The sequence below is a fragment of the Ruegeria atlantica genome, assembly GCF_013032505.1.
Classification (GTDB): domain Bacteria; phylum Pseudomonadota; class Alphaproteobacteria; order Rhodobacterales; family Rhodobacteraceae; genus Ruegeria; species Ruegeria atlantica_F.
Genome location: NZ_WQCG01000003.1, coordinates 1 through 112,612, shown reverse-complemented (window position 1 = coordinate 112,612; position 112,612 = coordinate 1). Strand labels below are relative to the sequence as shown.

Annotated in this window: 111 protein-coding genes, 1 tRNA gene and 1 riboswitch (1 of these 113 cut by a window edge); of the genes, 49 read left to right on the top strand and 63 right to left on the bottom strand. The window is 57.5% G+C overall.

Annotated elements, in window-relative coordinates; translation table 11 throughout:
• The 7 genes in view from selD to GOW92_RS12160 are tightly spaced (at most 7 nt apart) and all read right to left on the bottom strand, a layout consistent with a single transcriptional unit that may run on beyond the window.
• Nucleotides 1-1,926 carry the 5' portion of a selenide, water dikinase SelD gene (selD, locus tag GOW92_RS12190; protein WP_170560886.1) on the bottom strand. The gene continues 234 nt to the left of window position 1, outside the view, so the window shows 1,926 of its 2,160 coding nt (coding positions 1-1,926); it begins with the start codon at nt 1,924-1,926; its stop codon lies off the left edge, out of view.
• 5 nt (nt 1,927-1,931) lie between these two features.
• A complete protein-coding gene (locus GOW92_RS12185; protein WP_170560885.1) occupies nt 1,932-2,318 on the bottom strand; it encodes a Na+/H+ antiporter subunit G in 387 nt (128 codons plus the stop codon).
• A 7-nt stretch (nt 2,319-2,325) separates the two neighbouring features.
• Complete coding sequence (locus GOW92_RS12180; RefSeq protein WP_170560884.1) at nt 2,326-2,595, bottom strand: K+/H+ antiporter subunit F; 270 nt, start codon at nt 2,593-2,595, stop codon at nt 2,326-2,328.
• A complete protein-coding gene (locus GOW92_RS12175; RefSeq protein ID WP_174822505.1) occupies nt 2,592-3,092 on the bottom strand; it encodes a Na+/H+ antiporter subunit E in 501 nt (166 codons plus the stop codon). Before GOW92_RS12175 ends, GOW92_RS12180 begins: the two co-directional genes overlap by 4 nt.
• Nucleotides 3,089-4,633, bottom strand: a complete 1,545-nt coding sequence (locus GOW92_RS12170) for a monovalent cation/H+ antiporter subunit D (RefSeq protein ID WP_170560883.1) — start codon at nt 4,631-4,633, stop codon at nt 3,089-3,091. Before GOW92_RS12170 ends, GOW92_RS12175 begins: the two co-directional genes overlap by 4 nt.
• A complete protein-coding gene (locus GOW92_RS12165) occupies nt 4,630-4,989 on the bottom strand; it encodes a Na+/H+ antiporter subunit C (protein WP_170560882.1) in 360 nt (119 codons plus the stop codon). Before GOW92_RS12165 ends, GOW92_RS12170 begins: the two co-directional genes overlap by 4 nt.
• The gene (locus GOW92_RS12160) at nt 4,989-7,859 is read right to left on the bottom strand and encodes a monovalent cation/H+ antiporter subunit A (RefSeq protein WP_170560881.1); all 2,871 of its coding nucleotides are present in this window, start codon (nt 7,857-7,859) and stop codon (nt 4,989-4,991) included. The genes GOW92_RS12165 and GOW92_RS12160 overlap by 1 nt, the downstream gene beginning before the upstream one ends.
• Nucleotides 7,860-8,077: 218 nt before the next feature.
• Between GOW92_RS12160 and GOW92_RS12155 the strand changes: the two genes are divergently transcribed.
• Together GOW92_RS12155 and GOW92_RS12150 are read left to right on the top strand one after the other, a co-directional pair.
• Entirely contained in the window at nt 8,078-8,551 is a 474-nt protein-coding gene (locus GOW92_RS12155; protein WP_170560880.1) for a rhodanese-like domain-containing protein, read from the top strand.
• The gene (locus GOW92_RS12150; protein WP_170560879.1) at nt 8,548-9,363 is read left to right on the top strand and encodes an alpha/beta hydrolase family esterase; all 816 of its coding nucleotides are present in this window, start codon (nt 8,548-8,550) and stop codon (nt 9,361-9,363) included. Before GOW92_RS12155 ends, GOW92_RS12150 begins: the two co-directional genes overlap by 4 nt.
• On the opposite strand, the gene mdoH is transcribed toward GOW92_RS12150, so the two are convergent.
• The 13 genes from mdoH to cbiE all read right to left on the bottom strand — a co-directional run bounded on the left by mdoH (nt 9,364) and on the right by cbiE (nt 24,081).
• Complete coding sequence (mdoH, locus tag GOW92_RS12145; RefSeq protein ID WP_170560878.1) at nt 9,364-11,232, bottom strand: glucans biosynthesis glucosyltransferase MdoH; 1,869 nt, start codon at nt 11,230-11,232, stop codon at nt 9,364-9,366.
• The gene (locus GOW92_RS12140; RefSeq protein WP_170560877.1) at nt 11,229-12,728 is read right to left on the bottom strand and encodes a glucan biosynthesis protein; all 1,500 of its coding nucleotides are present in this window, start codon (nt 12,726-12,728) and stop codon (nt 11,229-11,231) included. The genes mdoH and GOW92_RS12140 overlap by 4 nt, the downstream gene beginning before the upstream one ends.
• Nucleotides 12,725-13,942, bottom strand: a complete 1,218-nt coding sequence (locus GOW92_RS12135) for an OpgC family protein (protein ID WP_170560876.1) — start codon at nt 13,940-13,942, stop codon at nt 12,725-12,727. Before GOW92_RS12135 ends, GOW92_RS12140 begins: the two co-directional genes overlap by 4 nt.
• 32 nt (nt 13,943-13,974) lie before the next feature.
• On the bottom strand, nt 13,975-15,345 hold the full coding sequence (locus tag GOW92_RS12130; protein WP_170560875.1) for a tetratricopeptide repeat protein: 1,371 nt from the start codon (nt 15,343-15,345) through the stop codon (nt 13,975-13,977).
• Nucleotides 15,346-15,526: 181 nt separating this feature from the next.
• The gene (locus tag GOW92_RS12125; protein WP_170560874.1) at nt 15,527-16,711 is read right to left on the bottom strand and encodes a CaiB/BaiF CoA transferase family protein; all 1,185 of its coding nucleotides are present in this window, start codon (nt 16,709-16,711) and stop codon (nt 15,527-15,529) included.
• On the bottom strand, nt 16,698-18,317 hold the full coding sequence (locus tag GOW92_RS12120; protein ID WP_170560873.1) for a thiamine pyrophosphate-binding protein: 1,620 nt from the start codon (nt 18,315-18,317) through the stop codon (nt 16,698-16,700). Before GOW92_RS12120 ends, GOW92_RS12125 begins: the two co-directional genes overlap by 14 nt.
• A 78-nt stretch (nt 18,318-18,395) precedes the next feature.
• A complete protein-coding gene (locus GOW92_RS12115) occupies nt 18,396-18,854 on the bottom strand; it encodes a DUF302 domain-containing protein (protein WP_170560872.1) in 459 nt (152 codons plus the stop codon).
• Nucleotides 18,855-18,955: 101 nt separating this feature from the next.
• The gene (gene cobF, locus GOW92_RS12110) at nt 18,956-19,699 is read right to left on the bottom strand and encodes a precorrin-6A synthase (deacetylating) (protein WP_170560871.1); all 744 of its coding nucleotides are present in this window, start codon (nt 19,697-19,699) and stop codon (nt 18,956-18,958) included.
• Nucleotides 19,692-20,420 carry a uroporphyrinogen-III C-methyltransferase gene (gene cobA, locus GOW92_RS12105; RefSeq protein WP_170560870.1) on the bottom strand — a complete coding sequence of 243 codons (729 nt, stop codon included), beginning with the start codon at nt 20,418-20,420 and terminating at the stop codon, nt 19,692-19,694. Before cobA ends, cobF begins: the two co-directional genes overlap by 8 nt.
• Nucleotides 20,417-21,739, bottom strand: a complete 1,323-nt coding sequence (locus GOW92_RS12100; protein ID WP_170560869.1) for a cobyrinate a,c-diamide synthase — start codon at nt 21,737-21,739, stop codon at nt 20,417-20,419. The genes cobA and GOW92_RS12100 overlap by 4 nt, the downstream gene beginning before the upstream one ends.
• Nucleotides 21,726-22,520, bottom strand: coding sequence for a precorrin-4 C(11)-methyltransferase (gene cobM, locus GOW92_RS12095; RefSeq protein WP_170560868.1), 795 nt, complete (start codon nt 22,518-22,520; stop codon nt 21,726-21,728). The genes GOW92_RS12100 and cobM overlap by 14 nt, the downstream gene beginning before the upstream one ends.
• Nucleotides 22,517-22,885, bottom strand: coding sequence for a cobalamin biosynthesis protein (locus GOW92_RS12090; protein ID WP_170561508.1), 369 nt, complete (start codon nt 22,883-22,885; stop codon nt 22,517-22,519). The genes cobM and GOW92_RS12090 overlap by 4 nt, the downstream gene beginning before the upstream one ends.
• On the bottom strand, nt 22,882-24,081 hold the full coding sequence (cbiE, locus tag GOW92_RS12085) for a precorrin-6y C5,15-methyltransferase (decarboxylating) subunit CbiE (protein ID WP_170560867.1): 1,200 nt from the start codon (nt 24,079-24,081) through the stop codon (nt 22,882-22,884). The genes GOW92_RS12090 and cbiE overlap by 4 nt, the downstream gene beginning before the upstream one ends.
• Here cbiE and GOW92_RS12080 point away from each other — a divergent pair.
• On the top strand, nt 24,080-24,829 hold the full coding sequence (locus GOW92_RS12080; RefSeq protein WP_170560866.1) for a cobalt-precorrin-6A reductase: 750 nt from the start codon (nt 24,080-24,082) through the stop codon (nt 24,827-24,829). The genes cbiE and GOW92_RS12080 overlap by 2 nt on opposite strands.
• On the opposite strand, the gene cobJ is transcribed toward GOW92_RS12080, so the two are convergent.
• The 9 genes from cobJ to GOW92_RS12035 form a co-directional block, all read right to left on the bottom strand.
• The gene (cobJ, locus tag GOW92_RS12075) at nt 24,802-25,554 is read right to left on the bottom strand and encodes a precorrin-3B C(17)-methyltransferase (protein WP_170560865.1); all 753 of its coding nucleotides are present in this window, start codon (nt 25,552-25,554) and stop codon (nt 24,802-24,804) included. The two genes, GOW92_RS12080 and cobJ, sit on opposite strands and share 28 nt — an antisense overlap.
• Nucleotides 25,551-26,279 carry a precorrin-2 C(20)-methyltransferase gene (locus GOW92_RS12070; RefSeq protein ID WP_170560864.1) on the bottom strand — a complete coding sequence of 243 codons (729 nt, stop codon included), beginning with the start codon at nt 26,277-26,279 and terminating at the stop codon, nt 25,551-25,553. The genes cobJ and GOW92_RS12070 overlap by 4 nt, the downstream gene beginning before the upstream one ends.
• Nucleotides 26,276-26,905 carry a precorrin-8X methylmutase gene (locus tag GOW92_RS12065; protein ID WP_170560863.1) on the bottom strand — a complete coding sequence of 210 codons (630 nt, stop codon included), beginning with the start codon at nt 26,903-26,905 and terminating at the stop codon, nt 26,276-26,278. The genes GOW92_RS12070 and GOW92_RS12065 overlap by 4 nt, the downstream gene beginning before the upstream one ends.
• The gene (locus GOW92_RS12060) at nt 26,905-28,032 is read right to left on the bottom strand and encodes a cobalamin biosynthesis protein CobG (protein ID WP_170560862.1); all 1,128 of its coding nucleotides are present in this window, start codon (nt 28,030-28,032) and stop codon (nt 26,905-26,907) included. The genes GOW92_RS12065 and GOW92_RS12060 overlap by 1 nt, the downstream gene beginning before the upstream one ends.
• Nucleotides 28,029-31,322 (bottom strand): cobaltochelatase subunit CobN, encoded by a 3,294-nt coding sequence (gene cobN / locus GOW92_RS12055; protein WP_170560861.1) that lies wholly within the window; start codon nt 31,320-31,322, stop codon nt 28,029-28,031. Before cobN ends, GOW92_RS12060 begins: the two co-directional genes overlap by 4 nt.
• 3 nt (nt 31,323-31,325) lie before the next feature.
• The gene (cobW, locus tag GOW92_RS12050) at nt 31,326-32,381 is read right to left on the bottom strand and encodes a cobalamin biosynthesis protein CobW (RefSeq protein WP_170560860.1); all 1,056 of its coding nucleotides are present in this window, start codon (nt 32,379-32,381) and stop codon (nt 31,326-31,328) included.
• A complete protein-coding gene (locus tag GOW92_RS12045) occupies nt 32,378-32,767 on the bottom strand; it encodes a DUF1636 family protein (protein WP_170560859.1) in 390 nt (129 codons plus the stop codon). The genes cobW and GOW92_RS12045 overlap by 4 nt, the downstream gene beginning before the upstream one ends.
• An 83-nt stretch (nt 32,768-32,850) precedes the next feature.
• Nucleotides 32,851-33,059: riboswitch (cobalamin riboswitch) on the bottom strand.
• A gap of 173 nt (nt 33,060-33,232) precedes the next feature.
• Complete coding sequence (locus GOW92_RS12040) at nt 33,233-33,442, bottom strand: hypothetical protein (protein ID WP_170560858.1); 210 nt, start codon at nt 33,440-33,442, stop codon at nt 33,233-33,235.
• A 121-nt stretch (nt 33,443-33,563) separates the two neighbouring features.
• Nucleotides 33,564-33,637, bottom strand: a tRNA-Cys gene (locus tag GOW92_RS12035).
• Between the two features lie 227 nt (nt 33,638-33,864).
• Between GOW92_RS12035 and GOW92_RS12030 the strand changes: the two genes are divergently transcribed.
• The 3 genes from GOW92_RS12030 (at nt 33,865) to GOW92_RS12020 (ending at nt 36,871) form a co-directional block, all read left to right on the top strand.
• Nucleotides 33,865-34,518 (top strand): protein-L-isoaspartate O-methyltransferase family protein, encoded by a 654-nt coding sequence (locus GOW92_RS12030; RefSeq protein ID WP_170560857.1) that lies wholly within the window; start codon nt 33,865-33,867, stop codon nt 34,516-34,518.
• Between the two features lie 95 nt (nt 34,519-34,613).
• The gene (locus tag GOW92_RS12025) at nt 34,614-36,032 is read left to right on the top strand and encodes a TolC family outer membrane protein (RefSeq protein WP_170560856.1); all 1,419 of its coding nucleotides are present in this window, start codon (nt 34,614-34,616) and stop codon (nt 36,030-36,032) included.
• A 74-nt stretch (nt 36,033-36,106) separates the two neighbouring features.
• Entirely contained in the window at nt 36,107-36,871 is a 765-nt protein-coding gene (locus GOW92_RS12020) for a hypothetical protein (RefSeq protein WP_170560855.1), read from the top strand.
• 3 nt (nt 36,872-36,874) lie between these two features.
• Here the strand turns inward: GOW92_RS12020 and GOW92_RS12015 are convergent, their stop codons facing one another.
• Entirely contained in the window at nt 36,875-38,332 is a 1,458-nt protein-coding gene (locus tag GOW92_RS12015) for a cobyric acid synthase (protein WP_170560854.1), read from the bottom strand.
• Nucleotides 38,333-38,392: 60 nt separating this feature from the next.
• Between GOW92_RS12015 and GOW92_RS12010 the strand changes: the two genes are divergently transcribed.
• The gene (locus GOW92_RS12010) at nt 38,393-38,962 is read left to right on the top strand and encodes a cobalamin biosynthesis protein CobQ (protein ID WP_170560853.1); all 570 of its coding nucleotides are present in this window, start codon (nt 38,393-38,395) and stop codon (nt 38,960-38,962) included.
• Between the two features lie 67 nt (nt 38,963-39,029).
• Here GOW92_RS12010 and GOW92_RS12005 read toward each other — a convergent pair whose 3' ends face one another.
• A complete protein-coding gene (locus GOW92_RS12005; protein WP_008757056.1) occupies nt 39,030-39,350 on the bottom strand; it encodes a DUF6280 family protein in 321 nt (106 codons plus the stop codon).
• Nucleotides 39,351-39,568: 218 nt separating this feature from the next.
• On the opposite strand from GOW92_RS12005, the gene efp reads away from it, so the two are divergent.
• Nucleotides 39,569-40,132 carry an elongation factor P gene (gene efp / locus GOW92_RS12000; RefSeq protein ID WP_170560852.1) on the top strand — a complete coding sequence of 188 codons (564 nt, stop codon included), beginning with the start codon at nt 39,569-39,571 and terminating at the stop codon, nt 40,130-40,132.
• 56 nt (nt 40,133-40,188) lie between these two features.
• On the opposite strand, the gene GOW92_RS11995 is transcribed toward efp, so the two are convergent.
• Both GOW92_RS11995 and ygfZ read right to left on the bottom strand, forming a co-directional pair.
• Nucleotides 40,189-41,133 (bottom strand): ABC transporter transmembrane domain-containing protein, encoded by a 945-nt coding sequence (locus GOW92_RS11995; RefSeq protein ID WP_170560851.1) that lies wholly within the window; start codon nt 41,131-41,133, stop codon nt 40,189-40,191.
• A gap of 106 nt (nt 41,134-41,239) precedes the next feature.
• The gene (gene ygfZ, locus GOW92_RS11990; RefSeq protein WP_170560850.1) at nt 41,240-41,977 is read right to left on the bottom strand and encodes a CAF17-like 4Fe-4S cluster assembly/insertion protein YgfZ; all 738 of its coding nucleotides are present in this window, start codon (nt 41,975-41,977) and stop codon (nt 41,240-41,242) included.
• Nucleotides 41,978-42,051: 74 nt separating this feature from the next.
• Here ygfZ and GOW92_RS11985 point away from each other — a divergent pair, with 74 nt between their 5' ends.
• Nucleotides 42,052-42,726, top strand: coding sequence for a TIGR04283 family arsenosugar biosynthesis glycosyltransferase (locus tag GOW92_RS11985; RefSeq protein WP_170560849.1), 675 nt, complete (start codon nt 42,052-42,054; stop codon nt 42,724-42,726).
• A gap of 840 nt (nt 42,727-43,566) precedes the next feature.
• Here GOW92_RS11985 and GOW92_RS11975 read toward each other — a convergent pair.
• Nucleotides 43,567-44,454 (bottom strand): MurR/RpiR family transcriptional regulator, encoded by an 888-nt coding sequence (locus GOW92_RS11975; RefSeq protein WP_170560848.1) that lies wholly within the window; start codon nt 44,452-44,454, stop codon nt 43,567-43,569.
• A gap of 136 nt (nt 44,455-44,590) precedes the next feature.
• On the opposite strand from GOW92_RS11975, the gene GOW92_RS11970 reads away from it, so the two are divergent.
• From GOW92_RS11970 to GOW92_RS11925, 10 genes are all read left to right on the top strand, one after another.
• On the top strand, nt 44,591-45,346 hold the full coding sequence (locus tag GOW92_RS11970; protein ID WP_254453019.1) for an N-formylglutamate amidohydrolase: 756 nt from the start codon (nt 44,591-44,593) through the stop codon (nt 45,344-45,346).
• Nucleotides 45,347-45,354: 8 nt separating this feature from the next.
• A complete protein-coding gene (locus GOW92_RS11965; RefSeq protein ID WP_170561506.1) occupies nt 45,355-45,927 on the top strand; it encodes a TRAP transporter small permease subunit in 573 nt (190 codons plus the stop codon).
• Complete coding sequence (locus GOW92_RS11960) at nt 45,924-47,243, top strand: TRAP transporter large permease (RefSeq protein WP_170560846.1); 1,320 nt, start codon at nt 45,924-45,926, stop codon at nt 47,241-47,243. The genes GOW92_RS11965 and GOW92_RS11960 overlap by 4 nt, the downstream gene beginning before the upstream one ends.
• 51 nt (nt 47,244-47,294) lie before the next feature.
• Entirely contained in the window at nt 47,295-48,329 is a 1,035-nt protein-coding gene (locus GOW92_RS11955) for a TRAP transporter substrate-binding protein (protein ID WP_170417601.1), read from the top strand.
• A 148-nt stretch (nt 48,330-48,477) separates the two neighbouring features.
• Nucleotides 48,478-50,163, top strand: coding sequence for a Na/Pi cotransporter family protein (locus GOW92_RS11950; protein ID WP_170560845.1), 1,686 nt, complete (start codon nt 48,478-48,480; stop codon nt 50,161-50,163).
• A 50-nt stretch (nt 50,164-50,213) separates the two neighbouring features.
• Complete coding sequence (locus GOW92_RS11945; RefSeq protein ID WP_170560844.1) at nt 50,214-51,575, top strand: glutamine synthetase family protein; 1,362 nt, start codon at nt 50,214-50,216, stop codon at nt 51,573-51,575.
• 93 nt (nt 51,576-51,668) lie between these two features.
• Entirely contained in the window at nt 51,669-53,051 is a 1,383-nt protein-coding gene (locus GOW92_RS11940; RefSeq protein WP_170560843.1) for an aldehyde dehydrogenase family protein, read from the top strand.
• Nucleotides 53,052-53,118: 67 nt separating this feature from the next.
• A complete protein-coding gene (locus GOW92_RS11935) occupies nt 53,119-54,264 on the top strand; it encodes an iron-containing alcohol dehydrogenase (RefSeq protein WP_170560842.1) in 1,146 nt (381 codons plus the stop codon).
• Nucleotides 54,265-54,335: 71 nt separating this feature from the next.
• A complete protein-coding gene (locus GOW92_RS11930) occupies nt 54,336-55,175 on the top strand; it encodes an EamA family transporter (protein WP_170560841.1) in 840 nt (279 codons plus the stop codon).
• Between the two features lie 69 nt (nt 55,176-55,244).
• Nucleotides 55,245-56,015 (top strand): alpha/beta hydrolase, encoded by a 771-nt coding sequence (locus tag GOW92_RS11925; protein ID WP_170560840.1) that lies wholly within the window; start codon nt 55,245-55,247, stop codon nt 56,013-56,015.
• Between the two features lie 18 nt (nt 56,016-56,033).
• Here GOW92_RS11925 and GOW92_RS11920 read toward each other — a convergent pair whose 3' ends face one another.
• From GOW92_RS11920 to GOW92_RS11910, 3 genes are all read right to left on the bottom strand, one after another.
• On the bottom strand, nt 56,034-56,315 hold the full coding sequence (locus tag GOW92_RS11920) for a hypothetical protein (RefSeq protein ID WP_170560839.1): 282 nt from the start codon (nt 56,313-56,315) through the stop codon (nt 56,034-56,036).
• 1,137 nt (nt 56,316-57,452) lie between these two features.
• Nucleotides 57,453-59,411, bottom strand: coding sequence for a DNA topoisomerase IV subunit B (gene parE / locus GOW92_RS11915; RefSeq protein ID WP_170560838.1), 1,959 nt, complete (start codon nt 59,409-59,411; stop codon nt 57,453-57,455).
• A 158-nt stretch (nt 59,412-59,569) separates the two neighbouring features.
• Nucleotides 59,570-60,124, bottom strand: a complete 555-nt coding sequence (locus GOW92_RS11910) for an NYN domain-containing protein (protein ID WP_170560837.1) — start codon at nt 60,122-60,124, stop codon at nt 59,570-59,572.
• Between the two features lie 184 nt (nt 60,125-60,308).
• On the opposite strand from GOW92_RS11910, the gene GOW92_RS11905 reads away from it, so the two are divergent.
• On the top strand, nt 60,309-60,917 hold the full coding sequence (locus tag GOW92_RS11905) for a carboxymuconolactone decarboxylase family protein (RefSeq protein WP_170560836.1): 609 nt from the start codon (nt 60,309-60,311) through the stop codon (nt 60,915-60,917).
• Between the two features lie 6 nt (nt 60,918-60,923).
• Here GOW92_RS11905 and GOW92_RS11900 read toward each other — a convergent pair whose 3' ends face one another.
• The gene (locus tag GOW92_RS11900) at nt 60,924-61,799 is read right to left on the bottom strand and encodes an alpha/beta fold hydrolase (protein WP_368040281.1); all 876 of its coding nucleotides are present in this window, start codon (nt 61,797-61,799) and stop codon (nt 60,924-60,926) included.
• A gap of 126 nt (nt 61,800-61,925) precedes the next feature.
• On the opposite strand from GOW92_RS11900, the gene ppk2 reads away from it, so the two are divergent.
• Both ppk2 and GOW92_RS11890 read left to right on the top strand, forming a co-directional pair.
• The gene (ppk2, locus tag GOW92_RS11895) at nt 61,926-62,849 is read left to right on the top strand and encodes a polyphosphate kinase 2 (protein WP_170560835.1); all 924 of its coding nucleotides are present in this window, start codon (nt 61,926-61,928) and stop codon (nt 62,847-62,849) included.
• Between the two features lie 124 nt (nt 62,850-62,973).
• Nucleotides 62,974-64,326 (top strand): MATE family efflux transporter, encoded by a 1,353-nt coding sequence (locus tag GOW92_RS11890; protein WP_254453018.1) that lies wholly within the window; start codon nt 62,974-62,976, stop codon nt 64,324-64,326.
• 11 nt (nt 64,327-64,337) lie between these two features.
• Here the strand turns inward: GOW92_RS11890 and GOW92_RS11885 are convergent, their stop codons facing one another.
• Together GOW92_RS11885 and GOW92_RS11880 are read right to left on the bottom strand one after the other, a co-directional pair.
• The gene (locus GOW92_RS11885) at nt 64,338-64,739 is read right to left on the bottom strand and encodes a hypothetical protein (RefSeq protein ID WP_170560834.1); all 402 of its coding nucleotides are present in this window, start codon (nt 64,737-64,739) and stop codon (nt 64,338-64,340) included.
• Nucleotides 64,740-64,749: 10 nt separating this feature from the next.
• Entirely contained in the window at nt 64,750-65,952 is a 1,203-nt protein-coding gene (locus GOW92_RS11880) for a pyridoxal phosphate-dependent aminotransferase (RefSeq protein WP_170560833.1), read from the bottom strand.
• Between the two features lie 91 nt (nt 65,953-66,043).
• Between GOW92_RS11880 and GOW92_RS11875 the strand changes: the two genes are divergently transcribed.
• The 3 genes from GOW92_RS11875 (at nt 66,044) to GOW92_RS11865 (ending at nt 67,266) form a co-directional block, all read left to right on the top strand.
• Entirely contained in the window at nt 66,044-66,436 is a 393-nt protein-coding gene (locus tag GOW92_RS11875; protein ID WP_170560832.1) for a helix-turn-helix domain-containing protein, read from the top strand.
• 35 nt (nt 66,437-66,471) lie between these two features.
• Nucleotides 66,472-66,690 (top strand): succinate dehydrogenase assembly factor 2, encoded by a 219-nt coding sequence (locus GOW92_RS11870; RefSeq protein ID WP_174822513.1) that lies wholly within the window; start codon nt 66,472-66,474, stop codon nt 66,688-66,690.
• Between the two features lie 78 nt (nt 66,691-66,768).
• Nucleotides 66,769-67,266 carry a MarR family winged helix-turn-helix transcriptional regulator gene (locus GOW92_RS11865; protein WP_170560830.1) on the top strand — a complete coding sequence of 166 codons (498 nt, stop codon included), beginning with the start codon at nt 66,769-66,771 and terminating at the stop codon, nt 67,264-67,266.
• Here the strand turns inward: GOW92_RS11865 and GOW92_RS11860 are convergent, their stop codons facing one another.
• From GOW92_RS11860 to GOW92_RS11850, 3 genes are read right to left on the bottom strand one after another with little or no spacing between them, the layout of a single operon-like run.
• Entirely contained in the window at nt 67,267-67,989 is a 723-nt protein-coding gene (locus GOW92_RS11860; RefSeq protein WP_170560829.1) for a DUF1194 domain-containing protein, read from the bottom strand.
• Nucleotides 67,986-68,690 (bottom strand): DUF1194 domain-containing protein, encoded by a 705-nt coding sequence (locus GOW92_RS11855; RefSeq protein ID WP_170560828.1) that lies wholly within the window; start codon nt 68,688-68,690, stop codon nt 67,986-67,988. Before GOW92_RS11855 ends, GOW92_RS11860 begins: the two co-directional genes overlap by 4 nt.
• Entirely contained in the window at nt 68,687-69,115 is a 429-nt protein-coding gene (locus GOW92_RS11850; RefSeq protein ID WP_170560827.1) for a VOC family protein, read from the bottom strand. The genes GOW92_RS11855 and GOW92_RS11850 overlap by 4 nt, the downstream gene beginning before the upstream one ends.
• 175 nt (nt 69,116-69,290) lie before the next feature.
• Here GOW92_RS11850 and thyX point away from each other — a divergent pair, with 175 nt between their 5' ends.
• The gene (gene thyX / locus GOW92_RS11845) at nt 69,291-70,202 is read left to right on the top strand and encodes an FAD-dependent thymidylate synthase (protein ID WP_170560826.1); all 912 of its coding nucleotides are present in this window, start codon (nt 69,291-69,293) and stop codon (nt 70,200-70,202) included.
• A gap of 228 nt (nt 70,203-70,430) precedes the next feature.
• Here the strand turns inward: thyX and GOW92_RS11840 are convergent, their stop codons facing one another.
• A complete protein-coding gene (locus GOW92_RS11840; RefSeq protein WP_138839651.1) occupies nt 70,431-70,637 on the bottom strand; it encodes a cold-shock protein in 207 nt (68 codons plus the stop codon).
• Nucleotides 70,638-70,853: 216 nt separating this feature from the next.
• Between GOW92_RS11840 and GOW92_RS11835 the strand changes: the two genes are divergently transcribed.
• Nucleotides 70,854-71,171 carry an ArsC/Spx/MgsR family protein gene (locus GOW92_RS11835; protein WP_170560825.1) on the top strand — a complete coding sequence of 106 codons (318 nt, stop codon included), beginning with the start codon at nt 70,854-70,856 and terminating at the stop codon, nt 71,169-71,171.
• Nucleotides 71,172-71,210: 39 nt separating this feature from the next.
• Complete coding sequence (locus GOW92_RS11830; protein WP_170560824.1) at nt 71,211-71,579, top strand: hypothetical protein; 369 nt, start codon at nt 71,211-71,213, stop codon at nt 71,577-71,579.
• 1 nt (nt 71,580) lies between these two features.
• Here the strand turns inward: GOW92_RS11830 and GOW92_RS11825 are convergent, their stop codons facing one another.
• The 5 genes from GOW92_RS11825 to thrS all read right to left on the bottom strand — a co-directional run bounded on the left by GOW92_RS11825 (nt 71,581) and on the right by thrS (nt 76,258).
• Nucleotides 71,581-72,108, bottom strand: coding sequence for a DoxX family protein (locus GOW92_RS11825; protein WP_170560823.1), 528 nt, complete (start codon nt 72,106-72,108; stop codon nt 71,581-71,583).
• Nucleotides 72,105-72,866 carry an HvfC/BufC family peptide modification chaperone gene (locus GOW92_RS11820; protein WP_170560822.1) on the bottom strand — a complete coding sequence of 254 codons (762 nt, stop codon included), beginning with the start codon at nt 72,864-72,866 and terminating at the stop codon, nt 72,105-72,107. Before GOW92_RS11820 ends, GOW92_RS11825 begins: the two co-directional genes overlap by 4 nt.
• The gene (bufB, locus tag GOW92_RS11815; protein ID WP_170560821.1) at nt 72,863-73,720 is read right to left on the bottom strand and encodes an MNIO family bufferin maturase; all 858 of its coding nucleotides are present in this window, start codon (nt 73,718-73,720) and stop codon (nt 72,863-72,865) included. The genes GOW92_RS11820 and bufB overlap by 4 nt, the downstream gene beginning before the upstream one ends.
• A 70-nt stretch (nt 73,721-73,790) precedes the next feature.
• Entirely contained in the window at nt 73,791-74,078 is a 288-nt protein-coding gene (locus GOW92_RS11810; RefSeq protein WP_170560820.1) for a BufA1 family periplasmic bufferin-type metallophore, read from the bottom strand.
• A 221-nt stretch (nt 74,079-74,299) separates the two neighbouring features.
• Entirely contained in the window at nt 74,300-76,258 is a 1,959-nt protein-coding gene (gene thrS / locus GOW92_RS11805; protein WP_170560819.1) for a threonine--tRNA ligase, read from the bottom strand.
• A gap of 195 nt (nt 76,259-76,453) precedes the next feature.
• Here thrS and GOW92_RS11800 point away from each other — a divergent pair, with 195 nt between their 5' ends.
• The 5 genes from GOW92_RS11800 (at nt 76,454) to GOW92_RS11780 (ending at nt 80,056) form a co-directional block, all read left to right on the top strand.
• Nucleotides 76,454-77,203: an alpha/beta fold hydrolase gene (locus GOW92_RS11800; protein WP_170561500.1), complete on the top strand. Its 750-nt coding sequence runs from the start codon at nt 76,454-76,456 to the stop codon at nt 77,201-77,203.
• Entirely contained in the window at nt 77,200-78,192 is a 993-nt protein-coding gene (locus GOW92_RS11795; RefSeq protein ID WP_174822504.1) for an alpha/beta hydrolase, read from the top strand. Before GOW92_RS11800 ends, GOW92_RS11795 begins: the two co-directional genes overlap by 4 nt.
• Nucleotides 78,193-78,194: 2 nt before the next feature.
• Complete coding sequence (locus GOW92_RS11790; RefSeq protein WP_170561496.1) at nt 78,195-78,623, top strand: VOC family protein; 429 nt, start codon at nt 78,195-78,197, stop codon at nt 78,621-78,623.
• A gap of 17 nt (nt 78,624-78,640) precedes the next feature.
• Complete coding sequence (locus GOW92_RS11785; RefSeq protein ID WP_170561494.1) at nt 78,641-79,255, top strand: hypothetical protein; 615 nt, start codon at nt 78,641-78,643, stop codon at nt 79,253-79,255.
• A gap of 84 nt (nt 79,256-79,339) precedes the next feature.
• Nucleotides 79,340-80,056 (top strand): alpha/beta fold hydrolase, encoded by a 717-nt coding sequence (locus tag GOW92_RS11780; protein ID WP_170560818.1) that lies wholly within the window; start codon nt 79,340-79,342, stop codon nt 80,054-80,056.
• Here the strand turns inward: GOW92_RS11780 and GOW92_RS11775 are convergent.
• Nucleotides 80,047-80,631, bottom strand: coding sequence for a DUF6151 family protein (locus GOW92_RS11775; RefSeq protein WP_170560817.1), 585 nt, complete (start codon nt 80,629-80,631; stop codon nt 80,047-80,049). The two genes, GOW92_RS11780 and GOW92_RS11775, sit on opposite strands and share 10 nt — an antisense overlap.
• Nucleotides 80,632-80,636: 5 nt before the next feature.
• Nucleotides 80,637-81,908 carry a polyhydroxyalkanoate depolymerase gene (phaZ, locus tag GOW92_RS11770; RefSeq protein WP_170560816.1) on the bottom strand — a complete coding sequence of 424 codons (1,272 nt, stop codon included), beginning with the start codon at nt 81,906-81,908 and terminating at the stop codon, nt 80,637-80,639.
• Between the two features lie 110 nt (nt 81,909-82,018).
• On the opposite strand from phaZ, the gene GOW92_RS11765 reads away from it, so the two are divergent.
• From GOW92_RS11765 to GOW92_RS11750, 4 genes are all read left to right on the top strand, one after another.
• Nucleotides 82,019-83,821, top strand: coding sequence for a PHA/PHB synthase family protein (locus tag GOW92_RS11765; RefSeq protein ID WP_170560815.1), 1,803 nt, complete (start codon nt 82,019-82,021; stop codon nt 83,819-83,821).
• A 132-nt stretch (nt 83,822-83,953) separates the two neighbouring features.
• Nucleotides 83,954-84,400 (top strand): phasin family protein, encoded by a 447-nt coding sequence (locus tag GOW92_RS11760; protein WP_170560792.1) that lies wholly within the window; start codon nt 83,954-83,956, stop codon nt 84,398-84,400.
• Between the two features lie 135 nt (nt 84,401-84,535).
• Nucleotides 84,536-85,090, top strand: coding sequence for a polyhydroxyalkanoate synthesis repressor PhaR (gene phaR / locus GOW92_RS11755; RefSeq protein ID WP_170560814.1), 555 nt, complete (start codon nt 84,536-84,538; stop codon nt 85,088-85,090).
• An 8-nt stretch (nt 85,091-85,098) separates the two neighbouring features.
• Entirely contained in the window at nt 85,099-85,860 is a 762-nt protein-coding gene (locus GOW92_RS11750) for a trypsin-like serine peptidase (protein ID WP_254453017.1), read from the top strand.
• Between the two features lie 4 nt (nt 85,861-85,864).
• Here the strand turns inward: GOW92_RS11750 and GOW92_RS11745 are convergent, their stop codons facing one another.
• From GOW92_RS11745 to GOW92_RS11715, 7 genes are all read right to left on the bottom strand, one after another.
• Entirely contained in the window at nt 85,865-87,079 is a 1,215-nt protein-coding gene (locus GOW92_RS11745) for a DegT/DnrJ/EryC1/StrS family aminotransferase (RefSeq protein WP_170560813.1), read from the bottom strand.
• Between the two features lie 111 nt (nt 87,080-87,190).
• The gene (locus tag GOW92_RS11740; protein ID WP_170560812.1) at nt 87,191-88,495 is read right to left on the bottom strand and encodes an NAD(P)/FAD-dependent oxidoreductase; all 1,305 of its coding nucleotides are present in this window, start codon (nt 88,493-88,495) and stop codon (nt 87,191-87,193) included.
• A gap of 8 nt (nt 88,496-88,503) precedes the next feature.
• Nucleotides 88,504-89,862, bottom strand: coding sequence for a glutamine synthetase family protein (locus tag GOW92_RS11735; RefSeq protein WP_170560811.1), 1,359 nt, complete (start codon nt 89,860-89,862; stop codon nt 88,504-88,506).
• Nucleotides 89,862-90,542: a type 1 glutamine amidotransferase gene (locus GOW92_RS11730; protein WP_170560810.1), complete on the bottom strand. Its 681-nt coding sequence runs from the start codon at nt 90,540-90,542 to the stop codon at nt 89,862-89,864. Before GOW92_RS11730 ends, GOW92_RS11735 begins: the two co-directional genes overlap by 1 nt.
• 59 nt (nt 90,543-90,601) lie before the next feature.
• Entirely contained in the window at nt 90,602-91,921 is a 1,320-nt protein-coding gene (locus GOW92_RS11725) for a glutamine synthetase family protein (protein ID WP_170560809.1), read from the bottom strand.
• Between the two features lie 131 nt (nt 91,922-92,052).
• Nucleotides 92,053-94,239: a xanthine dehydrogenase family protein molybdopterin-binding subunit gene (locus tag GOW92_RS11720; protein WP_170560808.1), complete on the bottom strand. Its 2,187-nt coding sequence runs from the start codon at nt 94,237-94,239 to the stop codon at nt 92,053-92,055.
• A gap of 3 nt (nt 94,240-94,242) precedes the next feature.
• Complete coding sequence (locus tag GOW92_RS11715) at nt 94,243-94,707, bottom strand: (2Fe-2S)-binding protein (RefSeq protein ID WP_170560807.1); 465 nt, start codon at nt 94,705-94,707, stop codon at nt 94,243-94,245.
• A 139-nt stretch (nt 94,708-94,846) separates the two neighbouring features.
• Here GOW92_RS11715 and GOW92_RS11710 point away from each other — a divergent pair, with 139 nt between their 5' ends.
• The gene (locus tag GOW92_RS11710; RefSeq protein ID WP_170560806.1) at nt 94,847-95,449 is read left to right on the top strand and encodes a TetR/AcrR family transcriptional regulator; all 603 of its coding nucleotides are present in this window, start codon (nt 94,847-94,849) and stop codon (nt 95,447-95,449) included.
• A gap of 64 nt (nt 95,450-95,513) precedes the next feature.
• On the opposite strand, the gene GOW92_RS11705 is transcribed toward GOW92_RS11710, so the two are convergent.
• From GOW92_RS11705 to GOW92_RS11690, 4 genes are read right to left on the bottom strand one after another with little or no spacing between them, the layout of a single operon-like run.
• Entirely contained in the window at nt 95,514-96,302 is a 789-nt protein-coding gene (locus GOW92_RS11705) for a heme ABC transporter ATP-binding protein (RefSeq protein WP_174822503.1), read from the bottom strand.
• A gap of 3 nt (nt 96,303-96,305) precedes the next feature.
• The gene (locus tag GOW92_RS11700; RefSeq protein WP_254453016.1) at nt 96,306-97,382 is read right to left on the bottom strand and encodes a FecCD family ABC transporter permease; all 1,077 of its coding nucleotides are present in this window, start codon (nt 97,380-97,382) and stop codon (nt 96,306-96,308) included.
• The gene (locus GOW92_RS11695) at nt 97,379-98,254 is read right to left on the bottom strand and encodes a heme/hemin ABC transporter substrate-binding protein (protein WP_170560804.1); all 876 of its coding nucleotides are present in this window, start codon (nt 98,252-98,254) and stop codon (nt 97,379-97,381) included. Before GOW92_RS11695 ends, GOW92_RS11700 begins: the two co-directional genes overlap by 4 nt.
• Nucleotides 98,254-99,309, bottom strand: a complete 1,056-nt coding sequence (locus GOW92_RS11690) for a hemin-degrading factor (RefSeq protein ID WP_170560803.1) — start codon at nt 99,307-99,309, stop codon at nt 98,254-98,256. Before GOW92_RS11690 ends, GOW92_RS11695 begins: the two co-directional genes overlap by 1 nt.
• 234 nt (nt 99,310-99,543) lie before the next feature.
• On the opposite strand from GOW92_RS11690, the gene GOW92_RS11685 reads away from it, so the two are divergent.
• From GOW92_RS11685 to GOW92_RS11660, 6 genes are read left to right on the top strand one after another with little or no spacing between them, the layout of a single operon-like run.
• Nucleotides 99,544-101,574, top strand: coding sequence for a TonB-dependent receptor domain-containing protein (locus tag GOW92_RS11685; protein WP_254453015.1), 2,031 nt, complete (start codon nt 99,544-99,546; stop codon nt 101,572-101,574).
• Nucleotides 101,575-101,594: 20 nt separating this feature from the next.
• Entirely contained in the window at nt 101,595-102,041 is a 447-nt protein-coding gene (locus tag GOW92_RS11680) for a hypothetical protein (protein ID WP_170560802.1), read from the top strand.
• Between the two features lie 4 nt (nt 102,042-102,045).
• Nucleotides 102,046-102,714, top strand: a complete 669-nt coding sequence (locus tag GOW92_RS11675; protein WP_170560801.1) for a MotA/TolQ/ExbB proton channel family protein — start codon at nt 102,046-102,048, stop codon at nt 102,712-102,714.
• On the top strand, nt 102,704-103,075 hold the full coding sequence (locus tag GOW92_RS11670) for a biopolymer transporter ExbD (RefSeq protein WP_170560800.1): 372 nt from the start codon (nt 102,704-102,706) through the stop codon (nt 103,073-103,075). Before GOW92_RS11675 ends, GOW92_RS11670 begins: the two co-directional genes overlap by 11 nt.
• Nucleotides 103,072-103,467, top strand: coding sequence for an ExbD/TolR family protein (locus GOW92_RS11665; RefSeq protein ID WP_170560799.1), 396 nt, complete (start codon nt 103,072-103,074; stop codon nt 103,465-103,467). The genes GOW92_RS11670 and GOW92_RS11665 overlap by 4 nt, the downstream gene beginning before the upstream one ends.
• Nucleotides 103,464-104,288 carry an energy transducer TonB gene (locus GOW92_RS11660; protein ID WP_170560798.1) on the top strand — a complete coding sequence of 275 codons (825 nt, stop codon included), beginning with the start codon at nt 103,464-103,466 and terminating at the stop codon, nt 104,286-104,288. The genes GOW92_RS11665 and GOW92_RS11660 overlap by 4 nt, the downstream gene beginning before the upstream one ends.
• Nucleotides 104,289-104,319: 31 nt before the next feature.
• On the opposite strand, the gene GOW92_RS11655 is transcribed toward GOW92_RS11660, so the two are convergent.
• A complete protein-coding gene (locus GOW92_RS11655) occupies nt 104,320-105,102 on the bottom strand; it encodes a FadR/GntR family transcriptional regulator (RefSeq protein WP_170560797.1) in 783 nt (260 codons plus the stop codon).
• A 350-nt stretch (nt 105,103-105,452) separates the two neighbouring features.
• Between GOW92_RS11655 and GOW92_RS11650 the strand changes: the two genes are divergently transcribed.
• The 5 genes from GOW92_RS11650 to GOW92_RS11630 all read left to right on the top strand — a co-directional run bounded on the left by GOW92_RS11650 (nt 105,453) and on the right by GOW92_RS11630 (nt 112,525).
• A complete protein-coding gene (locus GOW92_RS11650; protein ID WP_170560796.1) occupies nt 105,453-106,502 on the top strand; it encodes a TRAP transporter substrate-binding protein in 1,050 nt (349 codons plus the stop codon).
• A 114-nt stretch (nt 106,503-106,616) separates the two neighbouring features.
• The gene (locus GOW92_RS11645; protein ID WP_170560795.1) at nt 106,617-108,680 is read left to right on the top strand and encodes a TRAP transporter large permease subunit; all 2,064 of its coding nucleotides are present in this window, start codon (nt 106,617-106,619) and stop codon (nt 108,678-108,680) included.
• Between the two features lie 12 nt (nt 108,681-108,692).
• Nucleotides 108,693-109,880 (top strand): alpha-hydroxy acid oxidase, encoded by a 1,188-nt coding sequence (locus GOW92_RS11640; RefSeq protein ID WP_170560794.1) that lies wholly within the window; start codon nt 108,693-108,695, stop codon nt 109,878-109,880.
• The gene (dld, locus tag GOW92_RS11635) at nt 109,877-111,574 is read left to right on the top strand and encodes a D-lactate dehydrogenase (protein ID WP_170560793.1); all 1,698 of its coding nucleotides are present in this window, start codon (nt 109,877-109,879) and stop codon (nt 111,572-111,574) included. The genes GOW92_RS11640 and dld overlap by 4 nt, the downstream gene beginning before the upstream one ends.
• Nucleotides 111,575-112,078: 504 nt before the next feature.
• Entirely contained in the window at nt 112,079-112,525 is a 447-nt protein-coding gene (locus GOW92_RS11630; RefSeq protein ID WP_170560792.1) for a phasin family protein, read from the top strand.
• Nucleotides 112,526-112,612 lie beyond the last annotated feature (87 nt).

Genomic DNA, 112,612 nt, shown 5'->3' with positions numbered 1-112,612 from the left:
CAGTTCTATCGCGCCATCCATTGCCGGAACCGCCTCAAGGTTCAGAGTAGCACCACACCCCGAGGCTTCGGTAATACCCAATAGATGCCCCGCAAGACCAAAGCCTGTGACATCGGTCATTGCATGCGCGCCAGCCAAAATCTCAGAGGCTTTGCCTTGTGGCTGAACCATATGTGCAAGAGCCGCCGCAACCCATTCACCTCTGGCTGCGCCCGCCATCTCTGCTGCCATCAGAACGCCGCTGCCCAATGGTTTAGATAGGATCAATGCATCACCGGGCCGCGCGCCGGCCAGAGTGATCGGTTCGGCGTCGCACAGGCCAGTCAGGGTGAAGCCAATCGTCATCTCGTCACCCATCGAACTGTGGCCGCCGACGATCTCAGCCCCTGCATCACGGATGACGTCGCTTGCTGTTGCCATGACCTCGGCCATGGTGCGACGCTGCAGGGTTGGCGACATGCGGGGCAGGATGATCGTTGCCGTGGCTGCCTGAGGTTGGGCGCCCATCGCCCAGATGTCGCCAAGGGCGTGAACCGAAGCAATTCGGGTCATCAGGACAGGATCGTCGAGGAAGCTGCGCAGATGGTCCGAAGTCATGACCTGCCGCGTGCCTCCGGTCTGCAACAGGGCGGCATCATCGCCGGGCAAGGGTGTGACATCTGCACGAATGGGGGCGGGCAGGTCGGCAAGCGCAGTTTGCAGCGCGCCGCGCCCGACTTTGGCACCGCAGCCGCCGCACATGGGTTTTTCACCAAAGGCTTCGGTAAGACCGGCCGCGTGCTCGCGGGGCAACGCCGGTGGTTTCATCTGTGGGAGGTTGCGGAACTTGTTCATAAAGCTCTGGTCAATGTGGTTTTTCCATTTCCACATCAACGACCCGCTGAACGAGGTTCCCAACCGCTCTCCCAGCGCGGACTTGCCGCCCAGCGAGATCAGCTTGAGATAATCCTTTTGCGGCTCATACCGTCGCAGGTCACCGGACCCCAAAGCTGCACTTAAGTTATCAAACAATACAGGGGCCTCACGCACGGCATAAACACCTGCTTTGGGGCGGGGGTTTTCGTTCAGATGTGCGCAGTCACCGGCGGCAAAAATGGACGGATCGCTGGATTGCAATTGCGCGTTTACACGTATGAAGCCGTCCTGAAGGTCCAGCCCCGTGTTGGCGATCCAGTCATAGGGTTTCGCACCGGCGGCACCGGTCACAAAGCTTGCCGGGATTTGGCGGCCATCCGAAAGCGTAACTTGGTCCTGAGTGATCCGAGAAACGGATGCCTGTTCGATAACTTCTATGCCCAGATCAGCCATCGCTTTGCGAACGATCACTGCCGACTTGGGATGGGTTGCTGTCAAAGCTTGCGAATTGTCAATAAGGGTCAGTTGCGCGGTGCGGCCTTTGGTACGCAGCGCAAACGCCATGGCCATGATAAGCTCGGCCCCGGCCACACCGCCGCCGATCACAGCAATCGAGGCGTCGCCTGGTCCCCCCAGATATTCGGCCCATTTGGCAGCGAATGTACCCAGTGGTTTTGCCGGAACGGCATGTTCGGAAAAACCGGGTAGGGCGGGCATGTCCGAGGTGATCCCCACATTGACTGACGCAACATCAAATGCCACTGGCGGACGGTTTGGCACATGAACCTCGCGCCGGTCAGTGTCGATGCCGGATACCGCACCCAGAATGACCCGCGCACCGGCAAAGCGGGCAAGCCTGACCAAATCAATTTCTAGCTCTTCACGCAGATAATGCCCAGCGACAAAGCCCGGCAGCATCCCTGAATATGGCGCGGTGGGGCCGGGGTTGATCACCGTAACCCGCGCGCCGGGCAGGGGGTTCATCCCCCACTTGCGCAGCAACAACGCATGGGTGTGGCCCCCGCCAATGAGAACCAGATCGCGGGTTAATGGCAGCGGTGGGTGGTGCATTAAATTCAGGACTTACTGTGTTCAGGGACGTCTTCGACCTGCTCAACCGCGTGCGTGGCCCAAAGCTCGTCCTCGCCTGCGTCCGGCAGATCCTTGGGCTTTTCATGACGGTGAATGTGCCATTTGGCAATGAACAGGGCCGTGATCGGAGCGGTCAGGAACAAAAACAGCGTGATCAGAAGCTCGTGCAGCGACAGATGTTCTTCTATCAGTATCGAGTGGCAGATCGATGCCAGCAACACGCCCCCGACGCCCAGCGTCGTCGCCTTGGTGGGCGCGTGCAGGCGGGACATCGGGTCTTTTAGCTTGATCATCCCGTATGAGCCGACAAAGCCGAATATGCCCGAGACGACCAGGAAGAAGGCGATCAGTAATTCGAAAATGAAACCCATGATGCCCTCACTCGATAATATTGCCGCGCAGCATGAACCGCGCGTAGGCAACTGTTGAGACAAAACCCAGCATGGCGATGATCATGGCGGATTCGAAGAAGATCTCGGTTCCCAATTGCAGGCCGTACAGGATCATCAGGGCGATCGTGTTGATGACCATCGTATCCAGCGCAAGGACTCTGGTGCCGACGCCGTCAGCGGTGATGATGCGCCAGAGGCACATCATGACGGCCGCCCCGAAACATGCAAAGGCAAAAAAGATCGCATAATAGATCATTCGAAAATCTCCTTCAGGCGACGTTCGTAACGGCTTTTGATTTGATCTCGCACGGCGTTAGGGTCGGGTGCATCCAGACAATGCACCAGCAGGTTATGTCCTTGCGCAGACAGATCACTACTGACGGTGCCGGGTGTCATGGTGATTGTACCTGCCAGCACCGTGATCGCCTCAGGGGTGCGCAATTCCAGCGGGACACAGATCCAGGCCGGCTGACGATCTGCGTCGCGTTTGAAGAGGATGATGCGGGCGACAGTTACGTTGGCGACCACGATGTCCCACAGTACAACCAGAATGTATTCGACGACCATGGGCCAGTTGCGCAGCTTTGGACGATCAGGCCAGTAAGGCTGCGTGATGAAGGGGATGATGATGCCCAGGATCAGACCGAAAACCACAGAATTCAGCGTCAAATTGTTGGCCAGTAAGACCCAAACGACCGTCAAAAGAAAGGTCAGATGCGGGTGGGGGAATATCCGGTGCAGAAGTCTGATCATGCGTCGCCTCCCAAAACGGCTGCGATGTAGTTCTCGGGTGTGAACAATTGCTCGGCCGTTTTATTGGTATACTCCAGCGCAGGTCCGGCAAACAGGGTCAGCAGCACAAGGCCCATCGCCATTGCGAATACGGCGGTGAAGGCCAGTCCGGTGTTCGGCTCGGGCGCAGGAGTGTGCGGGGTGTCTTCTTCGTTTTCCGGGTCCATTTCAGTGTTGTGCTGGGCATCATGGCTTTTCCAGAAGATCAATGAGCCTGCCCGGGCAAGACCCACGATTGTGACGAAGGATCCGATCAGGATTACGGCCCAGATAGCGTTTGCATCCGGCGCGTCGCGGGCCGCATCCAAAACCAAAAGCTTGCCGATGAAACCCGACAGCGGCGGCATGCCCGCAAGCGCTATGGCGCCCACGAAGAACAGCGATGAGATCAGACCCGATTGCGGCATCGGCGCAGTTGGAGCAATCGCCCCGCCGCGACGCTCCATCACCAGATCGGCAACAAGGAACATGAACGCGGTCGCCAGGGTTGAATGATAGACATAGTACAACGCAGCGGCTGTCGCCGTTTCAGTGAACAACGAGATCGCAATCAGCAAGGTTCCCATCGAGGTGATGGCACAGAACGCCACCATTCGTGCGATATGCTGAGCGCCCAGAATGCCGATGGCACCGACGGCCAACGTCACCAATGCGGCAGGTTGCAGCCATGCGCCGACGAGACCCTGCGTTGCCTCAACTTCGGGCCCGAAGCCCAGCGTGTACATCCGCAGGATCGAGTAGGCACCGACCTTGGTCATGATCGCAAACAAGGCGGCGACGGGTAGCGGCGCGCTGGCATAGCTCGCTGGCAACCAGAAATGCAGCGGAAGTACGGCGGCCTTAATACAGAACACAAGCAGCAGCAAAACCGCACCGACCCGCAGCAGGGCGGTGTCATCTGCTGGCAGTTCGGCCACGCGCAGCGCCATATCCGCCATGTTCAACGTCCCAGTCACGGCGTAAAGCGTGCCCAAAGCAAACAGGAACAGGGTGGAACCAAGCAGGTTATAAACCACGTATTGCACCCCGGCTTTAAGCCGTACCGCACCGCCGCCATGTGTCATCAGACCGTAGGAGGCAATCAGCAGAACTTCGAAGAACACGAACAGGTTGAAGGCATCGCCGGTCAGGAACGCGCCACAGACGCCCATCAGCTGAAAATGGAATAGGGCGTGAAAGTGCTTGCCCCTGTCGTCCCAGCCGGATGCGATGGCGTAGAGCACGATGGGCAACGCTAATAACGCCGTAAGAAGCACCATCATGGCTGACAGGCGGTCCAGCACCAGAACGATACCAAATGGCGCGGGCCAGTTGCCCAGCTCATAGACCTGAATATCACCACCTGCCGCCTGTGCGGTGATGGTCAGGGCAATACCCAGCAGGGCCACCACACCGGCGACCGAAAAGATGCGCTGCAGGTCCAGGTGAAACCGCAGGACCATGATGATAAACGGGGCCAGTATCGCGGGCAGGACGATCGGCGCAACGATCCAGTGGTTCATGCGTCTTCTCCCAGCGCGTCCACGCTGTCCTGCGCGGTCATGTCGATATGGTCATCCTTGGAGGACAGGTAGGCGCTGAGTGCGATCATCACGATCACCGCGGTCATCCCGAACGAAATCACGATAGCCGTCAGCACCAATGCCTGCGGCAGCGGATCAGTATAGGGCACTTCTTCGTATTTGTTCAGAACAGCAGGCGCATCCAAAGCCAGACGGCCGGTTGCGAACAGGAACACGTTCACGGCGTAGGTCAGCAGGGACAGACCCAGAATGACGGGGAAGGTCCGGCGGCGCAGGATCAGGAAAATCCCCGCAGCAGTCATGACACCAACAGCAGAGGCTACGAGCGCTTCCATCAGCTCTGCTCCTTTTCTTTATCTTCTTCTGTCCGATCATCCCGCAGCGGGTTGATGTCCATCGGGAACTCCTGCGCCATGCCCGGCTGCCACGCAAAGCGAGACAAGCTGTCCAACGCCAGCATCACCGCACCCAGAACAGCCAGGAAGACACCGGTGTCAAACAGGATGGCGGTCGCCCATTCGAACTCTTCCAGCGGGGGCCAATGGATATAGCCAAAATCGCTGGTCAGGAACGGGCGCTCGTTAAACCAAGCACCCAGCCCCGTAGCCGCAGCAATCAGAACGCCCCAGCCAATAGAGCCATGGTAGTAGAACCTCTGGCGTTCGATGGCCCAGGTATAGCCGCTGGCCATGTATTGCATCAGGAAGGCGATTGCGACGACCAGACCGGCGATAAAACCGCCGCCTGGCTGATTGTGCCCGCGGAAAAAGATATAGGCCCCGACCATCAGCGCGATAGGCATCATCATCCGGGTCACGACCACCATCATTAATGGGTGCGAGTCCCCCGATTGCGGCCAATGCGGTTTTCGGTTCAGCAGATAGCCACGGACATTGGTGCCCAGAACGGCTTCGGTCAGGGCAAAGATGATCAGCGCGGCAATGCCCAGAACGATGATTTCGCCGAAGGTATCAAAACCCCTGAAGTCTACGAGGATGACGTTGACTACATTAGTGCCGCCACCGCCCTTGTACGAATTTGCCAGATGGAATTCCGATATTGTCGGAAAGGCAAAGTCCCGTAGCAACAGCGCATAGATCAGAGCGCCCGATCCGATGCCAGCAACGACGGAGATCGCCGCGTCGCGCCATCGCCGTGCGGCGCTGCTGTCCCAGGGAGTATCCGTGGGTAGGAAGTTCAGCGACAGCAGCAGCAGGATCATCGTGACCACTTCGACCGAGATCTGTGTAAGTGCCAGATCTGGGGCAGACAAATAGTTGAAGGCCATCGAGACGATCAGGCCCACAACACCGATCAGCACCAGCGACAACAGGCGATTACGGTGGAACCACATGATTGCCAGTGTTGCACCGACAAGGCAGATCCACCCGATCAGCGGAATGATCTGAATGGGCAACGCCTCACGTGTCTCGGGACCAATCGTGCCGCTGGTATAAGCATAGTACCCAAGGCCGATCGTGAAGGCGATCATGATGACTGCATAGCGGCTGAGGACGCCGTTATGCAGCGTGTCGGTGACCACTTGGCTGATCTTTGTCAGTGCCGCAATTACCGCGTCAAATATCACCTTTGCCTCGGGTCTTGGAAGTGCATTCCACAGCTTTTCTTCATGCTTGTGCAAGCTCAGCAGGAACAGACCGCCAAGCGTCGCGACCACGGACATGTACAGAGCAGGCGTGAAGCCGTGCCACAGTTTTAGCGAATAGTACGGCAGCTTTTCACCGCCGATGACCGCGCTGGATACGACCGCAACCAATGGGCCCACGATGGCGGCAGAGTTCAATCCGATCAGCACCACCAAGACTACGAGGAATGCAGGGGCCAGCCACAACCCGACAGGCGGGTCATGCGGGTGCGCTGGATAATCATGACGCTCGGGGCCCATGAACACGTGACTGACAAAGCGGAATGAATAGGCCGCTGAAAACAGCGCGGCCAGCAATGCCAGCCCCGGGACCAGGTAGTGAGAGTGCATCCACGTCGTGTGCACTGTCTCTTCCAGCATCATTTCTTTGGACAGGAATCCGTTCAGGGGCGGAATGCCCGCCATCGACAGCGCAGCGATTGTTCCAATCGTAAAGGTGATCGGCATCAGATGACGCAGGCCGCCCAGACGTTTGATATCACGCGTCCCGGTTTCGTGATCCACGATCCCTGCGGTCATGAACAGCGCACACTTGAAAGTCGCGTGGTTGATTATGTGGAAAATCGCTGCGACGACAGCGATCTTTGTGCCAAAGCCCAGCAACATGGTGACCAGCCCCAGATGCGACACGGTCGAGAATGCCAGCAATGCCTTCAGATCATCCTTGAACAGCGCAATCACCGCGCCGATCAGCATGGTAATAAGTCCAGTTGTTGCAACAATGTAGAACCAGGCGTCTGTGCCTGCCAAAACCGGCCACATCCGGGCCATCAGGAACAACCCGGCTTTTACCATCGTGGCCGAGTGCAGATAGGCCGAAACGGGCGTCGGAGCGGCCATTGCGTGGGGCAGCCAGAAATGAAACGGGAACTGCGCTGATTTTGTGAAGCACCCCAGAAGGATCAGGATCAGTGCAGGCAGGTAATAGGGCGAGGTTTGGATCAGCTCTTTATTTTGCAGGATAACGCTCAGATCATATGACCCAACGATGTTACCCAGGATCAGCATCCCGGCAATCATGGCCAACCCGCCAGAGCCCGTCACCGCAAGCGCCATCCGCGCACCTTGGCGTCCTTCGGGCAGATGTTTCCAATACCCGATTAACAGGAATGAACTGAGTGACGTAAGTTCCCAGAAAATTAGCAAAAGCAGTATGTTGTCCGATAGAACAATCCCGACCATTGCGCCCTGAAACAACAAAAGATAAGTGTAGAACTGCCCCATCGGGTCTTCGCGCGAAAGGTAAAATCGCGCGTAAAGGATGATCAGCAATCCGATCCCAAGGATCAGCAGGGCGAATAAAAAACCCAGCCCGTCCAGCATGAAATTAGCGTTCAAGCCAAGTGCGGGTATCCACTCGAACCGGGCGGTCACTACATCGCCTCGCATCACCGACGGAATGTGGATCAACAGACCCATCAGCGCCAGAAATGTCGTCAACCCAGCAGCGGAAGCCGCTGCATTTCGTCCTGCCCTGATCAGAAGGGCTGGAAAAACAGCGCCGAGAAAAGGAAGGGCCGCGATGAGGAATAGGGACAAGTGCGATACTCCGTTCTTGGCGGTCAAGTGGTACTGATTTTGTACGGATAATTTTCTTACTGTCCAGCTAATACAATTTTTTGCCGCGCTCCGTTGGGATGGGCCGCGGTGTTTTTCAGCAAATAGATGACGTGAACTTGAACTGCCCAAACAATTTCAGCGCGGATTCCAATTCTGCGCTGTGATAGAAACGCCATGTCAGGTCAGGAGGGTGCGACGTGGCCGGAAGCTTGAACCGATCCCGCAGGTGGATCCTGATCGGAGGCTGCACTGCAGTGGCTGGTGGATTCGCGATACGTGAATACCGGCTTATTCCACCTGACTACGCGGGACGGCAGCTTAGCGTGCAGGATGCGCACACGCAGGCCGTATCCGGAGCCGTATTGTTGCTGGACATTCGCACCCCAAAAGAATGGCAATCCACCGGGATCGGAGAGGGCGCGCAGTCTTTGGACATGCGCCGCGACGATTTCATTCCCGCTCTGACGCAACTTGTCCAAGGCAACAAGGGCGCGGCAATCGCTTTGATCTGCGCGCGCGGTGTACGTTCGGCACGGTTGAGCAACCGGCTGACCGAAGCCGGGTTTACGAATATCATTGATGTGCCGGAAGGTATGTTAGGTTCGGCCGCAGGGCCGGGATGGGTACGTGCCGGATTGCCGGTCCGCGACTATGACAGGAGTGCAGTATGATCCGGGAAATGACGCTGGCAACGGGATTGGCGCTGGCCGGGCAATCGGGGCTTGCCGCATGTGCCGACCTTGAGGGCATGTGCGAGATCGCCTCGGGAGGGTATCACATCGAACTGCCCGAAGATGAGAACCCACCGCTAGTGGTTTTTCTGCACGGATATGGTGGTACCGCGACGGGAACGTTGAAAAACCGTGGCATGGTGGACCCGCTTCTGGCGCGCGGCTACGCGGTGATGGCGCCCGAGGGATCCGAGCGCAACGGTCGGCAAAGCTGGAATTTCTTCCCGGGTTGGGAGGGGCGCGATGAAACCGCCTTTTTGACCGAAGCGGTTCAGGATGCCGCGGATCGGTTTGGCGTTGATACGGACCGGGTCGTTCTGGGCGGATTTTCGGCAGGGGCCTTCATGGTCTACTACCTTGCCTGCGCGGCACCCGACACATTCTCGGCCTATGTCCCGGTGTCTGGCGGGTTTTGGCGACCGGATCCTGAGTCTTGTGATGGGCCTATTCGGATGTTCCACACCCATGGCTGGACAGACAACGTGGTTCCCCTAGAGGGTCGATTGCTGGGCGGCGGCCGCTTTCATCAGGGCGACATCTTTGCCGGGCTGGAAATTTGGCGCATCGCCAATGGTTGCGTCGATACCAAGCCAAGCGGATTCTCGACCACTGGTCCTTTCATGCGCCGATATTGGAGCGGGTGTGACGAGGGCAGCGCGCTGGAATTCGCGCTGTTCCCCGGTGGTCATTCGGTGCCCAAAGGCTGGGCTGACATGATGATTGACTGGTACGAAGGCCTGCCAGGTGGCTGATCACTCGGCAGGGGTCATTACGCCTTTGCCCTCGATCACATTCTTCAGCTCGTCCCTGTAGCGACGGGCCGAGCGTGTGATTGCGGGCTCGTTAAAGTCTTCTTTCATGCCAACCATACGGCGCGCCGCACCGGCTGACACGCCGCTGAGTGCGGACAATGGGATCGCGAAGGCAAGGCTGATCGCGATCGGAGCCAACCAGACCGAAACAAGACCGGACAGGATGCCCACCCCAAGCGCCACGCCACTGATCGTTTCCACGGTGTGACATAGGATCAGCGTGTGTAGACCATAGCTGCCGCCATCCCGTGCCTGCGGGGACCAGCCTTCTTGGATGCCAAGGGTGGTGCGAATGACAGCAATCATCTGCTGCACCATCAGAATGGGGGCATAGAGGATGGACAGAACAACTTCCGCCAGGAACGAAGTCAGGAACTTTCGCCCGCCGCCGAATTCAGCATAGCGGATGCCGCTTAAGGGCAGGGCCATAACACCCAGTACCTTTGGCGCAAGCAGCATGGCGTACATGACCAGAATGATCAGTACATGGCGGGTTTCCGACATTTCAGGCCATTGCGGGAACAGCGGATTGTCAGGGCTGAAATAATGCAGCACTGACGCATCTTCGCCTTGACCAATAAGGGCCCACATCACCAGCAACGCAAACCAAAGCGGAGACATCAGATATCCGACTGCCCCATGAAACATGTGGAACCGTGAAACCGGCTGGAACCCGGCCGATCCCAATAGCTTCAGATGCTGCAAATTACCCTGGCACCAGCGCCGATCGCGCAGTGCGTGGTCAATCAGTGTCGGAGGTGTTTCTTCGTAAGACCCGCGAATGCGGGGAAGGAACCGCACGCCCCACCCAGCGCGGCGCAACAAGCCAGCCTCGACGAAGTCATGGCTCATGATCAGTTTTTCCTGGCCATTCTGGGCCCGAAGCTTTGGCAACCCCGCGCAATTGGCGAAGGCCTTGGTGCGAATAATGGCGTTATGACCCCAATAGTTGCCTTCCTGACCGCACCAGCGCGCGAGCCCCTCGGCGAAGGCGATTCCATAAACGCCATTGGCGAATTGCTGCATTCGCGCAAAGACCGATTGCGCGCCGATCAGCTGAGGGTAGCTTTGGATCAATCCTGCGCCCGGATCGCGCGCCAGCGCGTCGGTCAAACGGGCGATGGCCCGACCGGTCATCAGACTGTCGGCGTCCAATACCAGCATCGCATCCCAATCCGCACCCCACCGGCCAACCCAATCAGCAATGTTGCCAACCTTCCGGTCCGTATTTTGCTCACGGCGGCGGTAATACAGTTCCAGTCCGGGGGCGAGAGTGGTGCGCAGAGCCTCGACACTGGCTTGTTCTTGTGCGGCGATCTCGGGGTCGCGGGTGTCCGAGAGGATGAACATCGCATAGTGGTGCCGCCCACCACGCGCCTGCAAGTCCTCAAGCATGGTCCGGGCGTTGCCCAGCACATTCCACGGCACCTCGTTATAGACCGGCATCAAAAGGGCCACGCGCAACGGTTGGGCGCAACCCTGGCGCACGGGGCGCTCTTGCCGGGACAGCGAGACCATACCCAGCAGCACGGTGCAGACCGTGAAGGAGATCCAGAAGAAGTTGAACGAGATCAGCGCCAGAAGGATAGCCTCGATCAGGTTGATGCCTTCAGCGTCGAACCAGTCCGTCATGACCCAAAACAGGCCCACCGTTGCTGCCATTGCAGGCGAAAACGCAAGCGCGCGCCAGAACCCGGCCGAAGGGCGTTTTGCGTCAGGAACCTGTGCATCCCGGAAACCCGCGCTGAAATCCTGCGCGGGCATGGCCAGAGGCGTCTCGGGCGGCATGATATGAAGGTCGCTGCTCATGAGGTCCAACGGTAAAGCCAGACCTCAGAAGCCGGCTGTTTGTCTTTCAGCAACTGCGCGCGCAGTTCGACATGATCGCGGTCGCCGGGCTCGAACGAAAACGCCAGCCGTAAACCGCCTGTTTCCGGGTTGCGTTGTAGTACGCCTTCGGACGTATCGGCGTGTGGCGAGTCCACGAAAATGGTCATCGCCTCCGGGTCGTCGAACAGTTCGCTTTCTTCAAAGTCGATGACGGCCAGACGTCCTTCGCCAAAGGTATTGTCGCCCATGGCGGTGTTGATCACGCGCGCCATCGGTGCGCGCTGGGGCTCATCACCCCAGATCAGGCGATAGGATAGATCGACCTGACTGCCTGCTGCATAGGGTTCGGCAGGACGCCAGTAGGCGACGATGTTGTCGTAGATTTCCTGATCAGCCGGAATTTCGACCAGCGTGACCGAGCCCTTGCCCCAATCTGAACCGGGTTCGACCCATAGGCTGGGGCGTTTGTGATAATTCGCCTCAAGATCCGCGTAGTCCGAGAATTCACGCTTGCGCTGCATCAGGCCAAAGCCGCGCGGGTTCGTGTCGACGAATGACGAGATTTGCAGACGTGTTGGGTTCGCCAACGGCCGCCACAGGACCTCTCCGGCACCGTTGCGGATCAACAAACCATCGCTGTCGTGTACTGCAGGCCGGAAGTCGTCGAAACGGCTGTGATTGGTTTGGTCAAACAGGAACATAGACGTGCCGGGCGCGATGCCTACATGGCTCAGGTCCTCGCGTGGGAATAGTGTGGCTTCGATATCCATCACGCAGTTTTCGCCTGCGGTGACATTGAACCGATACGCACCGGTGACACTTGGGCTGTCCATCAGCGCATGTACGACCATGTCGCGCTGACCGGGTTTCGGGCGCTCCAGCCAGAAGCGGATGAATTCAGGGAATTCCTCTCCATCCGGATCGCCGGTTTTGAGTGCCAGACCACGGGCCGAAAGGCCATAAACCTCATGCAGGCCAATGGCGCGGAAATAGCTAGCGCCTTGCCAGACGCAAAACTCATCGGTCTTGCCGGGACGGTGCATTTCGGTGCGCAGACGCAAGCCGGAAAAGCCCAGCGTGTCGTCTATCGGCAGTTCCGGGACATCCTCGGATTTGTCGAACATCTCCAGATCAAATGCGACCGGAGTGGTCATCCCGTTTTCGACGGTTTCGACTTTAACAGTGCGCGGGAAGTACAGGCCGGGCGTAAAGAAATCGACGTTAAAGGGGGTTTCGGTCTCGTACCACAGCGCACGGTCCAACCGGAACCGGATCGAGCGGTATTGCTGATACGTCAGATCCACCCATTCCTGCGGCACCATCTCGCGTTCGGCATAGGGGCGGCTGGCCAGATCGCGGGCCATCTCGATGACGAGATTGCGGTCAAATGGTACCTCGCCGCCGGTGGCGAAGGTCGCTGGCGCGAAAGCAAGCGCCGAAGTCGAGACCAAAAATGCGCGACGTGTGAAATTCATTTCTTAGACTTCCAAGGTTGTGACTTAAACCAAGCGGCCATGTAGGCCACGCCGATAATCATCGCAAAGCCAATCATGTTGGCGATGAAAACACTGGCAACATCTCGCCCACTGAGGTCCAGGCCGACGCCGATAAGTCGTGCCGCTGCCATGGAAAAAACGAATACTGCCAGTGATTGCTGCCCGACTTTGGTGATGACGGTCAGCAGGAATTGCCAGATTTTGGCCGCTGTACCCTGACCGGTTGCGATCAGACGGTGGCCGTGTTCACCGGCAGCCACCCAACCCAGATAGGCCAGCGACAAGAAGTGCAGATAGCGGAACAGGCCGAAATCAGTCTTGTCCCGGAACTCTTTTGTGATTGGCCAGACTTTGCGGATTTCATCGGCCAGATCGGGGGCCGCCGCGTTGATCCACGTGAACACTTTCCATGAACCGAAGGGCATCGAGAAGATCAGGAACAGTGCCGCCGCCCAAATAAGCGTTTTCGAGACCGGTGGAGCGGGTATCCAGCCGCGCATGAAGGCAAAGCCGGTGAAAAACAGCAGCTGCCAACCGAAAGGATTGAAGAACCACTGACGTTCCGACCACGGTTCGGCAGGGAGGTCCAGAATGTCGATCTGTGCGACCAGCCAGATCGCGACGGATGCTGCGGCGACGGCCCAGAAACCGAACCGGTAGAAGCCCATAAACATAGGCATCATTGCCAGAACGACTAGATACATCGGCAGGATGTCGAAATAGTTTGGGACATAGGTCAGCGTAAACAAACCCACGATTTGAGGCGCAGGGTCGTTGAAGAAGTGCTGCAAGTTCAAAGACGAAACGTAGGTCTTTTCGAACAGCCCCGATTGATCCAGAGCCGCCATCGACATGGCGACAAAGAAGAACAGACAGATATGCGCCCAGTAGACCTGCCAGATACGGAACGAGACGCGGGCGGTGCCCATCCACCAACCCTTGCGCAGGAACGCTCCGCCAAAGGCAATCGCCGACGCCATGCCCGAGCAGAACACGAAAATCTCGGTCGCGTCCGAAAAACCAAATCGCGCGGGAATCCACTTGGCCCATGGATCGTTCGGGATATGGGCGATCAGAATTATGAACATTGCGATGCCGCGATAGAAATCCAGGCGCGGGTCGCGCGTGCGGGCAGGGGCTGCCGCAGAGGCAGCCACCGGCGCAAAATCAGAAGCGGGCGAAACTGTCGCCATGCGTGTTCTGTCCTTCTTGGTCTTTGGTTTTGTTATTCAGCCGGGACGCTTTGTGCGTCTCCGTTGTCGCGCGCCGCGTCGATCAATGCGCGGCGAGCGAGAGCGTAATTGTCTTCGCCCCCGGCTCTTTTGGCGCGACGGTCATCCAGGATGCGCTCGACAGCATCCAGACGGCCGGCACGCAGGCCGGAATCAATTGTGATGCGCTCGAATACATCACGTTGGGCGTGGCTTCCACCTGCCAATTGCATCCCTGCTCGGGCGTTCGACAAAAAGTCGAAGGCGTCGCCGTAAAGGCCTTCGCCAAAGGCCTCAAGCCCTTTGGCTGCCGCAATGCCCGGATCGGACATGCGGATCGGGGTGTCCCCCTGATTGCGCTGGGCATCCTTTTGAATACGTTGCAGCATCTTACCGGTCGCCTCTGGGCGGTTGTCGCCGGTCAGCGCCAGAAGATAGTGAAGATCGGCAAAAATCAGGCAGCCATCTTCGGTCCGGGCCGCGCTGAGATCAGCCAGTTCTTCCCAGCGGTTGCCGACATTGACACCCTCAAGCTCAAGCCGCGACAGCAGGGACGTGGCGTTTGAAATATCGCGATAGTCGTCGGTTTTGTCCTGGCGGATGTAATTGTCATACAGTTCCATCACCTGATCGACCTGACCCAGATCCAGATGCATCAGCGCCTTGTGCCACCAGACGTGATAGCGGAAGTTGTTGCAATGGGTCCAGGCCGCTTCCCGACCTGCGAGCCAATCAAGGCCCAGCTGCGCGTTACCTGTCATCTCGTGCACGTGTGCAACAGCGTGCAGACCCCAGGCATCGTCCGATACCATCCACAGTGCCTGCCGACCTGCGATCTCGGCCTTTTCGTAGGCACCTGTCTCTTCCAATGCAAAGGAATGACAACCCAGCAGGTAACCGCGGCCGGCATGATCAGGTTCGTAAGCGGGCAGAACGCGTTCGATCGACCGGCGCATCCCTTCCGAGTCGCCAAGTACAAATCTCGTCGCGTGGCTAAGCTTCATGGCCAGCGAGTCTTGTGGGTGCGAGCGCAGAATCTCTTCGAACTTTTGGATGGCTTGCGTGGGCAGGTCTGCCAAATACAGACCCAGCGCTTCGACATAGAGCCGTTCGCGGGCCGAGACCGGCTGACGTTCCATGGCGCTGTTGGCGGCGGCCAATGCTTCGACGGCGACCGGCATCATCTCGCGACGCCCCAGCAGGACCATGAACAAACCTTTGATCGCGTGACCCAGGGCAAAATCGGGCTCAAGCTCAAGAACTTTGCCAAGATGCTGCGGCGTAACGGCGGCATGGGCCATGAACCCAAGCAGAACACCATCCCACGCCTCGGCACTTGCCGGGTGGCTCAGGGTGTTCATCTGTCCGAAAACGTCTTGCTTCATGTTCATGTTCCGATCCAATCGAGAATATCTACATCACTTGATGTAGCAGAGACTCTGGGTGGGTCGTATCAGTATCGGCCCTGCTCTCGAATTGGTGAAATGCCGTGTGGGCAAAAATTGAAAAAAACCGCCGATTCAACGGCATGTTTCAGCAACATGCCGCCGAAATGGGCAGAGTGTTTCAATCGTCAAAGGGGTTTTCAGCGCTCAAAACGGCCTGTGTATCTGCCCCGCAGACGGGCGGGGCAGCCCGATATGTTACAGGCGTGCGCGACAGTTTCAGCGGATTCCCGATCAGTTGAACGTCACCCGGTGCGGCTTCCATCGTGATCTGCATCTGGCGGGCTTCGACCTGATCAGTTGCGAAAACCTGGTCCAATGTCTGGACCGGTCCAACCGGAACCTTGCAGGCTTCGAGTTCGGAGATGACGGTCTGTGTGTCGCGGGTTTTTACCGCCGGACGCAGGACTGCATTCAACGCGTCCCGGTGTTCCAGCCGGGCGGGGTTGGTGGCGAATCGCGGGTCAGTGGCAAGCTCGGGGTGGCCGATAAAGTCGCAAAAGCGGCTGAATTGGTTGTCATTGCCAACGGCCAGAATGACGTGGCCATCGGCGGTTTCATAGACGTCGTAGGGTACGATATTCGGGTGTCCGTTGCCGCGCCTTTGTGGCACGTTTCCCGAGGTCAGGTAGTTCACCCCTTCGTTGATCAGCCATGCAATCTGCGCATCCACCAGCGCCAGATCAATCTGCTGGCCTTCGCCAGTTTGGTCACGGTGGCGCAGGGCGGCCAGAATGCCGACACTTGCGTACATTCCGCACATCACATCGGCGATTCCCACGCCCACCTTCATTGGTGCGCCATCTGGGTCACCGGTCAGAGACATGACCCCGCCATACCCTTGGGCCATCAGATCATAGCCCGGCTTGGATGCATTAGGACCGGTCTGCCCGTAGCCTGAGATCGAGCAGTAAACGAGGCTGGGAAATTCCTGGGAGATGCTTGCGTAATCCAGACCGTATTTCGCTAACCCACCGGGTTTGAAGTTCTCGATAAAAATGTCCGCATGCGAGGCCAACCGTTTGATTTCAGCCTGTCCCTCGGGCGTGGCAATATCGATAGCCACGGATTTCTTGTTGCGGTTGGCGGCCATGAAATAAGCGCTCAGATCGGACCTGTTTCCGTCAGCGTCCTCGACATAAGGGGGGCCCCATTGCCTTGTGTCATCCCCGCCGGTTGCAGGGTTTTCGATCTTTATGACGCTGGCGCCTAAGTCGCCCAGCAACTGTGTGCAGGTTGGTCCGGCCAGAATGCGGCTGAGGTCCAGGATTTTGACCCCCTTCAGAGGTCCTTCAGATCCGACCATCATAACCTCCACGATCAATCTCGGCGGCAATCACCGTGAAAGTGTCGGCCTTCATTGCATCATTCAGGGCTGCGCGTAGCTCGTCGCGGTTGCGAACAGTGTGGCCGTTGCCGCCAAAGGCCCGGCCCATGGCAGCAAAATCGTGCCGATCAAAATCCACGCCCATGTTGCCCATCTGGCGTTGCCTTTGTTTCAGCTCGATCAGCGCCAGGCTGGCATCGACAAAGACCAAAAAGATCGGGTTTCCACCCATTTCAGCGGCCGTCGACAACTCTCCGGCGACCATCAGGAACCCTGCATCGCCAGAGAAACTGATAACCGGACGCTCTGGTTCAACCAGTTTAAGGCCAATTGCCATGGGAACGGCGCACCCCATTGTGCACAATGCCGAGGACTGGATCAGCCCGCGTTCCTCGGAACATGTCCACATCTGACTCAGCAAAATACGATGCGCGCCACTGTCGGCCGTGGCCAGAGTTTCGGCCGGCAGGGTTGCGCGGGTTTCGGCGATAATGGCGGCGGGCCCCCACGCCTCGTCGGTTGGAAATGCCAGAGCCAGCGCAGTTTTGGCCCGCGCAGGTTCGCCGCCCGGCCATGTGTCGCGGGCAGCGTTGCCCTTGGCGATGGCCTCCAGCGTGGCACCGGTGTCGGCAACCATATTCAGGCTGGCCTGATGCATGTAGTGATCATTCACCACCGCCGAGATGTCGATAACGCGCTTTTCCTCGGGGTCCCAAACCTCGCGCCAGCCGGGGCGCATCTCGATCGGGTCGTAGCCAAGGCACAACACCAGATCGGCCTGTTCAACCAGTGGCAGCAGGTGCTTGTCGGCCAGTGGTGACAAGCCAGCCCCGCCAAGGCACAGGGGGTGATCTTCGGGGACAACACCCTTGGCTTTGTAGGTGGTGACGAAGGGGATGCCGAAATGTTCCAGAAACGCCTGTACGACATTGCGCGATCCGTCATACAGTACGTCCAGCCCCACAATCGCAATGGGACGTTCCGCGTCAGCCACCCAACGGCGCGCCTTTTCAAGGCAATTGCCCTCGGGCGCGACAGCGGCGGCCTTGACCAGTCGTCGCGTTTTGACACCGGATACGCGTGTATCTGCAACCGAGATCGGAACGTCGATATGCACAGGTCCGGGGCGCGGCTGGTTAGCCAGTGATACGGCCTTGTCTGCCACGACATCCGCGCCCTGTGCTGTCAGTTTAAAGGTTCCTTTGGTGATCGAGCGATAGACCTGTGCGTGATCCATAACCTGATGGGTATAAGTCAGCGCTTCATCCGCATCGACACAGCCGGTCAGCACGATCATGGGCACCCTGTCCTGAAGGGCGTTTGCGACTACGTTGATCCCGTTCATCGCACCGGGGCCAAGCGTCGCAACCAGAATGGCAGGTGCACCATCGCGGTGATGCACAGCCTCGGCCATGAATCCTGCGGCGTTTTCGTGTTTGGTTAGGTGAAAGGTAATCCCCGCCTGTTCCAACGCGTCTACCAACGTCAGAACCTCTCCGCCGGGCATACCAAAGGCATGGCGGCATCCGGCCTCGAATAGTCTTTGGGCCAAAAGATCCGCGGCGCGGGGCGAGAGGTCCTGCATTAGTCATGCTCCGAAATATTACGTCATTGCAGATTGCGGAGGACGCGCCCGGACGCAAGCAGCTTCACGGCAGTGTGACTATTTGACTGCGGATTCTGCCACGGCTTGAAACTTTTCGTCCAATTCGTTTGCAATTTCTTGCAGTGGCTCACCGCCTTGGTGGGCGTACGGGGCAAAGACATGGCTAGGGGTTTTGTAGGACAAAGTCGCTGTGCCGTCCGCGTTTTCGGTCACGTAGAATCGGATGGGCGCTTCGATCATAGCGTTGACTGACGTTTCCAGAACCCGAACGGCGTAGTCATTGTTGAAGGCACCAATCACCAGATTACCTGGAATGGTGATCCCCCGGGCCGCCGCCGCTTTGGTTGGCCCGGCTTGTGTCACGACGATCAGGCCATTTCCTTTTACTGCGGCCTTTGTATCCGCGACCAGCGCATCATAACTTTTGCCAGTCGGATGAACGACCCAGCCCGGTTGCGGTTCCTGCGCCAAGGCGGGTAAGGCCAGCAAACACAGTATGATCGAAAAAGCCTTCATTGCGCTGTCCTCTTGGTTCTGGGGTGTCGGTTTGATGCCAGAATACCATGTTTCGCGCAGTCACAATCCCGTGGGCACCTGCTAAGGAGAATGTCTTCAGATCAGTCCGCACGCCTTTTCAGCAGATAGATATCCATGATCCATCCATGATCTGCCCGCGCTTTCGCGCGCGTTTCGATGATGTGCGGGGCCGTATCGTCCAATGGACCTTGGATCAGAATTTCCTCTTTCATCCCCACATAGGCGCCCCACCAGATATCGTAGTCTGCCATCTCAAGGCTTTGAAACGAGCACTCGCCATCCAGCATAACTGCCACTTTTGAGGCATTTAGCGGCCAGCCTTCATCGCGGATACGTCTGCCAGTTGTCACCACGTAGGGCGCGCCCAGATCGTTGATCGGTATTGCATGAGCCGCTGTCAGTGCCTGCAGCGCGGTGATGCCGGGGATCACACGCGTGTGTGGTTTGGGATTCAGCCGCGAGGCGATGCGTAGCGAGCTGTCGTAAAGCGAAGGGTCGCCCCAGATCAGAAGAGAAACCCGCTGTGCATCAGAATGAGCCGAGATTGCCGCCTGCCATCGTAACGCGATTGCATCATGCCACTCATCCACGCCGCGCAGGTACCCATCATCGGCACGTCGCTTAGGGATATCAAAGTACGCGATTTTGGGCGGCGTGTCGGTTACCTTAGCAATAATCTCTTCCCGCAGCCCGGCCAGATCGGCCTTGTTCTCGCCCTTGCGCGGGATCAGGATCAGGTCCGTGTCGCGAATGGCCTGTGCGCCCTGAAACGTCAGGTGATCCGGGTTGCCGGTGCCAATACCGATCAATGTCAGATCAAACATCGTTGGTCTCTGCAAGCGGGCCATAAAGGATCAGTGCGGGGGCCGTACCGATTTCAGCACCCAGCTTGTCCGCCAACCCACCAACTGTGGAGCGGTGCAGGGTTTGATCCGGGGTCGAAACGGATTCGGCCATCAGCGCTGGTGTTTCCAGTGGCAAGCCATGTTCGTTCAATGTCTTCACCAGCAAAGGAAATGTGCGCTTGCCCATGAATACAACGGTGGTGGCATCTGGGTCGGCAAGGGCGGCCAGATTCAGATCATCGGGTAGCTTCCCACTGACATCGTGGCCGGTGACAAATTGTACACGACGCGCTGTGAGGCGCCGCGTCAGCGGAATGCCAGCTGCTGCCGCAGCCGCGACCGCAGATGGGATACCCGGAATGATCTCGTATTCGATCCCGGCTTCGCGCAGCGCGACCAGTTCTTCTTCCAGACGCCCAAACAATCCGCCATCACCTGATTTCAGTCGCACCACGCGCGCGCCAGTTTTTGCGTAATCTACCAACAAGCGGCTGACGTGGTCCTGTTTTGGTGATGGTCGCCCGGCCCGTTTGCCAACCCCGACAAGATCTGCGTCCTGATGCGCATGGCCCAGGATCGGACCACTGCTTAGGTCGTCAAACAGCACCGCGTCCGCCTTTTGCATCCGGTCAACGGCCTTAAGCGTCAGTAATTCCGGATCCCCGGGACCAGAACCAATGAACGAAACGAAACCGCTCATGCCTGCGCCTCTGCAATCAGATGAAAGAATGTTCCGGTGACGTTGCCACGAACCGACCCAGTTTGCGGCCCCTCGACTCCTTCGGCATCGAACACCCGGGCCAAAGGCGCGTCGGGTTGTTCCAGGATCGAGGAATAGTGGAACTCATGGCCTCTCAATGTCGCATTGGCAGCAAATCCCGGCATAGGGGCCAACAACTGCGCCTTGCGATACCCAAGATTGAACTTGCGCTTCTCATAGGACGTCACAAGTCCAAGTAGACCCGCCATCTGATGTCGGACGCCTTCCTTGTCGACCAGAGCGTCTCCCAAGGCCATATACCCGCCGCACTCACCATGAACAGGTTTTGTCTCGGCATGTTTGCGCAGACCGTTCAGGAATGTGTCGGCAGCGGCCAGAGTGCCCGCGTGCAGTTCAGGATAACCGCCAGGCAGCCAGACCAGATCGGCATCCGAAGCGGGCGCTTCGTCGGCCAGCGGTGAAAACGGCAGGACTTCCGCCCCGGCTGCATGCCAACCTTCAAGCAAATGCGGATAGGTGAACGAAAACGCAGCATCCCGCGCCAGCGCGATCCGCTGAGCCGGGGGCCGCGGCAGCGCGACTGACGATGGCCCATTCGGGCCTGAGGAAGCCGCAGCCTTGATCGCCTCTAGGTCTACGTGTTCGCGAAGGAACGCGGCATACCCGGCAATCGCGCTTTCCAGATCTGGGTGCTCGACCGCTTGGATCAGACCAAGATGCCGCTCGGGCAGGGTCAGGTCTCCGCGCCGGGGCAACACGCCCAGAACCGGCAATCCTGCTCGCTCGATGCCCAATCGTGTCAGGCGTTCATGGCGTGGGCTGGCGCAGCGGTTCAGGATCACACCGGCAAACGGCAGGTCGGGATTGTACATCCGAAACCCCAATGCGGTTGCCGCTGCCGATTGCGCCTGACCGCCCACATCCAGAACTAAAACCACAGGCCAACCCATTCGTTGAGCGGTTTCGGCGCTGGACCCGTGACCGATTTCGCCAGGCTTGGCGACGCCGTCAAACAGGCCCATCGATCCTTCGGCCACGACGATATCCGCTCCTTCCGCCTGCGCGGAAATCGCGCTCAGCAATGGATCGGCCATCGCCCAACTGTCCAGATTGAACGAGGCGCGTCCGGCTGCGGCACGGTGAAAGGCCGGGTCGATATAGTCTGGGCCACTTTTGAATGGCTGTACGGTCAGGCCATCCTCGGCCAGTGCACGCAGAAGGCCCAGCATGACGGTGGTTTTTCCCGTCCCCGACGACGGCGCAGAAATAAGCAGTCCCGGCGGGTTAGTCATCGCCATGACTCCAGCTTGACCACGGGCTGTCCGCGCTTTGTGGACGATACCGGCGGTCGTAGTCTTTTGAATACAGGCAGCTTTCGTCAAACCCTTCGCCCGCAAGGGCAGGGCCGACCATGATCAGAGCGGTCCGAGAAATACTCTCGTCCAGCGCGCCTTTCAGGGTTGCCAATGTGGCGCGAATGATCCGTTCATCCGGCCAGCTGGCGCGGTACACCACAGCCACCGGGCAATCAGCGCCATAGGCCGGGGTCAGATCCGCGATCACCTTGTCCAGATTTCCGATCGACAGATGAATGGCCAAAGTTGCACCAGTGCGGGCAAAGTTCTCCAGCGTTTCGCCTTCAGGCATCGAGGATGCACGGCCGGGTGTCCGGGTCAAAACGACAGACTGTGCAAGTCCGGGCAGGGTTAGTTCCGTTCCCAACGAGGCCGCGGCGGCCGCAAAGGACGGCACGCCCGGTGTGACACTGACGGGAATGCCCATTTCTTTCAGCCGCCGGATCTGTTCGCCCATAGCCGACCAGACGGACAGGTCTCCGGAATGCAGCCGAGCGACGTCCTGACCTGCCTTATGTGCGGTCTCGATTTCGACCATGATTTGGTCCAGATTCATCGGCGCGGTGTTGATGATCTTTGCGCCCTCGGGACAGTGGCCAAGAATTTCCTCAGGCACTAGAGATCCTGCGTACAGGCACACCGGACAGGATGCGATGATATCACGGCCTCGCAGGGTCAGAAGGTCGGCAGCGCCGGGGCCGGCACCGATAAAATGAACGGTCATGTTTGTCCTCCGATGGCGACGGCGCAAGTGGCTAGCCGGTCGTCCGAGATGTGTCTGGGTGAGGTCAGTCGCGCACCTGATCCGGCGGCGGCAAGGGCGGATGCTTCGGCCACGCTGCCGGTGCCATATGTGGCACGGCTGCGGTTCGAGCAGGTGAGAGTGCGCTGTCCCGTCAGATCGGCGGGTGCGATAAATTGGATAGGCAGGGAGGTGACTGATGCGAATTCGACAAGCGCGGCATGGCCTTCTTTGTCGGCCACAGTGGCAAGAGCGTCCACGCTCTGGCCTGAGCTGGCTCGTTCAAAGGCTGCGCGCAGACTGTCCACGGTCGCCGCCGATGAGAAGCCAAGACCCGCGACGATCATAGCGACACGCTCCATTGCACCACCGGGTAGGCTGATTTCCAGCCGCGCCTTGGGCCAAGCGCCGAAGCCTGGGCCAGTTCGATGCGCAAAAGCTCTCCCCCCAGTTTTTCATGCCACTGGGCCAGCAGTGCTTCACTTTCCAGCGTCACAGCATTGGCGACCAACCGGGTGCCGGCGGGCAGGGCGGCGTGTAACCAGGTCAGCAACTCGGTGCTCAAACCACCACCGATGAAAACCACATCCGGCAATCCAAGGCCGTCCAGAACCTCTGGCGCCGTGCCATGCACGACTTGCAACCTGTCTTGCCCCAGCGCGTCTGCATTGCGGCGAATGCGGCCCGCGCGATCTTCACGGGGTTCGATCGTGGTCGCAGTCAGGGTTGGGTCGCACATTAGCCACTCGATACTGATCGAGCCAGTGCCGCCGCCGATATCCCACAGATGCTCGCCGCGTTTGGGGGCTAAGGCCGACAGGGTCAGGGCTCGCACGGGACGTTTTGTGATCTGGCCGTCGTTTTCAAAAATCTCGTCAGGTTTGCCTGAAGCTTTGGGGAGTGCCTGACCTTCGCCCGCAACCTCAAGCCCTACGCAAACGGGATGGTCAAACCCGCCCAGCAGGGCCTCGGTCAGCGATACGCTACGCGACCGCTCGCGGGGACCGCCAAGCGCCTCCATCACGTGCAGTTGCGTGTCAGCAAACCCCGTCTCGTTTAGATATGTCGCAAGCTCGGCCACGGCAGCGCCGTTGCGCAGCAGCAAGATGGCGCGCAATCTCGGTGACAGATGCGGGCGCAGCCTCGTTAGCGGAGCTGCGTGCAGGCCGAACGTCTGGGTGTTTTCCAAGGGCCAGCCCAAACGCGCAGCTGCCAGCGAAAAGGTGGACTGACCCGGTTGGGCTGTCCATTCCCAAGCATCGAAATTGCGCGCGATCACCGAACCCGCACCGAACCAGAACGGATCACCCGAGGCCAGAACAACCGTCGGTCGCCCCCGGAACCCGGTCAGTATTGGCAGCCCGTCGGAAAAAGGTACGGGCCATTCTACCTGTTGCGCGCCCGTGTTGGGGATCAGAGACAGATGGCGTGGCGGGCCCATGATGATTTCGGCACGTTCCAGCACTTGACGACTTGCGGGTGACAGGCCATCCAGTCCATCTTCGCCCAAGCCCAGAACGCTTAGCCACGGAGCTTCATGCATGACCAACCTCCTGATCCTTGGCGGCACGACCGAGGCCAACGCGTTGGCCAAAACCCTGGCCAAGCAGGGCATCCCGGCGACCTATTCCTATGCTGGACGCGTGGACAATCCAAGGCCCCAACCCTTGCCGGTGCGCGTTGGAGGGTTTGGCGGCGTTGAGGGTCTGGTCGGCTACTTGCGGGACCACGCGATCACGCATGTGGTCGATGCAACACATCCCTTTGCCGCGCAGATGAGTACGAACGCTATTGCCGCCTGCCGCGAAGCTGCGGTGCCGCTGTCGGCTTTGACGCGCCCGTCGTGGTGTGCGCAGGACAGCGATCGCTGGCAGCATGTTCCCGACCTTGAGGCAGCGGTTGCCGCCTTGGACGGCCCAAAACGGCGCGTTTTTCTGGCGGTTGGCCGCCTGCATCTTGAGGAATTCGCGGCCCAACCCCAGCACCACTTTCTGCTGAGGCTGGTGGATGAACCTGATACGCTGCCACTGCCCGATTGCGATGTGATCGTTTCGCGCGGGCCCTTTACCGAAGCAGAGGACCGGGCACTGTTGCAGAGCCACCGCATCGAACTTGTTGTGTCCAAGAACTCGGGCGGAACCGGCGCGCGCGCGAAGCTTGACGCCGCGCGGGCGCTGGGCGTGCCGGTGCTTATGATCGATCGTCCGACCCTTCCGCAAAGGACCGAACTGTCGAACGTGGCGCAGGTTCTGGACTGGGTGGCTCATTCGGGTGTGAACCTTGGCGTATAGACAATCGGCGCATTTTTGCGTTCGATAACGCGTGTCAGGGATGACCCGACGATGACCACGGTCTGCATGTCCGCCATGTCGGGTGTGGCCTCGGCCAGTGTCGAAACCCGGATCGCCTCATCCGCGCGCGATACAGCGCGTGCAAACAGGATCAGGCGCCCGGGCTCGCATTCTTCGCGCAGGATTTCCAAAGTTTTTACAAAGCCTTCCGGGCGGGACTTCGAGCGTGGGTTGTAGAATGCCATCGCAAAATCACCCTGCGCCGCCAGGCGAAGACGCTTTTCAATCAGGGACCAAGGTTTCAGATTATCGCTGAGGTTGATCGCGCAGAAATCATGACCCAGAGGTGCTCCGGCACGGGCCGACGCCGCCAGCATCGCGGTGATACCCGGCAGGACATCGATGGGGATGTCGCGCCATTCTTCTGGCCCATTCTCCAGCGCTTCGAAAACAGCCGCTGCCATTGCGAAGACCCCGGGGTCACCCGAAGATACGACGGCCACGCGTTTACCCTCAGCCGCCATCTGTAAAGCGTGTTGGGATCGGTCGATCTCGACTCGGTTGTCGCTGGCATGTAGCGTCAGGCCGGGGCGTTCCGTCACTCGCGCGACGTAAGGGATATAACCCACGATATCCGTGGCCTCAGCCAATGCAGCTGAAACCTCGGGCGTGACCAGGTCTTCGTTGCCAGGCCCAAGACCCGCGATCTTGACCCAACCACTCATGGCCGTCGCCCTTGACCATGCACGATAATGATCGAGAAATAAGGGGTAACCTTCTCACACGCCTCAGACAGTTTCGTCACCGTTTGGTTTGGCATCTGGGCGAATTCGACGATCCATGCCCGGTCGTACAGACCAGCGGTTTTCAGCGCGCGTTTCACCTTGTCGATGTTACGCCCGATTTTCATCACGACCAAAGCGTCGGTCTGAGCCATGCGATGTGCCAGATCCTCTTCTGGCAGGGTGCCGACTAAGACCGTCAGCACGTCATCGCCCCAGGTGATCGGGTCACCTGTTGCTGTCCACGCTCCGGACATGCCAGTGATCGCGGGCACCACCTCTACTTCTGCTTTGTCTCGTAAGCGGCTGTAAAGGTGCATGAAAGAGCCGTAAAAGAACGGATCTCCTTCACACAGAACCACCACATCCTCACCCTGATCCGACAGCGCCTTCAAATGGGCGGCACAGTCCTTGTAAAAGGCCGACAGTAGTTTGTTATAGCGCGGATCATCCAGTGGAATTTCCGTGGTGACAGGGTATTCCATCGGAAATTCGACAGCGCTGTCTGGGATCATACCATTGACGATCTTGCGTGCCTGTCCGCTGCGACCGGGTTTGCGGAAAAACGCCACGTGCCGGGCATTGCGCAGCAAGCGATCGGCCCGAACGCTCATCAGGTCTGGATCGCCGGGGCCAAGGCCCACGCCATATATTTTGCCCGCGCTCATTCCGCGCGGCTCGCGATGGCGTTGATGGCTGCTACTGTGATGGCGCTGCCGCCCAGGCGGCCTTTGACGATGCATGAGGGCACCGGTTGCGCCTCCCATAAGGCATCCTTGGATTCGACTGCTCCGACAAAGCCCACCGGGCACCCAATGATGGCGGCCGGGCGGGGGCAGTCGGGGTCTTCCAGCATGTTCAGCAAGTGGAACAGAGCGGTGGGCGCATTCCCGATAGCAACCAAAGCGCCCTCAAGATGCGGACGCCACAGCTCCAGCGCGGCGGCAGAGCGGGTATTGCTCATTTCGGCCGCCAGCGGGCGCACTCGTTCTTCGTGCAAGGTGCAGATCACCTCATTATCCGCTGGCAGGCGGAACCGGGTCACACCTTCGCTGACCATTCGCGCGTCGCACAGGATCGGCGCGCCGTTCTCTAGTGCAGTCCGCGCGGCTGGCACGAAGCCGGGCGAAAAATGCACGAATTCTTCCAGCCCGACCATTCCGGCGGCGTGGATCATGCGAACCGCGACCTGTTCTTCATCTGCATCAAAGCGTGCCAGATCGGCCTCGGACCGGATCGTGGCAAAGCTCTGCTTATAGATCGCCGCGCCATCGGTTTCGTATTCATAGGGCATCAGGTGAGGTCCATAGTCATGAGTGTTTCGAGTGTTAGCCCGCATTGTGACGGCTCATCCCCTGCACGGCCGTTTTTGACAAGATCAAATCGTCCGTCATTGCCGATCAGAGTGACATTTGCGGGGCCCATACGGGCACAGCCCTTGGCACAGCCGGATACATGCAGACTGCTTGCAACCCGGGCCGCCAGTGCGCGCGCGATATTGCGGGTTTCCACTTGCGCCTGTGGGCAAAATGGCGCGCCGGGGCAGGCGTCGGTTGTCAATAGCGGGTCGGCAGCATCTGTAACAAAGTCCGGTGTGGGGATCGCCGCCCCGCCTTCCAGCAGGATCAACCGCCATGGGGTGACCCGCAAGGCAGAGGCCCCACTGTCCGCAATGAGATCAGAGAGCTGTTGCGCACGCAATTGCCCGAACGCAGCGCCATAAAGCGGGCCAAGATCGTAGGCCTCCGGTTGCAGCGGCGAGCCGATGTCGCCCGGCGTGCTGCCTTGCCAACTCGCAGGCAAATCCTGCTTTGCGATCATTCGCGCCATGCGGCGTGTGTCCGGGGTGAAACGCTCGGCAAACCACCCGGCTAGAGCGATCAGTTGATCAATCGCATCGGCTTCCGAAACTCGGCGGCCGGTCTTGGCCCCATCGGCGCGCAGAATGAGACCTTCGGTACCTGCCTCAATCCTGATATCGGCCGAATCCGCCGCCAGCAGGCGTTCGGGGCCGGTATCAATGGCAAAACCAAATTTCGCAGGCAGGTTTGGCAGTTCTCCCAAACGGTCGATCAGTTCCCTGGTCAGTCGGGCGGTTCTGTCGCCTGATTGATACAGGGGTGACACAAGGATATTACGACGAACTTCAATACCGGGCTCGGCATCTAAAAGGTCCAGCACGGCCAGTTCGGACAGCAGAGCCCTGTGATCTTTTTCCTTGACCCCGCGCAGTTGCAGATTGGCCCGGTTGGTCAGGTCTATCGTGCCATTGCCAAATCTCTCGGCCAACTGGCACAGACCAAGCGCCTGAGCGGCATTTAAGCGAGCTAAACGAGGACGCACCCGAACGACCAGGCCGTCGCCGGACATCATCGGCCGATGTGATCCTGGGCACCAACCCTGAACAACCGGGGTGCTCATCCCAGCCCCTCCAGATCCGCCCGGATCGAGTTTCGGCGTGTGTTCCAAAGGCCAGCGTCTAACAAAGCGCGGAACCGATCCTGCATGGCCTGATGCGCGCGGGGGTTGGCCTCTTGCAAAAACGCGTCGACCTCAGCGTCGCCCAAAGTGGCGTCGTGATAGATGTCGAACAGGTGCGGCGCGACCGTGCCTGACAGATGGGCGAAAGAGGCCATGTGATCCAGCGTCGCCGCGATTTCCGCAGCGCCCCGGAAGCCATGCCTCTGCATGCCCGCGATCCAGCCCGGATTGGCAGCGCGGGCGTGCACGACGCGGCTGATTTCTTCAGGCAGCGTTCGGGCGCGCGGGTTTTCCGGGTTTGTGTTGTCCAGATGATAAAGCTGCGCCGCGCCACCGGTGACTTTTTTGGCAGCGGCGAAACCAGCCTCGTGCGTGGCGTAATCGTTAGCCAGCAACAGGTCGGTTTCTGTCAGGTCCTGCAGATGCACGAAACTGTCCGCGTTCGCGACCCGTTGGGTAATGCCGTCCATGTCCTGAGTGATATGTTCGCCTTCCAAAGCGAATGAGCTGGCCTCAAGCCATGCTTCTCCGGCCTGTTCGCGGGCCTCATCCGTATAGACTTCGGACAGCTGCGTCATGTTCACGCCATAGCTGCCCGGAGCCGGTCCAAAGACGCGCGCCGTCGGAGCGTGTCCGGCATAAGGGTTCCAATCCGGTGCCTCGTCTCGGTCGCACAACGCGCGAATTGCCTGACCATAAAGCGCCGAAAGCGTGGGGAACACGTCCCGGAACAGGCCGGACACGCGCAATGTCACGTCCAAACGCGGGCGGCTGAGATCGGTGATGGGCAGCACCTCGATGCCCGATACGCGCTCGGATCCCTTGTCCCAGACGGGTTTCACGCCCAGCAGGTGCAACGCCATGGCGAACTCTTCGCCCGCAGTCCGCATGGTGGCCGAGCCCCATAGGTCTACGATCAGCCCTTTGGGATAGTCGCCTTCTTCCTGCAGGTGCCGCCGGACCAGTTCTTCGGCCAGTTTCACACCTTGGGTATAGGCCGCGCGGGTCGGAACCGAGCGCGGGTCGGTCGTAAACAGGTTTCGCCCGGTGGGAAGGACGTCTGACCGCCCGCGATAGGGGGACCCGGACGGGCCAGCCTCAATCCGTTTCCCTGCCAGCGCGTCGGTCAGGGCATTGCGTTCGGCGTGGGCAGAAGGGGTCGTGTCAAAGTTGGCAGTAGCTTTGGGCGCACGCCCAAAGATATGCAGCCCATCGCCAAACTGGCTTTCCTTGATATCACAGACAAAACGGTCGATGCGTGTAATTGCCTCGGCAGTGCAGGTGGCCTGATCGAGACCCAGGTCACTTTCAAGTCCGATGGCTTGCGCTTCGTCGCGGATATCTTCCTGCAGCCGGTCCCGACGTTTGGGGTCCAGACCATCTGCGTTCGAAAACTCATCCAGTAACGATTCCAGCCGGACCATCCGATCCGGCGTGCCGCTGTCCTTCATCGGGGGCGGGATGTGGCCCAGTGTGACGGCGCCGATCCGGCGCTTGGCCTGAGCGGCCTCGCCGGGATCGTTGACGATGAAGGGATAAATCACCGGTAGGTCACCAATCAGCGCTTCGGGCCAGCATTCGTTGGACAGGGCGACTGATTTGCCCGGCAGCCATTCCAGTGTTCCGTGGGCCCCGATATGGATCAGCGCGTTTGCGCCCAGACCTTTACGCAGCCACAGGTAAAAGGCGACATAACCGTGGCGCGGGGTGCGCGACAGGTCATGATAGTCGTCGTCGCGCGACTCGGGCGTTCCGCGTTCGGGCTGCAGCGCGACCAGCGCTTTGCCCCGACGCAGCGCAGTAAAGTGAAACGCGCCATCGGTGAATGCCGGGTCATCTTCGGGGTTGCCCCAGATCGTTTCCAGATCCGCGCGCAGTTGGTCCGGTAGACCGGCCAAAACGTTGAGGTATTCTTGCAGCGGCCACTTAATCCGAGCCTCCAGCAAAACGTCAGCAATCGGTTCTGCTGGCTCGGTGTCATAGCCTTCGTCCTGCAGATCAGACAGCATCGCCTCGGCCGATGCCAGCGCGTCGAGGCCCACCGCATGGGCCATTTGCCAGTCTTTGCCTGGGTAGGTGGACAGCACCAGCACTGGGGTTTGATCAGCTTTGGGCTTTTCGTTCAGGTTCAGCCAACCGGTGACGCGGTCGATGATGGCCTCGATCCGTTCCGGCTCGGCCCGGTGGGCAAAGCGGGAATACTCCAGATATGGGTCACGTTTGCCCGGTTCCTTGAAAGAAGCGATACCCGCCGAAATCCGCCCGTCCACTTCGGGCAGGACAACATGCATCGCCAGATCGGCAGGCGACAGACCACGTTCCGCTTCGGCCCACGCCTTGCGGCGCGATGTGGCGAGCGCGATCTGAAACACAGGCACATTTGCGGCGTCCAACGGGGACGTTCCAGACGCACCTTTGCCAGAGAAGGACGTGGCGTTGATAATGGCCGCAGGGTTCAGCGTCACGACGTTTTCCCGCAACCAATCCGCAACAGCGGGCGCTTTCAGCGATGGAGCGAACAGACCAACAGCTTCATATCCCCGGGCGCGCAGGCTGCGGATCAGGGCCGCGACCGGGGCGGTGTCCGCCGAGGTCAGATATGCGCGGTAAAATGTTACGATGATACGCTTCGCGTCGCTGGCAAACGCCTGATCCACCGGGATCACGCCGCAGTCGGGGCACCACACACCGCATTCGGGCAGGGTTTTCGCGCCCATCACAGGCCCAGCGTAAAGCCCCGCGGCTAAAGCCATCTGTGCCAATGCGGCCTGTGCCGCGACTTCGCCGCCGGTGTCACACAGATGCGCCAGCCGCCGCAGGGTAGAAACGGGCAGGGTGGAGTAGTCATCCAACCGCGTATCTTCACGCCCGTCAGCAGGCAACACAGCCAGCGCGATGCCTTTGGATTGTGCCAGCGCCAGAACTTGCTGCAACCCGTAGGACCAGTACGGGACGCCGCCGATCAAACGGATCAGGATGCCCTTCGCACCCTCCAACGTCTGTTCAACATAGGTGTCAACTGACAAGGGGTGTTTTAGTGCCGTCAGGTTGGCCAGCCGCATCGTCGGCATTCGCCCTTCGGCCCCACCACCGCGATGCCAGCCCGCCGCGAAAGCGCCAAGGTCGCTGTCCGAAAAGGACAGCACCACTAGGTCCGCTGGGCTCTGGCCCAGATCGGTCGGGGTCTCGGTTTCCTCGAGCCCGTGGCTTTCGCGGAAGACGACGTGCATGGCTTACTCGGCGGCCTCGGTCACGCCCACGAGGATATCGCGGATCGCGGCCTCTTTGATGTCGTCATGCTCGGCGATCACAACCAGACGCGAACGGCGCTCTTCGCCGGGTTCCCACGGGCGGTCGTACTGGTGGCGTACACGGGCACCAACAGCCTGAACCAGCAGACGCATCGGTTTGCCCTGAACGGCAGCATAGCCTTTGACCCGCAGGATGTTCAGCTCATTGGCCAGACGTTCGATATTGGCGACCAGTTGGGCCGGATCGGTCTGTTCTGGCAGCTCGACGATGATGCTTTCGAAATCGTCATGCTCGTGATCGTGGTGTCCGTCGTGATGGCTTGGGCGGGCGTCCATGTCATCCTCGGCAGCGGCTTCGAGGCCCAGAACGACGCGCACGTCTACGGCGCCTTCGGCGACTTCTACCACAGGCAGCGGGCGAGGGGCCTCGGCTGCGATGATCTCTTTGGCCTTGGCGACACCCTCGGGACCGGCCAGATCGGGCTTGGTCAGCAGGATGATGTCGGCGCAGGAGATCTGGTCCTCGAACACTTCGGACAGGGGCGTTTCGTGGTCGATCGAGTCGTCCGCCAGGCGCTGGGCGTCCACGGCTTCGACATTCGGAGCAAAGCGTCCTGCAGCCACGGCCTCGGCATCTGCCAGAGCGATCACACCATCAACGGTGATTTTGGAGCGGATATCAGGCCAGTCGAATGCCTTCAGCAGCGGCTTGGGCAGCGCGAGGCCGGAGGTTTCGATCAGGATGTGATCCGGGCGCGGCTCCAGCGCCATAAGCGCCTCGATAGTCGGGATGAAGTCATCAGCCACGGTGCAACAGATGCAGCCATTGGCCAGCTCCATGATGTTTTCCGCCGGGCAATCCGGGATGGCGCAGGATTTCAGGATGTCACCATCGACGCCAACGTCACCGAACTCATTGACGACCACGGCCAAGCGTTTGCCCTGCGGATTCTGCATCAGGTGCTTGACCAGCGTGGTCTTGCCCGAGCCCAGAAAGCCGGTGATCACGGTGACGGGAAGTTTTTCGAGGTTGCTCATTTCAGGGCTCCAATCGGGGGAATGCGGGCCGCACAGTTTTTGCGGAAATGTTCGGGGCGCTCACGCCATTTGACCAGACCGTCTTCGGCGGCCAGATATTTGGTGACGCCGTCAACGATGGTTTCAACGTGGTCGGACTCGTCGAGGTTTTCATAAACGAAGGTCCAGCGGGACGGGCCACCACGCAAAACGATCGAACATCCCTGATCACAGTTCGACAGGCATTCCACCGGCTTCAGGTCCACGCCGTCAGGCAAGCCAGCCTGCTCCAGAGCTTTGTGCAGCAAAGTACCGGGTCGCTGGGCGTCATCTTCGATGGGCAGCCCGCGACGGCATGTCGTGCAGACCAGCAATTCGACTGGTGTGGTCTCGGTCACGTCTCTCATCCCCCTCATCCTTTATACGGGGGACGGGGTTTCATGCGGGCCACGTGTGCGACATGGACCCGACACCGGAACACCCCGCCCGGTTTCAACTTCGGGTGCTGGCAGGTCTCCCGGCTTGCGGATGTCAGAGGCGGCCTCTGTCGGATGTCCCGCCTTCCCGGCCTATTGGGCCAGTGGCTTTGGGCACCCTCTCCGGTCACGGTCGCGGGGGCGGCTGCGCTTGGCGATGACATCGCTGGCACATTCCCTTTTCATCCATCCGAGGATGGACACCAACGCCAGCGACATGCGGCACGGGCAGGGGGCTTGTCAAGCATGAGAGGTGGGTGAAAACCCTTCACGTCAGAAAAGCGACGTGCCGATGTCAGTCAGCGGCATCCGAGGCAAGCCGATCATGCAGACAAGATCAAACTGCTCCGCCGCCGCAGATGATTGAGCGTCTTAGCGCCCGACAATCAAGTCGTTTTAATTCACGAATGGAATCGCGGGACCTGCAATCGCAACAATCGCATTTTGTACCAGCATCTGAGCGATAACTGCGGCATGCGCATAGGAACGCAACGGAGGCAAAGCGTGACCTTCAACGCCCGACGCACAGTGCGTCATGTCCAGTCTGTGCGCGTTCACAAGCGTCGATCTGGCATGGTTGGCAGCCTCCTCAAGCCGCTTCGGCATGCCGTCCCAGACTTCAGTGCTGAAATAAACGTGGTTCCGGAGTCCAAGAGGCAACTGGTACCCAACTGTAAACGCCTGAAATTTCGGAGGCAAAGCACAGGGTGCCATACGAGGAAGAAAATGGAGGCGAGTACCGGAATCGAACCGGTGTACACGGATTTGCAATCCGCTGCGTCACCACTCCGCCAACTCGCCTTTTCAAGTAAAATCAAATACTTGTCGTGGTGTGACAGGCGTTTTAGCAGCTTTCGACAGTAGCGTCCAGAGGGGGAAACGCAATTTTCGGAGCAGGGTGCAAACTAGGCCTCTGGTTGCGACGTTGTATCCTGTGCGAATTAGTAAGTTTCCGTGTCTGGGCCGTTGCCGGTTTTTCAAGGATGTGGCAGAACTCAATCACCCAAGGGAACAAAACGAGCGATCCAATGACAGATTTCGCAGCCCGTCGCCGGACAATGGTCGATACACAGATACGTCCTTCTGATGTCACGAAATTTCCCATCATCGACGCGATGCTGACCGTCAAGCGTGAAAACTTCGTGCCGGACTCACAGCGCGAGGCGGCTTATGTCGAGGGATTGATCGAACTGGGCGACGGACGCTGCATGTTAGAGCCGCGGACATTGGCCAAGATGTTGGACATTTTGAACATCTCCAATGACGAGTCAGTTTTGGATATTGCCCCGGCTCTGGGGTATTCGACCGCCGTTGCTGCGCGTATGGCACAATTGGTTGTCGCCGTGGAAGAAGACGAAAGCCTGGCGGCCGAATCTCAGTCCATCCTGATGGAAGCGGACGCGGACAATGCGATTGTGCATGTCGGTCCACTTGCGCAAGGCGCCCCCGAACATGGGCCCTACGACGTGATCGTAATCCAGGGTGGTGTGGAACAGGTTCCGGATGCGTTGATTGCGCAGCTCAAGGATCACGGGCGTATTGCCTGCCTTTTCGTCGAAGGCGCGTTGGGGACCGTCCGTATCGGCCACAAATCCGGAGATCGCGTGACCTGGCGCGACGCGTTTAACGCCAATGCACCGATTTTACAGGCATTTTCCACGAACCGTGTATTTTCGCTATAGTTTAATGGCGGATTGCTCTGCTGCCTTGATTAGTTGAACACAAACGCGCAAACTGTCGGCAGAGCAGCGTAATTTTGATTTGAGAGGATTTCGTTATGAGTTCTATGGCGGGAGGAAAGCTGGTCAAGGCGCTGGCGCTGACTGCGGGGGTCGCACTTAGCTTTGTACCGGGACGGGCCGTTTGGGCCGACAATATAACTGACGCATTCATTGGCGCGTACAATACCAGCGGTCTGCTGGAGCAAAACCGAGCCTTGTTGCGTGCAGCAGACGAAGACGTGGCAATCGCGTTGTCTGCGCTTCGACCGATCATCAACTGGACGGTTTCAATTAGCAGCAACTACAATCGTCGCAACATCAGCGATGTGGTGACAAGAACCGACCCGAACAACTTCTTTACGGGGTTGACGCTCGGCCAACTGCTCTACGATGGCGGGGCTTCTGTACTGGGCAAGCAGTCGGCGCAAGAAACGGTGCTATCCACCCGACAGACCCTTGTTGACATCGAGCAACAGGTTCTGTTCCGCGGCGCAAATGCCTATCTCGAAGTTCTCCTGCAGGAAGAAACCGTGCAGATTCGCCTGAACAACGTCGATGTATCGGCCGAGGAATTGCGAGCATCGCAGGACCGGTTCGATGTGGGCGAAGTTACGCGTACTGACGTCGCGCTGTCACAAGCTCAGCTTGCCAGTTCGCAAGCCGATCTGGCGGTTGCGCGCGGTAACCTCGACACGGCGCAGGCGGAATATGTGAATGCAGTCGGCAAATCGCCCGGACGAACAGCAGGTCAACCGAGCCTACCAAATCTGCCAAGCTCGGAAGCGCAGGCCGTAAGTCTGGCGCAGCGTAACCACCCGGCAATTCTTTCGGCGCAGCACCAGGTGCGCGCTTTCGACCTGATCGTCGCGCAGCAGCGCGCCAATCTGGGTCCGAACGTTAGCCTGAACGCATTCGCCGGTATTACTGAGACCTACGACAACGATGACAACATCGAAGACGGCTCGGTTTCGCTGGACTTCAGTCAACCGATCTATGCCGGTGGTCGCCTAGCCGCAAGCGTACGCCGCGCCATGGCAACACGGGATGCGTCACGCGCCAACCTGTTGAATGTGCAGAAGGATATCACTCAGGGTGTGACAGATGCTTACGCTCGTTTCCAGGCCGCATCAGCAAGTTTGCGGGCGTCGACCGAACGGGTTCGTGCATCGCAAGTGGCGTTTGATGGTATCCGCGAAGAAGCTACTTTGGGCGCCCGGACCACGCTGGATGTTCTGAACGCACAGCAAGACCTTCTGGACGCGCAACTGGCCGAGGTTGCATCGCGGATTGAGCGGTCCCGCGCTGCATATCAGCTGTTGCAGGCGCAGGGTTTGTTGACCGCCGAACGTTTGGGACTTGCGGTACAGATCTATGATCCGACGCTGTACTACAATCTGGTCAAAAAAGCGCCGGCTCAGGTCAGCAGACAAAGCAAGGACCTGGATCGGGTTCTCAAAGCGTTGCGCCGCGACTAGGGCCCAATACTACCTGTTGTGACGCCCGGTTTGTTTGGCTACACTCAATCCTGAGGATAGAGCGGTAGAGAACAATGACGGATAAAGTCGTGAACGGCAGAGTAGAGGACGTGTTGTCCTCGATCAAACGGCTGGTCGGTGAAAGAGGTGAGCAAACCTCGGAACCGACGCCTTCAATCGCCCGCAAACCCGGGCGATTGGTGCTTACCGATGCATTGCGAGTCGGCGGAACGTCCAGCATTCAGGACGGCCCTGAGAATGAGGTCGACGTTAAAGAAGGCTATACGGCGGATGCGTCGGTCAAGCCCATGCTTTTGCGCGCGTGTGACATCGTAAATCGTGAAGATCCCGCCAACAAAGAACAGGTTTCCCCAGAGCCGCCCAAAGACGCGACCAACAGCCTGAGTGCAAAGATTGAAGCGCTTGAGGCGGCGATTGCACGCACTGAGGACCAGTGGGAACCGGACGGTGACAGCGAAGACGAGTATTCCGGTACTCCGGCGAAAGCCCTTGAATTCAGCGCGCGGAAGGAATTCGCAGAAACCGAAGAGAAGAAGGCCGAGCCCTCTAAGGCTGAAGTGAAAGAGGCTGTGGCCACGACCAAGGCAACGTTTGTTCGGGACCCCGAGGTAAAAACTGCTGCACCAGTTCCTCCTGCCAAAGCGGCAGAGGAAGAAACTGGGGTAGCTGGCTTAGATGAAGACGCCCTGCGCAAAATGATCGCCGAGGTCGTCCGTGAAGAATTGCAGGGTGTTTTGGGTGAACGCATCACCCGTAACGTCCGCAAGATGGTCCGGCGCGAAATATACAAAGCCCTAGCCGAGCAGAACGTCGAATAACGCTCAGACAGTGCGTGGCGTCTCGGCAAGCGCCAGTAGACGGTCCAGATCCATAGTCTTTTCAAGATGATCTGCCAGCGCGTCCAGCGTCTCATCGACCCCGTCTTCATAGGACAGGTCCGAAGTCACGCCCAACTGTGACAGGTAAGAGGCGCGGAATGCGTCCGAACTGAAGATACCATGCAGGTAACTGCCGCGAATTCGACCGGTGCCATTAGCAGCGCCTTCTGACCGCCCCTCTACCTCTAGCCAAGCGCGTGCACAATCGGGGCCTTCGGTGCGGCCCATGTGAATTTCATAGCCCGACACCGGCTCTCCTCCGTCAAGGGCGCGGGCTGAGGTGAGTTTCACCTGTTTTTTCCCGGCCATCACAGTTTCAACATCCAGAAGGCCCAACCCTTCGACGGTGCCTGGTCGGCCGTCGACGCCATCCGGGTCAGCGATTGTCTTGCCCAGCATCTGATAGCCGCCGCACAAGCCCAGAACGTAACCACCTCGTCGGACGTGGGCATATAGGTCGACATCCCAGCCCTGGGCCCGGAAATAGGCCAGATCCCCGATCGTGGATTTGCTGCCGGGCAGCAACACCAAATCGGCATCGCCGGGCAGGGCGTGTCCTGCCGGGACGATCTCGACCGAGACGCCGGGTTCGGCAGACAGCGGATCAAGATCGTCGAAATTGGCCATGCGTTCCAATTGCGGCACGACCACTTTGCAGGCGCCGCCAGCGTGGGACCTTATATCCATCATATCCTCGGCCGGGAGCTTCCACGCATCATGGAACCATGGAACAACGCCCAAACATGGCCATCCGGTACGCGCGGCGATATCATCGCGACCTTCGTCGAAAAGAGAGACGTCGCCCTTAAATCGATTGACCGCAAAACCCCGGATCATTTCAAGATCACTTACGTCGAGAACTGCCTGGGTGCCTACGATCTGGGCAATGACGCCCCCGCGGTGAATGTCCCCCACCAGAACAACGGGCACGCCGGCGGCGCGCGCAAATCCCATGTTGGCGATGTCACCCTTGCGTAAATTGGTCTCGGCCGGGCTGCCCGCACCTTCGATTAGGATTAGGTCGGCATCGCTGCACAGTCGGTAAAAGCTTTCAAGTGCAGCACCCAGCAGTTTGGATTTGTCTTTGCGGTAATCCCCCGCTTTCATTGTGCCCGCACGCTGACCCTGTACGATAATCTGAGCGCCAGTGTCAGTTTCCGGTTTCAGCAGGATCGGATTCATGTCCGTATGCGTCGCGCGTCGCGCGGCCCATGCCTGCAGAGCCTGAGCGCGCCCAATCTCACCACCGTTTTCGGTGACGGCGGCATTGTTCGACATGTTCTGTGGTTTGAACGGTGCAACGCGCAAGCCGCGCCGGGTAAAAGCCCGCGCCAGACCGGCCACAAGAACCGATTTCCCGACATTGCTGCCGGTGCCCTGAATCATGATGGACCGAACCATGGCCTGTCTCCTATGTTGACGCGCAGATGACCTGATTTGCAGGCAAAGGAAAAGCCAAAGTTGAATACGCCAGCGCATCTTTTGATCGGAGCTGCCGCCTTTGCCCGCCCCGCCCACGGACGAATCCTGTGGGCAGCGCTGCTTGGATCGTTATTGCCTGATCTTTCCCTTTATGTGATGGCGGGCACGTCCCTCTTCCTGCTTGGGATACCGCCAAATGTGGTCTTCGATCAGCTTTATTTTTCCGACGGCTGGCAGACCGTGTTTGCGATCGACAATTCATTTGTCCTTTGGGGGTTTGCTTTGATTGTTGGGGTCTGGGCACATCGGGCGGCCTTGACCGTTGGCGCATCCGCCGGATTGTTGCATCTTGCGATGGATTTTCTGCTGCATGCAGGGGACGGGCGGCCTCAGTTCTGGCCGTTCAGCGAGTGGGTGTTTCACAGCCCGGTCAGTTATTGGGACAGTTCACATCACGCCGTGTGGGTCGCTCCCCTTTCCGCCGTGCTTTGTGTCACGTGTTATACCGTTTTGTGGCGTCGCGGTATGTCAGTCTGGGCGAAAATATTCTTCGCGGTGCTGTTAGTGGCCGAGCTATGGGTTGCACGGCAGTGGTTGTTATTCTTTTGACAGTTGGCATAAGAAAAGCGCGCTCCCATGTTGGGAGCGCGCTTTTTCATGCGATAGTCGCCCTGGATCAGGCGGCTTCTGCTTGCTGGGCGGCGTTGCGGCGCTCGCTTTCTTCACGCGACAGTGCAACCGAAGTGCGCACACCGCGTCCAACGAACTCCATCAGTCCGCCAACAACGCGCTCATTCGGGTCGATACCCGCGCACGACAGTACTTCGCGACCATCACGAGAACGTGCCCAACGGGCGATTTGTTCCGGGCCATTGCCATACTTCTTGTCGTCGGCAATAGCGTCATCCAGCGCAGCCAGTACGACGGCCGCGAAAAGTTTACGTGCACGATTGCCTTGTTCGTTATTAAAGGCTGTGCCGTCAACGAAATCTCTCATCTCGTCTTCCTTGTTGTTCTTGCTCTTGCATTTTCGGCGTGACGGTTCTTATGACTGATTAAGTGCGATTCGGATACACTTAAAATGCATAGTTGCGTTGCGTCATTTGCATAGCTTGCTGCAAGTGCAGCACTAGGTCTCGTTGTCTTGTCAGGTGTGTTCCCGCCAGATATAGGGACGGGAACTGACGCATCAACCGTTTGTGAAGGAATTAAGTCATGCCCAAGATAAATGGGAACGAAATTCGCCCCGGAAATGTGCTTGAGCATAACGGCGGGCTGTGGGCCGCAGTCAAAGTTGACCACGTAAAGCCCGGTAAAGGCGGTGCTTTTGCACAGGTCGAACTGCGCAATCTGCGCAACGGTTCAAAGTTGAACGAGCGATTCCGTTCGGCGGACAAAGTTGAACGTGTGCGCCTGGAACAGAAAGATCAGCAGTTCCTGTACGAATCTGACGGTATGCTGGTCTTCATGGATTCCGAGACGTATGAGCAGATCGAACTGCCTGCAGAGCTGCTGGGTGAACGCCGTCCGTTTCTGCAGGACGGCATGACAATTGTCGTTGAGTTTTATGAAAGCGAGGCTTTGAACGCCACGCTGCCCCAGAAAGTGACCTGCAAGATCGTTGAGACCGAGCCTGTGGTCAAAGGTCAGACCGCAGCAAACTCGTTCAAGCCGGCCATTCTGGATAACGGTGTCAAAGTCATGGTGCCGCCGTTCATCGGTCAGGATGAGATGATCATCGTGAATACCGAAACCATGGATTATTCCGAACGCGCGTAACCTTGCGTTCACCGAAACAAAGAAAACCGCGTGGGCTGTGTCGCGCGGTTTTTTTGTCAGTTACTCCGCTTGACGTGGCGATACCGCTCAGGGTTGGGGCCAAAAAGTTCGAGCATCAGATCATACTTGATGCGATTGGCGCTGACCTGCCGATAATAGGCGATCAGAAAGGCCGTAGGGCCCTGAATACGGCTTAGGCCACTGGTGGCGGCCACCACGGTGCCAACATCCGTTTTTCCATTCAAAACAAGATAGCCACCCAACATCAGCACGCCGACCGTTCCGGCCCCGTTGATGACGCTCAACAGAAACTTGGCCGACAGCTTCCAGATGAACATTTTGCGCCGCGTCTCGTAGATATCGTCGAACTGGGTCTCAACTTCGCGTGCGATTTCGTTGATCTGCTCGACATTCAGTTTGTCTGTGGCTCCGCGCAAAATCCGGACTCGTTCGGCGATAAAGACGTTCACCTTGCGTTGAGATATCAGCACAATGATGATCTGCGGCACGATCATCGAGAAAGCAATCATGCCCAATCCCGGTTGGGTTGATGAGATGTAACCAATCACACTGATCAACGTGCCGATCTGAACGACCGGGTCCGAGAACGCGCCGCCCGCAAACTTGCCCAACTCTTCTGACTCAGCTGAAATCGCCGTGGTCATTGTGCCCTTGCGCACTGTTTCACCCGAGACATTGATATCCTCGGCGCGCCGCAGCAGCCTTTGGCGGATCATGCGGATCAGATCTTCGCCCAACGTGCCTGCGCGATAGCCCAATAGCCATTTAAGGGCGAGGCTAAGGACAATGACGGACATCATTCCGGCACCCAGGTAGAGCAGCTTGTCTGTGCCAACGTCGTCCGAGGTCAGGTGGTTTATGATATCGCGCTGAAACTCCAGCGGAACGGCAGCCAAACCCGCAATCGCAATGGACAAAACGATAAGAATGATCTGCCGCCCAGCGCTGGCGCGCCAGATCGCTCTGTATAACTGGAACATACGTGCATCCGGTTTGCTGAACTCAAACCAGTGTGACAGCGCGCTTGGTCATGTTCAAACCATACAAAACCGGTCGGAGGATCAGCCGTGCCGGTTCGGCAACATGTTAAGTGCCGAGCCGAATGGTGGCGTCATCTGCCTGCATGTCGTCACCTACGCGGTCCAGCCGCAAATAGGCTATTCCGCGACCGTTGGATTGGGTGAACAAAGTCCCTGCAGGCTTGCCTCCGGAGGTGATCGCGGTGCCAATTGCTGCAGAGTTGTCGACATGGACGCTACGCAGACCTTTGCGCAGTTCGGTCTTGTGTTTCATCCGTGCAGTGACTTCTTGACCGACATAGCATCCTTTCTTGAAGTCCACGCCATTCAACGCCTCGAACCCGGCTTCGAGAATATAGCTGTCGGCGGTCAGTTCAATTCCGGTTTCTGGAATGCAGTGACGCACACGGATCGCATCCCAATCGGTGCCATCATCGCTTTCTGCGTCCACACTATAGGACCGCCAGCCCATATCTTCGTGGCGCGGGTCGGGCAGGGCGCCTTCGGGCGTCGGGCCGGTACCGCGCTGAAGGTTCAGGCCGCTGTTTTCGATACTGACGTCCGCGCGCAGTTTGTACATGCCAAGTCGTTTCGCCAGCCCATCGGCCAGTTCTTCGGCGACGTCCAGCAACACCGCGTCACCCTCACGTTTCAGGAAGAAGTCTGCCAGATACTTGCCTTGAGGGGTCAGCAAGGCGGCGTAGACCAGTCCATTGTCCAACCCTGCAATATCGTTGGTCACCAACCCTTGGAGAAAGCTGTCGGTGTCCGAGCCGCTCAGGCGCAAAATACGGCGGTTGGGCATCTGAGTTGTCCTCGTCTTTTCCTCGGGCCTCGTGATATAGGAGTTTCCGCTGCCATGACCAGAGGGTTTCCGCCGTGCCTGCGCCGATTAGCATCGTCATCCCGACCCTGAACGCGGAAAAGACCCTTCCTGCGACCCTGGCGGCCTTGATGGAAGGTTTGCAGGCGGGGTTGATCCGCGAGTTGATCGTCACGGATGGTGGATCGACCGATCATACTCTTGAAATTGCCGATGAGGCCGGGGCTGAGATTGTCGCTGGGCCGCCGTCTCGCGGCGGGCAACTAGCCAAAGGATGCGCCGCAGCCAAAGGCGACTGGTTGCTTGTCCTGCACGCCGATACGGTTCTGCAACACGGCTGGAGCAAACCCGTAAGCGACCACCTTGTCACCGGGACCCCGGCGGCGTTTCGTCTGGCGTTTCGGGCGTCAGGCTTTGCGTCGACGTGGGTGGCAGGTTGGGCCAATCTGCGCAGTCGTCTGTTCAGCCTGCCGTATGGCGACCAGGGCCTGTTGGTTCCATCTGAGATGTATCGCAAGGCGGGAGGCTTTCCCGATCAACCGTTGATGGAGGACGTGGCTTTGGCCCGTAGTTTGCGCGGCATCACCTTGCTGCCCAGCAGTGCCGTTACGAGTGCTGATCGTTATCAACGTGCGGGTTGGCTTCGTCGAGGTGGGCGGAACCTCTGGACTCTGACGCGCTACTTTCTTGGCGCAGATCCTGAGACGCTGGCGCGGGACTATCGTCGCTGAGCGAGGCGCGCAGTTCGACAACGGATTTGCCCAGTCGGAAGGGTGCGGCGAAGCTGACCAGACATAGCGCGATGATCTGCAGCACAAGTATATGCGCGTTGGCCTGCAGATATTCCCATTCGTCCTTCAACTTGCCGACCTGTTCAACCAGATCATCATAGCTTTGCGCCAGAATCAGATAATCGCCTGCAATCGCGGGGACCTTGCGACGCATATTGTCGATCGCCGCCTGTGTCTTGTCATCCAACGTGGTAAAGACAAGGAATTGTTCGATATTGAACGCATCAGCCTTGGCCGCCATCGCTTGCATATCGTCCTTTTCTTCTTTTGCCTGACGTCCAAACAGAAATTGCAGGCCTTGCAATGGGGCAACTTCGTTAGTCACAGCAATGAACAACGGAAGGTCCGCGTTGCTGGCGGTCGAGGCGGATAGAAATTCGACCTTGTCACACAACACAGAGGTATCCGGGTCAAAAGCCGGGTCGCAAAACCGCAGCCGGAACCGTGCTGCGTCGCGGTCAAAGGCCAGCGTGGCCGCATAAGCGACGTCGATCTGGCGGTCCAGTCGCGAGCTGTCCGAAGTATAAAGTCCCGCCATAACCGCGACCAGTGCGCCAACGCCGCCCAACACCACCCAGACGAGGTCCGCGAGTTTCCAGGCACGATGCCCGGCTGGTTTGCGAAACAGAAAGGCCGTGCCAATTAACCCAAGCAGAAAGAACAGGATCAAAAGCGGCAATTGGTTGTTGGTTACGAAACTCATGACTTCAAAGTGACGGCCCGCCATGCGGCTGGCAACACTCATCACGCTCAGTTGTTTACGTTGAAAGGAAAAGAGTGTTACGAATTCGTGCTTTGGCCGAACTTTCGGAACAGTTTGGTACGATCAAAGGCCTGTTCCAGCTCGTCTGTTCGCTCTTTGACCGAATCCCACAGCCTTTCCTGCACTTCGGCGATGACGCATTCCATCAAAACCAGAATGGCTGCCATGGAGTCCCACGCGGACGGCACTGCAATACGCGCCGCAAAGGTGTGTTTGGCCAGGCGATGAATGGGTGAGCGCCACTGATCGGTGAAGAGAACAATTTCAGCCTCGCGTTCGTGGCACAGCTGGCCGATCAGTAGGGACGCGTTTTCATATCGGCGAACATCTAGTGCGATCAGCACATCGTCTTTGCGTACGTCTAGCAAGTCATGTGTCCACGATGCTGCAACGGGCAGCAGCCGCACGTCGGGGCGGATCATCTGCAGGTGCAGGTACAGGTATTGGGCCAACGTGCCGGTAATACGTCCACCGGTGATAAAGATGCGCCGGTTGGGGTCACACAACAAGTTGCAGAAACTGTCGAATTCGTCTGGATCGACCTCATCAATCGTGCGTTTCTGATTGGCGAGTGTTTGTTGGGAATACCGGTTCAGGATATGCTCTTCAGGAAGATCGTTCTGCCACAAGTCACGTTTGGCGACCGGCCCCGAGATCATTTCTTTCACTTCGCTTCGCAGCGCGGCTTGAAACTGCGGATAACCTTGAAACCCGGTCTTTTGCAGCATCCGCGCGACTGTCGTGGTGGACACCGAGGCTGCGCTGGCCAGTTCGGTGATGCTGCCCAGACCGGCCATAGGATAGTCGTCCAGCAATACGCTGACCAGCTGCCGCTCGGATGGGGTCATCTTGTCTTTGTGGGCCAGCAGCCTGTCCGTCACCCGCACGCGGCGTTCCTCCTGCATCTTTTCTACCTTAGTGTGAATAATTTTTCAGCAAGATCAAGAGTGATGAAAATTTTACAGGAAAATTATTGACAGGCTAAGGTATCATGTGGAAATTTTTCCACACACGTGTTTCTTGGAATCGCAGGGCAGTAATTTGGACTTCGGAGAAGTTGTTCATACGGACTTAGCGGATGGTCCCTATTCGGTGGTGTTGGTCTGCGAACACGCGTCCAACCGTATACCCGATGCCTTGGGCGATATGGGTTTATCCGCAGATGCGCTGCAAAGTCATATTGCCTGGGATCCGGGCGCATTGGCTGTGGCCAGGTTGATGGCCGAACGCCTGTCAGCCCCGTTGGTGCATGGTGGTGTTTCGCGGCTGGTCTATGACTGCAATCGCCCGCCCGAAGCCACGGGGGCAATGCCCTTACGCAGCGAGGATTACCTGATCCCGGCAAATGCCGACATGTCCGATGATGAACGTCACAGCAGGATCGAGGGCATTTACAAGCCTTTCGCCGCCGCTCTGTCCAATTTGATCGCTGAAAACCGGACAGGGCTTGAGCTTATGGTGACAGTTCACAGCTTTACGCCGGTGTATCATGGACAGCAACGCGCCGTTGAACTGGGTGTGCTGCACGGCACAGATGACCGCTTTGCGCAGGCGATGATGGCAACAGTTCCGGCCGACCCACCCTTTGTGACCCGCTTGAACGAGCCATACTCGGCTGCAGATGGCGTAGCGCACACGTTGGATGCACAGGCTTTGCCGACCGGTTTGCCGAACGTCATGATCGAAATCCGCAATGACCTGATCAAATCCCCGAGTCAGCAACAGGCGATGGCTGATTGTCTTGTGTCGTGGATCGCGCGGACCCTTATTGAATTTCAGAAAGGGGGCGCGACGTGATCAAAACGATGGCGTCATATGTGCGGATCGTTGATGCGGTGAATTACCGGATCGGACGGGTCATGATGTGGGGCTTGTTTGTGATGATGGGCATCCTGCTGTGGTCTTCGATCTCGAAAACCTTCTTTCTGCCATCGCTCTGGACGTTGGAAATGGCGCAGTTTGCGATGGTGACCTATTATATCATGGGTGGGCCGTACTCGATCCAGTTGGGATCGAATGTACGTATGGACCTGTTTTATCACAACTGGAGCCCACACCGGAAAGCGTGGTTCGATGCCTTCACGGTGCTGCTGCTGATCTTCTACCTGGGCGTCTTGTTTTACGGTGGGCTCGGGTCAACGGCCTACAGCCTTGGCTATTGGGGTGATGAACCGGTTTCCTACTTCATTGGTCTTCTGACAGGCACAGAGGAAATCGGGCGGCTTGAACGCTCATCAACGGCGTGGCGGCCGTATATCTGGCCGGTCAAAGCTATCATGGTGTTCGGCTTTTTCCTGATGTTGCTGCAGGCGATATCGGAATTCTTCAAAGACATAGCCCGGATCAACGGGCAGGAAATCGGGGTCTCGCGGGCATGAGCCAGGAATATATCGCCATCTTCATGTTCGCACTGATGATGCTGATGCTGTTTACCGGCCAGCGTGTCTTTGGCGCGATTGGCGCGGTGGCCACCATTGCCGCTTTGGCGCTGTGGGGGACAGGCGGGCAGGATATCACGTTCTCGGCGGCAATGAAGCTGATGAAATGGTATCCGCTGCTGACGCTGCCGATGTTCATCTTCATGGGATACGTGCTCAGCGAGAGCCGTCTGGCCGATGACCTTTATCGGATGTTCCACGTCTGGATGGGACCTGTAAATGGCGGTCTGGCCATCGGCACGATTGGCCTGATGGTTCTGGTCTCGGCCATGAACGGCCTCAGCGTTGCCGGTATGGCCATTGGCGCGACCATTGCGCTGCCGGAACTGCTGCGGCGCGGTTACGACAAGACTATGGTGACCGGCGTCATTCAGGCTGGGTCGAGTCTAGGTATCCTCGTGCCGCCTTCGGTGGTTCTGGTTCTGTACGCAATGATCGCGCGTCAGCCTGTCGGGCAGCTGTGGTTGGCCGGAATCGTTCCAGGTCTGCTGATGGCCGGGATGTTCATCCTGTATATCTGGATCAGGTGTCGTATTCAGCCCGAGCTGGGGCCGGCCATGGAAGACGCGCATGAGGTGCCACGGGCCGAGAAAATCCGGCTACTGGGGGCAGGGGCGCTGCCGCTGATCATCTTCGCCGCGATGATGGTTCCCTTTGTGAATGGCTGGACCTCGCTGGTTGAAAGCTCGGCCATTGGCGCGCTGACCGCTTTGGCCGTGTCCGTCATCAAACGGCGGATGACCTGGAAGATTTTCGAGGACTGCACCAAACAGACGCTGGCCATTTCCTGCATGTTCATGTGGATCATTCTGGCTGCGCTGGGCTTTGGTGCCGTATTCGACGGGCTGGGCGCGGTGAAAGCCATCGACAACCTGTTCACCGATCAACTGGGCCTGTCGCCGTGGATGATCCTGATCCTGATGCAGCTGAGCTTTATTGTCATGGGCACATTCCTGGACGACACGGCCATGCTGGTCATCGTGGCGCCACTTTATGTGCCGCTGGTCGGCGAACTGGGCTTTGATCTGATCTGGTACGGGGTGCTCTACACCATCACGACCCAAATCGCTTATATGACGCCACCTTTCGGCTATAACCTGTTCCTGATGCGCGCTATGGCGCCGCCCGAGATCGGGTTGAAGGACATCTACACCTCGATCTTCCCCTTTGTCGGAGTGATGGTCCTGGCCCTGACAATCATCATGTTTTTCCCGGAAATCGCCCTGTGGCTGCCCGGATATGTCTATGGAAATTAACAAGAATGCTCGGTGAACGGGCACAGAAGCTTTAACGGAGAGGAAATTGACATGACGACAAGACGTAAGTTTCTGAAAACCGCTGGGGTCGGCGTTGCAGCCGCACCGCTGGCGACGCCCGCACTGGCGCAGAACACGATTACATGGCGGATGCAGACCTATGCCGGTCCTGCGTTGGCCGAACACGTGATTGATCCCGCGATCAAGATGTTCAATCAGATTGCCGGTGACCGGATGCAGATCGAGCTGTTCTATGCCGATCAGTTGGTCCCGACGGGCGAACTGTTCCGGGCAATGCAAAAAGGCACCATCGACGCGGTTCAATCTGACGATGACTCGATGGCGTCACCGACCGAAGTCACCGTGTTCGGCGGCTACTTCCCGTTCGCCTCACGCTATTCGCTGGACGTGCCTGTGCTGTTCAATCAGTGGGGCCTGAACGAGATCTGGGACGAGGAATACTCGAAGGTAGGCGTTAAACACATCAGCGCCGGTGCATGGGATCCTTGCCACTTTGCGACCAAGGACCCGATCAACTCGCTGGCAGACATGAAGGGCAAGCGCATCTTTACCTTCCCGACAGCGGGTCGCTTCCTAAGCCAATTCGGCGTCGTGCCGGTGACTCTACCATGGGAAGACATCGAAGTTGCTGTTCAGACCGGCGAGCTGGACGGCATCGCGTGGTCGGGCATCACCGAGGACTACACCGTTGGCTGGGCCGACGTGACCAACTATTTCCTGACGAACAACGTGTCAGGCGCATGGGCGGGTCACTTCTTTGCCAATATGGACCGGTGGAACGAGTTGCCTGAGGATCTGCAGACGCTGTTCAAGGTTTGCTGTGATCAGTCGCATTACTATCGTCAGTGGTGGTATTGGGGCGGTGAAGCAAACCTGCGCGTCAACGGCACCAAGATGCAGCTGACCTCTATCCCGGACGAAGAATGGGCAACCGTCGAGGAAGCCGCCGTCAAGTTCTGGGATGAGATTGCAGCCGAGTCCGAGACTAAGGCGAAGGTTGTCGACATCTTCAAACGTTACAACGCCGAGATGCTGAAGGCCGGCCGTCCTTATCGTTACGGCTAAGAAACCCATCCTCCCGACGCGAGGGGCCTCCCTTGCGTCGGGATTGGACATCAATAAGCGACATCATTTATGCTCACGTCTGTTCCAAGAATAGAAAAACGAAACCGGAAGCACATTTGTGCGCACCGGTCGAAAGAGGTGTGAACATATGGCTATCGCGAGCTTTTTGATTGAGATTTTTGCCGCAACGATGTTGCTGCTGTTTGCTGTGCGTCTGGTGCGCACGGGCATTGAACGGCGCTTTGGCGCTCTGTTCCAGTCGATCCTGACACGCCACTCTAACAGCTTTTTTGCAGGGGGGGCTGGCATGGTTCTGGCCACTATCCTGCAAAGCTCGGCCGCCGTTACGGTTTTGCTGACTGGTTTCGCTGCGGCGGGGATGGTAACGTTTGGGATGGCGCTGGCGGGTGTCTTGGGCGCGGATTTGGGCGCGGCGCTCGTCATTCAGGTTCTGTCATATGATTTGGGCTGGCTTCAGCCCGCCTTGCTGGCATTGGGGGGCTGGCTGTATCTCAAATCCGAGCGGTCGAATGTACGGCTTATGGGACGGATCGTTCTGGGCGTCGCCTTTATCCTGATCTCATTGCAGTTCCTGCGCGAAGCAGTTGAGCCGATCCGCGAAAGCGCATTTCTGCCTGCAATCGCAGGGTATTTGGAGACTGACTATTTCAGCGCCTTTATCGTCGGTGCGGTGCTGGCCTTTGTGATGCACAGCTCGGTCGCGACGATCCTGATGTGCGTTGCTCTGGTCCAGATAGGCGCAATTCCCTTTGCGGCTGGGTTGTCGTTGGTGCTGGGGGCAAATCTTGGTTCGGCCTTTATTCCGATGTGGCTGACCCGCGATATGACCGTGACCGCGCGGCGTATCCCACTGGCCAACCTGCTATTGAGAGGCAGTGCGGCGCTAGTGATGCTGATCGTTGTCAATGTCGGCGGATTGCAAGACGCCCTGATGGTGACAGGCCCGGCGCAGTCGCTGATTTTTGCACATATCGGATTTAATCTGGCGGTATTCTTGCTCGCCACAGGCTTTGTGAACCAGTTGGAACAGCCAATGGCGGTTCTTCTGGCAGAACCCAAGGTCGAGACCAATGCACTGGATCAGTTTTCGGATGCACTGACCCCGCTCGGCGATCCCAGTGGCGAAAGGGCCAGCGTTGCGATGTCTTCGGTGCGCCACGAGCTGTTGCAGATGATTACGCAGGTCGAACGCATGTTCCGCCCGGTGCTGGATATATACGAAAAGGATGACAGCGACGCGATTTCTGCGCTTTGGCAGCAGGATGAGCGGGTCAATACGCAACTTACCGAAATACGTCGTTTCGTCGCCCGCATGCCGCGTCAGAACATGAGCAAGGCACAGGTAAAGGCCGCGCGGGCGTTGGTGGAATATGCCATTCGTCTTGAGGCTGCCGGCGATGTCGTTTCAAACCGGATGACCCGGACGGCGCAGATCAAACACACGGAACGTTCGGAATTTTCGGCGCAGGGCTGGAAAGAGCTGAAGGATTTGCACGCCGCCATTCTGGAGAGTTTTTCGCTGGCACGCCACGTGCTGTTGGTGGACGACATGGATTGTGCGCGGCGACTGGTTCTGGATAAGGCCGAGGTCAAGCGGATGTCGCGCGATAGCCGTAAGGCGCACCTGAAACGGTTGGAGCGCGGTCAGACCGAGAGTTTTCAGTCCAGCGATCTGCATTTGGAAACCCTGCGATCAATGCGCGATTTGCACGGGCACATCGCCGCCGTCGCCTATCCGATCCTCTACAAAAGCGGTCAGGTTCTGGAAACGCGCCTGGTGATGGAAATGGAAAAAGAAGCCAACGATGACTGAAGGCAGGTAATCGAAACCGAGGTCTCTCTGAGTGACAAAGGATACCAATGATGGGCAATGAAGCGATTTTGGCCGATCTGAAAGCCAAATTCGAAGCGGGCGAGGTCGACACGGTACTGGTTTGCATGGTGGACATGCAGGGCCGGCTGATGGGCAAGCGGTTTCACGCAGGTCATTTCGTGGCAGGAGCGTGGGAAGAAACCCATTGTTGCAATTACCTGCTGGCCACGGATCTGGAGATGGGCACGCCGGATGGCTATGCCTCGACCAGTTGGGAGCGGGGTTATGGCGACTATGTCATGAAGCCCGACCTCAGCACCTTGCGGCCAGTGCCCTGGTTGGAAGGAACTGCGATGGTGATGTGCGATGTGCTTGATCATCACACGCATGAGGAAGTGCCGCATGCGCCGCGCTCGATCCTGAAGAAACAAGTCAATCGCCTCAAAGCGATGGGTTATGACGCGATGTGCGCCACCGAACTAGAGTTTTTCCTGTTCGAAAAAAGCTTTGACCAGATCCGCAAGGAAGGCTTCCGCGATCTGGAGCCGATCTCGGGCTATAATGAAGATTACCACATCCTCCAGACCACAAAGGAGGAGCACGTGATGCGCCCGATCCGCAACCATCTGTGGAATGCGGGGATTCCGGTTGAGAATTCGAAAGGTGAGGCCGAGACTGGGCAAGAAGAACTGAACATCAAATACGCCCCGGCCATGGACACGGCCGAGTACCATTCAATCGCTAAGAACGCGGTGAAAGAGATCGCCTGGCAACACGGTCACGCTGCGACATTCCTGCCGAAATGGCATCACGACAAGGTCGGCAGCTCCAGCCACGTACACCAATCGCTATGGGCGGACGGCAAGCCTGCCTTTTATGACGTTGATGATGCGTTGGGCATGTCGGCGCTGATGAAAAACTATATGGCTGGTTTGTTGAAATACGCCGGTGATTACACCTATTTCATGGCGCCTTACATCAACAGCTACAAACGCTTCATGAAGGGAACCTTTGCGCCGACGAGGATTATCTGGTCGGTAGACAACCGCACGGCGGGGTTCCGTCTGTGTGGGGATGGGACGAAGTCTGTGCGGGTCGAATGTCGAATTCCGGGATCAGATATGAACCCCTATTTGGCGATGGCGGGTATGCTTGCCGCCGGGATAGCCGGAATCGAAGAAGGTCTGGAATTGCAGCCGCCGACCAAGGGCGATGTCTATCAGGGTGACACAGGCATGATCCCAGGCAACCTGCGCACGGCGCGGGATGCGCTGCACGGATCGGCAATGCTGCGCGCGGCTATGGGTGATGATGTGGTCGAACACTATGCCCGTGCAGCGGAAGTTGAGATCGAGGAATTCGAGCGCGTTGTGACCGATTGGGAAGTTGCCCGCGGGTTTGAGCGGGCTTGAGATCGGGTCAGGCTGGGGCGCTGCCCCCACGCCCCCGGGATATTTTTAGCCAGACGAAACAGTGATCCTGTTTCTTTCGGAAATGGAGTGGTTATGGGGCAGATGTTGAAATGTGTCTCGCCGATTGATGGGTCGGTTTTTGCTGAACGTGAGGTCCTGTCGCAAGAAGCGGCCTTTGAGGTCGCGGCTCGGGCGCGGGCCGCACAGGTCGATTGGGCCGCGCGTCCTTTGCAGGAGCGTATTGATCTTGTCATGGCCGGTGTGGCCGCTGTTGGGGCGATGAACGACGAGATTGTGCCTGAGTTGGCGCATATGATGGGGCGTCCGGTACGCTATGGCGGAGAGTTTGGCGGCTTTAACGAGCGCGCAAGCCACATGGCGGAGATCGCCGAGGCATCCCTGGCCGATATCGCGGTGGGCGAGGATGAGACCTTCAAAAGGTACATCAAACGCATCCCGCACGGTGTGGTCTTTGTGGTAGCACCGTGGAACTATCCCTATATGACGGCGATCAACACTGTGGCGCCGGCGCTGATTGCGGGGAATACCGTTGTCCTCAAACACGCAACACAGACTCTGTTGGTGGGCGAGCGCATGGCGCGGGCTTTCCATGCGGCTGGTGTACCGGAGGACGTGTTTCAAAACGTTTTCCTAAACCATGATGTGACCAGCGACCTGATTGCGGGCAACGCCTTTGACTTTGTAAATTTCACCGGATCGGTCGGTGGCGGCCAAGCGATGGAGCGCGCGGCAGCGGGAACCTTCACCGGCGTTGGGACCGAGTTGGGTGGCAAAGATCCGGGCTATGTCATGGACGATGCCGATCTGGATGCTGCCGTGGAGACGTTGATTGACGGCGCAATGTTCAACTCGGGCCAATGCTGCTGCGGGATCGAACGGATTTACGTCCACGAAAGCCTGTATGATGCCTTCGTCGCCAAGGCGGTTGAGGTTGTGAAGGGCTATAAGCTGGGCAACCCGCTGGATACTGAGACGACAATTGGTCCGATGGCCAATGTACGTTTCGCCGACGAAGTACGCGCGCAGATCGCCGAGGCTGTCGAAGCGGGGGCCGTGGCCCATATCGATACATTTGCTGAGGATGATGGGGGCGCTTACCTGACACCACAAATCCTGACCGACGTCACGCACGACATGCGGGTAATGCGGGACGAGAGTTTCGGTCCTGTGGTCGGCATCATGAAAGTGTCCTCGGATGACGAAGCCATCGCTTTGATGAATGACAGTGAATTTGGTCTGACAGCCAGCCTGTGGACCCGAGAGGTAGACCGGGCCGCACGGGTGGGCGATGCAATCGAAACCGGAACTGTGTTCATGAACCGCGCGGATTATTTGGATCCGGGCCTGTGCTGGACCGGTTGCAAGAACACCGGGCGCGGCGGCGGGCTATCCATAATCGGTTATCACAACCTGACACGTCCTAAATCCTACCACCTGAAAAAGGTCACGGGCTAAGGGCAACGGCCTGCCCGGTTCAGACCCCCTCGGCCGGGCAGGTCTCAAATTACAAAGGAAACCTGACATGTCACTTGTTGGAAACTGGTCCTATCCGACCGCTATCAAATTCGGCGCAGGCCGCATCAAGGAACTGCCCGAGGCATGTGCTGCCGCTGGTATGAAAAGGCCGTTATTGGTCACCGATAAAGGGCTGGCCGATCTGCCGATAACTTCGGCAACGTTGGATATTATGGAGGCCGCAGGGCTGGGTCGCGGGCTATTCAGCGACGTGGATCCCAACCCGAACGAAAAGAACCTTGAGGCAGGTGTCGAGGCCTATAACGCTGGCGGCCATGATGGTGTGATCGCCTTTGGCGGCGGGTCCGGGCTGGATTTGGGCAAGATGGTTGCCTTTATGGCGGGGCAGAAACGCCCCGTTTGGGATTTCGAGGATATCGGCGACTGGTGGACTCGTGCCGACGCGGATGTGATCGCGCCAATCATTGCTGTGCCCACCACCGCCGGAACCGGATCTGAAGTTGGCCGAGCCAGCGTCATCACCAATTCTGAAACCCATGCAAAAAAGATCATCTTTCACCCCAAGGTTCTGCCTACGGTAGTGATCTGTGACCCTGAATTGACAGTGGGAATGCCCAAATTCATCACGGCGGGTACGGGGCTGGATGCGTTCGCACACTGCGTTGAGGCCTATTCAAGCCCGCACCACCATCCGATGAGTCAGGGCATTGCGCTGGAGGGCATGCGGTTGGTCAAGGAGTACCTGCCGCGCGCTTACGCAGATGGCACCGACATAGAGGCCCGGGCACAGATGATGTGTGCTGCGGCCATGGGGGCGACCGCCTTTCAGAAAGGTCTGGGCGCAATCCACGCCATGAGCCATCCTATCGGCGCTGTGTTCAATACGCACCACGGCACCACCAATGCGGTTTGCATGCCCACTGTCCTGGAATTCAACGCGCCCGCTGTTGCCGACCGGTTCCAGGCTGCTGCCGCGTATTTGGGTATCGATGGTGGCTTTGATGGCTTCCGCGCCTTTGTGCAAGAGTTCAACGATACGCTGGGCATCCCTCGGAAACTGTCCGATCTGGGTGTGACCGAGACCGCGATCCCCGAACTTGTCAACGGCGCGATCATTGACCCTTCCTGTGGTGGGAACCCAATCGAACTGACCGAAGAGAACCTGACCACGTTGTTCAAAACCGCATTGTGATCCGTCTCTTGCTGTGCAAATGACGAAACCAGCCCATATTCCGGGCTGGTTTTAGTGCGAAAGGTTCGGATGTGACCCTGTTTGTCATCGCCATCATTTTGACGGCAGCGTTGTTGCATGCGGTTTGGAACGCCATCGTCAAAACGGCTGCCGATCGTACGACCACTTTGGGGCTAGTCGCTTTTGGCCATGTTATCCCGGCGACAGCCATGATCATGCTGCTGCCGCTGCCCAGTGCCGAAAGCTTTCCATATATCCTGATCTCGACAGTCGTGCATTTCGGCTATTACTACATGCTGGGAAAAGCCTACCAGCACGGGGACCTGAGCGTCGTTTATCCCATCGCGCGGGGTATCGTGCCCGCGCTGGTCTCGCTTTGGGCTATGATCCTGGTGGGCGAGGTGCTGCCGGTGCAGGCGTGGGGCGGGATCGCTCTGATCGCGCTTGGTATCCAGCTCAGCAGTTGGACGGCCTTGCGGTCCGGTGTCGGACGCTGGGCGCTGGGGTTTGCTCTGGGTACAGGGTTTTGCATCTCGATTTATTCGGTCGTGGATGGCATCGGGGTGCGATTGTCGGGGAATACTCTCAGCTATTGGGCATGGGGTGCGTTCCTGCATCTGTTCATTGCGGGCTTTGTCGGCATCAAAAAAAGGGATACGTTGGCACAGCTTCCGACCAAGGTCTGGATGATCGGAATCCTCGGCGGGCTGGTGTCAATGACGGCCTATGGACTGGTGCTTTACGCCAAGAATTTCGCGCCGCTGGGCGCGGTTTCGGCACTGCGCGAAACCTCAGTTATCTTCGCGGCGTTGATCGGGTTTGTCTTCCTACATGAGGGCAATTGGATGCGGCGACTGGGTGCGGCGATTTTGATGGCGGTTGGCGTCGCCTTGATCGGCATGTCCGTCTGACACCGACGGCCTTGCCGCTTATGCCTTTCGTCTCGCATAGTGGATGTGACTGACGAGAGGGCGTTTTTCATGACCAAAGAGATTGTTCTGATCCACGGTGCATTTGCCGGACCGTGGTGCATGACGGATTATGCTGAGTTTTTTCGCACGCATGGCTGGACGGTACATACGCCTGCGCTGCGCTATCATGGTGGGGACCCAAAGGCCGAACCTGATCCGGGTCTGACAGATACCAGCGTCATGGACTACGCAAACGACATTGCGGATTTCGTGCAGGGGCTGGACAGCAAGCCGGTCATCCTTGGCCACGCTATCGCAGGCGTGGTGGCGCAGCAGGTTGCGTCACGCGGACTGGCCAGTGCCATTGTCCTGATAAACCCAAACGCGCCGTGGGGAACGTTGCCAGAAACCGACGATGAACGCGCTATTCCGCGCGCGCTGATGGAGGGTGGGGCGTTCTGGAAACAACCCATGCGGGTCGAGTTCGACCTGATGGCACCCTTCGCATTGAACAAGATGCCCGAGGCGCAGCAGCATGAGGTGTTCGACCAGTTGGGGGCCGAAAGCGGCCGGGTCATGTTCGAGATGTTCTTCTGGATGTTCGACGATCACCACGCGATGAAAGTCGATATCGACAAAGTCGATTGTCCGGTGCTGATCGTGTCGGGAACCGAGGATCGGGCGGTCAATCCCGACACCTGCCGTGCGCTGGCCAAGCTATACGGAGACCGCGCAACTTTCTTGCCCGTGGAAAACCACGCGCATTTTTTGTTCATGGAACCCGGCTGGGAACATCCCGCCGGGCAGATCGCGGATTGGCTGGAGACGAAGGTGGGTTAGACCACCCGCCTTTTCAGGTCAGCGATTGACCTGAATACCGCTCTCCGGCTTCCACTTCATGGCACCGTCGCCGCCCTTGATGCAGCGCAACAGGTGTTCTTCTCGCGCGTTGGACGTTTCGGTCACGGTGTTGTTGCCAGTGATCACAACATAGGCGTCCACCGAAAAAGCGAGCCCGTTGTAATAGCAGAACCGTAACTCTGCCCCGACCGGAATAGGCGATGCGCCGATCAGCGACTGCTGCGCGCTTGCCTGACTGGCCAGCAAAGCAAGGGCCAGCCCGAGGGTTAGTGCTTTCATGTTGTCCTCCCGTTCGAAATATTTGTTCGTTCAAATTGGGTCTTGGACGCTCGGATCCTCAAAATTTGTTCTTTGATGACAATTGCGCGCAAGTGTGAACGGGATCAACGGGTTAGGCAAGGGGGGTGTTTACGGGCTTGTTGTAGGGACCTCCTGCGCTGTCCGGCCAATGCTTAATGCAAAGCATCAAGCACGCGCCCGACCCACACCGCGAGTACTACGACTGTGGCTCTGTTGAATTGGTGTTTAAGACCACTTGGAATCAACCAAGCGATGGGAGCGAGCATCATTCCCGCGCCTTACATTGATTGGATGTCCGTCAGTTTAACTTGGTAGGCGTACTGACGCTTACTCCGGAGATTTTCGAGTATTGGTCAAAGCTTAATATCAGCCGGTATTCGTTTATCAATTCGTAGCCAGTTAGCGACGAGAGCCAGGATGGATTAACTTCTCTATACTGCTCGATAGACCAGCGCGCGGTTACTTGGTAAATCGGCTCAGTGTCGAAGCGCGGCTGAAAATTTTGGGACCCTCGCCTATTCAGACCACGAAAGCGAAACTTTTGATACTGCAACCATGTCAATGTACGGTCAGCGCTCCCTAGGCTACTTGCGAGGCGAAACACGCACACTTCTGCACCTGAGCCTGTGCCAACTCTATCCCAATCCAATTTAAGTAAGTTTGGCTCTTTTTTCTCGCGCTCGCTCTTTTCCAAACAACTTTTAACGTTTGGATATTGCCACAGAGCTAGCCAGTATCTCATCCATCGGGGGTGCAATTTATCCACAACTTTTCCCAAAAATAGAAAGGGATCGGTTTCTTGATTGGCTAAGTGATTATATTCAATAGTGCAGCTATCGTCGGAGCGGCAACTTTCCCAGAAATCAACGGGGTTTTTTTCTGCAAGAACAGTAAACCCGCTACAAACCCACACGACTGAAGATGCTATTGCCAAGATCTGAGCGCGCTTAGTTATCATTGACCTTACCGAAACATAGCAAAGAGTATTTGGAAGCTCTGCTACCAACGTAAAAGTCCGAAAAGTTGATGCCAGTCAGAAATACCCTACCAGCTATAAGTGCTATCTATATTGTTCAAAACGCAAGTAATTGATCAACGAAGCATGATGCCCGTTGATCAAACATCCAACTCCTCCACAAACCGCGCGTTCTCCTGAATGTACTGGAACCGCAGTTCCGGTTTTTTGCCCATCAGGCGTTCGACCAGGTCGCCGGTCTCGCCGGGTTCATCCTCGTCGATGGTGACCCGGATCAGTTTCCGGGATGCCGGGTCCATCGTGGTCTCTTTCAAGTCCTTGGCATCCATCTCACCCAGACCCTTGAAGCGGGATACGTCGATCTTGCCCTTGCCGCCCAGACCTTTCTCAAGCCATTCGTCCCGCTCGACCTCGTCCAGACAATAGACGCGCTTGGCGCCCTGGGTCAGGCGATAGAGGGGCGGGCAGGCGAGGTACAGGTGACCCGCGTCGATCATCGGGCGCATCTGGGTGAAGAAGAACGTCATCAGCAGCGCCGCGATATGCGCCCCGTCCACGTCCGCGTCGGTCATGATAATAATCTTGTCATAGCGCAGATCGTCGACGTTGAACTTGGTGCCAAGCCCCACACCCAGAGCTTGGGTCAGATCGTTGATCTCGGCATTGGTGCCCAGTTTCGAACTTGCCGCGCCCAGCACGTTCAGGATCTTGCCGCGCAGAGGCAAAAGGGCCTGCGTTTTGCGGTTGCGACCCATCTTGGCTGAACCGCCCGCAGAATCGCCTTCGACGATGAATAATTCCGTGCCGTCGCGTGTTGAACTAGAACAGTCCACCAACTTGCCGGGGAGACGAAGTTTTTTAGTGGCGGACTTTCGTTGTGTTTCCTTCTCGGCGCGTCGGCGCAGACGCTCCTCAGCCCGCAGGATGAGGAAGTCCAAAATCGCTCCGGCGGATTTCGTGTCCGCGGCCAGCCAGTTATCGAAATGGTCGCGGACCGAATTTTCCACCAGCCGCTGGGCCTCGACCGTCGCTAGGCGATCTTTGGTCTGGCCCACGAATTCCGGCTCACTGATGAAACAGGACACCAGTGCGCAGCCACCGGCGATAAGGTCATCGCGGGTGATTTGTGTGGCCTTCTTATTGTTGATCAGCTCGCCGTAAGCCTTGATGCCTTTGAGGACCGCAGCCCAGAACCCGGCCACATGTGTGCCGCCTTCAGGCGTAGGGACGGTGTTACAGTAGGACTGGATGAACCCGTCGCGCGAGGGCGTCCAGTTGATCGCCCATTCGACCTTGCCGGGGGTGCCGAACTTTTCCCGAAAGTCCACGGTGCCGGCAAAGGGTTGCTCGGCATAGGTGGACGAGCCGTTCATCGTTTCTTTGAGGTAATCAGACAGGCCGCCGGGGAAGTGAAACGTGGCCTCGGTCGGGGTTTCGCCATCGTCGATGGCAGATTTCCAGCGGATTTCGACGCCCGAGAACAGGTAGGCCTTGGAACGGATGGATTTGAACAGCCGCGCCGGTTTGAACTTGTGGTGACCAAAGATCTCTTCGTCAGCGTGGAATGTCACGGTTGTGCCACGCCGGTTGGGCGCTGCGCCGACCTTTTCCACGGGGCCAAGTGGGATGCCGCGTGAAAAGCGCTGTTCGAACAGTTGTTTGTCTCGCGCCACCTGAACGACCATTGAATCCGACAAGGCGTTCACAACCGACGCACCCACGCCATGAAGACCACCTGAAGTCTGATAGGCTTTACCCGAGAATTTACCGCCCGCGTGGAGGGTGCATAGAATGACCTCTAGCGCCGATTTGTCTGGGAATTTCGGATGCGGATCGATCGGAATGCCGCGGCCGTTGTCGCGCACGGTCAGGGCGTAATCTGCGTGCAGTTCAACCTCAATCCGGTTGGCATGGCCTGCGACGGCTTCGTCCATCGAGTTATCGAGGATTTCGGCCACCATATGGTGCAGAGCGCGTTCGTCTGTGCCGCCGATATACATGCCGGGGCGTTTGCGGACCGGTTCCAGACCTTCAAGCACCTCGATCGAGGAGGCGTCATAAGTTGTGGTCGCTTCTGGCGTCAACAGATCGTCGGGCATGGGTGCTGCTCTTGTTTTTGGGTTTGGTCCCATTATGGCAGGTGATGTGGTCCGGGGGAAGAGGCGCGCGAAGTGTTGTGTGCGGTTTGTCGAGGGCAATGCGCCCTGATTGGGGGCTGAGGTAGAGCGTTATGTGATTGTCTTGGTTGAAGCCATGTTCACAGCGACAGCCAAACAGCCCCGTTCCGATAACCACCCCGAACAAGCTCTTTGGCCTGCAGTACATCCGGATAGTCGTCGGCCCAATCACGAAAACGGTCGTTTGTAACGATGGTCGCGCCAAGATCGCGCGCGACCTGCAGAACCAGCGTATCGGCGGGCGTTCCCTTGGGCGCGACCATTACGCGATCAACGGGCAATCCAAGCAGAGCCGCAAGAGTTTTGTCCTTCATGTAACGATCCGAAATTTTGTAGCCGACATTTGCGTCGAACACGACGCCGGGTGTCAGGCCGGTCGCGATCAGAGCGTCTACAACCTCGCGCACGGTGGCGATGTCCGGAACGCCATCTCGCCAATGCAGAACATTTGATCCATCGACCACAGCCCAATTCTTTGGATCCTTGGCCGTGCGCAACCATTTCCCGAGCAGTAGTATCGCGCTCGCAACCACGCAAGGGCCTGCGACCAGAACCCAATCAGCAAACGTAGGATAGGACAGGGTCGCGATCAGGCCGCAGACAGACAGGCCGAAAAAGAACAGAAGAAAGCGCATAGCTGCAATTCATTATTGAAATGGTGTGTTCGCCGACCTGTATCAGGTGGCCGGGGGCAATGCCCAGAGCATGTCGGCTCAGGCAAGTTTTTTCTTTGGCAGGCGTGTCTGCCGAGGGCTCGCAATGTTGCTGCATTCTGTTTAGATTTGGCCGCAAAAGCAGATAGATACGGGAGGCAACAAGATGAGCTGGATCAGAACAATCCCTTTTGATGAGGCAACAGGAAAACTCAGGAAACTGTATGACCGTGTTACCGGCCCGGGCAACAATGTCGACAACATCATGATGGTGCACTCGTTGCGACCACATTCGATGGAAGGCCACATGGCGTTGTACAAGAATGTTCTGCATCATTCGGCCAACACGATCCCGAAATGGTTTCTTGAGGTTCTGGGCGTTTGGGTCAGCGCGCTGAACAAATGCAGCTATTGTGTCGAGCACCATTATGGCGGTCTGCAGCGTCTGTTGGACGATCCTGCGCGCAGCCAGGCCATTCGTGAGGCGATTGAGGCAGGTAAACCAGAGGGTGCTCCGTTGGATGCGGCCCAGATCGAGGCCATGCACTATGCACGCAAATTGACCGAGACCCCGGCGGAGATGAAACAGCAAGACGTGGAAGCTTTGCGTGCGGCTGGATGGGACGATGGCGAGATACTCGAAATCAATCAGGTCTGTTCGTATTTCTCTTATGCGAACCGAACCGTATTGGGGCTGGGGTGTTCCACAGACGGCGACATATTGGGCCTGTCCCCCAACAACTCAGATGATCCAACGGATTGGGGGCACCGGTAATCGGACTTAACGCGCTATCCAGCCTATGATTGCCTGCGCCACTGCCTCGGGTTGCTGATGGTGCAGCCAATGATCCGCGTTTGGAATGTCGATACGCGTAAGTTCCGGAACGAACTCTTCCAGCCCTTCAGTCGATTCAGGCAACAACGCCTTATCTTCGCACCCCCACAGCAGCAGGTGGGGGCAGCGCACGATCAAGCGGTCCTTGGGCAGTTCTGGCAAGTCTGTGCGCGGGGCACCGGGTTTCGCGACCACCAGCGGCGAAGCCCGGTACCAGTTTAACATGGTCTCCAGTCGTCCGGGGCGCGCCCATTCAGTGCGATAGTCCTGCATTTCCGCGTCCGAAAGCCAGTCTGTGCCCATCCCGAAACGAAAGAACTGTTCGAGCTTGGCGAAATTGTCCGCCGACAAGTGCTCTGCGGCGTTTGGTTTGCGCAGGGCATTAATGTATTGCGAAGCCTCAGACTGTGCGCCTCCAGCGGCCATGGCCCGTTGGAACGGCACAGGATGGACACCGTTTGCGATGATTAACCGGCTCACCAATTCGGGACGGAACATGGCCAGCCCATAAGCGACGGACGCGCCCCAATCATGGCCGAGCACACAAATCGGGCGAGCGAAACCCTCAATCAGTGTCGCCATGTCCGAGACCAGTTTCGACAGGGCATAGTGGCCGACGCCTTCTGGCGCCCAGCTTTGGCCGTAACCGCGTTGATCGGGGGCGATACAATAGAAGTTCGAAGACAGATGTGGGGCCAGATCCCGCCACGCGCCGCCATATTCGGGAAACCCGTGTAGCATCAACAAGGGCGGAAGATCGGGGTCCCCCCAACTGTGCAGATGAAAGCTATGGCCAGTAAGATCAACGAACTTGTTTTCCACAACCTAAGCCCTTTGTTGCGACCGATTAAACACGACCAGAAAGATGCAAAACCTTGATGCCAATCAAAGCGGATTTTTCACCCATCTGCTAGGCGTTTTCCGGACAGTGAGATAAGGAGACCCTGAATGGAAATAGTTCCGCAGATCGAGAAAATCCAAGAACCTGCCAACCTGTCAGCGGTGGTCAATACCGCACCGACAGAACCTAGCCCCGAGAAGATTCGTCAGGCCTTTGAAAGCGGCAAGTATCCTTATGGCCGCAAGATGGCACGTAAAGCCTATGAGGCGGAAAAGGCGCAGCTGCAGGCAGAGTTGCTAAAGGTGCAGCTGTGGGCGCAGGAAACTGGCCAGCGGTTTGTTTTGCTTTTCGAGGGCAGAGACGCCGCCGGCAAAGGCGGAACGATCAAACGTTTCATGGAGCATTTGAACCCACGGCAAGCACGTGTCGTTGCCTTGAATAAACCCACATGGGAAGAGAAAGGGCAGTGGTACTATCAGCGCTATGTACAGGAACTGCCAACGGTTGGTGAGATGGTTTTCTACGACCGGTCCTGGTACAACCGCGCCGGGGTTGAAAGGGTGATGGGGTTTTGTTCTCCGAACGAATATCTCGAGTTCATGCGTCAAACGCCCGAGTTGGAGCGGATGTTGGTACGCTCTGGCATCCAGCTGTACAAATACTGGTTCTCGGTCACACAATCCGAACAACAACGCCGGTTCAAAAGCCGCGAAACCGATCCGTTGAAACAGTGGAAGCTGTCGCCGATCGATAAAGCCAGCCTAAATAAATGGGACGACTATACCGAGGCCAAGGAGGCGATGTTTTTCTATACCGACACTGCCGATGCACCATGGACCATTGTCAAGTCGAACGACAAAAAGCGTGCGCGCCTGAATTGCATGCGCCACTTTCTGTCAACGCTAGACTATCCGGACAAGAACGCTGATGTCGTCGATAGCCCCGATCCTTTGATCGTCGGGCAAGCGCATCACGTGATCCAGCACTCGGAACATATTCTGGGCAGTTCACTGCATCCGGAAACGGTTTGAGCCGAGGCCCTTGGCTCATGAGCAGAAAATTGAACCGAAGGATCTAGTCTCAAGGTGAAATTTCGTCGTTCGCCTCTTGTCCCGGCCTCAGGCCGGGCATATGGCTGATGCGATGAACAAGGTGATGACATATCGTGCCCACTTTCGGGCTATCGCAGTCCTGGGCGTGCCGCTAATCGGCGGGCACTTGGCCCAATTCGCTATTGGACTGACCGATACAGTCATGCTGGGTTGGTACGGAGTCGAGGCATTGGCCGCGGTCACGCTGGCCAGCAGCTATTACTTTGTACTGTTCCTGTTGGGTGGTGGCTTTGGTTTGGCGGTCATGCCCATGGTGGCTACTGCCGCTGCTGAAGAAGATGAAACCAGCATTCGCCGGTCGACCCGCATGGGGCTGTGGCTTTCGTTGCTTTACGGGATGCTGGTGATGCCTTTGCTATGGTGGTCATACCCTATTCTGATCGCGGCAAAACAGGACCCGCAAGTTGCCGAAACTGCGTCAGAATACCTGCGAGTTGCTGGATGGGGGTTGTTTCCAGCGCTCGTCGTCATGGTGTTGAAATCCTACCTGGCAGCATTGGAACGGACCCAGATCGTTCTTTGGATCACTGTCGCCGCGGCAGTGGTTAACGGTGTGACCAATTATGCGCTGATCTTTGGCAATTGGGGCGCGCCGGAACTGGGCGTGATGGGTGCAGCGATTGCTTCGGTCGTGACGCAGACTGTGTCTCTGGTCGCTGTCATATTCTACGCAGTGCGAGTCTTGCCAGAGCACAATTTGTTCCAAAGGTTCTGGCGCCCTGACTGGGAGATGCTGTTCAGGGTGCTGCGGTTGGGCATTCCCATTGGGTTTACATTGCTTGCCGAGGTGTCGCTTTTCGCCATGTCCGCCTTCATGATGGGGTGGATCGGTCAGGTGCCATTGGCGGCTCATGGGATTGCACTGAACCTAGCCTCGGCCACATTCATGGTGCATTTAGGCCTATCCAATGCGGCCACGATCCGCGCCGGGAACGCTCTGGGTCGAAGAGACCGCGCGCATCTTGAAAAAGGTGCAATTGCGGTGACGGTGATGTCTCTGCTGGTCTCCGTTCTGACGGTTACCTTGTTTTTGACATGCGCAGAGCCATTGATTTCCATATTCTTGGAGCCTGACGATCCGCAGCGCCCCCAGATTCTGGCTATCGGCACGGGCCTTTTGGCCATGGCTGCTCTGTTCCAGTTGGTCGATGGGGCGCAGGTGATTGCGCTGGGGCTGTTGCGCGGATTGCAGGATGCCAAGGTGCCAATGGTGATGGCCGCACTCAGCTATTGGGTCGTCGGGATCCCAGCGTCTTATTTCTTTGGCTTCGTGCAGGGGATGGACGGGATCGGTATCTGGTTGGGCCTTGTCCTTGGCCTTGCCTGCGCGGCCGTTCTGCTGATGGCGCGATTCTGGATGCGGTCAGTCCGTGAAGTCGGCGTGCCAGCCGAGTAAACTGCGGCTAATCACTCTTTGCTGAACCTGTCTGCCTTTTTTCGCACCAGCACGGTGCGCAGATCATGCATGGCAAGCAGCAGCCGGTCGGTTACCTCTTCCAACTGCTCGGGTGTAGCCTTGGATTGTGCCCATTGCGTGGTCAGGTTCAGATAGTCGACCGCGCGATGGATATCGTCGATATCGCGCTGGGCAAGCAACGCTTTGCGCGCTTCCATCCAACGGGCAATCTCGGCCTTATCCGCATCGGTCAGGGTGCGCTGGCCCTGCGGTTTCACTTCGCCGTTTCGGATGTTGATGACTGCAATCTGATCCATCTCGATCCGGCGCTGGCGGTTTTCAGTGTCGATCTTGAAAACCGCGGCGCCGTTTTCGCGAACGCGGAAATAGTATTCGGGCAATTCTGAAGCCATGTCCGGATACTCAGGTCAATGATGCGCAAAAGCGCTGGATGCGGGTGCAGGCTTCGGTCAATGCCTCGTCCGAGGTGGCATAGCTGACGCGAAAATTCGGTGACAAGCCAAAGGCCGCGCCGAAGACAACGGCCACGTCCACCTCTTCCAGCAAGGCGGTCGCAAAGGCCTCATCCGAGTCGATCACGGTGCCTGTAGGCGTGGTCTTGCCGATAAGTCCAGCAATTGAGGGATAGACGTAGAACGCCCCCTCGGGCGTCGGGCAGCTGATGCCGTCGATTTCGTTCAACATGCGAACAACCAGATCACGGCGGCGTTTGAACGTTTCGTTGTTGGGGGCCAGGAAGGATTGCGTCCCGTTCAGCGCCTCAACTGCCGCCCACTGGCTGACCGAGCAGGGGTTCGAAGTCGACTGTGACTGAATCTTTCGCATCGCGGCGATGATTTCGACCGGCCCCGCCGCATAGCCGATGCGCCAGCCGGTCATGGCGTAGGCCTTTGAAACACCATTGCAGGTTAGCGTCCGGTCATACAGGCGAGGTTCAACTTCCGCCGGGGTGCAGAATTCGAAACCGTCATAGGCCAGGTGCTCATACATGTCGTCGGACATGACCCAGACATGCGGATGGCGCATAAGAACATCGGTCAGTTCTTTCAGCTCTTCACGGCTGTAGCCTGCACCAGTGGGGTTCGACGGTGAGTTGAAGATAAGCCATTTGGTTTTTGGTGTGATCGCGGCCTCAAGCTGATCTGCAGTCAGTTTGAAATTGGTCTGGATCGACGTTTCCGCAATGACCGGAGTGCCCCCCGCCAACAGCACCATGTCAGGATAGGAAACCCAATACGGCGCTGGGATCACAACCTCATCGCCCTCGTTCATCGTGGCCATCAGCGCATTGTACAAGGTTTGCTTGCCGCCGGTGCCGACCGAAATTTGTGCAGGCGTATAGTCCAGCCCATGGTCACGCTTCATCTTGGCGCAGGCCGCTTGCTTCAACTCAGGGATGCCGTCGGGCGCGGTATATTTGGTTTTGCCCGCCGCAATGGCCGCAACGGCCGCGTCCTTGATGTTTTGCGGCGTGTCAAAGTCGGGCTCACCCGCGCTTAGGCCGATGACATCGCGCCCGGCAGCTTTCAGCTCGGCCGCCTTTGCCGTGATCGCAATCGTGGGCGATGGCTTTACGCGTGACAGTGTCGCAGAAAGGAAACTCATGGTCGGCCTCGGTTTGTATGTTCAGCCTGACTGTCATAGGGTGCGCCGGAATGACGATCAAGCGATATGAATTAAGGAATTGGAGACCCCGATGAACGACGAGAACGACTGGTATGGACCGGACTCAGCGACATTCGGGGACAGGCTGGCCGGGGCACGCGAAGCGGCCGGTATGACGCAAGCCCAGATGGCCCGGAGGCTTGGGGTCAAAAAGGCGACAATTGCAGCTTGGGAAAACGATCTGTCCGAGCCGCGCGCAAACCGCCTGTCGATGATGGCGGGCATGGTCAACGTGTCGATCATGTGGCTGCTGACCGGCGAAGGCGAGGGGATGGATGCCCCGATGGAAGCGGAAGAGGGCGCGCCCGAATTGGCAGATGTCGTGGCCGAGCTGCGTTCGATCCGGGGTGAGATGCGCGCCAGTGCAGAACGGGCAGCGAAGCTGGAAAAACGGCTGCGCCTGATGCTGGAGCAAAGCCGGTGAACGAACCTCGGGACGTTAGAATTAAACGCCTGAAGATGCGATCTATGCGGCGTGGGATCAAGGAAATGGACCTGATCCTGTCAGCCTATGCTGACCGAAACCTTATGGATATGGATTCGTCAGGTCTGGATAACTATGATGCGTTGCTGCACGAAAATGATCAGGACCTTTATCAGTGGGTCACAGGGCAGGTGCAACCGCCCGAAACTTATTCCGAATTGATATCGGACATCGCGCAGACCTTTCAAAAATAAAAGAAAATCCAGCTTAACCGATTTTTCGGGATTTGCATTCATCCTGCCTGAAACAGCGCGACTGAATCGGAGGGTCGGATGAGTATGGAAATGCAGGTCTCCGCACTGGGAACCAAAGGGTTCATGACCAGCTATCTTGAGGCACTTGCCTTGGTGGAACGGCTGCACCGGCTGCTTTTGGACGTCATTAAGGATGAGTTTGAGCGTGTTGGCGTATTGGAAATCAACGCCGTGCAGGCCCTGCTTTTGTTCAATATCGGTGACCACGAGGTTACCGCGGGCGAATTGAAAAGCCGCGGGTATTATCAGGGCAGCAATGTCAGCTATAACCTGAAAAAGCTGGTCGAAATGGGGTATATGCACCACCAAAGATGCGAGATCGACCGCCGATCCGTAAGGGTTCGATTGACCCCGCGCGGTCGTGAAATACGCGATGTGGTATCCGAGCTATTTTTGCGTCACGCTGAGGGGCTGCAAAATCGCGGCGTGTTGGGGCTGGAAGGCATCGATGACATCACCACATCCCTGCGACGGGTCGAGCGGTATTGGACGGACCAGATCCGCTACATTTATTGATCATGGGTGCAGGATATCTGTGGCGTCGGATAGGGTTAAGCCCTCCAACTCGCGTACCAGTTTTCGGGTCATCGCGTCTTCATAGGCTTCAAAGCCCAAAGCCACTTCGACGAATGCACCGGGCCCCAGGATCACCCAAGTGTTGTAGTAGGCGGAAAGCTCACCAACCTGGACATACCGTTTGTCGCCATGGCTGGGATCGTCGGCCCCGATCACCAGCCCGTTGATCGTGATGCCGGTACCCAGAAGCTCCGCCTTCACGCGGCGCGGGTGCGGACCCAGATTGTGCTTCCCGTCCCCGGACAGATCCAGTGTGCGTTTCCAGCAATTCGGTTGCTGCGACAGCAGATCTGCTCCGAACTGCATTGCCGAACCGACGGCCGTGCCTTGTGGTGCGTTACTGCGCTCGGCCTTTTTCAAAAGGCCGCTGATCTCTTCGAGGTCTTGGTTCCTGCGAATCTCGGTCCAGTTAACCAACATTCGCTGATGGCGGGTTTCGCTCCATTCGAAGATCGCCAGCCGTATGGGCGCGCCAACGTCTGACAGGATCAATTGAACAACCTCGGGGCGTCGTAGTGCGGCAGCCAGACCGCCGGTTTGCAGCCTATACTCGCGGCTGTCGACGGAACCGGACACATCCAGGCCCAAAGCTAGCGCTTGCCTGCATTCCGATGCGACAGGGCAGGCCAGTAGGGTAAAAACGGTAGACAGGAGACGGATCATCGGTGCGCATCATCCTGCAAAACGCCGATCTGCAGACCTTTCAATTCCCGTTCCAGCTTGCGACGCATCGCGCGTTCAAAATCATCGAACCCTTGCGCAATCTCGAGAAACGCGCCTGGGCCGTGGAGAACGTTGTTTTCGAAAAACGGGATAAGGAACAGTTCGCCTTCAAAATCAGCAGCATTGATTACCAACCCGTTGACGACGACGTTTTGGAAGGGAAAGTGCCGGTACGCCGAGTCCGGCCCGTAGCCATCATTGTTTGAGCCATCCCCTGACAGATCAATGGTGTTGAACAGGCAGGGCGGTGCTTGCTGCATCAAGGTCGCGCCAAATGCCAAGGCATAGCCCATTGCCGTGGCCGAGCCGCTATCCGAACGAACAGATTGTTGCACTGTTGAGGCTGCGACCAACAGATCGGTCTCAGTGTTGATCATAGTCCAGTTCAGAATAACGCGTTGGGTGGTGCGACCGCTCCACTCATACACGGCCAGCGCAACCGGTGCGGGCGAGGAAAAAAACGCCTCGACCACTTCCGGCGCGATCAATGCAGCCGCCAGACCCTGCCGCTGCAAAACGTCTTCGTTCTCGTCCACGGAGGTCGAGATATCCATGGCGAGCGCTAGTGCAAGCCGGCAAGTCTCGGCCCGTAGGGGGCTGGCCAGAACGGCCAGACCCAGTGCTATCAGCCAGCGGATCACCAGGTGCCGGTGCTTTCCATGCTGGCCCAGGGTTCAGCTGGTGCCAGCGCTTCGCCGTTTTGCAGCAGTTCGACTGAGATATTGTCCGGAGACCGAACAAACGCCATACGACCATCGCGCGGTGGGCGGTTGATAACGACGCCGTTGTCCTGCAGGTGCTGACAAACTTCGTAGATGTTATCCACACCGTAGGCTAAGTGCCCGAAATGGCGGCTGTCGCTGGGCAGACTATCGTCGCCGTCCCAGTTGTGCGTCAGTTCGATAGGCCGATCCTCTTGCCCCGGGGGCGCCATGAAGATCAGCGAAAACCGGCCCTGTTCGCTGTCATACCGGCGGGTTTCCTTCAGGCCCAGCAGTTCATAGAACGCGATCGACTTCTCCAGATCCTTCACGCGGACCATGGTGTGAAGATATGTCAGCCCCATTGTGGCTTCCTTTCTATTCAGGTGATGCGCTGCAGCTTAGCGCGCGGACCAACCGTGTCGAGGGGCAGGGCGGACACAATTTGGAAATTGCGACGCTGGGTGCACATGTCGCGGTTCCGGTCAGCGAATTGTCGAGATATAGTGGTGGGCGACTCATTGCTGGAAAGGAACTTTCATGCCGCTGTCCTCTGACCAACTGGCCGAGATCGAAGCGCAACGGGCGCAATCGCATCCAACACGCCGCGTTGTAGCCGAGGGGATGGAAGACCACCTCTATACCGCGCATCAGGTGCTAGACCACGGCTTTGTACGCGTGATTGATTACATGGGGGATGACGCAGCAATTTGTCAGGCGGCACGTGTGTCTTACGGCAAGGGTACCAAATCGGTGCAGAACGATGAGGGTCTGATCCGCTATCTCATGCGGCACTGGCATTCGACCCCATTCGAAATGTGCGAGATCAAGTTGCATGTCAAACTGCCGGTCTTTGTCGCCCGACAGTGGATTCGTCACCGGACAGCGAACGTGAACGAGTATTCCGCGCGCTATTCGATTCTGGACCGAGAGTTCTATATCCCCGCGCCGGACCATGTGGCCGCACAATCCGAAGTGAACAATCAAGGCCGGGGCGACGCCTTGCAAGGGGAAGAGGCGGCCCGCGTTCTTGAGATGCTCAAGGCCGATAGCGCGCGGTGCTACGACAATTACGAAGCGATGATCAACCAGGATGGTCAACAGGGGCTGGCACGTGAACTGGCGCGGATGAACCTGCCTGCGAATATCTACACGCAGTGGTACTGGAAGGTCGACCTGCACAACCTGTTCCACTTCCTGCGTCTGAGGGCGGACCCGCACGCTCAGTACGAAATCCGGGTTTATGCCGACATGATGTGCAAGATCGTCGCGGATTGGGTGCCATTCGCATACAAGGCGTTCGAAGACTATCGTTTGGGTGCTGTCAATCTGTCGGCACAGATGGTCGATAGCCTACGACGGATGCTGGCGGGCGAAACTGTGACACAGGAAAACTCGGGCATGACTGCGCGCGAGTGGCGCGAGTTCGAGGCGGTGATCCGCGAGGGTTAACGCCGACATAGCCCTAACCTCTGATGCCATGACGACTTTCAAAGGTCGCATGGCATCGATCTTCTGCATGATTTGGGAGCGTTCCAAAGTTGTAGAGTTCGGCGAAAACACAACAATTCATGCCGATACCAAACCGGCACGAGGATAAGGTTTCCAACCTTCCAGAATGGACAACGGCCGGAAATTGGCCGTTGGCCTGCTTTTAGTACCCGCAGATGACGGGGTGTTTTATAACGGCTTCAAATCAGAGGCCATTTGGCGGCCGTCACGTCCGTCTTGCAGCTCGTACGAGACTTTCTGATTGTCAGCGAGTCCGGTCAGACCGGACCGTTCTACGGCCGAGATATGAACAAAAACGTCCTTGCCACCTTCGTCAGGGGCAATAAACCCATAGCCTTTCGTGGTATTAAACCATTTCACGGTGCCAGTTGGCATTTCCCGTGTCTCCTTCTACTTACACGTTGTCCCACAAAATTGGTGGGGGCAGTGGTTGACGTAACCACAACGCATCACCGCTTCGCCCACACGACGCGGCCCGAATTGTGTGTTTCGTCTTTTTCAACATTGCACGGTGAAGTAAAAAATCAAGAATTACCGAATGAAACAGGCAAAAATGCTAAGAATTCATACAAGTACAGGAGCAGCCCCAAAATGCGTCTTTATGGTCTGAAAAACTGCGATACGTGCCGTAAGGCATTGAAATCAATTGACGATATCGAGTTCGTGGACGTTCGGGTGCAAGGAGTTCCCGATTTTGTGCTGGCGAAGGCGTTTGATGTGTTCGGCGAAGCTTTGCTCAATACCCGCTCCACAACTTGGCGTGGATTGGACGCGGATGAACGCGCGCGGCCACCTTTGGAGTTGTTGAAGGAACACCCGACTTTGATGAAGCGCCCCTTGATCGAAAATGACGGCACGTTGTTGTTGGGGTGGACCGCGGACACAAAGGAAAGCCTTGGTGTTGCGTGATCGGGCACTTATGTGTCTGACGTAAAGATGAGGGTATAAATGCGCAACGCATCAATGATTTTGGGCGTCATTGCCGGACTGATCGGGATGATTGTCGGTTTTTTTGGCTATGGCTATGTCGCATTCATAGACCACTACGGTGAGATTGAAGGGCTAGCTGAACAGGTGGACAATGCTCAGTTCATTCAGGCCGCTTCCATTATCGCGCCTCTGCTTGCTATCGCAGGCGGCGCAATGGCGCATTCGCGTGCTCTGATCGGTGGGATATTGCTGCTGATTTCAGCGGTCGGGATGTATTTCGCGTTTGGTTTCAATGTCTTTACGATGTTCCCGGTGGCCTTTGCAGCTGTGGCTGGCATCCTTGGGCTGGCCGCGGGAAAACCGGACGAGCCCAAGGCACATTTCTAGGTCACTTGATACGCAGGATTCGGTCGAGTGAGAGCGGACCTGCGCCATTGATGACGATCACAAGCAAGACGAATGTCCAAAGCGTACGCTGGTCCAGCACGTTGGGTGCAGCCGTGAAGAAGCTGCCCAGCGCCGCCCCGTGGCCAGTGACGTCGACGATCGTCTGGACCCAGACGAAACCGATCATGCCCAATGCGGCAAACCGCGACAGAAGCCCGATCAGGATCAACGCAGGAAGCAGAAATTCTGCCCATGTTCCTGCGACGGCAATAGCCCAATGGAAGATGCCCAGTTGCGAACTGTCATAGCTGACCGCTTCCATTGCTTTAGGAAAGATCTGCACATAAGCCCCGTCCGACGGGAAAAGAAAACCGAAAAAGCCGCTTCCAAGTTTGGTCGTGGCCGAATTCCAGTAGTAAACCAACAGGGTTGCCGCAAATACCAGTCGCGCCAGGGTCGGCGTCAACCAGCCAGAGGTCATTTCCAACCTTCCCAGCGTATTGTTGTGCAATGAGATCAGGGCAGTCATGTTGCCAGCCTTTCGATAGTCACAGAAGTTATTGCGCCGCCCTGCAAAAGCAGCGCCAGAGTGGCCCCAAGGTCAAATTCGGGGAAGTCGGCAGAGGTTTTTTCGAACGCCTCGCCAATGGTAAGCCCGGCTTGAACTCGAGCGATCCAGTCCGCTCCGCCTTTTGGCAGCAAATGCGGGGCAGGATCGAATTCGGGCCGGGTGATCAGGACGTCTTCGGCCCCGGGCGCGGGTTTAGGCGCACCATCTTCGGTATTGAATCGCCAGATCGAATACAGCGGCCATTCCGAACGAAGAACCGTCATGGAGGGCGCAAACTCCAGTTTGGCCAAAACGATTTCTTCTGGTGGGACGGCCAGCGCATCCGGCGGTGCAGCCTGACTGTCCGCCGCGTGATAAGATCGGCGCAAAGCCAGTTCCAGATGTGCAACGTCAGCGAGGTAGCCGAGATGAGACAGCTGCTCCATCCCTGCAAGAAACTCGGGAAATTCCTCACCATAGAACATCATCAATGGTGAAGAAGGGGGGTGTTTGCGCAGGAAAAGCCCGGCAAGCCCGTCCATGTTTTGCGGTCCCAAGAGCTTTGCGATCACAGGGAAGGCCTGATGCATCGCTTCGGTCAATGAAACCGCCACGTTGTTGCGATAGACGCTGAACCGCCGCCCGGCGGGGCGTTCCTCGGCATCCCACAGTCCTTCCGGAACAACCGCCGACGGGTCTAGCAGGGCTGCGCGGAATGTTGTTTGCGAAACGCTCATGCGGGAATGCGGTCCAGTGCCGCTTGCGCCCGGTCAGCTTCGGTCCGAAGAACGTGCCATTCGGGTACATCCGTATCCCATTCGATCAGAACGGGTTTTGGGCCGGAACGCTCTAACACGTAGTCCAGCAACGCCCAAACCGGATCGACGACCTCTCGACCGTGGCTGTCGATCAGCAACGGACGGCCGTGGTCGTCTTCGTCCTCGTCATGGCCGCCAAGGTGGATCTCATGGACGTTGTCCAGCGGGTAGGCATCGATATAGCTCTGCGGGGAAAAATTCAGATTTGTAGCTGATACAAAGACGTTGTTCACGTCCAGCAAAAGCCCACATCCTGTTCGACGAGCGATTTCCCGCAGGAATTCAGGCTCGGACCAAGTGCTTTCCTCAAATGCCAAATAGCTGGAAGGGTTTTCCAGCAGCATTTGCCGCCCGACAGTATCCTGAATCTTGTCGATATGCGCACAGACGCGGGCCAGTGTTTCGTCTGTATAGGGCAGGGGCAGAAGGTCGTTCAGGAAGTGACTGTCGTGGGTCGACCATGCCAAGTGTTCGGAAAAGCTGGCGGGGTTCAACCAACCAACAAGGTGTTTCAGCCGCGCCAGATGATCGGCATCCAGGGGGCCTTCGCCACCGATAGAAAGGCCGACGCCGTGGACCGAAATGGGAAATTTTTCAGAGAGGTGGCGCAATTGCGCAAGCGGCCTGCCGCCATCACCCATGTAGTTTTCTGCGTGAATCTCAAGCCAGCCGACAGGATGGGCATGGTCCAGAATCTGGTCATAATGCTGGGGTTTGTACCCGACACCGGGCACGGCGGGCAGCCTGTTTGATCGAAGTGAACTATCCAGCATGTACAAATCCTCCGGTCACGAAAAGAGGCGGGCGATAGGGCCCGCCCCTCCGAGTCTCAGATGCTTGGGCTTATGCCGGCAGGTCGCGCTCCAGCGGCTCCAGCGAACCTTTACGGTTATCCGGCAGTTCGATATCGGCGCAGGTGCCCGCGTCGACTAAGGTCCAGGCGTTGCCCTGGTAGTCAACGGTTGAGGTGCCGGCGCAGGTTGTGCCGGGGCCTGCGGCACAGTCGTTCTGACCGGCCTTAGACACGCCATAGCATTTCTCTTTGGCTTGTGCGGTAGCGGTTGTCGCTGCACCAGAAACGGCTGCGGCAACTGCGGTTGCGATAACCAGGGTTTTTGCTGTGTTCGACATCTCGGTAATCCCTTTTGATGACTGCGTATGTCTTCTTGTGACAATGACAAAGTAGTAGCTTAATCGGGGCAGGTGAATTCACGAGCCCGTGTCTCACAACCCCGTCAAAGAGCGTAATGCCCCCTTGAAGGTTAACAGACTGTTTTTGAAATGAAAAATGGAAAATGTTTCAATCCGGCCCCGAAAATGGGGCCGGACTTCGGGCGATTTGTCGCCGAATGTTACAGAAGGTCGGGTGGGGTCGCGGCCAAAGACAGCTCTTTTGTTACAGCCTCAAGCGATTGAACCTGCGTCTGTTTTTCACCGAGCCGGCGCACACTTACGGTACGTTCGTCTACTTCGCGATGACCCACGGCCAAAATGACCGGAACCTTGCCGACCGAATGTTCGCGGACTTTGTAGTTGATCTTCTCGTTACGGATATCCGCCTCAGCGCGCACGCCTGCAGCTTTGAGTGTCTCAACCACTTCCAGCACATAATCATCCGCCTCTGACGTAATTGAGGCAACCACGACCTGACGCGGTGCCAGCCAGAACGGCAGCTTGCCAGCGTGCTCTTCGATCAGGATACCGATGAAGCGTTCGAACGAGCCCAGGGTCGCCCGGTGCAGCATGAACGGACGGTGCTTCGCACCATCGGCACCGATAAAGCTGGCGTCCAGACGCTCGGGAAGGTTGGGGTCAACCTGCAGGGTGCCGCACTGCCAGTCCCGGCCGATTGCGTCGGTCAGGGTAAACTCCAGCTTTGGACCATAGAATGCGCCTTCACCTTCGAGAGTCTCGTAGTCATACCCAGCAGCTTTGCAGGCATCTCCCAGAGCTTTTTCGACCAGATCCCAGCTTTCGTCCGACCCGATGCGTTTCTCTGGACGGGTGGAAAGCTTGATGGTCCAATTGTGGAAACCCAAATCTGCATAGACCTTGGACAGAAAGGCAATAAACTTCGCGGTCTCGGATTCGATCTGTTCCTCTGCACAGAAGATGTGGCCATCGTCCTGAGTAAAGCCGCGTACCCGCATGATCCCGTGCAGGGCACCCGAGGGTTCATAGCGGTTACAAGAACCGAATTCCGCCATGCGCAGGGGCAGGTCGCGATAGGACTTCAGGCCCTGATTGAACACCTGCACGTGGCAGGGGCAGTTCATCGGCTTCAGTGCGTTGATCGCCTTTTCGCGAGCATGCTCCTCGTCCACTTCGACGATGAACATGTTCTCTTGGTACTTGTCCCAATGGCCGGAGGCTTCCCACAATTTGCGGTCGACGACTTGAGGGGTGTTCACCTCGACATAGCCGTCCCGCTCCTGCATGCGACGCATATAGTCCTGCAGCGTGGTGTAGATTTTCCAGCCGTTCGGATGCCAGAAGATCTGACCAGGGGCCTCTTCCTGCATGTGGAACAGGTCCATTTCCTTGCCCAGCTTTCGGTGGTCGCGCTTGGCGGCCTCTTCCAGCATATGCAGGTGCGCTTTCAGCTTTTCCTTGCCGGTGAAAGCCACGCCATAAATACGCTGCAGCATCGCACGCGAACTGTCGCCACGCCAATAGGCGCCAGCAATGCTCATCAGCTTGAAGGCGTCGCCCGGCAGTTGGCCGGTGTGTTGCAGGTGCGGACCGCGGCACAGATCCTGCCAGTGGCCGTGCCAGTACATCCGCAGCGGTTCATCACCTGGAATGGACTCGATCAGCTCGACCTTGTAGGGCTCGTTATTGGCCTTGTAGAACTCGATCGCCCGCTGACGATCCCAGATCTCAGTGGTGACAGGATCACGCTTGTTGATGATCTCTTTCATCTTTTTTTCGATGAGGCCGAGATCTTCAGGCGTAAACGGTTCCTCTCGGTCGAAATCATAATACCAGCCGTTGTCGATAACGGGGCCGATGGTGACCTTGGTTGCGGGCCAGATTTCCTGAACCGCGCGCGCCATCACATGGGCTAGATCGTGACGGATCAGTTCGTTGGCTTGTTCCTCATCCTTCATGGTGTGGATGGCGATCTGCGCGTCAGAATCGATGGGCCACTGCAGGTCCCAGTGCTGGCCGTTCACCGTGGCTGAAATCGCCTTTTTGGCCAATGAAGTCGAAATATCGGCAGCGACCTGCGCGGGCGTCACGCCTGCGTCAAAGGATCGGGAATTGCCGTCGGGAAAAGTAAGGGAGACTGACTGTGAGTCCAGGGCCATATCGGCTCTCCTCGTCGGTTTGGCGCCCACTGAACGCCCGGTTGCGGGTTATGTTTGTTCGATCCATTTGGCAGGTGCAGCATGACCTGTCAAGCGCGGAACTGTACCCGACCTGACGCAGCGAGAGGTCGAAATTCGGCAATTGCGGCCCGCAGACAGCCGTGCATGATGATCGGCAAAGAGAAAGAGGGCGACATGGCAGCGACGGATTTTCTGAGCACCGCGCAGGGGCGGCGGTTGGCGTATCACAAGAGTGAGGGCACTGGGCCGACCATTGTGTTTCTCGGCGGGCTCAAGTCTGACATGGAGGGTACCAAGGCCGTCCATCTTGAGGCCTGGGCCAAGGCGCGTGGTCAGGCGTTCCTGCGGTTCGACTATTCCGGCCACGGCGAAAGTTCTGGCAAGTTCGAAGGCGGCTGCATCGGTGACTGGCATGAGGATACCTTGGCGGCCGTGGAGGAACTGACTTTGGGGCCGCTGCTTGTTGTCGGATCGTCGATGGGCGGCTGGCAGGCGCTTTTGCTGGCAAAAGCGATACCGGATCGGATTGCGGGCATGGTTACAATCGCCGCGGCCCCGGATTTTACCGAGGATGGGTATTGGGCATCATTCACTGACACGCAAAAACAGGTGTTGGAGACTGAAGGCTATGTCGAGTTACCCTCGGACTATATGGAGCCCTACATCATCACAAAGCGTATGATCGAGGATGGAAGACAACAGCTGGTTTTGCGGGATGGAATGAACCTTCCTTTTCCGGTTCGTTTTCTGCAGGGGACTGCAGATACGGCGGTTTCCAGTGCGACCGCAATGCGTCTATTGGACCACGCCACGGGACCTGACATGCGCCTGCTTTTGGTCAAGGACGCTGACCACAGGTTTTCGGACGGGCCATGCCTTGAGATCATCGAAAACGCCGTGCTTGAAGTGATGGGCGTGCAATGATCCAGGCATTCGGCAAAATTATAGGTCGTTTTCTTCTAGTGCTGGTTGCGGCTGGCGCTTTGATCTATTGGTTCGGCCCCCGCGAAGAGGTGAACCTGAATCCGACATTTGAACCCCGCAAGTTTGGCGAAGGGGTGCAGGTCTATTTCGAAAGCGTAGAGTCCACTTTCGATGACATTACTCCGGGTGTTGAGAAACGGGTTATCTGGCACGACGGGTTCAAAGAACAGCGCACGCCGGTTTCCATCCTGTATGTGCACGGGTTTTCCGCCTCGTCCGAAGAAATTCGCCCGGTCCCCGATATGGTCGCAGAGGCTTTGGGGGCCAATCTGGTCTACACCCGCTTGCAGGGCCATGGGCGCGGTGGGGATGCAATGGCCGACGGCACCGCCTCGGGGTGGATGCAGGATATGGCCGAAGGGCTGGCCGCCGCTCGGGCAGTGGGCGGTCAGGTTGTCGTGATTTCAACCTCGACCGGAGGAACATTGGCTGCAGCAGCGGCTTTGGACGACGCGCTGATGGAAAACGTTGCGGGGCTGGTCTTTGTCTCTCCGAATTTCGGTGTGAACACGCCTGGTGCCTGGATACCCGGCCTTCCATGGGCGCGCAGCTGGCTGCCATTGATCATGGGAGAAGAACGGGACGTCTCTGGCCCGGACCCGGAAAAGAACAAGTACTGGTCGTCGGTCTATCCGTGGGAAGCAGTTGTGCCTATGACCGCTTTGGTCGAGACGGTTTATGCCCTGGACTTCTCGCAGGCGCGTGTCCCGGCGCTGTTCTGGTTCTCTGACGATGATCAGGTTGTGCGCCCGGACCTGACCCACAAGGTGGCCGAAGCTTGGGGCGGGCCTGCAAGTGTTCAGACGGTTACGATGGGGCCGGGGGATGACCCATCATCCCATGTCATTGCGGGGCGCTTGATGTCTCCGGGACAGACCGATGCCGCGGTGGCTGGAATTCTGACATGGCTGAAGGAGCAGGGGATCTAATGATGGAACAGCGCGTCAGCTTAATAACAGTCGGAGTGGAAGACCCAGAAGCCGCAGCCGTGTTTTATGAAAAGATCGGCTGGCAACGTGTCGAGAGCCCGGATGGTGTGATTGCCTTTGACTTGATCGGGCAGACCTTGGGGCTTTACCCATTGCCTGCGCTGGCCGATGAGATTGGTGTCGATGTCGGCACCTTGGGTAGCGGAGCACTTACGCTCAGCTATAATTGCCGGTCGAAAGAAGAGGTCGCGCAGGTCCTGAGCAAGGTCGAAGACGCCGGCGCCGAGGTTTTGAAATCTGCGTCTGACGTGTTCTGGGGTGGGCATCACGGTTATTTCCGCGCGCCCGAGGGCACGATCTGGGAGGTGGCATTCAACCCATTCTCGCCACTGGCCTCGGATGGTGCGTTTCGTTGGAACGGATACCGGTGATGCGCAAGCCGGGCAGCATGTGGAGCCTTGAAACCCTTGGCCGCGTGCGCCTGTCCAAGCACTTTTTTATGCGGGATTTTCTTTATTCCGAGATCGGAAATTTCCATGAAAAACAAAATCTTCCCGACAATCCCGATCTTGCCATAGAGACTGGTCGGGCCTTTTGCCAGACGTTGCTGGACCCGTTAGAGGAAACGTTCGGACGTGTTGCCGTGCGCTCGGGCTACCGGTCGCCGTCTCTAAACCAATTTGGCAATGAAAACCGGCTGAACTGTGCTCGAAATGATAATCCGCTGGAGTGCCACATATGGGATTGGGGTACCGGCGATTATCGGGTTGCTGGGGCGTCGATTGTCATTCCTTGGTTCGCGGATCGTTATGCGGAAGGCCGGGATTGGCGCGATCTTGCGTGGTGGATGCACGACCATCTGGAGTATTCGGAGATTTGGTTCTTTCCAAAGCTCTGCGCCTTCAATCTGGTGTGGCGACCAATTCCCCTTCAGCGTATCGACAGCTACATCGGCCCGCGCGGGTGCCTGTTGCGTGCGGGCGAAAACCCGGACGAAGACCCGAAAACCCGCCAGAGGCGCTATGCGGACTTTCCCAAGTTTCGCGGGATTGCCTATCCGTGAAGTTTAACTTGCCGACGCTGATAAAACCTCTCATCCTGCTATAAAACGAAGCCGCCGAAGAAGCTGAGATGAAGGAGGCCGCGATTGATCGAGCCGCTGGTTCTATTGCCTGGATTGATGTGCGATTCCAGGGTGTTTGCCCCACAGATCGCCTACTTTTCCCGTCAACGCGCGGTCACGGTTGCACCGGTCACGTTGGGCGAGCGGATAGAAGAGATCGCATCAGGCCTTTTGGATCAGTTGCCACATCGTTTCGCGCTTGCGGGATTTAGTATGGGTGGCGTGGTGGCGCTGGAGCTCATTCGCCGAGCGCCCGATCGGGTATCGCGCTTGTGCCTGATATCCACAGATGCGCAGGCCGACACACCTCAGATCGCGGCGGCAAGAGAAGAGCACATGGTCGGTGCCAAGGCCGGACGGCTAGAGGAGGTTATGCGTAAAATTCTTGGGTCAGACACGCTGGCCCCGGGGCCAAAGCGCGTTCCCATTCTGAATGACGTGACAGCGATGGCATTGGATCAGGGGGCAGGTGTTTTTGAACGTCAAATGCGTGCTTTGCAGCGGCGTCCGGATCAGCAAGGTGCGCTGAGGATGATCAAGGTTCCCACATTGGTGTTGTGTGGGGCGCACGACCTTTTGACGCCGACGCGAAAACACGCTTTCATGGCAGATCTGATCCCGGACGCCGAACTCAAAGTGGTTGAGGACGCGGGGCATCTGCCGACGCTGGAAACCCCTCAGGTCGTCAATGAGGCAATTGAAAACTGGCTAAGCACGCCGGTAAAGGCCACTTACGGGTAAAGCGCTGCGCGCTCGGACTTGCTGAGGATCACGGGCTCGGCAACAGGCGAAGATGTGGCACGGTCGAAGAACGGTGTGTTTTTCCAACTGCCCGACATACGTGATTTCGCAACACGTGTCAGCAGCCCGTAAACAGCGGCCCCGATTTTCTGATGGGTCTGTTTGCCGTTACCTTTGGGTATGAAACCGCGCGTCGTGATCGGGCCCAGACCGCTTGGGTCGGGGATGCGTTTGACGATAAAGCCTGCAAACGGGAATTTGGGTGTCTGCGGTGTGGTCGCCAGCGGGGCGTTGCAGCAACTGGCATACCACCGCAACATCCCCTTTGGGCTTAGCTGCATCAGGGCAAGATGCTCTAAGCCACCGTCAAAAACGATCTCTTCCGGTAGCATCTGCAGAATCTCAACGGGGCCGGGGGCGGGGTCTGGCTGCCCGAAATACAATTGGGCTGCGCGGCAATCATGACAGTAGCAGACGACATGCGTGCCATGTCTCACGCCTGCGGCGGTGATCCGCCCGTGCAGGGAACCGCAAGAGCAGGAAAATGGGGTATCTTTCGCCACTTTCCTACCCATCAATCTTACGCCACTTTGTTTTTGTTTGCGGCGCGGCGCTGTGGTTTGCGCGCATTTGCATTCATGAAATCAATCACAAGCGGCCGGATGTTGTCCCTCCAGCTGCGACCCGCGAAAATACCGTAGTGACCCGCGCCGGGTTCAACATGGCTTGCCTTTTTCGCATCCGGCAGACCGGTGCACAGGTCCAGCGCGGCAATGCATTGGCCGGGTGCGGAGATATCGTCGTTTGCACCTTCGACCGATTTGACCGCAACATCCGTGATTTTGCCTATATCGACCTTGTGACCTGCAACAACGAACTCATTGCGGGCAATCTCGCGGTTTTTGAACACGCGCTCGACCGTGGAAAGATAAAACTCGGCGGTCATATCCATGACGGCCAGATATTCATCGTAGAACCGGTTGTGCGCATCGTGATCGGACGCCTCGCCGCGCATCACGCGCTGGATCTGATCCGAGAACGCTTTGGAGTGGCGGTCACCATTCATCGACATGAACGACGCCAGCTGCAGCAGGCCGGGGTAAACCATGCGGCCGACGCCCTTATATTTGAAGCCAACGCGCTGGATCATGGTTTCTTCCAGTTGGCCCATGGTCACGCGGCGGCCGAAATCGGTCACATCGGTCGGGGTGGCATCAGGATCAACCGGCCCACCAATCAGGGTCAGCGTGCTTGGCTGGGCCTTAGGTTCAACCTCGGCCAGATAGGCCGTTGCGGCAAGGGTTAACGGGGCAGGCTGGCATACGGCGACGACATGCGTATCCGGGCCCAGCTCCTTCATAAAATCGACAAGGTACAGCGTGTAATCCTCGACATCGAACTTGCCTTCGGAAACGGGGATATCACGCGCATTATGCCAGTCGGTTACGTAAACTTCACAATTGACCAGCAGGCTTTTCACGGTCGAACGCAACAAAGTCGCGTAGTGCCCGGACATTGGTGCCACCAGCAGCACCTTACGGGGTTGTTCTTCGCGTCCATTGACGCGAATATGGATCAGGTCGCCAAATGGGCGCTCCATTACGGGAACAATATCAACAAGGTGGTCTTTGCCATCCTCACACGTAAACGTTCGAATGCCCCAGTCCGGCTTTGCGATCATGCGCTGAAAAGTGCGCTCGGTCACTTCGCCCCATGCAGCCATCATGCTGAACGCCGGGTTGGGGATCATGGAAAACAGCGGGTAAGACGCCATCGCGCTGGCTGTTGCCCCCATCCATTGGTTCGTATTGCGCATGGTTTCCATCAGATCGTAGGTCATCATGTAGCGCATTTAGGGGGCCTCCTGGCTGCCGGTGTGAGTGTCGGACCATTCGTCGCTTTGCTCCCCAGGCCCACGACGATTATTCTGCATAGCAGCGAGGTTAGGGGGGAATTGTTAAAATGACAACAACTGAACACCAGACACCGGAACTCACCCCGGAACGCCTTGAGAGACTTAAGGAAAATATGGATCGGGTCGAGGAGCTTTCCAAACGCCTTATTGAGGCGATGTCAGGAAAGAAGGGTCATAACCCGGCTTTGGACGGTCCGAATCAAGACCTTTATGCAAAGGCAGCATCGGCGTATTGGGCTGAGGCTATGCAGAACCCCGCCAAGCTGTTGGAGCAGCAGATTGAGTTCTGGGGTCAGTCTGTTCTGAACTTCGCCGAGGCGCAGCAGGCGCTGGTAGGTGGTGAGGCGGACGACGCTGCGTCCGCCCCCCGGGACAAGCGGTTTTCCAACCCTCTGTGGGACACCAATCCGTATTTCAAATTTATTCGCCAGCAATACGAGACCAACGCGCAGGCAATCTCGCAAGCCGTGGCTTCGGTTGACGACCTGGATGTGAAGGATAAGCAGCGGCTGGCGTTCTTCTCGCAGCAGATCATCGACATGATGTCGCCGACGAACTTTCTGGCGACCAATCCCGATGCGCTGGAAAAGGCGGTCGAAACGGAAGGCCAGTCACTGATCCAGGGGTTGGAAAACCTCGTGGCCGATCTTGAGGCCAATGACGGTGAGATGGTGGTGAAGTTGGCCGATGACAGCGCCTTTGAGGTTGGCGGCAATATCGCGACAACGCCCGGCGATGTGATCTATCGCAACCGGCTGATGGAGCTGATCCAGTACAAACCGGCGACCGAGACGGTGCACGAAACACCGCTGGTGCTGTTCCCGCCCTGGATCAACAAGTTCTACATTCTGGACCTCAAGGCGCAGAACAGCCTGATCAAATGGGTGACCGAGCAGGGCTATACCCTGTTCGTGGTCAGCTGGGTGAACGCCAATGAATCTCACGCCGATATCGGTATGGAGGATTATATCCAGGAAGGGTTCCTGACCGCGATCGAAGAGGTCAAGGCGATCTGCAAGGTCAAGCAGGTCAATGCGGTCGGCTATTGCATCGCGGGCACCACGCTCAGCTTGACGCTGTCGCTACTCAAGCAGCGCGGCGACAAGTCGATCAAATCGGCTACGTTCTTCACGGCCCTGACCGACTTTGGCGACCAGGGAGAGTTCACGCCCTTTCTGCAGAACGACTTTGTGGATGGGATCGAGGATCAGATCTCGGAGGACGGCGTTCTAAAAGCGTGGATCATCGGGCGCACGATGTCATTTCTGCGCTCCAAGGATCTGATCTACGGGCCTGCGATCCGCAGTTACATGATGGGCGAAACGCCGCCCGCGTTTGATCTGCTGTTTTGGAACGGGGACGGGGCCAATCTGCCCGGCCGCATGGCGGTGCAGTACCTGCGCGGCCTTTGCCAGCGCAATGACTTCGTCACCGACGGGTTCGAGCTGCTGGGGCACAAGCTGCATGTGCACGACGTGGACGTTCCCCTAATGGCGATCACCTGCGAGACGGATCACATCGCGGCGTGGAAGGCGTGCTATCGCGGGGTGCAACAGATGGGGTCGCGATCGAAGACGTTTATCGTCTCGGAATCGGGGCATATTGCGGGCATCGTGAACCCGCCTAGCAAGAAGAAATACGGCCACTACACCAACACCGATCTGAAGGCGGATCCCGAAACCTGGTTGAAAGAGGCCACGTATCACGAAGGGTCCTGGTGGCCCCGGTGGGAAGCCTGGTTGAAGAAGCGGTCGGGTAAACAGGTGCCCGCGCGAGCGACCGGCGATTCGGCCCATCCTGCCCTGGCTCCGGCGCCGGGGACCTATGTGCGGGTCAAGGCAAGTATTTGATTTTAATGCATCCCGTAGAATTATTCTGCAGTGCAGCAAGAAAAATCTTGCAATGCTGCGCTGCGGCAACCATATTGTCCTCAAGCTGATGAAAGCCGGGGTGGGCCCGGTTCGGCAAAAGGATTTAAGACAATGGCAAAGACGCAAGATTTCACCGCGACCCTGAAAGACGTTATGGGCGCGTTCCCTGTTGACACCGCCGCTCTGGAAGGTGCTTTCAAGTCGACCGCGACGCTGAACGAAAAGCTGTCGGGTGTTGCACTGGAAGCGGCTGAAAAGTCGGCTGAGATCTCGAACAAATGGACCAAGGACACCCTGGCCAAGCTGACCGAGATGTCGAAAGCCAAGGCAGAGCCTGCTGACTACGCCAAGGCAGCAACCGACTTCGCCAGCGCATCGGCTGAAGTTGCAGCTGAAAACATGGCGGCCTTCGCTGAGATCGCGAAAAAAGTTCAGTCCGAAACCGTTGAGCTGCTGATGGCGGCTGGCAAAGACGCAGCCGAAGACGCAACCGCGGCCGTCAAAAAAGCCACCAACGACGTGACTGCAGCTGCCAAGAAAGCTGCTGCTGCCAAGTAAGCAAACGCCGCGAGGCGCACCCACTCCTCCCAATCGGTGCTATCGCGCTGGGCAGGTCGAAAGACCTGCCCTTTCTTTTTGTGCTGCGCTCGCATAATCTCTGCTGCAATGCATCATCCTTGGGGAGGGTAAACGGTGTCGGAACAAGAAAAACCACTGTTGATCAAACGTTATGCCAGCCGTCGGCTGTATAACACCGAGACCAGCGACTACGTCACGCTTGAAGACATCGCGTCATTTATTCGGGACGGGCGCGAAGTGCAGATCATTGACCTAAAGTCAGGTGATGATCTGACGCGGCAATATCTGCTGCAAATTATTGCTGAACACGAAAGCCGCGGCGAAAACGTGCTGCCGGTCAATGTGCTGAACGATCTGGTGCGCAGCTACATGTTGCCGGGTGGCGGTGTGATGCCGCAATTCCTGCAGAGTTCGTTCGAAATGTTGCGCGAAAATCAGAACAAGATGATGGAAAACATGAACGCGATGAACCCGATGTCTCAGATGCCGGGATTCGATGCGTTGCAAGCGCAGCAGCAGGCGTTCCTTAAAGCTATGACAGGTGGTCTTTCCAGCGGCTGGTCCGGTCCTGACAAAGACGACGATGCTAAGCCCGAGTCCAATGAAGATCTGGACGACATAAAAAAGCAGTTGGCCGATTTACAGCAAAAGCTGTCCAAGCTGAACTGACACGATAGATGATGCGCTGGTTGATCCTGAGTATCACGCTACTTTGGATGCATCCCGCGCTGTCGCAGGGCGTTTTCTCAGACAAGTGGTCTCAGATATGTACGCTGGGGACGCAGTCGGATGTCGGCTGTGAAACTATTCGTGCACGCGAGATACTTGCTGCCGATCAGCCCCCTTGGCGCGCAATTGGGCGTGTCAATTTCGCCAGTCGGAGTCAAAAGTCTCATTGCACCGGTGTTCTTGTTTCAGACAGCCTTGTCCTGACCGCCGCGCATTGTCTTTTCAATACACCGCGTCAGCGATGGATTCCGCCCGCAAGCATCCGCTTTGCCGCTGGCTATCAGCGCGGAGAAGCCGCTGCAGTTTCAGACGTAAAAGGATATCAGGTCCATCCCGAACAGGGCATTGAGGGCCGGTTTGTTGACAGCGCTGGATTGGATTGGGCCATTCTGGAACTCAGCGAGCCAATAGGGCGACAGGTTGGCTTTCTGCCCCTGGCGGATGATGGCGCGGCTGGTGCATTTGTTGCGGGCTATCCCGGTATCCGCCCCCATGTGCTGAGCAGAACAAAGACCTGTCAGCCGCGCCGCCATTCAAGCGGTGTTCTATTGGCGGCTTGTCCTGTCATGATGGGGGATTCCGGCGCGCCTCTGTTGGCCGAGACGGAAACCGGTTTGCAAGTTGTGGGAACCTTGTCCCGCGTGGCTGCGACCCCTAATGGGGTCACAGCGCTGTTTCTGCCGATCGATCTTTTCGGGCTTGGGCCTTAGTCGTTCAGGTTCCGTAGATCGGAACGGGGCCTGTGACCTCGCCCACAGACGCCAGCAAGATATCCGCGATCACGTCCAGCTCGTCTTTTGTTAGCCGGACCGGCAGCCGGACGTCGCAGGCTTTCATGAGCATTGCACGGGTTTTCGGCAGTTCGAATTTTTCCGGCAGGAATTGCCAGTTCCAGAACGCGCGCGCATTGTCCTGACTCAGGCCAAAGACCTGAACCTTGACACCTCGGGCCTCGGCCGCAGCAGCGAAGGCGCGAATTTCGTTGTCGTCCATGCCCACAAGGTTGAACTGAATGGAATCCGGTGCCCGGCGTTCTGGTGCCAGTGGGGCAGGGACGTTGATATGGGGTGATGTATTCAGCCGGTCTGCAACATAGTCGTGGTTGGACAGGCCATCACTCACGCGACGCGCAAGTTCCGGGATTTGTGGCCGGATTACGGCAGCGCTGAGGTTGCTCATCCGCAAGTTATACAGCGGCAATTGGTTCTGCCAGCGGGCAAACGCTTGCTCCAACTCGGGTGAGTTGTCGCCTTGCGGTCCTTTGTGTTTTTTCCAGTTATGTTCGTATGCGCCCGACATGATCACGGCTTGGGCCACCAGATCCGCATCGTCGGTGATCAGAATGCCGCCTTCGCCCGCGTTGATCATCTTGTAGGACTGAAACGAGAAGCAGCCGATCTTACCGATCGTTCCGATATTGCGGCCATGCCAGGTTGTGCCCAGCGAATGAGCCGCGTCTTCGATCACCGGGATGTCGCGCGCGTCGCACAACGTCATGATGGCGTCCATATCTGAGGTGTGGCCGCGCATGTGGCTGATGATCACGGCCTGAACACCGTCCAGCTTGGCCTCGAAATCCGCAATGTCGATGCGATAGTTTTCACCCACTTCGCACAGTACCGGAATGCAGTCCGCATGCACGACCGAGGACGGAACGGCGGCAAACGTAAAGCCTGGGATCAACACCCGCGCGTCCCGCGGCAGGCCGAGGGCCTTGAGCGACAGGAACAGAGCCGCCGAGCAAGAGGATACCGCCAGCGCGTATTTGCTGCCCAGCAGTTCGGCGAATTCGGCCTCAAGCAACGCAACCGGCGCGTCCTGCGGTGCAGTATAGCGAAACAGGTCGCCAGACTGCATCAAAGCGTCGATGGCTTCCTTGGCTGCTGGGGGGATGGGTTCGGCGTCATGAACGTTAGGAGGAAGCGTCATATTTGATTTTCCCAAATTCTATCTTTGGGAAAGTTAAAGCTAAACGAAATGCAAGCCAAGCCCTCATTCGCCCAAAAGGCGAAATTTCACCGATCCTTGAAACCCTAGTAGTCAGAAACCAAGACGATCTCGCAGCGCGTACCACGTCATTGCCAGCGCCAGCAGGGGGCTGCGCAGGGCGGGGCCACCGGGGAAAGGCAGGGCTGGGACGCGAGCCATAGTGTCAAAGCCTTCGGCTTGCCCCTGAATGGCCAGCGCCATCAATTGTCCGGCATGCGTGGCCGTGCCGACGCCGTGCCCCGAATAGCCCGAGGCGGACAGGACATTCGGCGCGGTTCGCGCCAGATACGGCATCCGGCGCATGGTGATCGCCAGTGTTCCGCCCCATGCGTAATCGATTTTAACATCTTGTAAGTGGGGGAATATTTCGGTCATTGGCTTTCGCACCGTCGCGGCAATGTCGCTGGGGAAACGGTAGCCATAGCTTTCGCCACCACCAAACAGCAACCGCCCATCGGCGCTGAGGCGGAAATAGTTCACGACGAACTTGGTGTCGGCTACGGCGACGTCGCGGGTCAGAACACACGCGGCATCCGCGCCCAACGGTTCGGTCGCAGCGATGAAATTGTTGATAGGCATGACCTTTGCGGCCACTTTGCGGTTCAGATCACCGAGGTATCCGTTGCAGGCCAGAATAACGTGGTCAGCCGTTACCGAGCCCTGTGAGGTTCGCACCACTGCCGGGGCGGTTTCTTCGACGCCCAAAACCTCGGTGCCTTCAAAGATCCGCACGCCTGCGTTTGCCGCAGCTTGAGCCAGACCCAGCGCAAAATTCAAAGGGTGCAGATGCGCGGCACCCATATCCAGATATCCCCCACGATATGTGGGCGAGGGGCACAGCGCATGGCCTGCGTCTTCGTTCAGAACCTCTATCTGATCATAGTTGTAGCGATCCGACAGGTGCTCAGCGTGGTCATGAAGCTCTTGCTGCTCACCGCTGCTGAGCCCCAGAACAGCCACGCCTGGTTTCAGGTCACAGTCGATCTGATGTTTCGCGATCAGGGATTTGACCAGATCCTTGGCGTCCTCGGCCAGATCCCACAGTTTGGCGGCATCGTCGTTACCGACCAGACGCTCAAGGTCTTCCTGATCCATCCGCTGCGCGCTGCCCAACTGACCGCCGTTGCGGCCAGAGGCCCCAAACCCCACGCGATGTGCTTCAAGCAGGACAACGTCGAACCCGGCCTCGGCCAGATGCAATGCAGCGGACAAGCCGGTATAGCCGCCGCCCACGATGCAAACATCGGCTTTCCCATCGCTAGTCAGCGCCGGGAACCGGTCGATCGGATTAGCTGTCGCAGCGTACCAGCTGGCCGGGTACTCGGCCTTGCGGTCGTTGGAATAAAGCAGATTCATCGCACGCCTCAGACGTTCATCAGCAGATGCTCGCGCTCCCACGGAGAGATGACCTGCAGGAATTCCTCGTACTCGGCGCGTTTTACGATGCCATAAACGCGGGCGAATTCGGGACCCAGAACCTCGTGCAGGGCGGCGGCCTCATCAAACAGGTCCAGCGCGTTGCCCATAACCTGTGGGATGTCACCTTCGCCCTCATAGGCATCGCCGTAGAACTGGCGACGAGGGCGTTCTTGCCGGGTCAGGCCCAAATAGCCACAAGCGAGGGAAAGCGCGATGCCCAGATACGGGTTGCAATCCATCCCGGCAATCCGGTTTTCCACGCGGCGCGCCTCGGGGCCGGACAGGGGAACGCGAATACCGGTGGTACGGTTGTCGCGCGCCCATTCCAGATTGATAGGTGCGGCGTGGTCTTTCACGTAACGACGGTAAGAATTCACGTAAGGCGCCATCACTGCCAGACCTGCCGGCAGGTGGTTCTGCAACCCGGCAATGAAGTTGTAGAACGCGTCCGTTTCACCGCCTTGAGGGCCCGAGAAGATGTTCTGCCCTGTCTCTATATCGATGATCGAGTGGTGGATATGCATGGCCGAGCCAGGCTCATCCTCGATCGGTTTTGCCATGAAGGTAGCAAAGCAGTTGTGGCGCAGCGCGGCCTCGCGGATCAGGCGTTTGAAGTAGAATACTTCGTCGGCCAGCTTGACGGGGTCGCCGTGGCGCAGATTGATCTCTAACTGACCTGCGCCGCCTTCTTGTGTGATGCCGTCGATTTCGAACCCCTGATGTTCGGCGAAATCATAAATGTCGTCGATCACCGGCCCGAATTCATCTACCGCGGTCATCGAATAGGCCTGCCGCGCGGCCGCCGGACGGCCCGAACGGCCCATCATGGGTTTGATCCCATGCGCCGGGTCGACGTTTGGCGCGACCAGAAAGAACTCCATCTCAGGCGCGACGATCGGGTCCCAACCTTTGTCGTGGTACAGCTGCACCACGCGTTTCAGCACGTTGCGCGGGCTAAACGGGATCGGCTCACCATCGCGGTCATAAGCGTCGTGGATAACCTGTAGCGTCCAATCGCCGGTCCAGGGCGCTGCCGAGGCCGTCGAAAAGTCAGGCTTCAGGATCATGTCCCGTTCGATAAAGCCGTCATCGCCTGCCGCTTCGCCCCAGTCGCCGGTGATGGTCTGATAAAAGATACTGTCGGGCAGGTGAAAATACGTTTGCCGCGCGAACTTGCTGGCTGGCACAGCTTTGCCCCGCGCAATGCCCGGCAAATCCGAGATGATGCATTCGACTTCATCCAGCCTTTGACCGGTGATATAGGTTCTTGCTGCTTCTGGCAGCTGGTCTTTCCAGTCGGCCATCAGGCCCTCTCTTTCTTCAGAAATTCAGCCATTTGACGCCCGATTGTCGCGTTGTCATCTGGGCCGGGCAGGCGGTTAGCGGCAGCTTCCATCAGCGTATCGGGAACAACACCCTTACCGCGCGTTTCCATCAGGCCCTGAATAAAGGCATCGCCGTATTCTGGGTGGGCCTGCACGGTCCAGATGTTGTCGCCGTAGCTGACCATCGCATTGCGGCAAAAGTCGTTGGTTCCGGTCACACGTGCCCCTTCGGGCAGTTCAACCACCTGATCCTGATGCCAGGCATTTAAGGTGACGGTTTCGCCTTCGAAATCGTAATCAGTGCGCCCGACGGACCAACCGCCGTTGAATTTTTCAACCTTGCCCCCTAGCGCCTGTGCGATGATCTGGTGGCCAAAGCAAACGCCTATCAGGGGGCGACCGGTTTGTTGAATGGCGCGGATCAACTCCTCAAGCGGTGGGATCCAAGCATGATCCTCATACGCGCCATGGCGCGAGCCCGTGATGATCCAGCCATCGGCCTGAAAAGCATCTTTGGGGAAGCAACCGTCAACAACGGCGAAGGTTTCGTATGTAAATCCGTTGCCGTCCAGCAGCGCGGCAAACATCGCGTCGTATTCGCTAAACTGGTCCTGAAGTTCGTCAGGAGGATGGCCGGTCAGGAGGATGCCGATTTTCATGGGTCACCAAATTTGATCAAATTTATTCTAGCCCAGCGAATGCGGGCGGGCAAGGGGGCTCATACGGCTTCGATGTAACTCAGCCAATGGGTTTCGGATGGACGCTCAGAGAACCGTTTGATTTCTTGACGCTTGGTCATGGCGAAATAGCGGATCAGGTCAGCTGGAAAGATACGCGCGACGCTTGCGTCTGTTTCGAAGGCCGCGATTGCCTGTGCCCAGTCGGCAGCCAAGTGTGGCAGCCCGCCGATCTCGTAGGCATTTCCTGAAATCGGGGCGGGCGGTTCCGTCTGATCCTGAATACCGTTCATGGCGGCCCCCAATACAGCGGCCAGCATCAGATAAGGGTTAATGTCCCCACCGGCGACGCGATGCTCGATCCGTCGCGCAGCCGGAGCGCCACCGGGAATGCGCACAGCAGCAGTGCGGTTTTCATACGCCCAACTTGCACCGGTTGGGGCGTGCGCGCCCGGAACTAGGCGTGTGTAAGAGTTTCCATGCGGTGCAAAGACAAGCGTGCAACCGGGCATCGCAGTCAGGCATCCGGCAACGGCCCAGCGCAGCAAATCGGTGCCTTCGGGGCCGCCATTGTCGAAAACGTTGCGTCCCTGTTGATCCACGACCGAGAAATGCACATGCATCCCGTTGCCAGCGTCATCGGCATAGGGTTTCGCCATGAAGGTGGCGGTGAACCCGTGTTTGCGGGCAAGACCACGCGCCAAGGTCTTGAAAAGCCATGTATCATCGGCGCAGCGCATAGCGTCTTGGTGGTTCAGGTTGATTTCGAACTGCCCGACTCCGCTTTCTGAGATAGCGGTTTGTGCGGGAATTCCCATCGCGGCGCACCCATCATAGAGATCGGTAAAGAACGCATCGAAGGCATCCATTTCGGCCATCGACAAAACTGCTTCATCCTGCAACCGCCGCTGGGTCACAGGGTTTATTGGCGGTTGCGGATGCGCGCCCGAGGTGTCCAACAAGGTGAATTCCAGTTCGGTCGCCGCTACGACCGACCATCCGCGCTGGGCATAGCGATCTACGACAGACGCAAGCGCATGCCTCGGGTCCCCAGCAAACGGGGTGCCTTCGTCGTCATGCAGGCACATGGGGACAAGGGCGGTTTCTGTTGCCAGCCAAGGCACATGCACCGGACCGCGATCTGTCGGAAGCAAGACGCCATCTGCGTCGCCGGATTCGAAGACCAGCGGGCTGCCATCAATATCTGCGCCCCATAGATCAACATTCAGCGCAGAAAACGGCATGCGCAGCGTGCCTTTGTCCAGCTTGTCAGCATAAGAGGGCGGCACTCGCTTGCCCCGCATCTGACCATTCAGGTCACATGCAGCAACGCGAAAATTGTGCAGGGCGCTCAGATCCATCGGAGACTCCATTACTCTGGCTACCCGAGGTTTAATAGAGGCACGGCCTGTTGTCACGAAATTTGATCAAATTTCTAATCGCAAAGAAAAACCCCGCGCCAATTCGGTGGAAATGGCGCGGGGTGATGCGTTTAAACGAAGCTGACGCCGTTCTCGGCCATCGGATGTGCGGCCACATGAATGCCAGACATCGTGTTTATCGCATTGGCCAGCGCCGGGGCAGACGGAGGAGTCCCGGGCTCACCCACACCGGTTGGTGCTTCGGCGGACGGCACGATGTGTACGTCGATTGCGGCGATATCACCGATCCGCAGCGGCTCGTAGTCCGGGAAGTTGAACTGATCCACGGCCCCATCGGTCAGCGTGATCTGGTCTCGCATGACGTGACCAATGCCGTAACCGATACCGCCTTCCATCTGGGCGCGTACCACGTCAGGGTTCACGGCAATCCCGCAATCTACCGCACAGGTGACCTTTTCGATCTTAATCCCGTTCTCCGGATCGCCCGAGATTTCGACGACTTCAGCCGCATAAGACCCAAAAGACTTATGCACCGCGATACCCTGTGCCCGACCTGCCGGAGCTTTGCCCCAACCTGCCTTTTCGGCGGCCAGTTTCAGGACACCCGCTTTGCGGACCTGATCCGGATCGCTGGTATCGGCCAGATAGGCCAGCCGGAATTCCACCGGATCACGCCCAGCGGCCTTTGCCGCAAGATCCATCATCACTTCCATCGCATAGGCCGTGTGAGTGTGCCCCACGGAACGCCACCACAGAACCGAGGTTGCCTTGGGGGTATCAGTCAGGCCGACAGCCATACCGGGGATAGCGTAGGGGCTGTCACCGATCCCCTCAACCGAGCTGTGGTCGACTCCGTCTTGGACTGAGAAGGATTCGAACGGTGTCCCTTTCATGATCGACTGACCCGCAACCTGATGCTGCCATCCCACGATGTTTCCATCGGCATCGAGGCCAACACGCGCTTTGTGACCAAAGGCCGGGCGATAATAGCCGCTGCGGATGTCATCCTCACGCGTCCAGACCAGCTTGACCGGGCGCGAGCGGTCGGTGACGACAAAGGCCAACGCTGCCTCGACCTGATAGTCCGCATCTGGTGTTGCGCGGCGTCCGAATGAACCGCCTGCCAGCATCGTTTTGATCTGGATTTTCTCGGGCGGCAGCTGGAAGATCTGCTGATAGGCCATGTGCGGGCCAGTCGGCATTTGCGCTCCGTCATGCAGGACAATGGTGCCGTCTGCAGTCTGTTCGATGGTGCAGTTCAGTGGTTCCATCGGGGCATGTGCCAGCAGAGGGAAGTAGAAGGTCTTCTCAATAACCTTGTCCGCCCCTTCAATGGCCGCAGACACCGCCGCCGCGTCTGCCTTATTCACGTTATAGGTGGGCTCAGCATCCAGAGCGGCCATGATCTCGGCCTTAATCTGGTCCGAGTCGCGGGTTTCAGCCGCTGACATGTCCCAGTCGACTTCAAGCGCGTCGCGTGCCTGAATGGCGGCCCAGGTGTTTTCGGCATAAACCGCGACCCCTGCCTGATTGGGAAGAACTGCAGCACTGATGTATCCTTTGACCTCTTTCGACGCGCTGTCGTCAAAGCCGTTGGCGATACCGCCTTTCGCTTCAGGCCGCTTGATCATGGCGACCATCTGGTTCGGCAGGTGGACGTCCATCGCGTACATCGCCTGACCGTTGCCTTTGATGGCCGAGTCCTTACGGCGCACCGTTTCATTGCCAATCAGACGGAATTCTGACGGGTCTTTAAGGCGCGGCTCGGCCGGTGCTTCGAGTTGAGCGGCAGCGGCAACAAACTCAGCGATTGGCGCCGACTTATCGCCCGCTTTAACGATGCCTTCCTCTATCGTGATGCCCGATGCGTCGACACCCCAACTTTGCGCCGCGGCATTGATCAGCATTTCGCGCGCGGCCGCACCAGCCTGACGGTATTGCATCCACGAGTTCGCCATTGCAGTCGAGCCACCGGTGCCTTGGAAGGGGCCGAACAACAGGTTGTTGTAGACCTGCGGGTTGGACGGGGCGAATTCGTATTCGATCTGGTCCATGGTCAGGCCGATTTCCTCTGCGATCAGCGTCGGCAGGCCGGTTGCCGGACCTTGGCCCTTTTCAAAGTGTTTTACGACGGCTGTTACAGTGCCATCTGCATCGATCTTTACGAATGGATTGAATTGAGCGGTCTCTGACGAAGCAGCCGCCAGCGCCCCATCAGGGCGTGCGCCAACCAACAGGACGGCACCGGCAGCAGCGGCACCTTTCAGAAATCCACGGCGGGAGGTGTTGATGGTCATGGATCAGGCCTCCAAAATTTCAGATGCGCGCTGAATACCGGCGCGAATACGTTGGTAAGTGGCGCAGCGGCAGGCGTTGCCGGCCATGTAGTCATCAATCTCTTCGACGCTGGGCTTGGGGTTTTCGGACAATAGTCCAACCGCCGACATCACCTGGCCGGACTGGCAATAGCCGCACTGGACCACATCCAGTTCCACCCAGGCCTGCTGTATGGCTGCGCCGATTTTGTCGTCTCCGACAGCCTCGATTGTGGTGATCTCAGCATCTTCGACGTCTTCGATATAGGTCTGGCATGAGCGAACAGGTTCGCCATTCAGGTGCACGGTGCACGCGCCGCAGGATGCGACGCCGCAGCCGAATTTGGTGCCGGTCAGCTTAAGTTCGTCCCGTATCACCCATAGCAGGGGCGTGCCGGGTTCGGCGTCGACCGTGTGGGTTTCGCCGTTCAGTTTTAATGTCAGTGCCATGAGGGGGCTCTCCGTGTTGGGCTGGTTACCTGAGTCGGTAAACTGGCGGGTTTACACTAAGTGAGAAATCCACGCGTGTAAACTGGAGAGTTTACGTAGTGTTTGACCTTTATCTGTCAATACGTCTATAGCTTTGGATATGAACGAATGCACAACGCCGAATGCGTCCAAACATGCTCAGATCATTGAGGCAGCCGTAGTTGAATTCCAGGAAAAGGGGTTCGCCGCTGCCAGCATGGACCGCATCTCGGCGCAGGCTGAGGTGTCAAAGCGCACTCTGTACAAGTACTTTGAAAGCAAAGAAAACTTGTTTCGATCCATCGTTTTGGAGCTGTCCAACCGGTTCGCAGCCGTGCGGGATGTCCGCTATGAAAAAGGGCGTGATATCCGGGAACAGTTGACCGATCTGGCCTGGGCCGAAGGACGCGTTCTGATGCTTCCCGAAGTGATGGCGATGGCACGGATGGTGATCAGCGAAACTTTGCGCAACCCCGATCTGGCTGCTGCTGCTCAGGGTAAGCTCGATAAAACGGCGATCTTTATCGAAATGCTGAAGGATGCCGCCGAGGACGGGCAGTTGCGGATCGAAAACCCCGAACAGGCAGGGCAGGAATTCATCGGGCTGATCAAGTCCAGAGCTTTCTGGCCGATGGTTTTTACGGGCAACGTTCTGAACGAAGCCGAGATGACCGCGACCATAGAAAGCAGCGTTGACATGATATTGAGCCGGTACGGCGTCTAGTTTCAGCACAAGAGGAAGGCGGGCATTTCAGTTTGCAAAAATGCCGCCCCCCTAAACAAGATTCTTATGCCGTCACGTTCTGCCGCATGGCTTGCGGCAGGATGAACGGAACCTGACCTTTTGGCAGGGTGCTAATCGGTAGGTCGATGCCATAGACTTGCCGCATCGTTTGGTCATTTAGAATGGCAGTTGGCGTGCCCGATCCCCAAACAGATCCTTCCGACATGACATACACATAATCTGCAAACAGCGCTGTCAGGTTCAGATCGTGCATTACCACAACAACGCCGCCGCCTTGTGTGGCAAAGTTTCTGGCAACACCCAGCACGGTGAATTGATGCGCAATGTCGAGGCTGGCAACAGGTTCGTCCAACAACAGCCATCTGGATTGCTCGTGATAGGTTGCGTCCCAGACCTGTGTCAGAACGCGGGCAAGTTGAACGCGTTGCTGTTCGCCACCTGACAGGTTCTGATACGAACGGTGTTCGAATCCCTTGAGGTCGACATGAGCCAGCGCACGGGATGGAAGGCTGTCATCTCCAGCGGCCAGTCCGTTCGCAAGACCCAGTCGGACAATCTCGAGCACAGTGAAGGGGAAGGCAACGGTTGACGATTGCGGCAGCACACCGCGCATTGCGGCCAGTTGCCAAGGCTTCAGTTCAGAAATGTCGCGCCCGTTCAGGGAAACCTTGCCTGAGGATTGAATTTCGCCAGATAAGGCTTTGAGAAAAGTTGATTTTCCCGAACCGTTCGGACCAATGATCGCCGTGACCTTTCCAGGTTCCGCTTCAAAGTCCACCCCGTGCAGAATCTCTTTCCGGCCAAGTTTGACGTGTATGTTTTCGCCCTTCATCACTTACATTCCCATAGTTCCGTGGCGCCGCAGCAGGATCCACAGGAATACCGGAGCGCCTAGGATTGCGGTTACGATACCAATCGGCAACTCAGCCGGCGCAACAATCAGGCGGCTGATCATATCGGCACACAGCAACAGACTGGCCCCCAACAGGGCCGAGTTAATCAGCAGGCGATGATGGTCTGGTCCGGTCGCCAATCGCAGCAGATGCGGAACGACGATGCCGATGAAACCAATGCCTCCGGACACCGCGACTGCAGCGCCGGTTGCGCCCGCCACCGCCAGAATGGCGATGTTTTTGCTGCGCTGAACCGGGATTCCCATGTGATGCGCAACGGCTTCGCCCATCGCCATGCCGTTTAGCGCACGAGCAAGGAACTGCGCCACAAATACCGAAATCAAGATGATCGGAGCAGCCGTTGCCGCCTTGGTCCATGTCGCGCCAGCCAGCGAGCCCATGCCCCAGAACGTCAGATCGCGCAGCTGTTGATCATCGGCCATATAGACCAGAACTCCGGACACTGCGCCTGACAATGCTCCCAACGCGATGCCGGCCAACAGCATGGTTGCAACTGACGTCTGCCCGCCGCGCGTTGAAACGCGATAGAGCAGCAAGACGGATGTCCACCCGCCCAGAAATGCCGCAACAGCGACCAGGCTGTTGCCGACCCAAGCCAGAATAGAGACGGGCAGGTAGCCACCCAGAATGATTGCGGAAATTGCTCCCAGACCAGCACCTGCACTGACGCCCACAATTCCCGGGTCGGCCAGGGGGTTGCGGAACAAACCCTGCATCACCACGCCGGAAACCGCCAGCGCGGCCCCAACCATAATCCCCAACGCCAACCGGGGCAGCCGGATGTCCCACAAGACGATCCGGTCAAGGTCCGACATTTCGCGCCCGGCGATCAGATCGGAAAATGCGGTGCGGACTGAAGCGTCTGACGCGCCAACCGAGATGCTAAAAATACTGGTGATGACCAACAGCCCCATGAGGGCCAAGGTGACCCGGCGCGCCACTATCCGTCGGTCGTGCGCCGCCACGTTCAGCCCTTCGTGGTCCATTGCAAGTGTCATGAATCACTCATTTTCTGCAACTCTGCCGACAGATCGGCAATCGCATCAGCAGTACGAGGGCCAAAGCCCAGCAGATACGCCCCCGGCATGCGGATCAGCCGCTTGTTTTGACCTGCGGGCGTCAGTTTGATGGCAGGCATGGCGAACAGCTCTTCATTGGCGGTGATGTGGTTGCCTTGCCGATCCATCATCAGGATTACGTCTGGCGCGGTTGTGGCAATCGCCTCGGGTGTCATGGGTTTGAAACCCGATACGTTGCCAGCTGCGTTCACGCCGCCAGCCAAGCGGATGATACTGTCTGCCTGTGTATCTGCGCCGCCAACCATGATGCGATTGTCCTGTGCCGATAGCACAAACAGGACCCGGGACGAGCCATCCACCGAGGCGTCGATTGCGCTTGAATGGGCCCCGTCAATCTTGGTGCCGGTTTGAACGGCAAGCTCTTCAGCGGCCTCTTCGACACCCAGTGCGGCCCCGACTGCCCGGATTTTCTCAACAACCCCGTCGCGAGAATAATCTTCGCTGATCGAAACGAACGGCACGCCAGCCTCTTTCAGAACCTCTACCGCTTCGGGCGGACCGGATCCTTCCAGCGCCACGATCAGATCGGGTTTCACCGACAAGACCCCTTCGGGAGACAGCGCGCGTATGTAGCCGACATCTGGCAGATCAAGCACATCAGTCGGATAGGTCGATGTCCGGTCCCGACCAACAAGACGATCCTGCTGACTCAAGGCGTAAACGATCTCGGTCACGGAGCTGCCAATGGCGATGATGCGGTTTGGTTCGGCGTCATCTGCTGCGATGGCTGAGGTTCCGAACGTCCCACCGACCAGCGCGATGACAGATGAGAACTTGCGAAGGGAATTCATCACGCTACCTCGGCTTCAATTTTGGATTGTAGGCCTGCCACAAGCTGATCCCAGGCCGGGCGATGATCCTTTTCGCCTGAACGGCGGCCAAAGACTTGCAGAATAAGGCCACCCTCGGCATCGAATGCCTCAACCGAAACAGCGGGGCCTCGTTGGGTGGGCTTGGAGACCGCCCATACCTCGGCAATATGGTCGGAACGCAGGTGAAGGTTGAAACGCGGATCAAGCACGTTGAACCACGGTCCCATCTGCTTGAGCGTCTCAACCGGTCCGCCGTGAATTTCAATACATCCGCGATTGCCGACGAACACCATAACTTCAAGACCTTGGTCCCGGACCTGTTCGAACAACTGGGAAACGGTTTCCGTTCGCAGTTCCCGAACAAGTGGTTCGCCAGCGATGCGGTAAGCTCCCAAGCGGTTCATTTTAAGCTTTGAGGTCAGCCGCATGAACTGATGGGTGTCGGTCATCTTGGCCCATTCGCTTCGCAATAGTTCGACTTTGTCCAGGTTTTCTTTGGCGACCTCGGTCGGCTTGCGCGCCTCAACCTCTAGCGATTGCGATTGGTCATCTGCTTTCAACTCGCGGACAAGGTCTTTCCAGTGGTTCAAGTCAGAACCCTGGCGCAGAAAGATTTTGTGTACCGCATCCCCGGCCGCATCGAAAACCTGAATGGACCGCTTAGTCCCACTTGCTGTTGCACGCTCAACCGCGAAGGCATGGACCCAATGGCTGGGGAACATGCGCAAGTCGATATCTTCGGTCAACACCATCGAAGCATGTGCACCGGAATGGTAGTTGTCGTACTGCCCGACCTTCTCAATGACGCAAGAAGGGTTGCGCGTCAGCGCCATGACTTCACCCAGCCCGTGAAGCTTTGGGAAGATGTCATCCAGGTTTGACGTTAACCGCGTCACATCTATGCCGGTAAAAGCAGCGACCAGGACCGCTTCGGTAATCCCCAGCGATTCCGCAAGGTCGCGGTCACGTTTTCCAGTATTATCAGCATAAGCTGCACGTATTTGCTCGGGGGGCAGAACCACCTGTTCCGTCATGGTTTTTTCCATCTTCGAGTGTCATGATTGGGAAGCTGGCTTTGCCTTTGACTCAGTCAGAGGCCCGCTGGCGGATGCCGTTTAAACGGTCGAGAATTTATGTTGACTGTTTTAGTCAGCTTTATTAACGAGCACAAGTCGCCAATCAACGGCGATTCCAAAAATCAAAAAGACTGACCAAGCCAGCACGGAGCAAGCATTTCCGGTCCTCTTAAAAGTTTCGAAGGGACAGAAATGCGTTCGCGGATTCAAAAGATGGGGTTGCTGGGTACGGTGTCGTGCCTCAGCATGATCGCAGCAAGCGCTTCGGCGCAGGAGCAGGATGACGGCTTCCTTGGTACGCTTGAGCTGGGTGAAAGTAAGCGGGAAATCCAGACGGATACAGCAGTGCCGATTACCAATATTGATCAGGAAGAGATCAATGATCGTCAGGCCAACACCGTAGCAGAACTGATCGACACGGTGCCCGGTGTGACGCTGGTCAACGGTTCAACACCGCAGGGTTCGGGGATCAACATTCGGGGCTTTGGTGCTAACAGTACCTTCGGGACAGACCAAAAAGTGCTGATCCTGGTCGATGGGGCGACAACCGGAGCAGAAGAGCTGTATCGGATCGGCAACCAGTTGTTCACCGACCCGCAGTTGTACAAAAGCGTTTCGGTAATCCGCGGCACAGTGGGATCGTTTGAATACGGTTCGGGTGTCGTTGGCGGCGTGGTTCAGTTGGAAACCAAAGACGCGTCAGATTTCACCGGTGGTGAGCCGGGATTCCGGTTCCGCCAAACGCTGGAGGGCTATTCCAATGGTAACGGCTTTGCGTCCTCGTCGATCCTGGCCTGGCAACCCAACCGTCAGACCGAATTCCTGTTCAACTACACCTACCGTGACCAGGACGATCAGAAGGACGGCAATGGCGATACGATCGGCAACAGTGCCTTTACGCTGCCGTCGCTTCTGGCAAAGGGTAAATACAGCTTTGGTGACGACCTAGAGCACTCGATCACCGCGTCATATAACCAGTCGACCTCGGAAGAGCGGGATGTGCCGTATGACTCGTTCGGCACGACATCGGATTCATTTGGTAACGTAGACCGTGATATCGAGACGAAAATCGGCATTCTGCGATATCAGTACCGCCCGGCTGGCAACGACCTGATCGATCTGGATGTGAATTTCAGCTACTCGGAACAGAAGATCGACAGTTCTTATGTTCCCGGGTCTTCCAGCCTCGAAGGAACGCCATTCTTCCCAAGCATTCGCGGGCTGGCCGATGCAACCCACAATTATGAAACAACGAAGCTGACGATCAAAAATACGTCCTACTTCCAGACTGGAGTCGCCTCGCACGATCTGCGCGCCGGGATCGAGTTCATCAATCGCGAGCGTCTGGACGCGCCGTCGGCCCCTGGTGGCACCGACCGCAGGGTCGCCTTGTTTGCTGTTGACGACATCCAGATTGGCGACCAGCTGACCATTACACCGGCCATTCGGTACGAGACGCAGGATATCAAAGGTGACGGCGATGCGCCTGCGCCGCGCAACGAAAGCTATGACAACGACGCCCTGATGAGCGGTTTGTCTGCGCGATACGAATTTGCCAGTGGTTTCGCTGTGTTCGGCGGCGGTGCATACACGGAAAGCCTGCCGATTATCGACGATCTGGGCACACCCGCGTACATGACCCAGCCCGAAAAATCGCGCACATGGGAAGCAGGGTTCTCGTATAACCGAGGCGATGTTTTTGCCGCAGGCGACGTGGTCCGGGCCAAGGTCAACTTTTACAAAACCGATCTGTGGGACATCACGTCTTACGTGTCTGGTAGCCCTTCGCGGCCCTTGCAGGAAGTTGAAACCAAAGGCGTGGAAATCGAAGCGTCCTATGCCAGTGCGGCTGGTTACTATGTCGACTTCAATGCAAACATCGTCAAAGGAACCGAGACCAGCTCGCTTGGCGTGGATTCGCCTTGGCGGAATGAGCCGACAGACTCTGCACGCGTGACCGTTGGCAAACGCTTTGGTGAAACACTGGACGTCAGTTGGGAGCTTTTCGGAGCCAAATCCGGCACCGATTCCAGCGGCGATCCAGTTGCCGGCTACGGCGTGAATACCCTGCGGGCGACCTATCTGCCGCAAGAGGGTGCATTCCAGGGCTTCGAGGTCCGCGCAGGTATCGAAAACATCTTCGACAAGAACTATCTGCCGAACCTTTCGACCCGCAACTCACCAGGCCGGAACTTCAAGCTGACTCTGGCTAAAACCTTCTGATCCAAGCGAAAGGACCAGTCATGCAAACATCCATAAAAAGAAATGCTCGGGTGGTCCTGCTGACCCTGCTCCCATTTTTGGGGGCAGGGTATGTCAGCGCAGACGAAACGCAAAAGCCCGGCGGCGTGACGATTGAGCTCAGCAACGCTGAGGCAAAGGGCGAAAATTGCCTGCTGAGCTTTGTTGCTGAAAACGCCTATGAAATCGATATCGACGGCGCTGTCTATGAGACCGTTCTTTTTGGCGCTGAAGGTCAGGTGACCCTTATGACATTGCTGGACTTTGCGGAACTACCTTCAGGCAAACCTCGCGTAAGGCAATTCCAGTTCAACGACATGGCGTGTGATCAGATCAGCCGAATTCTGATCAACGGTGTGCAGGAATGCGAGACCCAATCCGATCTGGCAGATGCCTGCATGTCCGGGTTGACGCTCACAAGCCGTCTTGAAACCGAAGTGATTGGGTGAATTTATGGACGCAGTTATAAGAAAAATATCGGAAATTCTGGATTTAGGTGGGCCGGTTGTCGCCATCTTGATCGCGACTTCAATCGCAACGCTCTCATTGGTTTTGTACAAACTGTGGCAGTTCCGCGCCGCAGGGGTCGGTCGTCATATTGAGCTTTCGCGCGCCATTCAGGCCTGGGATCGTCAAGACCTTGCTGAAACCAGGGCGCATCTGGGCAAAAGCCGCAGCTACCTGGCTCCGGTGATCGCCATGGCCTTATCAGGTGAGGATCGCACCCTGTCCGAGCGTACCGACGCTGAAGCCGAAGCGCGGTTCGCTCAACTTGAGCAAGGGTTCAACGTATTGGATATGGTGGCCCAACTTGCGCCGCTTCTGGGCTTGTTCGGGACCGTTCTGGGTATGATCGAAGCGTTCCAAACCCTTCAGGGGGCGGGCAATTCCGTTGATCCATCGCTGCTCGCCGGTGGCATTTGGGTGGCCCTGTTGACAACCGCTGCCGGACTTGCGGTCGCGATGCCGACTTCGATGGTTCTGACGTGGTTCGAGGCGCGCATGAACCGAGAGCGTAGTTTTGCCAACCGTGCATTGAGAACGGTGTTTGCACCGGGGTATGCCGAGGATGGGCCCGAAAACGAGAAATCACCGCAGCCGATGTTCATTCATGGCACTTAACGTTCGCAGAAAACGGCGCAGACGCCTGTCGATGACTTCCCTGATCGACGTCATTTTCCTGCTGCTTTTGTTCTTCATGCTTACGTCAACGTTTTCAAAGTATGGCGAAATCGAATTCGCCACCGCTGCCGCCGGAGGCACAGAAACAGACCGGGCAATCCGTTTTGTCAAACTCGAAGCCAACCGCATTCTGGTGGATGGCTCTTCTGCCGCGTTCGAAGATGTGGCCGCGGTTATGGCGGCTGGAAAGCCTCAAATCGCGCTGATCAGTCTTGGACAGGACGCAACTTCGCAACAATTGATCGACCTGCTTTCAGTTCTGAGCGGTGTAAAGCAGTTGCGCGCACAGGTGATCGGATGATTCAGCTGAAGCCCAAAGCAAAACAGGGCCGAGAGCCGACGATCGCACTGATCAATGTCGTCTTTTTGATGCTTATTTTCTTCATGATTGCCGGCACACTTGCGCCTCCGTTGAGCCAATCGGTGAAGCTGGTGGAAACAAGTGACCTGGAAGGTCGTGAGCCACCCGACGCTTTGGTCATCCGGAGCAACGGTACGTTGGAATACCGGGGTGCCGAGTTGACCGGTGTTGAGGCGTATGTTGAACGCGCATCGATCAATCTGCCGCTGGATGACGTTCGCGTTGTGCCGGATCGGGCTTTGCCTGCTGTTCGGCTGAAAGAGGTCAGTGATGCATTGAGAGCTCTGGGCGCCAAACGGGTCTATGTGGTCGCCGAAAGGGGCTTGCAATGATACCCAGATCCCGCGCCGTTGCCGTTGCCGCCCTGGCATTGGCTGCAGCAACCCATGTTCTTGCCCTGAACGACTTTTCTGTAGGTGAAACGGTGCTTGTCGAAGGCGGCGGCTCGGGCGAGGTTGCTGCGTTGGGGGATGCCTTCAAGGACTATGTGACCGGGGCGACCGCTTCGGCACCCGCCACTGCGCATCAACCAGCAGTGACACCGACACAGCAACACGCCGCAGTTAGTCCGACATCTCAGGCCCAGGTGGCAATTTCCACAGAAACCGACCATACCGTCACAAACAGCACGGCGGTCGTTCCGGTGACCCGTGTGCAAAAACCTGTCGACGCGCAAAAAGCAGAACCCGCGAAGGTTCCGCCAAAGACTGAGGTGGTCGCACAGACCCCAGACCAAAAACCGGCAGAGCCGACGAAACAAAAGGTCGATCAGGTCGCTTCGCAGGCGGGGAACTCTGAAAAAAGCGCGAAGAAAGGCAATGCGTCGGGAAAAACCAGCGAAGGTGCTGCGACGGCCAAAAAGTCAACGTCCACGGCGGCCGGGCAGGGTAATGCCGAAGTCAGCAATTACAGAGGGCACGTGATGCGCAAGATCACTCGCGCCCGGCGCAAGAATGTCAATATTCGCGGCGCGGTGCTGGTGAGCTTTCGGATCGGCGACAATGGTGCGCTGGTCAGTGTCATAGTCAAACGCAGCTCGGGATCGAAACGTCTGGATCAGGTGGCGCTTGCTCAGGTGCGCGCGGCAGCTCCTTTTCAGCCACCTCCGGCCGCAGCCCGTCGCGACTACATGATTGAGATCATCGGAAAATAGGCACGGCCTGAGCGACTGTGCCACTTCGGGATCAGGCTTTTGGATCAGACAGAATGCGACGCTTTTCAGCCATCGCTTCGCGGCGGCGTCTTTCCATACCCAGCTTGAATGACTCCTCGACAAAGTCGATGTGGTCATGGGCGGCCTTTACCGCGCGGGTTTCGTCACCTTCAATGACCGCCATTCCAAGTTCGCGATGTTGCTCCATCAAAAGCTTGCCTGTGCCGTCGATGGTTTTCAGGAAATCACGGTTGTAGAATACGCCTTGGCGTGTGAGCTCGTAGATCGAAGCCATCATGTGAATAAGGGTCGCGTTCTGACTGGCGTCTACAATTGCGGCGTGCAGGGCAAAGTCAGCCTCTCGTGAGGCCAATGCGTCCTTTTCGCGCCACGCACGCTCATCCTCGGCCAGGATTTCGGTAATCCGTTCTATATCCGCTTTGGTCGCCCGCCGCGCGGCAAGTTTGGCGGCAAAACCCTCTTGCTCGCGTCGATATTCGAGATAGTCGAAAAACGCAGGTTCATGGCGTTCGTACAGCGCCAAAAGGGCAGGGAGCATGGCACTGCCAGTCAATGCTGCAACAAAGGTGCCTTCACCATGCTGTGTTGTCACCAGACCGCGCTCTTCGAGAACCGCTAGCGCCTCACGTAGTTTGGGGCGGGAGACGCGCAAGGTTTCCGCTAGATCGCGTTCCGATGGCAGCTTTCGGCCCTGTTTGAGTATCCCTGAGGCAATCAGATCTTCAATCTGAGCCACCACCGCGTCTGAGAGTGATTCGTGTCCGATTGGTTCAAAAATCGCAGTTGTGTTCATCGTGGTTTTGCCTCTCTGAAGAAGATTTCAGAACCTATTTGGTAAATAAAAGTAACCTTTGATTGAATATTTTTCAACAGCGGACTTTCTTGCCTAGGTCCACGGGTTTTTGAAGCGCAACTGCCTACCAATAAACAATAAAGAAGATCTTTTCCGCCCAGAACGCTTCGCTGCGTGGTTCTCGAGCAAACACGTCACTTTCCCATTCAAGGCTTAAATTGTGCGATCCATTGGTAAACAAAGTTGTTGACTGATATATCTGGTAAACTTTATTTACCAATGTGGGCGCTGAACGTCTGGCGCCACACATTTATCGGACAGCACGTCCGACCGACCCTGGAGGAGATTTCATGAAAAAGACCCTGACGAGCCTTGCTGTGGCGGCCAGCCTGATGGCGGCGCCTGCGGTTGCCGCCGATAAGCTGCTGCTAAAAACCCCGATCGCGTTCTCGACTGAACTGCCGGGCCTTGGCTCACCAATCCCACGTGTTGCCGAACAGCTTGACCTGATGTCCGGCGGAACGCTGAAGATGAAGGTGTATGAGCCGGGTAAGCTGGTCCCGCCTTTTGAAATTCTCGATGCAGTGTCTACCGGCAAGATCAATTCAGGCTATACCACCGCAGGTTACTGGGCGGGCAAGATCCCCGCGGCACCTCTGTTCTCGGCCGTTCCGTTCGGACCCGAGGCGGGCGAATACATGGCTTGGCTTTACTACGGCAACGGCATGTCGCTGTATCAAGAGATGTACGATCAAGCGGGCTATAACGTTCACGTCATCCCCTGCGCTGTCATCGCCCCGGAAACGTCCGGCTGGTTCGCGACCGAGATCAATTCGCCCGACGATCTGAACGGCCTGAAAATGCGCTTCTTTGGTTTGGGCGGTAAGGTTATGCAGAAACTGGGTGTGGCAACCTCGTTGCTGCCAGGCGGTGAGATTTTCCCCGCGCTTGAAAAAGGCGCTATCGACGCAACCGAGTTTTCGATGCCAGCCATCGACGCGCGTCTGGGCTTTCATAAACTGGTCAAGTTCAACTATTTCCCCGGCTGGCACCAGCAGGCGACCGTGTTCGAGTTGATGATCAACAAGGATGTCTGGAACGAAACCAGCGAGCAGCACAAGGCGATCATCGAAAACGCCTGTAAGGCATCGATGGCTGACAGCTTTGCCGAAGGTGAGGCCATTCAGCACGCAGCCCTGATCGACAACGTCGAAAACAACGGTGTCACTATCAAACAATGGTCGCCCGAGATGCTGGATACCTTTCGCGCCACCTGGGATGAGGTTGCCGCCGAAGAGGCCGCCAACGATGCCTTCTTTGCCAAGGTTCTGTCCGACATGAATGAGTTCCGCGACGGATATGTGCTTTGGAAAACCAACGCGTTCCTCCCCCGTCAGTAACCTGATTTGCTGACGCGTCCGGGGCAGGGACAACTCTGCCTCGGACATTATCAGGATTTTGAACCTGCATTCCCTTGACCGCGCCCGCGCTGGTCAACTGAGCGAGGATTACCCATGGCCACGCAAAAGAACCTCAATGATCCGGTCGAAGCCTATGAAGGCATCCTGGAGCACCCCGAAACTGACCGCCAAAAAATCGCCGTTGCTATTGATACTGGTGTAAAAACCGTCGGGCACGTGGTGATGTGGGCCAATGTCCTTTTGATGGCCGCGATCTTCAGTCAGGTCTCGCTGCGCTATTTGTTCAGCCAAAACTATCCCAAACTGGACGAGATCCAGTGGCACTTTTACGGCATCGTCACGATGATCGGCATTTCCTATGCCTTGATCACGGACAGCCATGTTCGCGTCGATGTCCTGCACATGCAGCTTTCTCGCCGGGCGCAGCGTGTGATCGAAGTGATCGGCATTCTGACCCTGCTGACTCCATTCATCTATCTGATGATCGACCAAGGGTATGATTATTTCTACGAAAGCTTCCGCGTAAGCGAGCGCTCGGACAGCCCCACTGGTCTGCCTGCGCGTTGGGCATTCAAGGCGGTCATTCCGATCAGTTTCGTTCTGCTGGGTTTGGCCGCATTGGCGCGGCTGATCCATGATGGGCACGCGTTGATGTACGGACCGGCATCGGAGCGCGAAGGCGCATCGCTGCGTCGCATTCTGCTGGTCCTTGCTGTATTCGCAGCTGTCTGCGTTGGCCTGACATTTTTGGTCGAAACGACCGAGGAAAAACTAGTCATCGCAATGTTCCTGACATTCATTGCGCTGCTTTTTACAGGATATCCTGTGGCCTGGGTGCTGGCCGGGGTCGGCGTCGCCTATTGCGGGCTGGCCTATCTTTTTGACAACGACCTGATGCTGTGGACAGGGCTTGAGAGCACCTTTACCGGGCTCGACTATCTGACGTTGGGCGCAGTGGTGAACCGGGTCTATGCGACCATGTCCAACGCGGTTCTGGTGGCGTTGCCGATGTTCATCTTTATGGGGCTGATGCTGGACGAAAGCGGGGTAGCCGAACGTCTGATGTCTTCGATGCAGCGCCTGTTTGGCACCGTGCGTGGCGGTCTGGCGATCACGGTCACGCTGATCGGGATCATTCTGGCAGCCTCTACGGGCATCATCGGTGCCTCCGTTGTGCTGCTGGGCGTTCTGTCACTGCCGTCGATGATGCAGCAGAAGTATCAGCCCACCTTGGCCGCTGGGGTGGTTTCAGCCTCTGGCACGCTGGGTATCCTGATCCCGCCGTCAATCATGCTGGTGATCATGGCAGACCAGATGGCTTTGTCTGTGGGCGATCTGTTCATGGCTGCGGTCTTCCCGGGCGTCATCATCGGTGGCCTGTACCTGACTTACATCTTCATCCTGGCAATGGTGAAGCGCGATGCGGCTCCTGTGCCCGAGGGGGCAACGGCCCCAGACTGGGCCGCCGTGAAGGACGTTCTGATCGCAGTCATACCGACGCTATTGCTGATCCTTGCGGTTCTGGGTTCAATCTTTGCCGGCCTGACCACACCAACCGAAGCCTCGGGGATCGGTGCGCTGGGCGCGACGCTGTTGGCGCTGGGGTATCGCAAATTGACGTTCGCCAAACTTTGGAACGTATTGGTATCGACTTTCAACACCACCGCCTACATCTTTGCGATCTTCCTGGGAGCGACGGTATTCTCTTATGTCCTGCGGGAACTCGGTGGGGATGAGTTGATTGAACATGTCGTGCAGTCCACCGGGTTTGGGGCCAATGGCACGATCCTGTTCATCCTGTTCATTGTCTTCCTGCTGGGCTTTGTGCTGGACTGGATCGAGATCACGCTGATCGTGCTGCCCCTGATGCGCCCCATCGTAAATGGGCTGGGCATCGACATCCCAGGTTTCGGTGTTCTGGATGAACCAGCCTTGGTGTGGTTCGTCATTCTGGTGGCGGTGACGCTGCAGACCAGCTTCCTGACGCCGCCTGTGGGTTTCGCGTTGTTCTATCTCAAGGGCGTCTGCCCGCCCGAGATAAAACTGACCCATATCTACAAGGGCATTATTCCGTTTGTCTTACTGCAATTGACCGGGCTGGCGCTTGTTTTCCTGTGGCCCACGCTTGCCACCTGGCTGCCATCCGTCGCCTATTAAGGAGGAAGAGACATGCGTCTGAAAGATTGCCATAACTTCCAGGACTTCCGTAGGCTGGCCAAGCGCCGCCTGCCGGGGCCGATCTTTAACTACATCGACGGCGGCGCGGACGATGAAGTGACGTATCGCGAAAACACCCGGACGTTTGAGCGGTGTGATCTGTTGCCCTCTGTTCTGCGCGGGGTGAAAGACGTGGACATGTCCGTCACCGTCATGGGGCAAAAGTTGGACATGCCGATCTATTGCTCGCCGACTGCGCTGCAACGATTGTTCCACCATCAAGGGGAGCGTGCCGTGGCCGCGGCTGCCGAGAAATATGGCACCATGTTCGGTGTGTCGTCTCTGGGCACGGTGTCGATGGAAGAACTGCGGCAAAAGCACAAGAACCCGCAAGTCTATCAGTTCTATTTTCACAAAGACCGCGGGCTGAACTCTGCCATGATGCAACGCGCCAAGGAGACTGGCGTCGAGGTGATGATGCTGACCGTCGACAGCATCACCGGCGGCAATCGTGAACGTGACTTGCGAACGGGTTTCTCGATCCCGTTCCGCCTGACACTGGGTGGGATGATCCAATTCGCGATCAAACCGATGTGGGGCATCAATTATGTCACGCATGAAAAGTTCCGCCTGCCGCAACTGGATGAGCATGTGGATATGGGTGGCAGTGCCAGCTCGATCGGCGGCTATTTCACCGACATGCTGGACCCTTCCATGGATTGGGAGGATGTGGCCGCCATGGTACGCGAATGGGACGGCCAATTCTGCCTTAAGGGGATCATGACGGTCGAGGATGCCCGCCGCGCGGCTGAAATCGGGTGCACCGGAATCATCCTTTCAAACCACGGCGGTCGCCAGTTGGACGGCTCGCGCACGCCGTTCGACCAACTGGCCGAGATCGTGGATGCGGTCGGCGACCGCGTGGATGTTATGATGGACAGCGGTATTCAGCGCGGGACCCATGTACTCAAAGCGCTGTCGTTGGGGGCCAAGGCAGTTGGGGTAGGGCGACATTATCTGTACCCGTTGGCGGCTGCCGGCCAGCCGGGTGTCGAACGAGCGCTTGGGCTGATGCGCGCCGAGATCGAGCGCGACATGAAGCTGATGGGCGTTACGCGAATTGATCAGCTGTCGTGCAGCAACCTGCGCTTTCGCGATACAGCGACAGGACTGGGCGACCCGCATCGGAGCGCAGCATGAACAACGAAGCCCTAGTCTCCGAGTTTCGTGCCATCGTCGGCTCGCGCCACGTTTTGACTGGCGACCGCGCAACTGAGCGGTTCCGCCGTGGGTTCAGATCAGGGCAGGGCGGGGCACTGTGCGTCGTGCAACCCGGTACTCTGCTGGAGCAGTGGAAAGCCCTGCAGGCCTGCGTCGCCGCTGACAAGATCGTCATCATGCAGGCATCAAATACGGGCCTGACCGAGGGATCCACGCCAAAAAGTGGGTACGACCGCGATGTAGTTCTCATCAACGTTGGTCGGATGAAAGGGCTGCATCTGTTGCAGGACGGGCAGCAGGTTCTCAGCCTGCCCGGCGCGTCGTTGTTTGAGCTGGAAAAGAGGCTGCGACCGCTTGGGCGAACACCTCATTCGGTGATTGGCTCATCCAGTATCGGTGCCTCAATCCTAGGTGGGGTTTGCAACAACTCCGGCGGCTCGCTGTGCGAGCGTGGCCCCAGTTACACCGAGCTGGCCTTGTTCGCTCAGATCACAGCAGACGGGGAGTTGAAGCTGGTCAACCATCTGGGTCTGGACCTGGGCGACACACCCGAAGAAATTCTGACCCGGGTTGAAGCCGGCGATTTCGAGATGAATGCCCCGACGCCGCAAGGCCGCCATGCCTCTGACCCGGACTACACCACGATCCTGCGGGATGTCGACGCGGACACGCCGTCGCGGTACAACAACGACGACCGACTACTGTACGAAGTGTCAGGTTGCGCGGGTAAACTAGCGGTCTTTGCGGTCCGGCTTGATACATTCCCGATCTATGAGCGTGAGCAGGTCTTTTACATCGGTACAAACGACCCTGCTGACCTGACCGACTTGCGGCGCCATATCTTGACGCGCTTTAAGACCCTGCCTGTTTCCGCTGAATATGTGCATCGCGAATGCTTCGACATCGCCGCGGAATACGGCAAGGATACCTTGGTAATGATCGACAAGTTGGGGACTGACCGGCTGCCGATGTTTTTTGCTTTGAAGGGGGCAGTGGATTCGCGCCTGAACAAGTTTTCGCTGACGCGCGGTTTCACCGACAAGTTCATGCAGGTTGCCTCAAAACTCTGGCCTGAGCATCTGCCGAGGTTTTTGTATGAGTACCGCGATAAGTACGAACACCATCTCATCCTGAAAATGCATGACGGTGGTATCGAAGAGGCGGCTGCATTTCTTCCGGAATTCTTCGGCTCCCGAAGTGCTGAATTCGTCAGCTGTACACCGCGTGATGCCAAGATCGCCGGGCTGCATCGTTTTGCAGCTGCAGGTGCTGCCGTGCGATACGGCCACGTCCATTCAGATGAAGTCGAAGAAATACTTGCGCTGGATATCGCGCTGCGTCGCGACGATCGAGATTGGTTTGAAACTCTGCCACCTGAAATTGCCGATCAATTGGTGGGCAAAGTCTATTATGGCCACTTGATGTGTCACGTGATGCATCAGGATTACATTGTCAAAAAGGGGTGCGATCCTAAGGCGATCAAGGCTGCGATGCTCAAGATCCTGGATGAGCGCGGGGCAGAATACCCAGCCGAGCATAATGTTGGACATCTGTACAAGGCCAAGCCGGATCTGGCTGAACATTACAGGCGCTGCGATCCGACCAATTCCTTTAATCCGGGTATCGGTAAAATGTCGAAGACCCGAAATTACGCTGGCGACATCCCCGGGTAATCAAAGCGCATATTCTTGTGCGATGTTCGCATCCTGACCACGCTGCTGCGTGCCAAGGGGATGGGCAAGAATGTGGTGGTGATTGTTTCGGGCGACAGTCTGACCTTCGAGACGGAGTAACTGCTGCGCTCGGTTGGGATCTGCACCCGGGAGCAGAACAACACCCCTGAAGATGCAGATCAAATGACGTTCCACAGGGCAAGAAACAACTTTCTGGGTATGCAGGTTGGTGTCCACTCAGTCAGTCTCATCTTGTTCTGGCTGAAGAAGCGGTCGGGTAAACAGGTGCCCGCGCGAGCGACCGGCGATTCGGCCCATCCCGCCCTGGCCCCGGCACCGGGGACCTATGTGCGGGTCAAGGCAAGTATTTGATTTCAATGCATCCCGTAGAATTATTCTGCAGTGCAGCAAGAAAAATCTTGCAATGCTGCGCTGCGGCAACCATATTGTCCTCAAGCTGATGAAAGCCGGGGTGGGCCCGGTTCGGCAAAAGGATTTAAGACAATGGCAAAGACGCAAGATTTCACCGCGACCCTGAAAGACGTTATGGGCGCGTTCCCTGTTGACACCGCCGCTCTGGAAGGTGCTTTCAAATCGACCGCGACGCTGAACGAAAAGCTGTCGGGTGTTGCACTGGAAGCGGCTGAAAAGTCGGCTGAGATCTCGAATAAATGGACCAAGGACACCCTGGCCAAGCTGACCGAGATGTCGAAAGCCAAGGCAGAGCCTGCTGACTACGCCAAGGCAGCAACCGACTTCGCCAGCGCATCGGCTGAAGTTGCAGCTGAAAACATGGCGGCCTTCGCTGAGATCGCGAAAAAAGTTCAGTCCGAAACCGTTGAGCTGCTGATGGCGGCTGGCAAAGACGCAGCCGAAGACGCAACCGCGGCCGTCAAAAAAGCCACCAACGACGTGACTGCAGCTGCCAAGAAAGCTGCTGCTGCCAAGTAAGCAAACGCCGCGAGGCGCACCCACTCCTCCCAATCGGTGCTATCGCGCTGGGCAGGTCGAAAGACCTGCCCTTTCTTTTTGTGCTGC

What these genes read in the sequence shown, in the direction of transcription:
- GOW92_RS12175 (WP_174822505.1), bottom strand. Translation starts at nt 3,092, where the DNA reads ATGATCAGACTTCTGCACCGGATATTCCCCCACCCGCATCTGACCTTT.
- GOW92_RS12015 (WP_170560854.1), bottom strand. Translation starts at nt 38,332, where the DNA reads ATGGTTCGGTCCATCATGATTCAGGGCACCGGCAGCAATGTCGGGAAA.
- GOW92_RS11650 (WP_170560796.1), top strand. Translation starts at nt 105,453, where the DNA reads ATGAAAAAGACCCTGACGAGCCTTGCTGTGGCGGCCAGCCTGATGGCG.
- GOW92_RS11760 (WP_170560792.1), top strand. Translation starts at nt 83,954, where the DNA reads ATGGCAAAGACGCAAGATTTCACCGCGACCCTGAAAGACGTTATGGGC.
- GOW92_RS12020 (WP_170560855.1), top strand. Translation starts at nt 36,107, where the DNA reads ATGACGGATAAAGTCGTGAACGGCAGAGTAGAGGACGTGTTGTCCTCG.
- phaZ (WP_170560816.1), bottom strand. Translation starts at nt 81,908, where the DNA reads ATGCGCTACATGATGACCTACGATCTGATGGAAACCATGCGCAATACG.
- GOW92_RS11775 (WP_170560817.1), bottom strand. Translation starts at nt 80,631, where the DNA reads ATGGGTAGGAAAGTGGCGAAAGATACCCCATTTTCCTGCTCTTGCGGT.
- thrS (WP_170560819.1), bottom strand. Translation starts at nt 76,258, where the DNA reads ATGGCCCTGGACTCACAGTCAGTCTCCCTTACTTTTCCCGACGGCAAT.
- GOW92_RS11810 (WP_170560820.1), bottom strand. Translation starts at nt 74,078, where the DNA reads ATGTCGAACACAGCAAAAACCCTGGTTATCGCAACCGCAGTTGCCGCA.
- GOW92_RS11740 (WP_170560812.1), bottom strand. Translation starts at nt 88,495, where the DNA reads ATGAATCTGCTTTATTCCAACGACCGCAAGGCCGAGTACCCGGCCAGC.
- GOW92_RS12040 (WP_170560858.1), bottom strand. Translation starts at nt 33,442, where the DNA reads ATGCCGAAGCGGCTTGAGGAGGCTGCCAACCATGCCAGATCGACGCTT.
- GOW92_RS11830 (WP_170560824.1), top strand. Translation starts at nt 71,211, where the DNA reads ATGCGCAACGCATCAATGATTTTGGGCGTCATTGCCGGACTGATCGGG.
- GOW92_RS11940 (WP_170560843.1), top strand. Translation starts at nt 51,669, where the DNA reads ATGGGGCAGATGTTGAAATGTGTCTCGCCGATTGATGGGTCGGTTTTT.
- GOW92_RS12170 (WP_170560883.1), bottom strand. Translation starts at nt 4,633, where the DNA reads ATGAACCACTGGATCGTTGCGCCGATCGTCCTGCCCGCGATACTGGCC.
- GOW92_RS11910 (WP_170560837.1), bottom strand. Translation starts at nt 60,124, where the DNA reads ATGCGCTTTCTTCTGTTCTTTTTCGGCCTGTCTGTCTGCGGCCTGATC.
- GOW92_RS11960 (WP_170560846.1), top strand. Translation starts at nt 45,924, where the DNA reads ATGAGCCAGGAATATATCGCCATCTTCATGTTCGCACTGATGATGCTG.
- GOW92_RS12005 (WP_008757056.1), bottom strand. Translation starts at nt 39,350, where the DNA reads ATGAGAGATTTCGTTGACGGCACAGCCTTTAATAACGAACAAGGCAAT.
- GOW92_RS11705 (WP_174822503.1), bottom strand. Translation starts at nt 96,302, where the DNA reads ATGAAGGGCGAAAACATACACGTCAAACTTGGCCGGAAAGAGATTCTG.
- GOW92_RS11725 (WP_170560809.1), bottom strand. Translation starts at nt 91,921, where the DNA reads ATGGATCTGAGCGCCCTGCACAATTTTCGCGTTGCTGCATGTGACCTG.
- GOW92_RS11840 (WP_138839651.1), bottom strand. Translation starts at nt 70,637, where the DNA reads ATGCCAACTGGCACCGTGAAATGGTTTAATACCACGAAAGGCTATGGG.
- GOW92_RS11835 (WP_170560825.1), top strand. Translation starts at nt 70,854, where the DNA reads ATGCGTCTTTATGGTCTGAAAAACTGCGATACGTGCCGTAAGGCATTG.
- GOW92_RS11975 (WP_170560848.1), bottom strand. Translation starts at nt 44,454, where the DNA reads ATGCAGGAGGAACGCCGCGTGCGGGTGACGGACAGGCTGCTGGCCCAC.
- GOW92_RS11750 (WP_254453017.1), top strand. Translation starts at nt 85,099, where the DNA reads ATGATGCGCTGGTTGATCCTGAGTATCACGCTACTTTGGATGCATCCC.
- GOW92_RS12185 (WP_170560885.1), bottom strand. Translation starts at nt 2,318, where the DNA reads ATGGGTTTCATTTTCGAATTACTGATCGCCTTCTTCCTGGTCGTCTCG.
- GOW92_RS11735 (WP_170560811.1), bottom strand. Translation starts at nt 89,862, where the DNA reads ATGGCCGACTGGAAAGACCAGCTGCCAGAAGCAGCAAGAACCTATATC.
- GOW92_RS11785 (WP_170561494.1), top strand. Translation starts at nt 78,641, where the DNA reads ATGTGGAGCCTTGAAACCCTTGGCCGCGTGCGCCTGTCCAAGCACTTT.
- GOW92_RS11860 (WP_170560829.1), bottom strand. Translation starts at nt 67,989, where the DNA reads ATGATCCGTCTCCTGTCTACCGTTTTTACCCTACTGGCCTGCCCTGTC.
- GOW92_RS11885 (WP_170560834.1), bottom strand. Translation starts at nt 64,739, where the DNA reads ATGGCTTCAGAATTGCCCGAATACTATTTCCGCGTTCGCGAAAACGGC.
- GOW92_RS11655 (WP_170560797.1), bottom strand. Translation starts at nt 105,102, where the DNA reads ATGAACACAACTGCGATTTTTGAACCAATCGGACACGAATCACTCTCA.
- GOW92_RS11670 (WP_170560800.1), top strand. Translation starts at nt 102,704, where the DNA reads ATGGCACTTAACGTTCGCAGAAAACGGCGCAGACGCCTGTCGATGACT.
- GOW92_RS11950 (WP_170560845.1), top strand. Translation starts at nt 48,478, where the DNA reads ATGGCTATCGCGAGCTTTTTGATTGAGATTTTTGCCGCAACGATGTTG.
- cobA (WP_170560870.1), bottom strand. Translation starts at nt 20,420, where the DNA reads ATGAGCGGTTTCGTTTCGTTCATTGGTTCTGGTCCCGGGGATCCGGAA.
- GOW92_RS11765 (WP_170560815.1), top strand. Translation starts at nt 82,019, where the DNA reads ATGACAACAACTGAACACCAGACACCGGAACTCACCCCGGAACGCCTT.
- GOW92_RS12100 (WP_170560869.1), bottom strand. Translation starts at nt 21,739, where the DNA reads ATGGCGATGACTAACCCGCCGGGACTGCTTATTTCTGCGCCGTCGTCG.
- GOW92_RS12030 (WP_170560857.1), top strand. Translation starts at nt 33,865, where the DNA reads ATGACAGATTTCGCAGCCCGTCGCCGGACAATGGTCGATACACAGATA.
- GOW92_RS11800 (WP_170561500.1), top strand. Translation starts at nt 76,454, where the DNA reads ATGGCAGCGACGGATTTTCTGAGCACCGCGCAGGGGCGGCGGTTGGCG.
- GOW92_RS11890 (WP_254453018.1), top strand. Translation starts at nt 62,974, where the DNA reads ATGACATATCGTGCCCACTTTCGGGCTATCGCAGTCCTGGGCGTGCCG.
- parE (WP_170560838.1), bottom strand. Translation starts at nt 59,411, where the DNA reads ATGCCCGACGATCTGTTGACGCCAGAAGCGACCACAACTTATGACGCC.
- GOW92_RS11995 (WP_170560851.1), bottom strand. Translation starts at nt 41,133, where the DNA reads ATGTTCCAGTTATACAGAGCGATCTGGCGCGCCAGCGCTGGGCGGCAG.
- GOW92_RS11695 (WP_170560804.1), bottom strand. Translation starts at nt 98,254, where the DNA reads ATGAATTCCCTTCGCAAGTTCTCATCTGTCATCGCGCTGGTCGGTGGG.
- GOW92_RS12165 (WP_170560882.1), bottom strand. Translation starts at nt 4,989, where the DNA reads ATGGAAGCGCTCGTAGCCTCTGCTGTTGGTGTCATGACTGCTGCGGGG.
- GOW92_RS11820 (WP_170560822.1), bottom strand. Translation starts at nt 72,866, where the DNA reads ATGAGCGTTTCGCAAACAACATTCCGCGCAGCCCTGCTAGACCCGTCG.
- GOW92_RS12025 (WP_170560856.1), top strand. Translation starts at nt 34,614, where the DNA reads ATGAGTTCTATGGCGGGAGGAAAGCTGGTCAAGGCGCTGGCGCTGACT.
- GOW92_RS11965 (WP_170561506.1), top strand. Translation starts at nt 45,355, where the DNA reads ATGGCGTCATATGTGCGGATCGTTGATGCGGTGAATTACCGGATCGGA.
- GOW92_RS11865 (WP_170560830.1), top strand. Translation starts at nt 66,769, where the DNA reads ATGAGTATGGAAATGCAGGTCTCCGCACTGGGAACCAAAGGGTTCATG.
- GOW92_RS11795 (WP_174822504.1), top strand. Translation starts at nt 77,200, where the DNA reads ATGATCCAGGCATTCGGCAAAATTATAGGTCGTTTTCTTCTAGTGCTG.
- cobJ (WP_170560865.1), bottom strand. Translation starts at nt 25,554, where the DNA reads ATGAGTGGTTGGGTCAAGATCGCGGGTCTTGGGCCTGGCAACGAAGAC.
- GOW92_RS11925 (WP_170560840.1), top strand. Translation starts at nt 55,245, where the DNA reads ATGACCAAAGAGATTGTTCTGATCCACGGTGCATTTGCCGGACCGTGG.
- GOW92_RS11955 (WP_170417601.1), top strand. Translation starts at nt 47,295, where the DNA reads ATGACGACAAGACGTAAGTTTCTGAAAACCGCTGGGGTCGGCGTTGCA.
- GOW92_RS12070 (WP_170560864.1), bottom strand. Translation starts at nt 26,279, where the DNA reads ATGAGCGCGGGCAAAATATATGGCGTGGGCCTTGGCCCCGGCGATCCA.
- cobN (WP_170560861.1), bottom strand. Translation starts at nt 31,322, where the DNA reads ATGCACGTCGTCTTCCGCGAAAGCCACGGGCTCGAGGAAACCGAGACC.
- GOW92_RS11660 (WP_170560798.1), top strand. Translation starts at nt 103,464, where the DNA reads ATGATACCCAGATCCCGCGCCGTTGCCGTTGCCGCCCTGGCATTGGCT.
- GOW92_RS11675 (WP_170560801.1), top strand. Translation starts at nt 102,046, where the DNA reads ATGGACGCAGTTATAAGAAAAATATCGGAAATTCTGGATTTAGGTGGG.
- GOW92_RS12125 (WP_170560874.1), bottom strand. Translation starts at nt 16,711, where the DNA reads ATGGTCGGATCTGAAGGACCTCTGAAGGGGGTCAAAATCCTGGACCTC.
- GOW92_RS11945 (WP_170560844.1), top strand. Translation starts at nt 50,214, where the DNA reads ATGGGCAATGAAGCGATTTTGGCCGATCTGAAAGCCAAATTCGAAGCG.
- GOW92_RS11720 (WP_170560808.1), bottom strand. Translation starts at nt 94,239, where the DNA reads ATGACCATCAACACCTCCCGCCGTGGATTTCTGAAAGGTGCCGCTGCT.
- GOW92_RS11905 (WP_170560836.1), top strand. Translation starts at nt 60,309, where the DNA reads ATGAGCTGGATCAGAACAATCCCTTTTGATGAGGCAACAGGAAAACTC.
- GOW92_RS12045 (WP_170560859.1), bottom strand. Translation starts at nt 32,767, where the DNA reads ATGAGAGACGTGACCGAGACCACACCAGTCGAATTGCTGGTCTGCACG.
- GOW92_RS12060 (WP_170560862.1), bottom strand. Translation starts at nt 28,032, where the DNA reads ATGAGCACCCCGGTTGTTCAGGGTTGGTGCCCAGGATCACATCGGCCG.
- cobM (WP_170560868.1), bottom strand. Translation starts at nt 22,520, where the DNA reads ATGACCGTTCATTTTATCGGTGCCGGCCCCGGCGCTGCCGACCTTCTG.
- GOW92_RS12150 (WP_170560879.1), top strand. Translation starts at nt 8,548, where the DNA reads ATGATCCGGGAAATGACGCTGGCAACGGGATTGGCGCTGGCCGGGCAA.
- GOW92_RS12135 (WP_170560876.1), bottom strand. Translation starts at nt 13,942, where the DNA reads ATGGCGACAGTTTCGCCCGCTTCTGATTTTGCGCCGGTGGCTGCCTCT.
- GOW92_RS12080 (WP_170560866.1), top strand. Translation starts at nt 24,080, where the DNA reads ATGACCAACCTCCTGATCCTTGGCGGCACGACCGAGGCCAACGCGTTG.
- ygfZ (WP_170560850.1), bottom strand. Translation starts at nt 41,977, where the DNA reads ATGCCCAACCGCCGTATTTTGCGCCTGAGCGGCTCGGACACCGACAGC.
- GOW92_RS12140 (WP_170560877.1), bottom strand. Translation starts at nt 12,728, where the DNA reads ATGAATTTCACACGTCGCGCATTTTTGGTCTCGACTTCGGCGCTTGCT.
- GOW92_RS11665 (WP_170560799.1), top strand. Translation starts at nt 103,072, where the DNA reads ATGATTCAGCTGAAGCCCAAAGCAAAACAGGGCCGAGAGCCGACGATC.
- cobW (WP_170560860.1), bottom strand. Translation starts at nt 32,381, where the DNA reads ATGAGCAACCTCGAAAAACTTCCCGTCACCGTGATCACCGGCTTTCTG.
- GOW92_RS11700 (WP_254453016.1), bottom strand. Translation starts at nt 97,382, where the DNA reads ATGACACTTGCAATGGACCACGAAGGGCTGAACGTGGCGGCGCACGAC.
- ppk2 (WP_170560835.1), top strand. Translation starts at nt 61,926, where the DNA reads ATGGAAATAGTTCCGCAGATCGAGAAAATCCAAGAACCTGCCAACCTG.
- GOW92_RS12115 (WP_170560872.1), bottom strand. Translation starts at nt 18,854, where the DNA reads ATGAAGGCTTTTTCGATCATACTGTGTTTGCTGGCCTTACCCGCCTTG.
- cbiE (WP_170560867.1), bottom strand. Translation starts at nt 24,081, where the DNA reads ATGCATGAAGCTCCGTGGCTAAGCGTTCTGGGCTTGGGCGAAGATGGA.
- cobF (WP_170560871.1), bottom strand. Translation starts at nt 19,699, where the DNA reads ATGTTTGATCTGACATTGATCGGTATTGGCACCGGCAACCCGGATCAC.
- GOW92_RS11790 (WP_170561496.1), top strand. Translation starts at nt 78,195, where the DNA reads ATGGAACAGCGCGTCAGCTTAATAACAGTCGGAGTGGAAGACCCAGAA.
- GOW92_RS12065 (WP_170560863.1), bottom strand. Translation starts at nt 26,905, where the DNA reads ATGCCCTATGAATACGAAACCGATGGCGCGGCGATCTATAAGCAGAGC.
- GOW92_RS12180 (WP_170560884.1), bottom strand. Translation starts at nt 2,595, where the DNA reads ATGATCTATTATGCGATCTTTTTTGCCTTTGCATGTTTCGGGGCGGCC.
- GOW92_RS11640 (WP_170560794.1), top strand. Translation starts at nt 108,693, where the DNA reads ATGCGTCTGAAAGATTGCCATAACTTCCAGGACTTCCGTAGGCTGGCC.
- GOW92_RS11680 (WP_170560802.1), top strand. Translation starts at nt 101,595, where the DNA reads ATGCAAACATCCATAAAAAGAAATGCTCGGGTGGTCCTGCTGACCCTG.
- dld (WP_170560793.1), top strand. Translation starts at nt 109,877, where the DNA reads ATGAACAACGAAGCCCTAGTCTCCGAGTTTCGTGCCATCGTCGGCTCG.
- mdoH (WP_170560878.1), bottom strand. Translation starts at nt 11,232, where the DNA reads ATGAGCAGCGACCTTCATATCATGCCGCCCGAGACGCCTCTGGCCATG.
- GOW92_RS11710 (WP_170560806.1), top strand. Translation starts at nt 94,847, where the DNA reads ATGAACGAATGCACAACGCCGAATGCGTCCAAACATGCTCAGATCATT.
- GOW92_RS11920 (WP_170560839.1), bottom strand. Translation starts at nt 56,315, where the DNA reads ATGAAAGCACTAACCCTCGGGCTGGCCCTTGCTTTGCTGGCCAGTCAG.
- GOW92_RS11715 (WP_170560807.1), bottom strand. Translation starts at nt 94,707, where the DNA reads ATGGCACTGACATTAAAACTGAACGGCGAAACCCACACGGTCGACGCC.
- efp (WP_170560852.1), top strand. Translation starts at nt 39,569, where the DNA reads ATGCCCAAGATAAATGGGAACGAAATTCGCCCCGGAAATGTGCTTGAG.
- GOW92_RS11745 (WP_170560813.1), bottom strand. Translation starts at nt 87,079, where the DNA reads ATGACGCTTCCTCCTAACGTTCATGACGCCGAACCCATCCCCCCAGCA.
- GOW92_RS11630 (WP_170560792.1), top strand. Translation starts at nt 112,079, where the DNA reads ATGGCAAAGACGCAAGATTTCACCGCGACCCTGAAAGACGTTATGGGC.
- GOW92_RS11875 (WP_170560832.1), top strand. Translation starts at nt 66,044, where the DNA reads ATGAACGACGAGAACGACTGGTATGGACCGGACTCAGCGACATTCGGG.
- thyX (WP_170560826.1), top strand. Translation starts at nt 69,291, where the DNA reads ATGCCGCTGTCCTCTGACCAACTGGCCGAGATCGAAGCGCAACGGGCG.
- GOW92_RS11870 (WP_174822513.1), top strand. Translation starts at nt 66,472, where the DNA reads ATGCGATCTATGCGGCGTGGGATCAAGGAAATGGACCTGATCCTGTCA.
- GOW92_RS12120 (WP_170560873.1), bottom strand. Translation starts at nt 18,317, where the DNA reads ATGCAGGACCTCTCGCCCCGCGCCGCGGATCTTTTGGCCCAAAGACTA.
- GOW92_RS12090 (WP_170561508.1), bottom strand. Translation starts at nt 22,885, where the DNA reads ATGATCGTCGCGGGTCTTGGCTTCTCATCGGCGGCGACCGTGGACAGT.
- GOW92_RS11880 (WP_170560833.1), bottom strand. Translation starts at nt 65,952, where the DNA reads ATGAGTTTCCTTTCTGCGACACTGTCACGCGTAAAGCCATCGCCCACG.
- GOW92_RS11730 (WP_170560810.1), bottom strand. Translation starts at nt 90,542, where the DNA reads ATGAAAATCGGCATCCTCCTGACCGGCCATCCTCCTGACGAACTTCAG.
- GOW92_RS11850 (WP_170560827.1), bottom strand. Translation starts at nt 69,115, where the DNA reads ATGGGGCTGACATATCTTCACACCATGGTCCGCGTGAAGGATCTGGAG.
- GOW92_RS12130 (WP_170560875.1), bottom strand. Translation starts at nt 15,345, where the DNA reads ATGAAGCAAGACGTTTTCGGACAGATGAACACCCTGAGCCACCCGGCA.
- GOW92_RS11935 (WP_170560842.1), top strand. Translation starts at nt 53,119, where the DNA reads ATGTCACTTGTTGGAAACTGGTCCTATCCGACCGCTATCAAATTCGGC.
- GOW92_RS11645 (WP_170560795.1), top strand. Translation starts at nt 106,617, where the DNA reads ATGGCCACGCAAAAGAACCTCAATGATCCGGTCGAAGCCTATGAAGGC.
- GOW92_RS11685 (WP_254453015.1), top strand. Translation starts at nt 99,544, where the DNA reads ATGCGTTCGCGGATTCAAAAGATGGGGTTGCTGGGTACGGTGTCGTGC.
- GOW92_RS11690 (WP_170560803.1), bottom strand. Translation starts at nt 99,309, where the DNA reads ATGACGGAACAGGTGGTTCTGCCCCCCGAGCAAATACGTGCAGCTTAT.
- bufB (WP_170560821.1), bottom strand. Translation starts at nt 73,720, where the DNA reads ATGCTGGATAGTTCACTTCGATCAAACAGGCTGCCCGCCGTGCCCGGT.
- GOW92_RS11825 (WP_170560823.1), bottom strand. Translation starts at nt 72,108, where the DNA reads ATGACTGCCCTGATCTCATTGCACAACAATACGCTGGGAAGGTTGGAA.